Raw genomic sequence first — 113,452 nt, 5'->3', positions numbered from 1 at the left:
GGGCGACACGATCGCCTACTCCTTCGTCCTGACGAACGACGGCGCCACGACGCTCTCCGGCGCCGACGTCGAGGACCCGCGGCTCGGCGCGGTCACCTGCCCCACCACCGCGATCGCGCCCGGCGCGTCCCTCACGTGCACGAAGTCCTACGTCCTGACGCAGGCCGACGTCGACTCCGGCGCCGTCAACAACGTGGCCACGGCGACGATGCGGGCACCTGAGGGCAGGCCCCAGCCCCTGCCCCGCGCCGACGACACCTCCACGACGCTCGCGCCGGCGAACGTGCTGCGGCTCGCGAAGGAGGCCGGTGACCCGGTCGACGCCAACGACTCCGACCGCCTCGACGCCGGCGACACCGTCACCTACACGTTCACCGTCACGAACGACGGCAACCGGACGCTCGACGACGTCGCCATCGACGACCCGCTCGTCGACGTGACCTGCACGGAGGGCGAGCTGGCCCCCGGCGCCTCCCGGACGTGCACGGCGACGTACACGCTCGCCCAGGCCGACCTCGACGAGGGCGAGGTCGTCAACACCGCAACGGCCACCGCAGCCGCACGCGGCGGCGCGCTGGTGGAGTCCCTGCCGGCCGTCGAGACGACGCCGCTGCCCACGACCGCGTCCGTCCTGCTCGACAAGGAGGCCGGCACTCCGGTCGACACCGACGAGGACGGGCGGATCAGCGCCGGCGACACCGTCCGGTACACGTTCGCCGTGCGCAACACCGGCACCGTCACGCTCGACCCCGTCACCGTCGACGACGCCCTGCTCGGCGAGGTCACCTGCCCCGAGGGCCCGCTGCGCCCGGGCACCACCGTCGACTGCACCCCGATCGTCCTGACCATCACCCAGGCCCAGGCCGACGCGGGCGCGGTCAACAACACGGCCACCGCGACCGGTACCCCGCCCGAGGGTGACGACGTCACGAGCGTCGACAGCACCTCGACCCCGCTCGTGCGCGCCAGCTCCCTCGCCCTGGCGAAGACGTCGGACCCGGTCGAGGACCTCGACGCCAACGGCCCGGACGCGGGCGACACCGTCGACTACACGCTCGTTGTCACCAACACCGGCACGACGACCCTCGACGACGTCGCGGTCACCGACGCGCTGCTGGCCGACCTCGACTGCGCCCCGGGCACGCTGGAGCCGGGCGACTCGGCCACCTGCGCGGGCACCCACACCCTGACCCAGGCCGACGTCGACGCCGGCCAGGTGGTCAACACCGCCGACGCCACCGGCACGGACCAGCAGGGCGTCGACGTCGACGCCACCGACACCGAGACGCGGACCTTCGCCCCGCGCAGCGCGTTCGTCCTCGACAAGGTCGCCGCGGACCCCACCGACGTCGACGGCGACGGACGGGTGGAGGCGGCGGACTCCATCGACTACGACTTCGTCCTCACCAACACCGGCGCGACGACCCTGTCGGGCGCCGAGGTCGACGACCCGCGGGTCGGACCGGTCACCTGCCCGGACGGGCCCGTCGCCCCGGGCACCTCGGTCACCTGCTCGGTCACGTACGACCTCACGCAGGCCGACGTCGACGCGGGCGCGGTCAACAACACCGCGACCGCCACGCTGGACGCCCCCGAGGGCCGGACCGATCCCGCGCCGTCGACCGACTCCACCTCCACGACGCTCGCGGCGGCCAACACCCTCACGCTCGCCAAGGTGGCCGGCCCGGTCGTCGACGCGAACGACTCCGACCGCGTCGACGCGGGCGACACGGTCGCCTACACGTTCACGGTCCGCAACGACGGCAACCAGACGCTCACCGACGTCGCGATCGACGACCCGCTCGTCGCCGCCACGTGCCCGGACGGCGACCTCGAGCCCGGCGAGGAGGTCGACTGCACGGCGACCTACACCCTGGTCCAGGCCGACGTCGACGCCGGCGAGGTCCTCAACACCGCCTCGGCCTCCGCCGTGGGCCCCCGCGGCGTCGAGGTCACCTCGGCCGAGGACTCCACGCGGACCGAGGTCGCGCGGGCCCCGGACGTCGCGATCGACAAGGTCGCCGACACCCCGCGCGACGTCGACGGCGACGGCCGCATCGACGCCGACGACACCATCCGGTACACCTTCGTCGTCAGCAACACGGGCACCGTCACCCTCGACGAGGTCGAGCTGACCGACCCGCTCGTCGGGCTCGACGGGCTGCCGTGCGGCACAGGTGGCCTGGCCCCGGGCCGCTCGGTCGAGTGCGCGGTCCGCGTGCACACGATCACGCAGGAGGAGGCCGACGCCGGCAGCGTCGACAACACCGCCACCGTGACCGCGCAGACGCCGGCCGGCGAGGGGCTGGACGCGACGGACTCCACGTCCACGCCGACCTCCAGCGCCGTGGCCCTCACGCTCGACAAGACGTCGGTCGCGCCCACCGACCCGGACGCGAACGGCCCCGACGCGGGTGACGTGGTCGCCTACTCCTTCCTGGTCACCAACACCGGGTCGCGGACGTTGACCGACCTCGTGGTCGCGGACCCGCTCGCGGCCGTCGACTGCCCCGTCGACACCCTCGCCCCGGGCGCCTCGACCACCTGCACCGCCACGCACGCCCTGACCCAGGCCGAGGTCGACGCCGGGCAGGTCGTCAACACCGCCACCGCCGAGGCCGTCGACCCCGCCGGCACCCCCGCGGCTGCCACGGACACCGAGACCCGGCGCTTCACGCCGCGCAGCGCCTTCACCCTCGACAAGCAGGCCTCGGCCGTGGTCGACACGGACGGCGACGGCGCCCCGGTGGAGCCCGGCGACACCATCGAGTACGACTTCGTCCTGGCCAACACGGGGGCGACCACCCTGTCGGGCGCCGAGGTCGACGACCCGCGCGTCGGGCCGGTCACCTGCCCCGACGGCGACGTCGCGCCCGGCGCGTCCGTCACGTGCGAGCGGACGTACGTGCTGACGCAGCAGGACATCGACTCCGGCGCGGTCAACAACACGGCCACTGCGACGCTCGAGGCGCCCGAGGGTCGCCAGGTGCCGCAGGAGCGCACGGACTCCACGTCGACCACGCTCGTGGCCGCGAACGTCCTGGGGGTCGAGAAGAGCGCCGGACCGGTCGAGGACGCCAACGACTCCGAGCGCCTCGACGCCGGCGACACCATCGACTACACGGTCACCGTCACCAACGACGGCAACCAGACGCTCACCGACGTCACGGTCACCGACGAGCTGGTCGACGTCACCTGCCCCGCGGGCGACCTCGGCCCGGGCGACTCCGTCGACTGCACCGCCACCTACACGCTGACCCAGGCCGACGTCGACGCGGGCGAGGTCGTCAACGAGGCCTCGGCCACGGCGGTCGGGCCCCGCGGGGCGATCGTGCCCTCCGGCACGGCGACGACCACGACGCCGCTGGCCGGCGTCGCGACCATCGAGCTCGACAAGGTGGCCGAGCCGCCTCGTGACGTCGACGACGACGGGCGCGTCGGCGCCGACGACACGATCCGCTACACCTTCCGGGTCGAGAACACCGGCACCGTCACCCTCGACGACGTGCGGCTCGACGACGCGCTCGTCGGCCTCGACGGCGAGATCTGCGGGGACGGTCGCCTCGCGCCCGGGCAGGTCGTGGAGTGCGCCGTCCGCGTCCACACGATCACGCAGGCCGAGGTCGACGCCGGCGCCGTCGACAACACCGCCGCCGTCACCGGCACCCCGCCCGCCGGTCCCGAGGTCGACGACACCGACGCCACGTCGACGCCCACGACCGCCGACGCCACCCTGTCGCTGGAGAAGTCCTCGGCGCCGCCCACGGACCCGGACGCCAACGGCGTCGACGCGGGCGACGTCGTCGCCTACTCCTTCGCGGTGACCAACACCGGCACGCGCACCCTCACCGGCCTCGCGGTCAGCGACCCGCTCGTGGGTGCGGTGACGTGCCCGGACGAGCCGCTGGTACCGGGGGAGACCGTCACGTGCACCGGCACCCACGCGCTCACCCAGGCCGAGGTGGACGCCGGCGCAGTGGTCAACGAGGCCACCGCGACCGCCGAGGACGCCGACGGCACCGTCGCCGAGGCCGCCGACACCGACACGCGACCCCTCGCGCCCGCCAGCTCCTTCGCCCTCGACAAGCAGGCCTCGGCCGTCATCGACGCCGACGGCGACGGCGGCCCCGTCGAGCCGGGCGACACGATCGAGTACGACTTCGTCCTGACCAACGACGGAGGGACCACCCTGTCGGCAGCCGACGTCGACGACCCTCGCGTCGGTCCCGTGACCTGTCCCGACGGCGCGGTCGCGCCGGGCGGCTCGGTCACGTGCGGAGTGACCTACGTCGTCACGCAGGGCGACATCGACTCCGGCGCGGTCAACAACACCGCGACCGCCACGATGGCGGCACCCGAGGGGCGCCGGGTGCCGGTCGAGCGGACGGACTCCACGTCGACGGCGCTCGTCGGGCAGAACGGGCTCACCCTCGACAAGACCGCGGGCCCGGTCGTCGACGACCAGTCGGACGCGGGCACGCCCGACGCCGGCCGCGCGAGCGCGGGCGACACCATCACCTACACGTTCCTCGTGGAGAACACCGGCAACCAGACGCTGTCCGGCGTCGCGATCGACGACCCGCGCCTCGGACCGGTCACCTGCCCGCCGGGCGACCTCGCCCCGGGCGGCACGCGCACCTGCGAGGCCGTGTACACGCTCACCCAGGCCGACGTCGACGACGGCGAGGTCGTGAACTCCGCCGGCGCGACCGCCGCCGAACCCGACGGCGACGTCGTGCTGTCCCTCCTCGACGGCACCCGCACCGAGCTCGCCGCCGATCCCGCGATCGCGCTCGACAAGGCCGCGCCCGAGGGCCTGCAGGACACCGACGCCGACGGCGACGACGCGGGCCGGGCCAGTGCGGGTGACACCATCGAGTTCACCTTCGAGGTCACCAACACCGGCAACACGACGCTGGACCCGGTCGTCGTCGAGGACCCGCTGGTCGGCGAGGTCACCTGCCCCACCGGCCCGCTCGCGCCGGGCGACTCCGTCGACTGCGACCCCGTGACGTACGAGGTCACCCAGGACGACGTCGACGCGGGCGCGTTCGCCAACACCGCCACCGCGATCGGCACCCCGCCGACCGGGCCCGCCGCCACGGACGACGACTCGACGTCGACCACGCTGGAGCGCGAGAACACCCTGGAGATCGTCAAGGTCTCGGGTGCCCTCTCGGACCCCGACGGCAACGGCACCGACGCCGGCGACGTGCTCGACTACTCCTTCACCATCACCAACACCGGCTCGACGCGGCTGCGGATCATCGCCGTCACCGACCCGGCCCTGGGGGAGACGTTCCCGTGCTCGCCGGAGCAGCTGGACCCGGGCCAGTCCTCCACCTGCAACGGCACCTACACGCTGACCCAGGCCGACGTCGACGCCGGCGAGGTCGTCAACACGGCCACCGGCTCGGCCGTCGATCCCGAGGGCAACGTCGTCGACGGCTCGGACACCGACGTCCGTCAGCTCGAGCCGCGCACCTCCTTCACGTTCGACAAGAAGGTCGCGGCCGTCGACCTCGGCGCCGACGGCCGCGCGAGCGTCGGCGACACGATCGACTACGGCTTCACCTTCACCAACACGGGCGCCAGCACCCTCGACACCCCGGTGGTCGACGACCCGACGGTGGGCCCCGTGGGATGCCCGCCGGGCGACGTGGCCCCCGGCGCCTCGGTCACCTGCACGGTCACGTACGAGCTGACGCAGGCCGACGTCGACGCGGGAGCGGTCAACAACACCGCCACCGGCTCGATCGACGCGCCGCCCGCGCTCGGCGACCCCGCCGACCTGACCGACGAGACCTCGGTGCCGCTTGCGGCGCAGGACGTGCTGACGCTCGACAAGACCGCGGGCGACCTCCAGGACACCGACGCCGACGGCCGCGACACCGACCGGGCGAGCGCCGGCGACACGATCACGTACACGTTCCTCGTGACGAACAACGGCAACCGGACGCTGACCGACGTCGCCATCGACGACCCGCTCGTCGACGTCGACTGCCCCGACGGCGACCTCGCCCCGGGTGGCACGCGCACGTGCGAGGCGACCTACACCCTGACCCAGGCCGACGTCGACGCCGGCGAGGTCGTCAACACCGCGGCCGCCACCGCCACGGGCCCGCGCGACACCCCGGTGCGCTCGGCCGACTCCGGCACGCGCACCGAGCTCGATCGCAGCCCCGCGCTCGAGCTGGACAAGGCCGCGCCCGGGGGACTGCTGGACACCGACGCCGACGGCCGCGACGCCGGCCGCGCCAGCGCGGGGGACACCATCGCGTTCACCTTCTCGGTGGAGAACACCGGCAACACCACGCTCGACCCCGTCGTGGTCGAGGACCCGCTCGTCGGCGAGATCACCTGTCCCACCGGCCCGCTCGCGCCCGGCGAGTCCGTCGACTGCGACCCCGTGACCTACGAGGTCACGCAGGACGACGTCGACTCCGGCGCCTTCGACAACACGGCCACCGCCACGGCGACGCCTCCGGCCGGCGCGGACGTGACGGACCAGGACTCCACGTCCACGACGCTCACGCGGGTCAACACCCTGACGATCGACAAGGTCTCCGGCACGCTGTCGGACCCGGACGGCAACGGCCCGGACGTCGGCGACGTGCTCGACTACTCCTTCTCCATCACCAACACGGGCTCGACGCGCCTGCGCATCATCGCCGTGACCGACCCGGCCCTGGGCGGGACGTTCCCGTGCTCGCCGGAGCAGCTCGACCCGGGCCAGACGTCCACCTGCAACGGCACCTACACGCTCACGCAGGCCGACGTCGACGCCGGCCAGGTCGAGAACTCCGCCGACGGCTCGGCCGTCGACCCCGAGGGCAACGTGGTCACGGGCTCGGACACCGACGTCCGCGAGTTCTCGCCGCGCACGTCGTACACCTTCGACAAGGAGGTCGCGGGCGTCGACCTCGGCGCCGACGGCAGGGCGAGCGCCGGGGACACGATCGCCTACGCCTTCACCTTCACCAACACGGGCGCCACCACGCTCGACGGCCCCGCGGTCGACGACCCGACGGTCGGCGACGTCGACTGCCCGACCGGCCCGGTCGCGCCCGGCGCGTCCGTGACCTGCTCGGCGACGTACGAGCTGACGCAGGCCGACGTCGACGCCGGCTCCGTCAACAACACGGCCACGGGCTCGATCGACGCCCCGCCCGCGCTCGAGGACCCCGTCGACCTGACCGACGAGACCTCGGTGCCGCTCGAGGCCGACGACGTGCTGACGCTCGCCAAGACCGCCGGGGACCTCGAGGACACCGACGACGACGGCCGCGACGCCGGCCGGGCGAGCGCCGGCGACACGATCACGTACTCGTTCCTCGTGACGAACAACGGCAACCGGACGCTGACCGACGTCGCCATCGACGACCCGCTCGTCGACGTGACGTGCCCTGACGGGCCCCTCGGCGCCGGTCTCTCCGTCACCTGCGAGGCGACGTACGTCCTGAACCAGGCCGACGTCGACGCCGGCGAGGTCGTCAACACCGCGGCCGCCACCGCCCTCGGCCCGCGCGACACCCCGGTGCGCTCCGCGGACTCCGGCACGCGCACCGAGCTCGAGCCCGACCCCTCCCTGGCGCTGGACAAGGACGCCGGGACCGGCCTGCTCGACACCGACGCGGACGGCGCCGACGCGGGCCGGGCCAGCGCGGGTGACACCATCCGCTACACGTTCACGGTCGAGAACACGGGCAGCACGACGCTCGACCCCGTCGTGGTCGAGGACGCGCTCGTCGGCGATGTCACGTGCCCGGCCGGTCCGCTGGCGCCGGGCGAGGCCGTCGAGTGCACACCGGTGACCTACGAGGTCACGCAGGACGACATCGACGCCGGGTCCTTCGACAACACCGCCACCGCCACGGGCACGCCCCCCACGGGCCCCGTCGTCACGTCCGACGACTCGACCTCCACGCTGCTCGGCGCAGCGGGCGACGTGACCCTCACCAAGACCGCCGGGGACGTCGTCGACGTCGACGACGACGGCGCGGACTCGGTCGGCGACACGATCACCTACGACCTCCGGGTCGAGAACACCGGCAACGTCCGGCTCACCGACGTCGTGGTGGACGACCCGCTGCTCGGCGGCGCGGTCGACTGCGCGGCCACGGCGCTCGACCCCGGCCAGGGCACGGACTGCGGCCCGGTGACCTACGTCCTCACGCAGGCCGACGTCGAGGCCGGCGAGGTCCGCAACACCGCCGACGTCACCGCCGAGCCGCCGGTCGGAGACCCGGCCACCGACTCGGCCGAGACGCTCACGCCGCTCGAGCGCGAGCCCGCCCTGTCGCTCGACAAGGAGGCCGGCTCCGTCGTCCTCGGCGCCGACGGCCGGGTCGACGCGGGCGACACGCTGCCCTTCACCTTCCGGGTGCGCAACACCGGCAACGTCGTCCTCACCGACGTCGCGGTGAGCGACCCGCTCGTCGGCGACGTCACGTGCCCGGCCGGTCCGCTCGCCCCGGGCGACGCCGTCGACTGCACCGCCGACGCCTACGTCCTCACGCAGGCCGACATCGACTCCGGCGCCGTCAACAACCTCGCGACCGCGACGGCCGACTCGGTGGCGGGGGAGCCGGAGCCCAGCCGGGACGAGACGTCGACCACCCTGGGCCGCGGTGCGGCCGTCCAGCTGGCCAAGACCGCCGGCGGGATCGAGGACGCCAACGACACCGGCCGCGTCGACGCCGGGGACACCGTCGGCTACACCTTCGTCGTCACGAACGCCGGCAACGTCACGCTCGAGGACGTCGTCGTGACCGACCCGCTCGTCGGCGACGTCGGCTGCGACGACTCGACGCTCGCGCCCGGCGACAGCACCGACTGCGCCGCCGTCGAGCCCTACGTCCTGACCCAGGCCGACGTCGACGCGGGCGAGGTCCTGAACCTCGCCGACGTGACGGCGACGGGTGCCGACGGCACCGAGGTCGTGGCCGGGGCGTCCGAGCGCCAGGAGGTCGGGCAGGTCGAGTCGCTCGCGCTGGACAAGCAGGCCGGCGACGTCGACACCGGCGCAGACGGCCGCGCCGACGCCGGCGACACCATCGACTACACGTTCCGCGTCACCAACACCGGCACGACCACCCTGCGCGGCGTGACGATCGACGACCCGCTGGTCGGCGCCGTCGACTGCCCGGTCGGCGACGTCGCTCCCGGGGACAGCGTCACCTGCGGTCCCGTGGCGTACGAGCTCACGCAGGACGACGTCGACGAGGGCGAGGTCGTCAACACCGCGAGCGCCTCGGCGATCGGCAGCGGCGGCGCGCTGGACCCCGTCGAGGACACCGAGACGCAGGACGTCGCGGCGGACGCCTCCGTCGACCTGGCCAAGAGCGCCGGCACCGTGGTCGACGTCGACGACGACGGCATGGACTCCGCCGGCGACACCATCACCTACGACCTGCTCGTGGAGAACACCGGCAACGTCACGCTGGACGACGTCACCGTCACGGACCCGCTGCTCGGCGGCGCCGTCCCGTGTGCCGTCGACACCCTGGCGCCCGACGGCACGACGCCCTGCGGCCCCGTCACCTACGTCCTCACCCAGGCCGACGTCGAGGCCGGCGAGCGGACCAACCTCGCGACGGTCGAGGCCCTCGGCGCCGACGGCACCCCTGTCGACGACGAGGCCGCCACCCGCACGCCCCTCGAGCGCGAGCCCGCCCTGCTGCTGGAGAAGGAGGCCGGCGCGATCGTCCTCGGCGCCGACGGCCGGGTCGACGAGGGCGACACGCTGCCCTTCACCCTCCGCGTCCGGAACACCGGCAACGTGGCCCTGACCGGGGTCGCGGTGAGCGACCCGCTCCTCGGCGAGGTCGACTGCCCGGCCGGTCCGCTCGCCCCGGGCGACGCCGTCGACTGCACCGCCGACGTCTACGTCCTCACCCAGGCGGACGTCGACGCTGGAGAGGTCCGGAACACCGCCACCGCCACGGCCGACTCAGTGGTCGGCGCGCCGGAGCCGGACGCCGACTCCACCACCACGACCTTCGGCCGCGGCGCCGGCGTGCAGCTGGTCAAGACCGCAGGCGAGGTCGTCGACGCGAACGACTCCGGCCGCGAGGACGCCGGCGACACCATCGCCTACACCTTCGTGGTCGAGAACCTCGGCAACGTGACGCTCCGGGACGTCGTCGTGACCGACCCGCTCGTCGGTGAGGTCGACTGCGACGTCACGACCCTCGCGCCGGGCGACATCACCGACTGCGCGGCCGTCGAGCCCTACGAGCTGACCCAGGCCGACGTCGACGCCGGCGAGGTCCTGAACACCGCCGACGTCACCGCCACCGGCGCCGACGGCACCGAGGTCGGCGACGACTCGTCCGCCCGCCGGGACGTCGCGCAAGCCGAGTCCTTCACCTTCGAGAAGGAGGTCGTCGACAGCGACGACGGCGGCGACGGCCGCGCCGACGAGGGCGACACGATCGACTACCGGTTCGTCGTCACCAACACCGGCACGACCACGCTGCGGGGCGTCACGGTCGACGACCCGCTGCTCGGCGCCGTCTCGTGCCCGACCGACGTCTTCGGCCCGGAGGGGTCCGTGACCTGCGGCCCCGTGTCCTACCCGGTCACGCAGGCGCAGCTCGACGCCGGCGAGGTCGTCAACGCGGCCACGGCCACCGCGCTCGGCCAGGACGGCGTCGTCGGTCCCGAGGACGACACGGTGACCACGTCGCTGGACCGCGAGCCCGCCGTGCAGCTGACCAAGACCGCCGGCACCGTCCAGGACCTCGACGACGACCGTCGACCGTCAGCGGGCGACACCATCACCTTCGACCTGGCCGTCGAGAACACCGGCAACGTGACGCTCTCGGACGTCAGTGTCGTCGACCCGCTGCTCGGCGGCGCGGTCGCCTGCGAGAGCGACGAGCTCGCCCCGGGTGGCACCACGCCGTGCGGCCCGGTCACCTACGTCCTGACCCAGGCCGACGTCGAGGCCGGCGTCCTGCGCAACACCGCCACCGTCACCGCCGACCCGCCGGCTGGCGACGCCGCCAAGGACACCGCCGGCACGGAGACCTCGCTGGCCCGCACCGCGACCTTCACGCTCGACAAGCAGGCCGGTGCCGTCGCGCTCGGCGGCGACGGCCGGGTGGGCGCGGGCGACGCGATCATCTACACGTTCACCGTCCGGAACACGGGCAACGTGGCGCTGACCGACGTCGCCGTCACCGACCCGCTCGTCGGCGTCGTCGACTGCACGCCCGACGCGCTTGCTCCCGACCGCTCGGTCACCTGCACGGCAGCTCCGTACGAGCTGACCCAGGCCGACGTCGACGCCGGCGCCGTCAACAACACCGCCACCGCCACGGCCGACTCGGTCGTCGGGCCCCCGGACGAGCAGACCGACTCGACGTCGACCGCGCTCGTCCGCGCCGCCGCCGTCCAGCTGGAGAAGACGGGCGGCACGATCGCGGACGCCAACGACTCGGGCCGCGTCGACGCCGGCGACACCATCGACTACACCTTCGTCGTGTCCAACCCCGGCAACGTCACGGTCGACGAGCTCGACGTGACCGACCCGCTCGTCGGCACCGTGTCCTGCGACGCCGGCTCCGTCGAGCCGGGTGACACCGTCGAGTGCGCCGCGGACGCCCCGTACGTGCTGACGCAGGCCGACGTCGACGCCGGCCAGGTCGTCAACACCGCCACGGTCACCGGCGTCGGCGCGGACGGCGAGGACGTCGCGGACGCCGACACCGAGACCAGCCCCGTCGCGCGCTCGGAGTCCATCGCGCTGACCAAGACCGCGGGCGACGTCGCCACCGGCCCCGACGGCCGGGCCGACGCCGGCGACACGATCTCCTACACCTTCACCGTCACCAACACCGGCACGACCACCGTCCGCGGGACCACGATCGAGGACCCGATGGTCGGCGCCGTCGGCTGCCCGGCCGGCACGGTCGCGCCGCGCGGCTCCGTCACCTGCGGCCCGGTCGCGTACGAGCTGACGCAGGCCGACGTCGACGCCGGCGAGGTCGAGAACACCGCCGTCGCGCGGGCGCTCGGCCGGACCGGCGCCGTCGACCCCGCCGAGGACACCGAGGTCCAGGAGGTGGCCGCGGCCCCCGCGGTCACCCTGACGAAGTCGGCCGGGCAGGTGCTCGACACCGACGGCGACGGCCAGGACTCCGCGGGCGACTCGATCGTCTACACGCTCTCGGCCGAGAACACCGGCAACGTGACGCTGACCGACGTGACCGTCACCGACCCGCTGCTCGGCGGCGAGGTCGACTGCGCCGCGACCACCCTTGCCCCCGGCCGCAGCACCGCCTGCGACCCCGTCACCTACGTCCTCACGCAGGCCGACGTCGAGGCGGGCGAGGTCGTCAACACCGCCAGGGTCGTGGCCTCGCCGCCGCTCGGTGACGACGTCGACGACACCGCCGGGACGCGGACCCCCGTGGACCGCGAGCCCGTGCTCGAGCTGGACAAGCGCGCCGGCGACGTCCAGGTGGGCGCCGACGGCCGGATCGACGCCGGCGACACGATCGCGTACTCCTTCACCGTCCTCAACCGCGGCAACGTCGCGCTGACCGACGTGACCGTCACCGACCCGCTGGTCGGCGCGGTGACCTGCCCGACCACCCCGGTCGAGCCCGGTCGGTCCGTCGACTGCACCGCCGACCCGTACGTCCTCACCCAGGCCGACGTCGACTCCGGCGCGGTCAACAACACCGCGACGGCCGCGGCCGACTCGGTGACCGGCGCCCCGGGGCCGGACGCCGACTCCACCAGCACGACGTTCGCCGGCTCCCGCGTCCTGCTGCTGGAGAAGACGGCCCCCGACGGCGTCGTCGATGCGAACGACGACGGCGTCGTGTCCGCCGGCGACACCATCGACTACGCCTTCCGGGTCACCAACGACGGCGCCGTGACGCTGGCCGACGTGACCGTCGACGACCCGCGGCTCGGTGACGTCACCTGCCCGACCGGGGACCTCGAGCCCGGCGAGGGCGTCGACTGCGCCGCCGACCCGTACGTGCTGACGCAGGCCGACGTCGACGCCGGCCAGGTCGTCAACACCGCGACCGTCTCGGCCGACGACCCCAAGGGCGACCCGGTCACCGGCTCGGACACGCTGACCACGCAGGTTGCGCAGACGGCCGAGCTGGAGCTGACCAAGGAGGCCACCGGCAGCGACGACGGCGGCGACGGCCGCGCCGACGCGGGCGACACCATCGAGTACACGTTCACCGTCCGGAACACCGGCCCGACCACGCTGCGCGCCACGACGATCGAGGACCCGCTCGTCGGTGCCGTCTCGTGCCCCGCCGTCCCCTTCGGCCCGGGCGAGACGGTCGAGTGCGGCCCCGTCGACCACGAGGTCACCCAGGCCGACCTGGACGCCGGCGAGGTCGAGAACACAGCCACCGCCCGCGCCACCGGGCCGGCCGGGCTCGAGCCGAGCGACGCCGACACCATCACGACGTCGCTGGAGGCCGCGCCGTCGCTGGAGCTGCGCAAGTCCGCCGGCATCGTGCTCGACGCCAACGACACCGGTCGACCCGACGCGGGCGACACCATCGACTACACCTTCGAGGTCGAGAACACCGGCAACGTGACGCTGGACGCCGTCACCGTCACCGACCCGCTCGTCGGCGGCGACGTCGCGTGCGAGCAGGCCACGGTCGCGCCCGGCGAGACGATCGATTGCGGCCCCGCCACGTACACCGTCACCGAGGCCGCCGCCGACGCCGGTGAGGTCGTCAACACGGCGGCCGCGAGCGGCGAGCCGCCGGTCGGCGACGCGGTGACCGACGACGACGAGGTGACCACCGACATCGTCTCCGTCGCGTCGTTGGAGGTCCTCAAGACCGGCGTCCTGCAGGACGAGGACGGCGACGACCTCGCCGACGCCGGCGAGACCATCCGCTACGAGTTCGTCGTGACGAACACCGGCACCGTCCGCATCGACGGCGTCGCGGTCCAGGACTCGATGCTCGACGCGGCCGGCGACGAGATCGTCTGCGCCGAGACCACGCTGCCGGCAGGGGAGAGCACCACCTGCGTCGCCGAGCACGTCGTGACCGCCGAGGAGGCTGCGTCGAACGCGGTCGTGAACGTCGCGACGGCCACCGGCAGCGGCCCCGACGGCTCGATCGAATCCGACGTCGACCAGGCGGTCGTGCCGGCCGTCGGTCCGGTCGACGACGGCGACGGCGACGGGGACGACCCGGGGGGTGACGGTGACGCGGGCGACGCCGACGACCGCGGCGACGGGCCGTTCGGCATCCTCCCGGACACGGGTGGCGCCGCCGCCGGCCTGTTGCTGCTCGCCCTAGGATTGCTCGCGGGGGGCCTGCTCCTCCTGCGCCGCCGGACCACCACCGAACAGGGAGACCCTCGATGAACACCTTCGCGCGTGCCACCGCGGTCGCCGTCCTGACCTGCGGCCTGCTGACCGCCTGCACCGGCGGCGACGACGACAAGGCCGATGACAAGAAGACCGCGGCGAAGGCGGCCGACAAGCAGACCACCTCGCCGCAGGACCTGCCCGAGGTGCCGGAGATCGAGGACTTCGAGGGCGCCCTCAAGGACGTCACCCTCGGCGCCTGCCCGACCGAGAAGGGCAGCAACTCGGTCAAGGGCAAGGTGAAGAACTCCACCGACGACGAGCAGGACTACGTCATCACCATCAGCTGGATCACCGCCCGCAGCGACGTCGTCGCCCGCGGGGTCGCCACGATCGAGGACCTAGGCGCCGGCGACACCGAGGACTGGACCATCAAGGGCAGCCCCATCGCCGCGTCCGGCACGTACACCTGCACCACGCAGGTGCAGCGCGGCGAGCTCTGAGACTGGTCCGTCCTTCAGGGGACACGTGCCGCAGCCGCGTTGGCCACGCGGTCGACCCGTGCCACGTGCTCGGCCCAGTCCATGCCCTCGGGCAGGTTGGTGGAGTCCGGACGTAGGCCCGCGGAGCCGTCGAGACCCTCGCGCAGCACGTCGGCGTGCCCGGCGTGACGGTGGGCCTCGGCGATCATGTGGACCATGGCCTGGTGCAGCGTGACCCGGGCTCGCGGACCGCTCCACCAGGGCACGGTGCCCTCGGCGTCGAGCGCGAGCGCCTGGATCGTGGCGTCGGCATGCGCCCACGCACGGTCGACGTAGGCCAGTGCGTCCTCCAGCGAGACCTCGGACGGGACCACGAAGTCGGCGTGCGGGTCGGCGTCGACGTCGGGCGTCGGCTCGGGGAAGGGCCGGTCGAAGACCACGCCGAAGTACTCGGCCGCACAGACCGCCGTGTGGTGCACGAGACCGAGCAGGCTGAGCCCGGTGGGGGTGAGGCTGCGGCGGGCGTCGAGCTCACCCAGCCCGTCGATCTTGAAGCGCAGGGCGTCGCGCGCCCCGTGGAGGTAGCGGTGCAGGTCGTCCTTGGCGGTCTCGCTCCTGGTGGTGTCGCTTCTGACGGGGTCGCTTCCGATGGGGTCGGGCATGACTCGACCCTGCCACCGTGCGGTGACAGGGTCGAGTCCCCCCGAGATCGGTGGGTGAGTGATCCGTGCCGTCAGTCCCCGGAGCTGAACGCCGCGTCGAACGCCGCGTCCGGCGCGTCGAACAGGTTGCGGCGCACGTACTCCAGCGCCTCCGGCGCCCCGAGCAGACGGTCCATGCCGGCGTCCTCCCACTCCACCGACACCGGACCGTCGTAGCCGATGGTGTTCAGCATGCGGAAGCACGCCTCCCACGGCACGTCGCCGCGACCGGTGGACACGAAGTCCCAGCCGCGTCGCGGGTCGGCCCACGGCAGGTGGGAGCCGAGGATGCCGTTGCGCCCGTTGCCCACCTGCTTCTTCGCGTCCTTGCAGTCCACGTGGTAGATCCGCTCGCGGAAGTCCCACAGGAAGCCGAGCGGGTCGAGGTCCTGCCACACGAAGTGCGACGGGTCCCAGTTGAGCCCGAACGCCGGCCTGTGGTCCACGGCCTCCAGCGCCCGCTGCGTGGTCCAGTAGTCGTAGGCGATCTCGCTGGGGTGCACCTCGTGGGCGAAGCGCACGCCCTCCTCGTCGAACACGTCGAGGATGGGGTTCCAGCGGTCCGCGAAGTCCTGGTAACCCGCGTCGACCATGGCCTGCGTGGCCGGCGGGAACATGGCCACGTACTTCCAGATCGACGAGCCGGTGAAGCCGACCACCGTGTCGACGCCGAGCATCCGGGCCGCACGGGCGGTGTTCTTCATCTCCTCCGCGGCGCGCTGACGCACGCCCTCGGGGTCGCCGTCGCCCCACACGCGCGAGCCGACGATGTCCTGGTGGCGCTGGTCGATCGGGTCGTCGCAGACCGCCTGGCCCTTGAGGTGGTTGGAGATCGCGAAGACCTGGAGACCGTGGCGGTCGAGGATCTCCTTGCGCGTCGCGATGTAGTCCGGGTCCTCCACGGCGGCCCAGGGGTCGAGGTGATCGCCCCAGCAGGCGATCTCCAGACCGTCGTAGCCCCAGCCGGCGGCCAGCTCAGCCACCTGCTCGAAGGGCAGGTCGGCCCACTGGCCGGTGAACAGCGTGATCGGTCGTGCCATCGTCATGCTCCCGTCTTCTGGATGGTGCCGGCTGCGTCGCTGCTGGCCTCGACGGCCGCGAGCACCCGCTGCACGGCGAGCCCGTCGGCGAACGACGGGGCCGGGTCGGTGCCCTCGGCGATGTGGTGCACCAGGTCGACGACCTGGTGGGTGAAGCCGTGCTCGTAGCCGAGCCCGTGGCCCGGGGGCCACCAGGCGGCGACGTAGGGGTGGTCGGCCTCGGTGACGAGGATGCGGCGGAACCCGGCCTCCTCGGCGGGCAGCGTCGCGTCGTGCAGCTCGAGGACGTTCATGTCCTCGAAGTCGAAGGCGATCGACCCGAGCGAGCCGTTGACCTCCAGGCGCAGGGCGTTCTTGCGACCCGTGGCGAACCGGGTCGCCTCGAACACGCCGAGGGCGCCGTCGTCGAAGCGGGCGGTGAACGCGGCGGCGTCGTCGACGGTCACGTCGGCCCGCTCGCCCGAGCCGCCGGTGCCGCCGAGCGTCGCGCGCTCGCCCGCGACCGGACGGCTCGTCACGAAGGTCTCCATCAGGCCGCTGACGGTCGTGATGGCGCTGCCGGTCACGAACTGGGCCATGTCGATGACGTGGGCGCCGATGTCGCCCAGCGCGCCCGACCCGGCCTTGCTCTTGTCCAGACGCCAGCTCATCGGGGCGTCCTCGTCGACCAGCCAGTCCTGGAGGTACTGGCCGCGCACGTGCCGGATGGTGCCGAGGCGCCCCGACGCGACGATGCGCTGCGCCAGCGAGACCGCGGGGACCCTCCGGTACGTGAAGCCCACCATGGCGCGAACGCCCCGGGCCGACGCGGCTGCCGCGGCCTCGGCCATCGCCTCGGCCTCCTCGACGGTGTTGGCCAGCGGCTTCTCGCACAGGACGTGCTTGCCGGCCTCGAGGGCGGCGATCGCGATCTCCGCGTGCGTGTCGCCCGGCGTGCAGATGTCGATGACGTCGATGTCGTCGCGCTCCAGGAGCCGACGCCAGTCGGTCTCGACGGACTCCCAGCCGAAACGGTCGGCCACGGCGCCTGCGGCGTCGGCGTCACGTCCGCAGATCGCGGCCAGGCGGGGTCGTCGGGGGAGGTCGAAGAAGGCCGGGGCGGTGCGCCAGGCCTGCGAGTGCGCGGCGCCCATGAAGGCGTACCCCACCATCGCGACACCGAGCTCATCCTTGGGCTCGTTCGTGGGCTCCTTCGTGGGCCCGTTCGTCGTCTCGCTCATGTGTGTCCTCGTCGTGAAGGGAGGCCCGCCCGCACCGCATGGAGTCGGCGCGGGCGGGCCCGGGTGGTGGGGCTCAGGACTCGAAGGCGGAGTCCATGTACTCGTCCACGTTGTCCTTCGTGACGACCGGAGCGGCCAGCTGCACCTTGCGCGGAACCTGCACCTCGGCGAGGTCGGACATCGACTTCCCCTGCGCGATCAGACGCGCCAGCTTGATGCCGTCGGCGGCCTGCGTCGACGGGTAGATGACCGTCGCCTTGAGCACCGTGTTGTCAGCCTTGATGTCGCGCATGACGTTGGCCGAGCCGGCGCCACCGATCATGACGAACTCGTCGCGGTTGGCGTTCTTGATCGCGGCGAGCACGCCGACACCCTGGTCGTCGTCGTGGTTCCAGAGGTAGTCGATCTTCGGGGCGGCCTGGAGCAGGTTCGAGGCCACGCGCTCGCCGGACTCGACCGTGAACTCGGCGGCGACGCGGTTCTCGACCTCGAGACCGCACTTCTTCAGGGCGTCGGAGAAGCCCTTCGAGCGCTCCTGCGTCAGGGGCAGGGAGTCGATGCCCGCGATCTCCGCGACGACCTTGTCCTCGTCGCCCGCGGCCTGCTCGCACACGTAGGTGCCGGCCGAGACGCCCATGCCGTAGTTGTCGCCGAGCACCGTGGTGCGGGCGGCGAAGGGCGAGTCGAACTCGCGGTCGACGTTGATGACCGGGATGCCGGCCTCCATCGCCTTGAGCGCGACCGGCGTCATGGCGGCGCCGTCGAACGGCAGCAGCACGATCGCGTCGACCTTGTCGTTGATGAAGGTCTCCACCTGCGAGATCTGCAGGCCGACCTCGTTCGTGCCCTCGGCGACCTTGAGGTCGACGTCGTCGTACTGCTCGGCCTGGGCCTTCGCCGAGCTCGTGATCGCACCCATCCAGCCGTGGTCGGCCGCAGGGGCGGAGAAGCCGATGGTGACGGTGTCACCGGACTTGTCGTTGTCGGTGTTGCTCTTGCTGGCTCCGGTGGAGCCGGAGTCGTCGGAGCTGTTGGTGCAGGCGCCGAGGACGAGCGTGGCGGCAGCGAGGGCGCCGAAGGCGGCGACCGTGCGGCGGCGGGGGCGGATCGTGGTCATGACACTCCTGGGTGGGGGTTATGTGGTGGTGCGGTTCGCGATCCGCTGCTGCAGGAGCACAGCGATCACGATGATCACGCCCTTGGCGACGGCCTGGGCCGAGATCGACAGGTTGTTGAGCGTGAAGACATTGGTGAGGACGGTGAAGATCAGGACGCCGAAGAGCGTCCCGGTCACGGTCCCGCGGCCGCCGCTGAGCAGCGTGCCGCCGATCACGACGGCGGCGATGGCGTCGAGCTCGTAGAGCTGTCCGTGCGTCGACGTGCCGGTGGTGGTGCGCGACATGAGCATCACGGCGGCGATGCCGCACGTGGTGCCGAGCAGGGCGTAGAGGTAGACGGTGTGACGCTGGACCTTGATGCCGGCCAGGCGCGCTGCCTCGGGGTTGCCGCCGACCGCGAAGGTCCGTCGGCCGAAGGTCGTGCGGTTCAGCAGGAACCACCCGCCGGCCGCCACCACGACGAAGATCACGACGATGAAGGGGATGCCGAGCGGCTCGGAGCCGAAGAGGTCGGTGAAGCCCTGGTTCCGGATGATCTGGGTCTTGCGGTCGGAGATGATCTCCGCGAGGCCCCGGGCCGCGGCGAGCATCGCCAGGGTGGCGATGAAGGGCACGATGCGGCCGTACGCGACCAGCAGCCCGTTGACCGCGCCGCAGGCGGCACCCACCACCACGGCGGCGAAGACCATCGCGACCCAGCCGATGTCGTCGGCCATGGCCTGCGTGCCGGTGGTGGTGGCCCACACCGAGGAGAGCGCCACGATCGCGCCCACGGAGAGGTCGATGCCGCCGCCGGTGATGACGAACGTCATCCCGATGGAGACGACGCCGATGACGGACGCGGCGCGCAGCACGGTGAGCATGTTGTCGACGCTCGCGAAGCGCTCGCCCGACGTCGCGACGCCGATGATGCACAGCAGCAGGAGCGCGACGACGAGGCCGAGGTTGCGGCCGAGGCCGGAGCCCCCGGACATCGACCGGCGGGAGGGGGCCGGGACCGAGAGGGCCGGGTCCTTCCCGCTGTCGTGGGCGGTGCTGCCTGAGGGATCGGGGGTGACGGTCACGCGACGTCGCCTCTCTGGTCGGTCGTGGTCGGATGGTCCGCACCGTGCTCGTGCACGGCGAGGATGCGTTCGAGGACGCCGGACGCGTCGATCGCGTCGGCGGGGGAGTGGTGGACGACGCGGCCGTCGGCCAGGACGAGCACGCGGTGCGACAGACCGATCACCTCGTCGAGGTCGCTCGAGACCACGACGACGGCGACACCCTCGTCGGCGAGCGTGCGCACGAGCGCGTAGATCTCGGCCCGCGCGCCGACGTCGACGCCGCGGGTGGGCTCGTCGAGCAGCAGCACCTTGCAGCCGCGCAGCAGCCAGCGGGCCAGGACGACCTTCTGCTGGTTCCCGCCCGACAGCGTGCGCACGACGCGGGTGGGGGCGTCGGGGCGGACGTCGACCGAGCGCGTGGCGGCGTGGGCGGCGGCGAGCTCCTCGCCCTCGGTGCTGACGCCGAGCCGCGCGAAGCGACCGAGGCTCGCGAGCGAGACGTTGCGGTAGACGAGGTCGTCGAGCACCAGACCCTGCGACTTGCGCTCCTCCGGGCACAGGCCGATTCCGGCGCGGACCGCCGCCGGCACGGAGCCGTTCCGCAGGTCGGTGCCGTCGACGGTCACGGTGCCCCGGTGGGCGCGTCGGGCGCCGAAGACGGTCTCGAGGATCTCGCTGCGACCCGCGCCGACCAGGCCGGCGATCCCGACGACCTCGCCGGGCCGCACGTCGAAGCTGACGTCCTCGAACTCGCCCGTGCGGGTGAGCCCCTCGACGCGCAGCAGCGGCTCGGTGCCGGTGACGACGGGGCGCTCGGGGAAGACGGAGGAGACCTCGCGGCCGGTCATGAGGGTGATGAGCTCGGACGTGGGCGTGTCCTTCGCCGACAGGTCACCGGCCACGGTGCGCCCATCCTTGAGGACGGTGAGCCGGTCGCCGATGCGCCGGATCTCCTCGAGGCGGTGGGAGATGTAGATGATGGCCGTCCCGGCCGCGCGCAGGTCCTCGACGACGCGGAAGAGGCCGTCGACCTCGTCGGGGTCGAGCACGGCGGACGGCTCGTCCATGACGATCACCTGGGCGTCGCGCGAGAGCGCACGGGCCATGGAGACGATCTGCTTGCCGGCGGCCGAGAGGCTGCCCACCTCGCGACCGGGTCGGATCTCCGCGTGGCCGAGGCGCTCGAGAAGGGCGCGGGCGGCCCGGTTCGCCTCGACGGTGCGGGTGACGCCGCCGCGGGACATCTCGTGGCCGAGGAAGATGTTGTCGGCGACGCTCAGGCCGTCGACGAGGTCGAGCTCCTGGTAGATGGTGGCGATGCCGGTGTCGAGCGCGGCCTGCGGGCCCGCGAACGTCACCTCCTCGCCGCGCCAGGTGATGGTGCCGGCGTCCACGCCGTGCGCGCCGGCGAGCACCTTGATGAGCGTCGACTTGCCCGCACCGTTCTGGCCCAGGAGGCAGTGCACCTCGCCGGCGCGCACGACGAGGTCGACGCCGTCGAGCGCCCGGACTCCGGGGAACTCCTTGACGATCCCGCGCATCTCGAGCAGGGGCGGTGCCTGGGGGGTGGGCATGGCTGTGACCCTAGTCACCTCTTTTGTTGCTCGTCAAGCAAAAGTCTGATTGTGTTCGACTTATCTGCTGAGCAGGGCCGACAGAAGGGGTGTGGGAGACTCATGGTCATGACGTCGTCGTCGCTGCCGACCACGCTGGTCGGCGTCGGCGATCTCTTCCAGCACCTGCGAGACGGGCAGGCCTGGACGCGGGCCGAGCTCAGCCAGCGGTCGGCGCTGGGGCGGGCTCCCGTCACGGCGCGGGTCGACGCGATGCTGGCCGTCGGCCTCCTGCGCCCGACCGGCGAGACCGTCTCGACCGGCGGTCGGCCGCCCACCCGGTTCCGCTTCCACGGCGAGGCGCGCGTCGTCCTGGCGGTCGACCTCGGTGCCTCGCACGCGAGCGTCGCCCTGCTCGACCTCGCCGGCGAGGTCCTCGTCGAGCGGACGGTTCCGTGCGACATCGCGGACGGCCCCACCGTCGTGCTGGACCGGGTCACCTCGATCGGGCTCGAGCTGCTCGCCGACCGCGGTCGCCCGGTGTCCGACGTCGCCGGCGTCGGGATCGGTCTGCCCGGTCCGGTCGAGCACGCCGTCGGTCGACCGGTGAGTCCGCCGATCATGCCCGGCTGGCACGACTTCGACGTCCCCGGGCACCTCGGTCGCACGTTCTCCGGTCCGGTCCTCGTGGACAACGACGTGAACCTGATGGCGCTCGGCGAGCACGTGCGCGGCCACCGCGGCGAGCACCTGCTGCTCGTCAAGGTCGCCACCGGCATCGGAGCGGGCATCGTGTCCGACGGCCAGCTGCTGCGCGGCGCCCTCGGGTCGGCGGGTGACCTCGGGCACGTGCGGGTCTCCGACGCGGCCGACGCTCACTGCCGCTGCGGCAACACCGGCTGCCTCGAGGCCGTGGCCGCCGGGCCCGCCGTGGCGGCACGCCTGCGGGAGCAGGGTCTGTCCGTCGAGACGTCCCAGGACATCGTCGACGCGGTCAACCGCGGCGACGTGGTGGCGCTCAACGCCGTGCGCGACGCCGGCCGCAGCCTCGGCGAGGTGCTGGCCACCTGCGTCAACCTGCTCAACCCGTCGGTGATCGTCATCGGCGGCAAGCTGTCGGAGGCGGGGGAGTACCTGCTCGCAGGCGTCCGCGAGGTCGTCTACGAGCGGTCGCTCCCGCTCGCCACCAACCACCTGCGCATCGTCGCCACCACCGTCGGCAGCCTCGGGGGCGTCATCGGTGCCGGCGCCATGGTGATCGACGAGGTGCTGTCGCCGGCCGCCGTCGACGCCTTCGTCGCGCAGGGCGCGTCCCAGCGCACGGCCTGAGCGATCCCGTCGGGACCCTCGGCCGTCCTCGCCGCGCGCCCTGCCTAGTCGTCGTCGCGGCGACGACGGTTGAGCCCCGGCACCTTCTCGAGCATCGCCGCCAGGTCGGTGGCGGTGTCCAGCAGGGCGTGGATGTCGGGTCCCACGTTCCGCATGTCCTCGAGGATCGGCACGATGTCGGCCTCGAGCTTGTCGACGAGCATCGGCAGGTGGTCGATGAGCCCGACCAGCGCCTCGATCTCCTCGGGCGACGTCGTCTCGGAGATCCGCTGCAGCGTGGGCATCAGGTTCTTCGCGATCGGCGCGAGGTCGTCGAGCACCGGCCCGAACGTCTCGACCATGGCCTGGGCGCGGTCCAGCGTCGGCTGCACGCTGGCCACCGTGCCGGCGGTCCGCACCACCACGGCGTCCGCCGCGACCCGGGTGGCGTCGATGTCGTCGACCAGGCGATGCGCCCGCCGCACCAGGTCCTCGGCCGCGTCGAGCAGGCCGAGCGCGCGTGGCAGCGCCGACGTCGCCGCGTCGACGAGCTCGGGCAGGCGGCGAGGATCGGGCAGACGAGGCAGCATCTGGTCACCGTACCCACGGCGGGCGAGTCTGCACGGTGACGTGGAGCGACCTGCCTAGACTCGACGGGTGATTCGCTTCGACAAGGTCACCAAGACCTACCCGGGCCAGAAGCGTCCTGCCCTGGACGCCGTCGACCTGGAGATCGAGAAGGGGGAGTTCGTCTTCCTCGTCGGGTCCTCGGGGTCGGGCAAGTCCACCTTCCTGCGGCTCGTCCTCCGCGAGGCCCGGCCCACCACCGGCCGGGTGCACGTGGCGGGCAAGGAGATCAACAAGCTCTCCAGCTGGAAGGTGCCCAAGCTGCGCCGCCAGGTCGGCACCGTGTTCCAGGACTTCCGCCTCCTGCCGAACAAGACGGTCCACGAGAACGTGGCCTTCGCGCTGCAGGTCATCGGCAAGCACCGCTCCGAGATCGACACGCTCGTGCCCGAGACCCTCGAGATGGTCGGCCTGGAGGGCAAGGGGCACCGCATGCCTGACGAGCTCTCCGGTGGTGAGCAGCAGCGCGTGGCCATCGCCCGGGCGTTCGTGAACCGACCGATGATCCTCATCGCCGACGAGCCCACCGGCAACCTCGACCCCACCACCAGCGTCGGCATCATGAAGCTGCTCGACCGCATCAACCGCACCGACACCACTGTCGTCATGGCCACCCACGACTCCTCGATCGTCGACCAGATGCGCAAGCGCGTCATCGAGCTCGACGAGGGGCGCGTCGTGCGCGACGAGGCCCGCGGCATCTACGGCTACCAGTCCTGAGGCGATCACCGTGCGCACCATCATGAGCGAGCTCCGCGCGAGCCTGTCCCGCAACACGTCCATGACGATCTCCTTGATCGTCACCATGACCGTCTCGCTGCTGCTGGCCGCCCTCGGCCTGCTGCTGCAGAGCCAGGCCGACCGCACCGAGCAGTTCTACGGCGACAAGCTGCAGGTGCAGGTCAACCTGTGCACCGACAACTCCACCGCGCCGACGTGCGTGGGCGGGGCGGCCACCGACGAGCAGACCGCGGCGGTCCAGGAGGCGCTCTCCACGAACCCCGAGGTCAAGTCCTACGACGTGCGCTCCCCGCAGGAGAACTACGACAAGGCACGTGAGCTGCTCGGCCAGACCGACAGCGGCAAGGCCCAGCTCGAGACGGTCGAGCCGGCCGACTTCCCGGAGTCCTACTTCGTCACGCTCAACGACCCGCAGGAGTTCGACGGCCTCGTCAGCCAGGTCTCGGGCATGGACGGCGTCGGCAACGTGCAGTCGCTCAAGAAGCTGCTCGGGCCGCTGTTCGAGATCCTCGACAAGATGCGCTGGGCCGCCCTCGCCACGTCGCTCCTGCTCATCGTCGCGGCCATCCTCCAGGTCTCCAACACCATCCGCATGACCGCCTACGCGCGACGCCGCGAGATCGGCATCATGCGCCTGGTCGGAGCGTCCAGCTGGCACATCCAGCTGCCGTTCGTGCTGGAGTCGATGCTGGCCGCGGTGCTGTCGGCGGCCCTGGCGGCCGCCGGGCTGGCGGCCTTCATGTGGTTCGTCGTCTACGGCTACCTGCGCACCACGCTGGGCGAGCTGACGACCTGGATCCGATGGCAGGAGGCCGCCGCCGTCATGGGCTACACGACGGTCCTGGCCCTGCTGCTCGCGCTGGTCCCGACCCTCGTGATGACGCGGAAGTACCTTGACGTCTGAGCACCATGGCTTAGAGTCACACCAGTAACACCCGCACCATCCGCCTCATCGAGAGATGGCCGGCGGCCTGCCTCGCACGATTCCTTCCCCAACGTCGAGGTCCCATGTCTGTGCCCACGTCCCGCGATCCTCGACCCGCGGCCCGTCGTCATGCCCCCCGCCGCCACCTGCTCGGGCGTCATGTGGTCAGGGCCGTGGTCGCGGCCCTCGCGGCGAGCCTGATCGTCGTCGGCTTCACGAACCCCGTCCTGGCCGACAAGAAGGACGACCTCGAGCGGCAGAAGAAGGGCGTCAGCGGCAAGATCGACGGCGCCCAGAAGGCCCTCGACTCCTCCAGCGCGGCCTACAACAAGGCCGCCGCCGCTCTCGAGGCGGCGCAGTCGAAGCTGACCTCGGCACGCGCCACGCTCGGTGAGACCCGCGGTCAGCTGGCGGTCTCCCAGGCCGAGGACACGCGGATGCAGGCCGAGCTCGACCGCAGCGAGGCGGCGCTCGACAAGGCCGTCGCCGCCCTGAAGAAGGGCGAGAAGCGGCTCAAGAAGTCCGAGGAGTCCGTCGCCGCCTTCACCGTGGAGACCGTGCAGGACGGCGACCGCGGCATGCGCGCCTTCGGCGAGCTGCTGGGCGGCGAGAGCCCCACCACGTTCACCGACCGGATGAGCCTCAACGCCTCCGTGGGCGACGCGCAGGTCTCGCGCATGCAGAAGCTCGCGGCCGCCAAGGTGATGCTGCGACTCAACCGCGACAAGGTCGAGGAGCTGCGCGACCAGGTGGCCGTGGCCCGCAAGGCCGCCGCCGCCAACCTGCAGAAGATGACCGAGCTCGAGGCGGCCGCCGAGGCGCAGGCCGCCGAGGTCGGCGAGCTTGTCGACGCCCGCGCGAGTGCCAGCACCGCCGCGAAGGCCGCACGGGCCGAGGACGCCAAGCTCCTGGCCGCGTACGAGGCCGAGCGCAACCGTCTGCAGTCCCAGCTGGAGGAGCTCGCCCGGCGCGAGCTCGAGAAGGCCAACAAGGGCGGCAAGGGCGGCGGCACCAGTGGAGGCGTCTCCGGAGGCGACAAGGGTGGTGCGCTCTCCTACCCCGTGAGCGGGCCGGTCACCTCGCCCTACGGCATGCGCGTGCACCCCGTCACGGGCGTGTACAAGCTGCACGACGGCACGGACTTCGGCGTCGGCTGTGGCACGCCGATTCGTGCGGCCGCCAGCGGCACGATCATCCAGCAGTACTACAACGCCGGGTACGGCAACCGCGTGATCCTCGCCAACGGCGTCAAGCGCGGCAAGAGCATCGTGACGACCTACAACCACCTGTCGCGGTTCGCCCGCGGCAGCGGTGCGAAGGTCTCGCGTGGCGAGGTCATCGGCTACGTCGGCAGCACCGGCTACTCCACGGGGTGCCACCTGCACTTCATGGTGCTGGCGAACGGCGGCACGACCAACCCGATGAGCTGGCTCTGACGAGGACGTCGGGTCCGACCCCCTAGGATGGGTCGGTGGCCAAGGAGACCGGGCGCAAGCTCATCGCGCAGAACAAGAAGGCGCGCCACGACTACCACATCGAGGACACCTACGAGGCCGGACTGGTCCTCACGGGGACCGAGGTGAAGTCGTTGCGTGCCGGTCGCGCGTCCCTGGTCGACGGCTTCGGCGAGATCGCGAACGGCGAGGCCTGGCTGATCCAGGTCCACATCCCGGAGTACAGCCAGGGCACGTGGACCAACCACGAGACCCGGCGTCGCCGCAAGATGCTGCTCAACCGCCAGGAGATCGACAAGATCGAGCAGCGCATCCAGGCCAAGGGCCTGACGATCGTGCCGCTCGCCCTGTACTTCCTCGACGGTCGCGCGAAGGTCGAGATCGCGCTGGCCCGAGGCAAGAAGCAGTACGACAAGCGGCACGCGATCGCCGAGCGGCAGGCGAAGGCCGACGCCCAGCGCGAGATCGGACGCAAGATCAAGGGCATCCGGTAGTGACGCTGTCCGACGCCGACCTCCCGGGGTTGGCCGACGACCTCGGGCTGCCGGGCCTGTTCGACGTGCACGTGCACTTCATGCACCCGAAGGTGCTCGCCAAGGTGTGGGCCTACTTCGACGCCGCGGGCCCCCTGCTCGGTCGTGCGTGGCCGATCGCGTACCGGGGGAGCGACGAGGAACGCGTCGAGCAGCTGCGTGCGATGGGCGTCAAGCACTTCTCCGCCCTGTCGTACGCGCACCGGCCCGGTGTCGCGACCTTCATGAACGAGTGGACGCTGGGCTTCGCCGACCGTGTGCCCGAGGCGTTGCGCTCGGCCACCTTCTACCCCGAGGTCGAGGCGGCGTCCTACGTGCCGGGGCTCGTCGAGGGTGGGGTCGAGGTCTTCAAGGCCCACCTGCAGGTCGGCGACTTCGCCGCCGACGACCCGCTCCTCGACCCCGTGTGGGGCACGCTCGCCGAGAGCGGCACCCCCGTGGTGCTGCACGCCGGTTCCGGGCCCGCCCCGGGCACCCACACCGGGCCCGACGGACTGGCCCGGGTGCTGGACCGCTTCCCGGGCCTGCGGATCATCGTGGCGCACCTCGGCATGCCCGAGTACGCGGCGTTCCTAGACCTCGCCGACGCCCACCCCGACGTCCGCCTCGACGTGACGATGGCGCTCGTGGACTTCTGGGACGGCCCGCCACCGGTCGACGTCGCGCCCAGGCTCGCGGACCTGGGTGACCGGATCCTGCTGGGCACCGACTTCCCGAACATCCCGTACCCCTACGCCCACCAGGTCGAGGTGCTCCAGCGGCTCGACCTCGGCGAGGACTGGTTGCGGCGGGTGCTCTGGCGCAACGGCGCCGAGCTGTTCGGGTACACCTCGTGAGGCTCGACTCCGCCGCGGGACGGTGGCTCGTCGCTGCGATGGTCCTCGGCACGGGGATGGCGTTCCTCGACGGCTCCATCGTCAACCTGGCCCTGCCCGCGATCGACGGGGACCTCGACGCGGGCGTGGCGGGTCTGCAGTGGACGGTCAACGCCTACACGCTCACCCTGGCCGCCCTCATCCTCGTCGGTGGCTCGCTCGGCGACCGGTGGGGCCGACGTCGGGTCTTCCTCGTCGGCGTCGTGTGGTTCGCCGTGGCGTCCTTGGCCTGCGCGCTCGCGCCGACGATCGAGGTGCTCGTGGCGGCTCGGGGGCTGCAGGGGGTCGGCGGGGCCCTGCTGACGCCGGGGAGCCTCGCGATCATCTCGGCCTCGATCCACCCCGACGACCGGGGCCGCGCCATCGGCCTCTGGTCGGGCCTGGCCGGCGTCACGACGGCGCTCGGCCCGCTCGTCGGCGGCACGCTCGTCGACGCCGTGGGTTGGCGATCGGTCTTCTGGATCAACCTGCCCCTGGCCGCTGTGGTCGTCTGGGTCACGTGGCGGCACGTCCCGGAGTCGACGGGTGCGCAGGAGCGGCTCGACGTCGAGGGCTCGCTGCTGACGGTCGGCACCCTGGCCTTCCTGACCTACGGACTGGTCCAGCAGGAGTGGGCGCCGAGCCTCGCGGGCCTGGCCCTGCTGGTCGCCTTCGTGGTGCACCAGTGGCGCGCTCCGCACGCGCTCGTGCCGCTGTCGTTGTTCGCCGACCGCGTGTTCACGGCGGCGAACATCTGCACCTTCGCCATCTACGGCGCGCTCAGCGGGTCCATGTTCCTGCTGGTGCTGCAGCTGCAGTACGTGGCCGGGTACTCCCCGCTCGAGGCCGGCCTGGCGACGCTGCCCCTGACCGTGCTCATGCTGCTGTTCTCCTCGCGGGCGGGTGCCCTGGGCCAGCGCATCGGACCCCGTGTCCCGATGACCGTGGGGCCGCTGCTGTCGGCGGCGGGCCTGCTGCTGTACCTGCGCATCGGTGCCGATGCGAGCTTCTGGCTCGACGTGCTCCCCGGAGCGGTGCTCATGGGGCTCGGCCTCACCCTGCTGGTGGCGCCGCTCACCACGGCGGTGCTCGCTGCCGCACCGGACGACCAGGCCGGCATCGCCTCGGGCATCAACAACGCGGTCTCGCGGACGGCAGGCCTCCTCGCGGTGGCCGCGATCCCGCCGCTCGCGGGCATCGCGGGGCCGGACTTCGCCTCGCCCGACGTCTTCGGGCCGGGCTTCCGCGTCGGCACCTGGATCTGCGTCGGGCTGCTCGTGGTGGCTGCAGGCTGCGCCGCTGCCCTGGTGCACGGACGCTCGGCCGACCCGGACCGCGCCCCGACCTCCGCGTAGCCGCCCGCCGAGCGTGACGATCGGGTGAACGTCCGGTCGCAGGTCTGGTCACGGACGACCCGATGGTGTGGGGTGGTGCCCATGACTCGACTCGGGGGAGCCGGGCGGGGGTGCGCGGCCACGAGCCGGCGCACGCCCCGACACGCCGGCCTGGCCATCATCATCACGCTCGTCCTGGCCGTGCTGCCGCGGGCAGCCGACGCCGCACCGGAGCCCGGCTACTACGACAGCGCTCAGGGCCTCAGCGGCGCGGCGCTGAAGGACGAGCTGCACGACATCATCTCGGTGCAGACGCGGATCTCGTACTCGGCCGTCTGGGAGGCCCTGAAGGTCACCGACCAGGACCCCGCCAACAGCAACAACGTGAAGCTCTTCTACTCGCAGGTCTCGCGCTCGAAGTCGGCGAACGGCGGCAACGTCGGCGACTGGAACCGCGAGCACGTCTGGCCGCAGTCGCACGGGGACTTCGGGACGTCGACCGGCCCCGGCACCGACCTGCACCACCTGCGTCCTGAGGACGTGCAGGTGAACGGCACCCGCGGCAACAAGGACTTCGACGCGGGCGGGTCGTCGGTGAGCGGCTGCTCGTCGTGCCTGACCGACGGTGACTCGTTCGAGCCGCCGGCCGCGGTGAAGGGCGACGTGGCGCGCATGGTCATGTACATGGCGGTGCGCTACGAGGGCGGCGACGGCTTCGCCGACCTGGAGGCCAACAACCAGGTCAACGGCACGACGCCCTACCTCGGCCGGATCTCGGTGCTGCTGCAGTGGCACGCGCAGGACCCGCCGTCGGCGGCGGAGCAGCGCCGCAACGACCTCATCGACACCCGCTACCAGGGCAACCGCAACCCGTTCATCGACCACCCGGAGTGGGCGCAGTCCGTCTTCGGCTAGAGCCGATCCGGCCGTAGGGCCCGCCACCGCCCGCATCGGTGGATGCGCAACCGCAGGAGTCCTGCTGACGTTGCGCATCCACCGATGGTGGGGTCCGGTGGCGCGAGGAATGCGCGGTGTCGTCGCGCGGTTGTACAGTGATGGAGACACCGTGCCTGTGAAGGTGGGTGTCGGTTGACAACTCAAGAGGGGCTGATCGGTTTCGACTTTGGTCGTTCGACTCAGGAGAAGCGGGTAGAGAACGCGACGTCATCTCTTTAACGTTCGTCGCAAACCACAAGTGCCGATTCCAAGCGCACTGACTTCGCCCTCGCTGCCTGACAGCGACTGGTGAAGGGCAGACCCGGGAGCGTCCCCGTCCCGGATCGTCTGTCTCATCTAGGGGACTTGCTGATCGCGTAGCGTCACGTGACGCGATCGGGACTTTTTCGTGACTGAGCCTGTTGGTGACGTGTTCGTCCGAGCACCAGGGCTGAGAAAAGCGACATGACGCACTGCACCCGGAGAAGACCTGACTCAGCGCCAAAGGACCCGGGTTCGATTCCCGGCAGCTCCACCGAGCCTCGAAGGCCCCGCACCGTCCACGTGACGGTGCGGGGCCTTCGTGTGCCGTGCGGGGCCTTCGAGGCTCGGTGAAACAGACACCGTGAATCGAGTGGGCCCCACCCTGCGCCGCGGAGCGGCCTCCGGAGGGATCCCGGCAGCTCCTCACCCGTCCATGCCAGGCCGCGCACCGCGTGACCGTCCCGCCTCAGGACACCATCTTCCGAATCGCTCGGGAGGACGGACGATGGCGTCCCGAAACGCAGGAGCAGTCAGCGACCGTCAGGACGCGGCGTCGGCCTTCGGCCCGCCCGGTCCACCCGCACCACGCCCACCCGGGCCACCCAGCCCCGGCCCACCGCCCAGCAGCTCGGCGTCGTACGCCTTGAGCACCGACGTCTTGTCGGCCTTCGTGAGCGTGCCGTCCTCCACGGCGGCGTCGAGACGCTCGACGAGGGCGGTGCGGCTCTCGGCCTGACGCTCCTCGCGATCGCTCGCTGCCTGCTTCTCGGCGGCCGCCAGCGCGGCCGTCACCTTCGCCTCGGAGACGTCGAGCTCCTTCGCGAGAGCCTTGGCGAGGGCGGCCTGGCGGTCGGCTCGCTCCTCGTCGGAGGGCGGGGTCGGCTTCTCGCCCTCGGCGGGCGCGTCGGGGCGCAGGTCCTCCCGGACGGCGGCGAGCGCGTCCTCGACGTCGGACTGCTCCAGGTCGAGCTCCTCGGCGAGCGTCTCGGCGAGGACGCCGGGTCCGCCGCGATGACCGCCCGGGTGGGCGCTGGAGCTCGCGGTGCTCCCGGCGGTGTCCTCGGCGGACGCGACGGCGATGCCGCCGGCGGCCAGTCCGGCTCCGGCGACGATGCCGGCGATGCCGATGCGTGCTGCGGTCGAGCTGTTCATGGTGTCTCTCTCCTCGGTGGTGCGGACCTCGTCCACGGTGGCTGTCCACCCTGTGGTGAACCTGTGGTCGGGGTCTGCGGAGGCTGGGCGTCCACGCTCGTGGAGCGCGAGGCGCTGGCGCTGACGCGTACCGTCGGTATGCTCGCGGCATGTCTGCTGCGCGACGCATCCACACGTACTCCCACGACGGTCTGACGTTCGACGTCACCGACACCGGGCCGATCGGGGGAGACCCGGTGGTGCTGCTGCACGGGTTCCCGCAGAAGGCGACCTCGTGGGAGCGGGTGAGCGAGCTGCTGCACGCGGAGGGGTACCGCACCATCGCCCCCGACCTGCGCGGCTACTCCCCGGGGGCCCGCCCCCGTGGCCGCAAGGCCTATGCCGGTGACCTCATCGCCGCCGACGTGGCCGCGCTCCTCGAGATCGTCGGCAGGCCCGTGCACCTCGTGGGCCACGACTGGGGCTCGGCCATCGGCTGGTACGTCGCTGCCTCCCGACCCGAGCTCCTGCAGTCCTGGACAGCGGTCTCGGTCCCGCACCCGGCCGCCTTCATGACGTCGATGCTGCGCAGCACGCAGCTGCTGAAGTCCTGGTACATGGGCTTCTTCCAGCTGCCGGTCGTGCCCGAGCTGGTGCTCACGCGGGCGAAGGGGGTCCGGGAGCGCGCCCTCGCCCACGCGGGCATGGACCGTGGGCTCCGTGAGCGGTTCCAGGCCGAGATGATCGACGGCGGTGCCCTGGCCGGTGGCCTCGGCTACTACCGCGGCCTCCCGTTCTCGATGAGCTCGGTGCAGGGGAGGGTGCGGGTGCCCACGACCATGGTCTGGAGCACGGGCGACGTGGCCCTCGGTCGCAAGGGGGTCGACCTCACGCCCCAGCACGTGGACGCGCCGTACGAGCTCGTCGTCCTGGAGGGGGTCAGCCACTGGATCCCCGACCACGAGCCGCAGGTGCTGGTGGACGCGATCACTCGACGGGCTCGCGCCGTCGCGGCCTGACGCGTACGGTCGGGGCATGGACGAGCCGTTCGACCCCGCGCGCGTGACCCAGGCCCTCGAGCACCTGCCCGGCTGGTCCGGCGACGTGTCGGGGCTGACACGCACCTACACCTTCGACGGCTTCGCGGCCGCGATCGCCTTCATGGCCGCTGCTGCACCGCGCATCGACGAGATGGACCACCACCCCGAGTGGACCAACGTGTACGACCGCGTCGAGGTGCGACTCAGCAGCCACGACGTCAGTGGTGTCAGTGGTCGTGACGTCCGCCTGGCCGAGGTGCTCGACGAGCTGGCCGGCGACGCCGCACGGTAGGTCGCCCGAGACCCAGGCAGCGGGCCTCAGGCCCAGAGGTTCTCGCCGAACTGGAACCAGATGGCCGCGATGACGGCGACGTACCAGAGCACGACCACGAGCAGCGTCCAGTTGCTGAGGAACCGGGTCACGGCCGAGCCGGGCGCGAACGCGCGAAGGTTGCGGGCGGTGACCAGCACGAACAGCGGGATCATCATCGTCCAGACGACCATGCACCAGGGGCACAGCTTCTCGATCTCGTAGATGCTCTGGTACTGCAGCCACGTCACGAACCCGATGCCGAACAGGACGCCGACCTGCAGGCCTCCCCAGATCCAGCCGGGCAGACGCACGCCGGACGCGAGCAGCACCCCGAGGGTCAGCACCACGGTGAACCCGACGATGCCGATGATCGGGTTCGGGAACCCGAACGCCGAGGCCTGGTCGGTGTTGATGACGCCACCGCAGCTGACGAAGGCGTTGAGGTCGCAGTTCAGCGCCGTGCTCTCGCCGGCCGCCTCGGCGGTCAGGAACTTCACCTTGTCGATGGTCAGGATGATCGCGGCAGCGAGGCCCACGGCACCGCCGACCAGCATCATCCATCGGGGGTCGCGGACCTCGAGGGCGTCGAGGTCCTCGTCGCGTTCGGTCTCCAGCACGTCGCTCACGCCTCGATCGTAGGCGACCGATGGTCGCGGGGCGGGTGACGTCGTCGTGACTCCTTGACGCGGCGGCATACTCGCCGTACGGTTTCGGATACCGTCAGTATCTGAGAGGTGTGGACATGGAGCACGTCGACGTCGTCATCGTGGGTGCGGGGCTGTCCGGCATCGGCGCCGCCCACCGCCTGAGCACCATGAGCCCGGGCAGCAGCTTCACGATCCTCGAGGCCCGCGACGCCATGGGCGGCACGTGGGACCTGTTCCGCTACCCGGGCGTGCGGTCGGACTCCGACATGTACACGCTGAGCTACCCGTTCCGGCCGTGGACGGACCGCAAGTCCATCGCCGACGGCGGCGACATCCGCGCCTACATCCGCAGCACCGCCGGCGAGCACGGCATCGCCCGGCGGATCCGCTACGGCCACCGCGTCGTCGCAGCCAGCTGGTCGTCCGCGGACGCCCGGTGGACGCTCACCAGCGAGGTCGACGGCACGCTGGTCGAGCAGACCTGCTCGTTCCTGTTCATGTGCAGCGGCTACTACGACTACGACGAGGCCTACACGCCGGACTTCCCCGGTCTCGAGGACTTCGCCGGGACGGTCGTGCACCCGCAGTTCTGGCCCGAGGACCTCGACTACCGGGGCAAGAAGGTCGTCGTCATCGGCTCCGGCGCCACGGCCATCACGCTGCTGCCGTCGATGGCCGAGGAGGCCGAGCACGTGACGATGCTGCAGCGCTCGCCCACCTACATCACGTCCCTGCCCGGTGAGGACGCCGTCTCGGCCGGGCTGCGGAAGGTCCTGCCGGCAGGCCTGGCCCACCGGGTCACCCGCGTCAAGAACGCCACGGTGGCCATCGGCTTCTACGAGTTCTGCCGCCGCTTCCCGAGCGCGGCCAAGAAGATCCTGCTCACGCGTGCCGGACGGTCCGCGCCCGACGGCTTCGACCCCAAGCACCTGACCCCGCGCTACGACCCGTGGGACCAGCGGCTCTGCGTGGTGCCGAACGGGGACCTCTGGCGCACGCTGCGGCGCGGGAAGGCCTCGATCGTCACCGACCACATCGACGGGTTCGACGAGACCGGCATCCGGCTCACGTCGGGCGATCACCTGGACGCCGACGTCGTGGTGACCGCCACCGGGCTCAAGGTCGTGGCGCTCGGCAAGGTCGCGATCGACGTCGACGGCGAGAAGGTCGACCCGAACGAGCGGTTCGTCTACAAGGGACTGATGATCAGCGGCGTCCCGAACCTCGCCTGGTGCATCGGCTACACGAACGCCTCCTGGACCCTGCGCGCCGACCTGTCGTGGCAGTACGTGGCACGGCTGGTGGAGCACATGCGCAGCCACGGCTACGCGGCGGGCACGCCCGACCCGCAGGGCGCGAAGGGGGAGACCGCTCCGGCCCTGGACCTGCAGTCCGGCTACGTCCAGCGGGCTGCGGGCGTGCTCCCGCAGCAGGGTCGCGAGAAGCCCTGGACCGTGCGCCAGAACTGGTTCCTCGACGCCTGGGACAACCGTCGCACCGACCTCGACGAGGCGATGGTCTGGACGAGGCTCGACGAGACCTCGCGGCAGTCGGCCCAGGCCTCCTGACGACGACCGCCACTAGGGTGGGCGCGTGCGCCTCGACCAGCTGATCCTGCGGTCCGCCGCCTCCGCCCTGCTCCTGCTCGTGGCCGTGGTCGTGCTGGCCTCGCCCGGCGACGTGGTCGACGTCCCCGTCGACCAGCTGCTGCTCGGTGACCTGGCGCTGCTCGTGCGGATCGTGGCGGGCGCGACCGGGGTGCTCGTGGTGCTGTCGGCCGGCACCGTGGGGCGGGCGCTCGACCCCGAACGGCGTCGGCGCGCCGTGCCGGTGCTGCTCGCGGGGTTCGGTGCCGCACTCGTGGTCTTCGCTGCCAGCACGCCCGACCCCGACGTCGCGGCGGCGGCCGGCGCGCCGCTCGTGGCCGCCGAGCCGTCGACCTCGGCCGCGGTCAACACGCTGGCCCTGCTGCTCGCCTCGACCCTGCTGCCGGCCGTGATGATCGTGCAGGCGGTGCGCTGGCGACGCGACGACGAGACCCGACTGCTCGCCACGACGGCGTTCGTCGCGGTGGTGGCGTCGCTGTGGGCGCACTTCGCCTTCTCGCTCACCGAGGACGGCACCCTGGGTGCCGCAGGCCTGTGGCAGCGACTGGCCTTCGCGACCGCGTGGGTGTGGCTGGCAGTGCTCCTGCTGGGACTGGCCGGTCGGCTCACGTCTGGCAGTGCGGGCACCAGAACGTGATCCGCTCACGGCCGGGCTCGTCGCCCAGCTCGCCGTGGTGCAGCGGCGTGCCGCACCGGCGGCACCGGGCGTGCTCGCGGCGGTAGACCCAGCGATCCTCGCCGTGCCGGGTGCTCCCGGTGAACGTGCGCTCCACCCGCGCCTTGTTGACGTCGAGCAGCCGGTGCCCGCGGTCGATCACCCGCGCGACGTCGGGGACCTCGCCCACCGGTCGCGTGGGCAGGAGTCCAGACAGGAAGAGCAGCTCATTGACGTACTCGTTGCCCAGGCCGGCCAGGTTCCGCTGGTCGAGCAGCGCCACGAAGATCGGGCGCTCGGGATCGGCCGACACCCGGCGCGTGGCCTCGGCGAGGTCCCAGTCGGGACCGAGCAGGTCGGGGCCGAGGTAGGCGAGCGCGTCGTCGTCGTGCTCGCGCCGGAGGACCTCGAGCAGCCCGAGGGAGAAGCCGATGGCCTGGTGCTGCTCGGTCTCGAGCACGATCCGCGCCGTGTGCGCCGGACGCCGCCACCGGCTGCCCCGCCGCAGCACGTGCCAGGCGCCCTCCATCTTCAGGTGGGAGTGGATCGACGCGTCACCCACGCGGATCAGCAGGTGCTTGCCACGGCTCAGCACCTCGTCGACCGTGCGACCCGACAGGTCGAGCGTGGCCCACTGCGGCACCCGCACGTCGGAGCGCACCAGCTCGCGACCCTCCAGCACCTCGCGCAGGTGGTGCGCGGTGCGCCAGACGGTGTCACCTTCGGGCATCGGCGACCTCCTGTCGTCGATCGAGGTGGTCTGGCGGGGGTGTCACGCCTCGCCCGGTATCCCCTTCAGGCATGGCTGGACCGTCCGGCCGACGGCGACCGGCGGGCGGTGTCGCTGCCGCGTCGCAGGTCGAGTCGCAGGCCCTTGGGGTGGCGCTCGAAGCCCGCGGCCAGCAACGCCCCGCCGGTGGGGCTGGAGCCGGACGGGCGGCCGTTGACCGACTCCACGGTGAGGCGGGGGATGCGGCCGGAGCGGCCGAGAGCCGCGAGGGCGTGGGCGGCGCGGGCGAGCACGTCGGCGTCGTCGGTGAACGCGAGGCACGAGCGCCCGCCGCGCTCGACGTACAGCACCGCACGGCCGTCGTGCAGCGCGACCAGCGCGCCGGCCTTGCGGGCGGGGCGGTGCTTCAGGTCGTCGGCGGGGTCGATGATGGCGGGCCACGGCAGGGCGGCCCCGAACGGCTGGGCCGGGTCGGTGGCGGCCAGCACCACCGCGTCGACGTCGGCACGCTCGTCGTCGGGACGCTCGAACGTGCGCATCCGGTCGACGGTCGCCACCGACGCGAACTGCGCCGCGCCGAGGGAGTCGATGTAGTAGCCGCGCAGCACCGAGCCGTTCTGCTCCAGCTCGCGCAGCACGCGGTAGGCCCCGGCGAACCCACCGGGCGTCTGCTCCGCCACGACCGCACCGCGCGTGACCACGCCGTGCCGAGCCACGAGCGCCTCGGTGCGGGCGACCTGCAGCGCCGCCTGCTGCTGGGGGTCGTCGCCCGGCCGCTCGACGGCGAACCATCGGCCCGAGGCGATCGGCGGACCGAGACGTGCGGCCCGGGGCGAGGCCGCCATGCCGCGTCGCGCCCTCACCCGAGCGCGCGGGGTGGAGCCGCCACGCGAGCGGTGCGCGCCGCGGCCGCCGAGGCGCGCACGCACCGGCGCGTAGGAGTCGCCCGCGACGCGACCGGACCAGACGAGCTGCCACAGCGCCTCGACGACGGCGTCGTCGCCCGGGGGCTTCTCGTCGGCCGCCAGCGCCTGCGTGAGCTGGCGGAAGAGGTACGCGCCGCCGTCGTCGAGGAGCTCCAGCAGACGCAGGCCGAGCGCGTCGGGCTCGACCGGGTCGCGGCGGGCCGGCAGCACGAGGTCGGCAGGGTGCAGCTGCACCCAGCCGTCGCTCCCGGCGAGCGTGCCGGCGCCGGTCCACACGACCTCGCCCGCCCCGAGCAGCTCGTCGAGCTGGGCGGGGGAGTAGTCGCGCACCCGGCTGGGGAGCACGAGCGACTCCCAGGCCGACGCGGGCAGCGGCACGCCGGCGAGCTGGTCGACGACGGTGAGCACGCCGTCGAGTCCGCGCAACGACCCACCGACCTCCTGCCACGACGGGAGGAAGCGGGCGAACGTGCGCGGGTCGACCGGCTCGATCTGCTGGCGGGCAGCGGCGAGCGAGCGGCTGCGCAGGCGACGCAGCACCTCGACGTCGACGTGCTCGGTGCCCGACGCGCCGGGGCGGAACTCGCCCTCGACGAGCCGGTCGTCGCGGGTGAGGCGGGAGAGGACGTCGAGGACCACGGCACGGCCGAGCCCGAACCGTGTGGCCACCTCCTCGGCCGTGAACGGACCGTGGGTGCGGGCGTACCGAGAGACGAGGTCACCCAGCGGGTCGGCCACCTGCTGCAGGAGGGCGTCGGGGATGCCCAGCGGCACCACCACGCCCAGCGCGTCGCGCAGACGGCCGGCGTCCTCGACCACCACCCAGCGCGGCTCGCCCGCCACCGGCAGCTCGACCACGCGCCGCGCGTCCTGGAGCTCCTTGAGCGCGGGGACGGCGTCGTCGACCAGGCGGGCGTCGACCTCCGCCGTGGTGAGCGGGCCCAGCAGGCGCAGCAGGTCGGCGGCACCCTCGGTGCCCTTGAGGCGGCGGTCGTCGGCGAGCCGCTGCAGCTCGGCCTCGGTGCGCTCGAGCACCTCGGGGTCGAGCAGCTCGCGGAGCTCGGCCCGGCCCAGCAGCTCCGACAGGAGCGTGGGGTCGAGGGAGAGCGCGGCTGCTCGCCGCTCCGCGAGGGGCGTGTCGCCCTCGTACAGGAACGTGGCCACGTAGCCGAACAGCAGCGTGCGGGCGAACGGGGAGGCGGTCGAGGTCTCGACCTCCACGATCCGCACCTCCTGCTGCGCCACCCGCTCGGCGAGCGTGGTCAGGGCAGGCAGGTCGTAGACGTCCTGCAGGCACTCCCGCGCCGTCTCGAGCAGGATCGGGAAGTCCGGGTGCTCACGCGCGACGTCGAGCAGCTGGGCCGCGCGCTGGCGCTGCTGCCAGAGCGGGGCGCGTGCGCCGGGGTTGCGTCGAGGCAGCAGCAGGGCGCGCGCCGCGCACTCGCGGAACCGCGACGCGAACAGCGCGGACCCGCCCACCTCGGCCGTGACCACGCGCTCGAGGTCGTCGACGTCGAGGACGAAGAGGTCGGCCCCGGGCACGTCGGTGCCGTTCTCCGCCCACGGCCCGGAACCCCCGCCGGGGCCGGACGTGGCGTCGTCGGGCGCCCAGGGCGAGGAGGTGTCGGGGATGCGGGCCACGATGCCGTCGTCGGTGGCGACCACGGACCCGTCGACGCCGTACCGCTCGAGCACCCGGGCCGCGACGACGAGCGCCCAGGGCGCGTGCACGCGTCGTCCGTAGGGGGAGTGCAGCACGACGCGCCAGTCGCCGAGCTCGTCGTGGAAGCGCTCGACCACGAGCGTGCGGTCGGTGGGCAGCGTGGGCATGGCCTCGCGCTGCTCGTCGAGGAAGGCCATCAGGTTGAACCGGGCCCGCTCGTCGAGGTGCTCGGGAGCCGTGCCCTCGCTGACCCGACGCACGAAGGCGCCGATGGCCTCGCCCAGCTCGGCCGGCCTCCCGGCGGCGTCGCCACGCCAGAAGGGGAGCCGAGCCGGCTCGCCGAACGCCGGGGTGACGATCACCCGGTCGTGGGTGATCTCCTGGATGCGCCAGCTCGTGGCGCCGAGCGCGAACACGTCGCCGACCCGCGACTCGTAGACCATCTCCTCGTCGAGCTCGCCGACCCGCTTCGACGGCCCCTCGTCGATGCCGTCGGCCAGCACCACGGCGAACAGGCCGCGGTCGGGGATGGTCCCGCCGCTCGTGACGGCGAGGCGCTGGGCGCCGGGACGGCCGGTGATGGTGCCGGCGTCGCGGTCCCACACGACGCGGGGCCTCAGCTCGGCGAAGCGGTCGGAGGGGTAGCGACCGGCGAGCAGGTCGAGCGTGGCCTCGTAGGCCGAGCGGGGGAGCGCGGCGAACGGGGCCGAGCGACGGACGACGTCGAACCAGGCCTCGACCTCGAGCGGCTCCAGCGCGCAGGCGGCGACCGTCTGCTGGGCCAGCACGTCGAGCGGGTTGGCGGGCACCGACAACCGTTCGATGGCACCCTCGCGCATCCGCTCGGCCGTGACGGCCGCGCCCACGAGGTCGTGTCGGGTGGTGGGGTAGACGAGGCCACGGGAGACCTCGCCCACCTGGTGGCCGGCGCGGCCGACCCGCTGCAGCCCGCTGGCCACCGACGGCGGCGTGGACATCTGCACGACGAGGTCGACGGCGCCCATGTCGATGCCCAGCTCGAGGCTCGACGTGGCCACGACGCACCGCAGCCGACCCGACTTGAGGTCGTCCTCGATGAGCGCTCGCTGCTCCTTGCTGACCGAGCCGTGGTGCGCGCGGGCCAGGGCGCCGACGTCGTCGGGGTCGCGGGAGTCGACGCTGCCGCGGCCCGAGGTGGTGCCGCTGACCCCGCCGACCGAGGCGGGCGGGAGTCGGCTGCCGCCGGAGGTCTCGGACCTGGCCTCGCGGTCGGACCACAGCTCGTTGAGATGGGCGGTGAGCCGCTCGGCCTGACCACGCGAGTTGCAGAACACGATGGTCGAGCGGACCGACAGGATGCGCTCGACCACGTCGTGCTCGATGAACGGCCAGATGCTGCCGCCGTTGTCGTCCTGCAGAGGGTCGCTGATCGAGCGTGCCCCGGAACCCTCGTCGCGCACGACCTCGTCGGCGTCGGTCGACGGGGGCCGGGACAGCTCGGTCATGTCGTCGAGCGGCACCACGACGTCGAGCTCGAGGCGCGACGGTGACGGTGGCGCCACGACGTGCACCGGCGCCCGTCCGCCGAGGAACCGGGCGACCTCGTCGTGCGGGCGGACCGTGGCGCTGAGCCCGACCCGCCGGGCCGGCTCGTCGAGCAGGTCGTCGAGCCGCTCCAGCGACAGGGCCAGGTGGGCGCCGCGCTTGGTGCCCGCCACGGCGTGGATCTCGTCGATGATCACCGTGTCGACGCCGCGCAGGGTCTCGCGCGCCGCCGACGTGAGCATGAGGAAGAGCGACTCGGGGGTGGTGATGAGGATGTCGGGGGGACTGGTGACCAGCGAGCGGCGGTCACGTGCCGACGTGTCGCCCGAGCGCACGCCGACGCGGACGTCGGAGAACGTGTCGCCTCGGCGCGCCGCCACCTGCGTGATGCCGACGAGGGGCGAGCGCAGGTTGCGCTCGACGTCGACCGCGAGCGCCTTGAGCGGCGAGATGTACAGGACGCGGGTCCGACGCTCCTTCTCGGGCGTCGGCTCGTGCAGCAGCCGGTCGATCGCGGACAGGAACGCCGCGAGGGTCTTGCCCGAGCCCGTGGGCGCCACGACGAGGACGTTCTTGCGCTCGGCGATGCCCGCCCAGGCCTCGGCCTGCGCCGGCGTGGGGGCGGAGAACGCACCCTCGAACCACTCCCGCGTGGCAGGCGCGACCGTGCTGAGTGGATCGCTCCCCGGTGCAGGGGCGCTCGACGGGTCGGACACCGGTCCATCGTGGCAGCCACCGCCGACACCTGCGCGTCGTGCGGCCCCGGTCCCGCGGAGGGCGTCCGGCGTGCGGCATGCTGGCGGCATGCTGTCGCGTCGTGTCGCCGTGCTGGTCCCTGCCGTCGCCGCGAGCCTCGTGCTCGCCGCCTGCTCGTCCGACTCCGAGCCCAAGGCGGAGCCCGAGGCCTCCAAGGGTGCCGGGGCGAAGCTCGTCCAGGTCTCGCCGGTCACCGGCGAGGCCCTGCCGGACGGGCCGCCGGACAACCCGGTCTTCGTCGTGAAGATCGAGAACACCGCCAACGGCGCACCCCAGGTGGCGCTGGACAAGGCCGACCTGGTCGTCGAGGAGCTCGTGGAGGGGGGACTCACGCGGCTCGCGGCCCTCTACTACTCCGAGCTGCCCGACCAGGTCGGGCACGTGCGCTCCATGCGCGCCACCGACATCGGCATCGCCGCTCCCGTGGCCGGCCAGATCGTGGCCTCCGGTGGTGCCTCCGGGACGATCCGCAAGGTCAAGAAGGCCGGCATCACCGTCTTCTCCGAGGACGAGGGCGCTGCCGGCTTCAGCAGCGACCCGGCCAAGGTGCGGCCGTACAACCGACTGATCGACCTGCAGCGTCTCGACAAGGCGGCCAAGGTCGCCCCGATCCCCGGCCCCTACCTCTCCTGGACCCCGGTGAAGGGGTCCGAGGCAGCCGAGGAGTCCGCCGCGCCCGAGTCGTCCGCCTCCGCAGCGCCGAGGCCCACGCCCGCCTCCACCGCGTCGGTGCGCTTCTCGCCCTTCTCGACCACGCAGTGGAAGCGCGACGGTGACACCTGGGTGCGCACCAACGGGCACGCCGCCAAGGAGTTCAAGGCCGACACGCTCGTCGTGATGTTCGCCGACGTCGGCGACGCCGGCTACACCGACCCGGCCGGCAACCCCGTGCCCGAGACGAAGATGAAGGGCTCGGGCCGCGCCGTGCTGCTCACGGCCGACGGTGCCCTCGAGACCACGTGGACGAAGAAGTCCAACGACTCCACGATCACGTTCGAGGCGAAGGACGGCACGCCCGTGCGGGTCACGCCCGGCAAGACGTGGATCGAGCTCGTCCCCGAGGGCGACGGCGCGCTCGACGTCGGCTGAGCCCGACACCGCGCCCGTCGACGGGCCGGGGGAGAAGGCTCGGGCTGGTCAGGCCGGGGGATCGGCGAGCGAGGGCAGCAGCCGCATGCCCGCGAGGATCCCGCTGATGGAGGCCTGCACCTCGGCCGCGGCCTGGTCGGCGTCCTCGGCGTCGGCCACGTACTCCGAGCTCGACCGGATCGCGCCGAAGAAGATCGCGGCGTAGGCCTCGCTCAGCTCGCCGGCGCCTCCGAGGTCGTCGAGGAGGGCGTCGACGGTGCGCTTGACGATGCCGAACGACGCGGCACGCTCGGCGACCACCCAGCGCTCGTGGCCCAGGGCGACCGGGCCCTCCTGAAGGCAGATCCGGCGGAACTGCGGCTCGCGGCAGACCTCGAGGAAGCCCTCGAGCCCGATCTGGGCGCGCTCCCACGGGTCGTCGACGGTGTCGATGCGCTTCTCGATGGCGCGCGTGGCCGACTCCTGGAGGCGGTCGAAGACGCTCTCGAAGAGCGCGAGCTTGCTGGGGAAGTGGTGGTAGAGCGCGCCCTTGGTGACGCGGGCCGCGGCGACGACCTCGTCGAGCGACGTGCCGGCGTACCCGTGGGCGGCGAACAGCTGCGTGGCGTTGTCGAGGAGCGCACGCTTCGTGCTCGAGGAGTAGCCGGTGCGGCGGGTCGTGCTCCGGGCGGCGCGGAGCACCTTCTTCTGCACCTTCGCGGGGCTGCTCATGCGATCCATCCTACGCACGGGGGGTGGTGAGCCTCACAACCGCTGGGATTGCCTGACCTGCGCCGATACAACATACTCAAAGTACGTACCGAGGGTATGTTCCCTCGCACGACGGTCCCCCGAAAGGAGCACCTCCATGACCTGGGATGCCTACAACCGTCGCAAGTCCGCCCTCCGCGAGGTCCTGGCCCTGGCCGATCGCCGGCGCCACGACACCGCCGACCAGCTGCTCGACGCGGTCCCCGACGCGCGCGTCGCGTTCGGTGACGACCTCTCCCTGCTCTTCGACGTCCAGATGGCCTGGTACCAGCGCCTCAGCGGCGAGCTCGACCGCACGGTCCTCGAGGGCGACTCGCCGGCGACCGTGGCCGTGGAGGCCTGGGTGGCCTGCGCCGCCGAGATGCCCGGCGCGCGTGCGCTGCTCGACGCCCACCGTGACCGGCCGGAGCTGGCCAAGGCCTTCGCCAAGGAGCGCGCGCTGCTCGCGGTCTCGGCCGGTGTCTCCAGCTGGCACCCCGACCTGGTCGGCCAGGGCGAGCACCTCGTCTCGCGGGCCCGTGAGCAGGTCGAGTACCCCAGCGTGGAGTCGATGCCCCCGCTGCACGGGGGCTCGGAGAACCGCACCAGCGCCTTCATCACCCGCCTGCGCAACGCCCTCGCGGCCTGAGCAGGTCCCCGCACGTCACCTCGCCCGCGCGTTCCCTCCCTCCAGCGCGGGCGGGGTGATTTCCCCGGCGCGGCGCCGTCGTGGACGACGTCAGTGACGCGTGCGTCGCTCGCGGCCGCGCAGGCCGACCTCGTCGAGCTGGGTGCCGATCTCCGCGTCGATCGCCTCCGCCAGCGCGTGGCGGAACATCGCGTAGGTCACCTGGCTGGCGACCGGAAGCAGCTTCTCGATGGCGCCCAGCACCTCCGGCGCCTCGTCGGCCGGAAGTCCGTGGTCGATGAAGGGCTGGGCGATCGCCGCGACCGCGTTGGAGACGAACGCGTCGGCGATCGCGCGCAGGTTCTTCTGCATCAGGGGGAACAGCGCGATGATGTCGTTGGCGGGCAGCCCCAGGGCCACGGCGGCGGCGCCGTTGCGCACGATGGCCGGCTGGATCAGGCGCACCGACTCGTGGTCGTCCTCGACCCACGCGGCGAGGCCGAACTCCACGAGCGCGTCGATGAGTGCGTCGTCGCGGTCGACGTGGGCCAGCGCGGCGAGGGCGTCGCGGCTCATGAGCTCGGGCTCGACGTCGCTCCACGGCTCGTCGAGCAGGTGCAGCAGGTCGAGCGCGGTGGCGGTGGCCGTCGCGGGGCTCGAGAGCACCGCCTTCTCGACGGCCGCCAGCGTGTAGCCACGGTCGAGCAGGTCACGCACCAGCTGGAGGCGCTGCAGGTGCCCGCGGTGGTAGTAGCCGGTGCGGCCCTCCAGGCGCGGCGGGTCGATGAGACCGCGCGCGGCGTAGGCACGCACGTTGCGGACCGTCATGTTCGCGCGCGCCGCGAGCTCGTCGACCGTGAACTCCTCGTCGGGTCCGGGCGTCTCGGAGACGGCCGTCAGCGGCGACCCGTCGGCGTCGGCGGGCCCGGTTCCGTCCTCCGGCGCAGGCATGCGGGCATCATAGAGGCATGGAGTCGCTGCGCGGTCAGCTGCTGGTGGCCACCCCGGCCATCGAGTCGGGTCCGTTCCTGCGCAGCGTCGTGCTGCTGCTGGACCACGACGACGGCGGCGCGCTGGGCGTGATCCTCAACCATCCGCTCGACGCCGACGTCGAGGACGTGCTCCCCGCCTGGGGGCGGGCCGTGAACGCCCCGGACTGTCTCTTCGAGGGTGGCCCCGTGGCCACCGACTCGGCGTTGGCGGTCGGCGTGCGAGCCGTGGCCGACGTCGGGCCGACGCCTCCGCAGGGGTGGCGACCCATGGCGGGTCGGGTCGGACTGGTCGACCTCGACGGCCCGCTGCCCCGGGAGGGCAGCCTGCGAGGGCTGCGGGTCTTCGCCGGGTACGCGGGATGGGGGCCGGGCCAGCTCGAGGACGAGACGGCCGAGGGTTCCTGGCTCGTGGTCGAGGCGCGCGACGACGACGTGCTCTCGCCGGTGCCCGAGACGCTCTGGCGCGAGGTGCTGCGTCGTCAGGACGACGACGTCCGCTTCTGGGCCACGTTCCCGGACGACCCCTCCAGCAACTGACCTGCGGGGTCGGGTGCAGGGGCCACCGCCGGCGCGTGGGGGGCCTCGACGTCGTGGCGGAGCCGTTACGATGTGCGACGTGGGATTCTTCGGCAGCGGCACCCAGACGGTCCAAGACGAGCGCACCGACCAGCGTGGCGACGAGCGCCTCGAGGACGGTGACCACGAGCGCTTCAGCCACTACGTCCCGAAGGACACGCTGACCGAGGCCATGGTCATGGGGACCCCCTGCATCGCCCTGTGCGGCAAGGTCTGGACCCCCAGCCGGGACCCGCAGCGCTTCCCGGTGTGCCCGGAGTGCAAGGAGATCTGGGACGGCATGCAGCCCGGCGGCGAAGGCGACTCCGGCTCCGATGCCTAGCCAGCGTCTCCGGGCCTGGCAGCGTGACGCGTTCGACCTCTACACGCGCACGCAACCGCGCGACTTCCTCACGGTCGCCACGCCGGGCGCCGGCAAGACCACGTTCGCCCTCACGATCGCGGCCGACCTCATGCACCGCGGTGTCGTCGAGCGCATCGTCGTCGTCACCCCGACCGACCACCTGAAGACCCAGTGGGCGCTGGCGGCGTCGGGACTCGGCATCCGGCTCGAGCCGGCGCTCGCCGGTGCCATGCCGCCGGGGTTCGACGGGTACTGCGTCACCTACGCCGGGCTCGCGGTCAACCCCAACGGCCACCGCGTGCGCATCGACGCCCGCAAGACGCTCGTCATCCTCGACGAGGTCCACCACGCCGCCGACGCCCTCTCGTGGGGCGACGCGGTGCAGGAGGCCTGCGAGGGAGCCACCCGGCGCCTCTCGCTCACCGGGACCCCGTTCCGCTCCGACGACAACCCCATCCCGTTCGTCACCTACGCCCCGCAGCGCGACGGCACGAAGCAGAGCGTGGCCGACTACGCCTACGGCTACGGTCGCGCGCTCCGCGACGGAGTGGTCAGGCCGGTGCTGTTCATGGCCTACTCGGGGCAGATGCACTGGCGCACGCGCGCCGGCGACGAGGTCGCCGCACGGCTGGGCGAGCCGCTCACGAAGGACGCGACCGCGCAGGCCCTGCGCACCGCCCTCGATCCGGAGGGCTCCTGGATGCCCACGGTGCTGCGCGCCGCGCACCGGCGGCTGATGGAGGTCCGGCGCGACATCGCCGACGCCGGCGGGCTCGTGATCGCGACGGACCAGGACTCGGCCCGTGCGTACGCCAGGCTCCTGGCCGACATCACCGGCGAGGTCCCCACCGTGGTGCTCTCGGACGAGGCGGGCGCCAGCGCCCGGATCGCCGAGTTCTCGGCGTCGATGTCGCCGTGGCTGGTCGCGGTGCGCATGGTCAGCGAGGGTGTCGACATCCCCCGTCTGGCCGTCGGCGTGTACGCCACCACGGTCGCCACGCCCCTGTACTTCGCCCAGGCCGTCGGACGCTTCGTGCGAGCACGCCGCCGGGGCGAGACGGCGTCGATCTTCCTGCCGAGCGTCGCCGGCCTGCTCGGTCTGGCCGCCGACCTCGAGGCCGAGCGCGACCACGTGGTCGGCCGTCCGGTCAAGGACGAGGGTGACCTCTTCGCCGCCGAGGCCGAGATGCTGGCCCGCGCCCAGGCAGGGGAGTCGGCGTCGGCCGAGCTGGAGCAGGGGACCTACCAGGCGCTCGGCAGCGAGGCCGACTTCGACCGCGTGCTCTTCGACGGCGGCGAGTACGCCGGTGCCGTCTCGGACTCCCTGGACGACGACGACCTCGACTTCCTCGGCATCCCCGGTCTGCTGGAGGCCGACCAGGTCGCCGAGCTGCTGCGCGCGAAGCGGTCCAAGCACGCGTCGGCTCCGCGGGCAGCGGCGTCGCGCACCGCCGCCGACGTCGCCCACGAGAAGCGCAGCGAGCTGCGGCGCGAGCTGAACGGCCTGGTCGGTGCCTGGCACCGGCGCACCGGGCAGCCCCACGGCGTCACCCACGCGCAGCTCAGGTCGCAGGCCGGCGGACCGGCCGCCGCGCTGGCCACCGTCGAGCAGCTGCAGCAGCGCGTCGACCTGCTGCGCAGCTGGGCTCTCCGGGCGTCGGGCTGAGCGCGCCGTAGCGTGGCCCCATGACCCTGCCTCTGGTGACCCGCGTGTTCGGCGTCCTCGAACGTCTGTCGTCGACCCCGATCGAGGAGGTCGACGACTTCGCGCAGCGGCGTGCGCAGCGGCTGAGGCTCCAGCGCTCGCCCGTCGGGCGCTGGCTCTTCGGCACCGCCGACCCCGCGGTGCGCACGACCGAGCACCTGGTCGACGTCGACGGCCGTCCGCGCCGGTTCCTGCAGCACCGGCTCGTCGGGGGTCCGGCCGCCACGACCGCGCCGCCGGTGGTGCTCAACCTCCACGGCGGCGGCTGGGTGCAGGGCAACCCCGAGCAGTCGGCGTGGTTCGCGAGCCGCGTGGCGGCACGGACGGGCGCCGTGGTGCTGTCGTTCGACTACCGGCTGGCGCCGGAGCACCCGTTCCCCGCCGGCGTCGACGACGCGTGGGCGGCGCTGCAGTGGGTCGTCGAGCACGCCGAGGAGCTCGACGTCGATCCCGAGCGGGTGGCCGTGATGGGCGACAGCGCCGGTGGTGGCCTCGCGGCGACGGTCGCGCTGATGGCCCGGGACGCCGGCGCGCCGCGTCTGCGCGCCGAGGTGCTGGTCTACCCCGGGGTGGAGGCGTACGACCGGTGGCCGAGCGAGGACGAGTTCGCCGACGCGCCCGTCCTCACCTCGTCGAACATGCGTGGCTTCGTGCGGCGCTACCTCGGCGACCAGTACGGCACGCTGGACTGGCGCGCGTCACCCATCCGCGCCGCGTCGCACGCAGGGCTGCCGTCGACGCTGGTGCTGGTGGCCGGGCACGACCCGCTGGCCGACAACGGTCGCCGCTACGCGGCCCAGCTGGGGGAGCAGGGCGTGCACGTGGTGCTCCAGGAGTTCCCCGAGGCGCTGCACGGCTTCATCAGCCTGCCGGGCGTGAGTCCGTCGGCCGCCGACGCGGTGCAGGCTACGTCGGCGTTCCTGCGCGACGTGCTCTGAGCGCGCCCGCGTCGGGCCGGGCTCGGCACGTCAGAGGTAGGTGACGCACCGGACCGACGGACCCCAGGTAGGTCTCGCACCTCATCAGGGCCGGGACCGGTGCGTCCCCTACCTCCGATGGCGTGCGGCCGCTCAGGCGTCGAGCACGGTGGGCACGACCTCGTCGACGATCGTCACCAGCGTGGCGCGGAGCAGCACGTGCACCTGTGCGCGGTCGAGCGTGCCCTGGAGGAGCCACTCGCGCGCAGCCGAGCGCGCCAGGTTCCCGTAGGTGCGGACGAGGGCCCGCAGGAGCTCCTGGGGCGCGCCGCCCGGGGTGAGACCGACCGCCTCGAGCACGCGGTCGACGGTGGCCCCCTCCGCCTCGTCGAGGATCTGCTCCAGGGCGGGGTCGCGGCCCAGGCCGTGGGCGTCGGCCGCAGCGATCCAGGTGGTGCCGGCCGCCTCGAGGGAGTCGACGTACCAGGTCACCGCGGCGTCGATCCGCTCGTGCACGGTGCCCTCGGGCAGGGACTCCACGGCCACCGACGGCACGGTGGCGGCCTCGCGCACCACCTCGAGGTAGAGGTCGCGCTTGGTGCCGAAGTAGTGGTTGATGAGTCCCCGCGCCACGCCCGCGTCGCGGGCGATGCCCGCCAGGGACACGTCGGGGTAGGGCCGTGCCGCGAAGGCGGTGGTGGCCGCGGCGAGGATCTCCGACCGTCGCTGGTCGGCGCCGAGCCGTTGCCAGCGTGGTCCCTCGGGAGTCGTCGTCACGCGACGAAGCCTGCCACGACGGGCCGCCGGAGTGCTCGGGCGTTGACGGCGCGCCCGAGCGGTGGCATTGTTGGCGCCGCGCCAACAAGAGTGACGCGACCCACCCCACCGCCGGACGGAGATCGAGCGATGCGGATCCCAGGCCTGCTGCCCCGCGACCACTGGGTCGAGCGCATCGAGTCGCTCGACCCGACGACCGACTACGAGGACATCTCGCGCATCACGGGACACCACGAGTTCCCGTGGGACATCCAGCAGGCGCTCAGCTTCGCGCTGTTCCGCACGTACGCCGTCCCCAGCATCGGCCGACTCCTCGGCGCCACGGAGGAGTTCACCGAGCGCACCCAGAAGCGCCACGACGACACGGTGATCGTGCTCGAGACCGTGCTCGAGGACGGTCTGGAGAATCCGCAGGGGCGTGCGGCGATCCGTCGGATGAACCAGATGCATGGCAGCTACGACATCGCCAACGACGACATGCTGTACGTGCTCTGCACCTTCGTCGTCGCTCCCGTGCGCTGGATCGAGGAGTTCGGCTGGCGTCCCCTGACCGAGACCGAGAAGGTCGCGGCCGTGCAGTACTACCGCCGGCTGGGACGCCTCATGGGGATCACCGGGATGCCCGAGGACCTCGCCGGCTTCGAGCGGCACATGGACGAGTACGAGTCCAGGCACTTCGCCTTCGACCCGGGGGGCCGGGCCGTCGCCGACTCGACGTTGGCGCTCTTCGCCGACTTCTACCCCCGGCCGCTGAGGCGCGTCATGCGGGTCTTCGCCGTGGCGCTCCTCGACGCGCCGCTGAGGCGCGCGTTCGGCTACCCCGACCCCCCGCGCTGGGTGCAAGGTCTCGCTCGGCGGTCCCTGCGTCTGCGGGGGAGGGTCGTGCGCCTGCTGCCACCGCGTCGCCGGCCCTACGACCCGCGCCGGTCGCACCGCATCCGCAGCTATCCCGGCGGGTTCATGGTCGAGCGGCTCGGCACGTTCCCGTCGTCGATGCCGGCCGACGTGGCCTGACGGCGCGTCCGGCGGGGTCTGGTCGCACCGCCGAAGAACCGGTACGGTCGTACCGGATCGAGGTGTGACTCATGGGTAGGTTCGTCGTTGGACCCGGCATGACACGCAGGCGTCGGCACGGCTGGGGCATCGCGGTCGTGGTCATGACCATGACGCTGACCGCGGCGATGCTGCCCGCCTACGTCACCTGGACCGAGCAGTTCCACGGTGACGCGACGCCCGACGCCGCCGTCGACGGCACGAGCCTCGACGGGGCCGACGCCGCCGCGGTCTCCGTCCTCCAGGGCGGCGCAGGGAACGACGGCCACGACCACGTGCACAACGATCCCGCGACGAAGAACGCCGTGTCACGGACACCGGACTCCGCAGGGACCGCCGATCGCACGAGCGCCATACAGGCCGCCGCCGGTCGTTCGGCCGTGGAGGCGCAACGGGCCGAGAAGGACCCGACCTTGCTTCCCGGATTGGCACCGGCGAAGAGGGCGTCGGTCCCCGCGGACCGCTACGCCATGGCGGGCGGCTGCTACGCGCTTCAGGGCCCCGACGGCCGGTGGGTCCGCCGCTCCGGCGTCGGCTGGAGCACCTCGGCGACGAGCGTCGCCGACGCGGAGCCGTTCCACTTCCAGGCCACCGACCTCGGCAGCTACCTGCTGTTCGCGAAGGACGAGAGCTTCCTCTCGGTCGGGCTGCTCGGCGTGGTGGGCCGCACCTCCACCGCGTCGGCGAGGACCACCTGGACGGTCGATCGCACCGCGAAGGGCTTCACGTTCGCGCGTGGTGCGAAGGTTCTCGGCGCCGACGCCCGTGGACGGCTCACCGAGCGGGACTCGACGCCGTTCGCCCTCAGGCTCACGACCGGCTGCGCGGCCTGGCCGGAGATCACCACGAACGTGAAGGGGGAGCCGCACCGCGGTGCCTCGCCCTTCCAGGAGGTGCGCGGCTACCTCGACGCCCACACCCACGGCATGGCCTTCGAGTTCCTCGGCGGGCAGGTGCACTGCGGTCGCCCGTGGAGCCCGTACGGCGTCAAGGCCGCGCTCGTCGACTGCCTCGACCACCAGCTGGCCAACGGTGCGGGTGCCCTGCTGGAGAACCTCATGAGCAAGGGCGGCACGCCCGTCGGCTTCCACGACCCCGTCGGCTGGCCGACGTTCAAGGACTGGCCGGCGCCGGACTCCCTGACCCACGAGGGGACCTACTACAAGTGGATGGAGCGGTCGTGGCGCGGCGGGCAACGCCTGTTCGTGAACCTCCTGGTCGAGAACAACCAGCTGTGCACCGTCTACCCGCTCAAGCGCAACTCCTGCGACGACATGGACAGCATCCGTCTGCAGGCCAAGCAGATGCGCAACCTGGAGCGGTACGTCGACGCCCAGTACGGCGGCCCCGGGAAGGGCTGGTACCGGATCGTCACCGACCCGTTCGAGGCGCGGAAGGTCATCAACGACGGCAAGCTCGCCGTCGTCATGGGCATCGAGACCAGCGTGCTGTTCGGCTGCTCCACCAAGCTCGACCAGCCGCAGTGCACGAAGGCGGAGATCGACCGTCAGCTCGACGAGGTGCACGACCTCGGTGTCCGCCAGATGGAGCTGGTCAACAAGTTCGACAACGCCCTGTCCGGCGTGGCCGGCGACACCGGTGGCATCGCGCCGCTCATCAACGGCGCCAACTTCCTGGAGACCGGGTCCTTCTGGGACATGAGGACGTGCGAGAACGGCCAAGAGGGGGTCGAGGACCGCAGCCAGCTCACGGCGCCCACGCTGGTGCCCGAGCAGGACGCGTTGTTCGGCGCGATCGCGAAGCTCTACATCCCGGTCAAGCTCCCGCTGTACGCCTCGGGTCCGCACTGCAACGCGCGCGGCCTCACGTCGCTCGGTGACCACACGATCCTGCGGATGGCCGAGAAGAAGATGCTGTTCGACCCGGACCACATGAGCGTCGCGGCACGGAAGTCCTCCCTCGACCTGGTCGAGCGGATCGACTACCCGGGCGTCCTGTCGAGCCACTCGTGGTCGACCCCCGACGCCTACCCCCGCATCTACCGGGCCGGTGGCGTCATCACCCCCTACGCCGGCGACAGCGACGGCTTCGTCGAGAAGTGGCGCCAGCACCTCGCCTGGGCCGACCCGCGGTACTACTTCGGGTTCGGGTTCGGCGCCGACATCAACGGCCTCGGCGCCCAGGGAGACCCGCGTGGCGCCGACGTCCCCGACAAGGTCACCTACCCGTTCAAGGGGCTGGGCGGGGTGACGATCGACAAGAACGTGAGCGGCACCCGCGTGTACGACATCAACACCGACGGCGTGGCCCACTACGGGCTGTACCCCGACTGGATCGAGGACCTGCGCAAGCAGGGCGGGCAGGCCATCGTCGACGACATGGCCCGAGGCGCCGAGGCGTACCTGCAGACGTGGGAGCGCGCCGAGGGCGTCGCCAACGACGGCTGTCGCGACCGCGCGGCCCGCCCGAGCGACGCAGTCGTCACGCGGCTGAGGACGGGCTCGTCCGTCGAGAGCGTCCTCAGGAAGGTGGGTCAGCCGCACAGCCGGCTCGGGACCAGCTTCGGCTACTGCACGAAGACCTCGGCGGGTGCCACCAAGAAGCGCACCGCCACCTTCACCCCGAGCGGCACGCTGAAGAAGGTGGTCTGAGGCCCGTCGTGCCGGACCCGTCCGGGCCCCGTCTCGGGGGCGCCCGGCCGGCGAGGGAAGTCTTCGGCGCCCTCCGGCGTTGACCCCCGTATGCGCTTGTCCGTCCTCGACCTCGTCCCCGTCCGCACCGACCAGACGACGTCCGACGCCGTCGCGGCCTCCGTGCAGCTCGCCCAGACCGCCGACCGGCTCGGGTTCGAGCGCTACTGGGTGGCCGAGCACCACAACATGGCCGCGGTCGCCGCCACCAGTCCTCCGGTGCTGATCGGCATCCTCGCGTCGGCCACCGACCGGATCCGGGTCGGATCCGGCGGGGTGATGCTGCCGAACCACGCGCCGCTCGCCGTGGCCGAGCAGTTCGCGCTGCTCGAGGCCGCCTACCCGGGCCGCATCGACCTGGGGATCGGTCGCGCCCCGGGGTCCGACCCCGTCACGTCGTGGGCCCTGCGGGGTGCCGCCGGGCGCGACGACACCGACGTCGAGAACTTCCCGCAGTACCTCGACGACGTCACCGCGCTGATGGACGGTCGCGGTGTCCGCGTGCCGATCCCGCAGCGCGAGTACATCCTCAAGGCCACGCCCGTCGCCGCCTCCACGGCGCGCCTGTGGCTGCTGGGCTCGTCCATGTACTCGGCGCAGCTCGCGGCTGCCAAGGGTCTGCCCTACGTGTTCGCCCACCACTTCTCCGGTCACGGCACGGAGGAGGCGCTCGCCCACTACCGCGCGAACTTCCGTCCCTCGGACCTGGCGGACCGGCCCACCACCTTCCTCACGGTCAACGCCTCGGTCGCCGCCACCGAGGCCGAGGCCCACGCCCAGGCCCTGCCGAACCTGCAGAACATGGCACGGCTGCGCACCGGCCAGCCCCTGACGGCACTCGACCTCGTCGAGACCGCGCTGGCGACCGACCTGCCGCCGCAGCAGCAGGCCATGGTCGACGCGGGGTCCGCCCGCTCGGTCGTCGGCGACCCGGCCGGTGCCGCCGCGCAGGTGCGCGAGCTGGCCGAGCGGTTCGACGTCGACGAGGTCATGCTGCACCCGGTCGGGTCGGCCCGCCTGGGCACCGACCCGCGCACCTCGCCGGCGCGTGACGAGACCCTCGAGCTGCTCGCCAAGGAGCTGCTCTGAGGGTGTGCGGCGCGCGTTCACCGCGCTGACGCCGCGCGTTCAGGTGCGCCGGTCAGGCTGGCGCCATGAAGCACACACCGACCCGTCGCGACGTCCTCGCCTCGATCCCGGTGGTCGCCCTGGGCGCGCTGCTGTTCGTGCTGCCGCCCGCCCCCGACCAGCCGCAGAACGCGTCGACCGCCTCCGCGGTCAGCGCTCCGTGACCCGGACGCCCGCCGCCGCCAGCTCCTGACGCAGCGCCGGGAGGCCGGCCGGGCTCACCGCTGCGGTCAGTCCCTCGACGACGCGCACCGTGAAGCCCTCGCGCACGCCGTCGAGCGCCGTCGCGCGCACGCAGTGGTCGGTCGCGATGCCCACGACGTCGAGCGTCGTGATGCCGCGCTCGCGCAGCCACGCGGTCATGGAGTCACCCGCCTCCGTGGCGCCCTCGAAGCCGGAGTAGGCCGCCTCGTACTCGCCCTTGAGGAAGACGGCGTCGAACAGGTCGGTCGTCAGCGGCGCGTGCAGCTCCGCGCCGGACGTCCCGACCACGCAGTGCCGTGGCCAGGAGTCCACGAAGTCCGGGGTGTCGGAGAAGTGCGGCCCCGGATCGACGTGGTGGTCGCGCGTGGCGACGACCGTCGCGTACCGTCCCTCGGCGACCAGGTCGGCGACCCGACGGGCGACGTCGGCACCGCCGGCCACCGCGAGCGACCCGCCCTCGCAGAAGTCGTTCTGCACGTCCACCACCACGAGTGCGGTCGTCTGGTCGGGCACGGGTCCTCCTCGGTTCGGCTTCGGTCCAGGGTAGGTCGCAGGCGGGACGAGCTGCAGGCGCACGACGTCGGGCGGTGGTCCCGGTCGTCGTGCGACGGCCCGTGGTGCCGCAGGACTCAGTGCTCGAGGACGGTCTCGATCACGGGCTCACCCCGCGAGAGCTTGCGCGCCGCGGCGGGCAGCTCGGCGATCGCCGACGCGTGACGTGCGCGGGCGTCGTCCAAGGTGTCGTGGTGCACGCGCAGACCCCCTTCGACGAACGGCACGAGGAGCGCGCGGTCGTCGCCGTCGTCGACCGGGGGAGTGCCGATGCCCACGACCTCGGCCTGGGCGGTCCCGGAGGACGAGAGCCTGCGCAGCGCCCACTTGCGTCCGCCGACGCTGGCCTTGTCGACGCTCTTCTTGGCCACCGGCTGCATCGTCCCGGCGTCGTCCTCGCGCGCGACGAGCTTGTAGACGAACCCCGACGTGGGCGCGCCGGACCCCGTGACCAGCGACGTGCCGACGCCGTAGCCGTCGACGGGGGCGGCCGCCAGGGTGGCGATCGCGTGCTCGTCGAGGTCGCTCGTGACCACGATCCGCGTCTCGGTGGCCCCGAGCGAGTCGAGCTGCTCGCGGACCTGGTGGGCGAGCGAGGGCAGGTCGCCGGAGTCGATCCGGACGGCACCGAGCGACGGTCCCGCCACCTCGACGCCGGTGCGGACCGCCTCGGCGATGTCGTAGGTGTCGACCAGCAGGGTGGTCGTGGAGCCGAGCGACTCCACCTGCGCGGTGAACGCGTCGCGCTCGCTGTCGTGGAGCAGGGTGAACGAGTGCGCACTCGTGCCGGCCGTGGGGATGCCGTGCGTCCGGCCCGCCTCCAGGTTCGAGGTGGTGGCGAATCCCGCCACGTAGGCGGCACGCGCCGCCGCGACCGCCGACCACTCGTGGGTCCGGCGCGAGCCCATCTCGATGCACGGGCGACCGCCCGCGGCGCCGACCATGCGTGCCGCGGCCGACGCGATCGCCGAGTCGTGGTTGAGGATCGACAGGAACAGCGTCTCCAGGACCACGGCCTCGGCGAAGGTGCCCTCCACGACGAGGACGGGCGAGGCGGGGAAGTACAGGTCGCCCTCGGCGTAGCCCCAGACGTCACCGGTGAAGCGGTAGTCGGCCAGCCAGTCGCACGTCGCCTCGTCGACGACCCGACGCTCCCGCAGCCAGGCGACCGCGTCGGCGTCGAAGCGGAACGACTCGAGGGCGTCGAGCAGGCGACCCGTGCCGGCGACCACGCCGTAGCGGCGTCCGGTGGGGAGTCGCCGGGCGAAGAGCTCGAAGACGGACCTGCGGTGCGCGGTCCCGTCGGCGAGGGCCGCCTGCAGCATCGTCAGCTCGTAGTGGTCGGTCAGCAGTGCCGTCGTCACACCCGCCACCCTAGGCGGTCGAGCCGGGTCGGCACTTCACGATGGTGCTCGACGTGGGCGCACCTATTACCCTCGAGCGAGTGTCCGGAACCCGATCGACCCCTGCCCGGGGGCACCGTCTCGACATCCAGGGGCTGCGCGCCGTCGCGGTCAGCCTGGTCGTCGTCTACCACGTGTGGCCGAGCAGCATCACCGGTGGCTACACCGGCGTCGACGTCTTCTTCGTCATCTCCGGGTTCCTCATCACCTCCCACCTGATCACCGCCGCACCGTCGCGCGGGCGCGACCTCGTCACGTTCTGGATGCGGCGGGTGCGACGGCTGCTGCCCGCGGCGCTGCTGGTCCTGGCCGTCACCCTCGTGCTCTCCCGACTGCTGGCGCCGGCCACGCTCTGGAAGGACACGGCGCTGGGGGCCGTGGCCGCCTCGCTCTACGTGGAGAACTGGCGCCTGGCCGGTCAAGCGGTCGACTACCTCGCGGCCGAGAACGCCCCGACGCCCGTGCAGCACTACTGGTCCCTGTCCGTGGAGGAGCAGTTCTACGCCGTCTGGCCGATCCTCGTGCTGCTGTGCGTGCTCGTGGCACGCCGTCTGGGGCTGCGGCTGGTCCACGTGCTCGGTGTCGCCCTCGTGGTCGTCGTGGTCGGCTCGTTGGCGTACTCGATCCACGCCACCGCGGCCGACCCGTCCTCGGCCTACTTCGTCACCCCGACGCGGGTCTGGGAGCTGGGTGTCGGCGGCCTGGTCGCGATCCTCGTGGCCCTGCGCAGCCGGGCGTCCGCGGAGCCGGGCGTCGTGGGCGCGCAGCACGGTGGCGACGGCGGGGTCGCCGGTCTGCCGCCCGTCGCGCGGTCGGTCCTCGCGTGGGTCGGCTTCGCCGCCATCGGGTGGGCGGCGTGGACCTACACCGACGCCACCCCGTTCCCCGGGTCCGCCGCCCTCGTCCCGGTGCTCGGCACGGCGTTCGTCATCGGTGCTGCCGCCTCCGGTGCGGGGTCGCCGACCCAGCTGCTGTCCTCGCGTCCGGTGCAGTGGCTGGGCGACGTGTCCTACTCGGTGTACCTCTGGCACTGGCCGATCATCGTGCTCCTCGGCCACGTCGCGGGGGAGCGCGGCGTCCTCGACTCGCTGGCGGCGGTGGCCGCGACCCTCGTGCTCGCCGGGCTGACCAAGCGCTTCGTCGAGGACCGCTTCCGCAGCCACCCGCGCGGCCTGCCGCTGTGGCGGCCGTTCGCGGCGGCCGCGGTGGCGATGTCCGTGGTCGTGGGCATGGGGGTGGCCCAGGGCGCAGAGGTCGACCGTCGGCAGGACGACGCCCGCGAGCAGGTCCGGGCGGCCCTGTCCGGGAACGACCCCTGCTTCGGTGCCGGGGCCCTCGACCCCGAGCTCGACTGCGGGCCGGTGCAGGGCGACACGATCATCCCCGACCCGACGCAGGCGGCCGAGGACAAGTCCGACGCCTACGCCGACGACTGCTGGGTCTACCGCCCGTTCGACGACCTCACCACGTGCACGTACGGCGACCGTGACGCCGACGTGAGCATCGCCCTCGTCGGCAACTCCCACGCCGGGCACTGGTTGCCGGCGCTCCAGTCGATCGCCGAGGAGCGGGGCTGGCGGATCACCACCTTCCTGGCCTCGCAGTGCTTCCCGACGGACGCGATGATCCAGCTGGAGACCGAGGAGTTCCGCCGCAACTGCGTGGGATGGGGCGAGAAGGTCCAGAAGGCGACCTCCGGCGACGCGTTCGACCTCGTGGTGGAGTCGACGCGCACCGGGCTGCCGGTGGTCAGCGTCGACGGACGGGCCGAGTCCTACGACGGCTGGTACGACGGGTACCGGTCCTACGCGAAGCGGTGGCTGGACTCCGGGGCGCGCCTGCTGGTCATCCGCGACAACCCGTTCCCCCAGAGCACCGTCCCCAACATCCCCGACTGCGTGGCCGAGCACACCGACGACCTGGCCGCGTGCTCCGCGCCACGCGAGGACTGGGAGATCCCCGACCCGCTGGCCGACGCCGTGCGCGACCTCGACACCCCGGCCGCGTCGGTCGCCGACCTGACCGACTTCTTCTGCGACGACACCTGCTACCCCGTCATCGGAGGGGCCCTGGCCTACTTCGACTCCTCGCACATCTCGGCGACCTACTCACGCACCCTGGCGCCGTACCTCGAGCCGTCGTTGGTCGCGGCGCTGGAGCAGCCCCGGTGACCCCGTCGGGTTTCGCCCGCGCGCGGCGCTGCGTCACAATGGCGAGGTGACCACTCCGGCCCCGGTCGAGCTCGACGAGCCCGCCTCCGACCTCCGCCTCGCGCTGGAGGACCCGTGGGTCACGATCGTGTGGAACGACCCCGTGAACCTCATGTCGTACGTGGCCTACGTGTTCCGCGCCTACTTCGGCTACTCCGACGAGAAGGCGACCGAGCTCATGCTGGCCGTGCACCACGAGGGTCGCGCGGTCGTGTCGAGCGGGAGCCGCGAGCAGATGGAGCGCCACGTGCAGGCCATGCACGAGTACGGCCTGTGGGCCACGCTGCAGACGTCGGACACGATCTGATGCGCCCGTTCAAGCGCCGCCGACGCGGCGGGGTCGTCGCGACGTTCGAGCCCGAGGAGGCGCACGTCCTGGCCAACCTGGCCGGTCAGGTCGTCGAGCTGCTCCGTGACCGCAACGGCACGCCGGAGTCCGACCCCGACCCGCTCGCGGCGCAGCTGGGGATGGGCGGTCCCTCCCTGCCGCCGGAGGACCCGGTGCTGCGCCGCCTCCTGCCCGACGCCTACGGCGACGACGCCGAGGACTCCGCCGAGTTCCGCCGCTTCACCGAGCGGTCCCTCACGAGCGCCAAGGTCGAGAACGCCGAGCGACTCATCGCGTCCCTCGTCTCCGGTGGCATGGGGCTGGACGAGGACGACGGCCCCGAGGTCGTCGTCGAGGTCGAGCTCGACGACGCCGAGGTCCAGGCCTGGCTGCGGACGCTCACCGACATCAGGCTCTCGATCGCCGTGCGGCTCGGCATCGACTCCGACGACGACGCCCTCTCGGTCGCCGAGAGCGACGACCCGGCGGTCCAGGCGATGTCCGACGTGTACGACTGGCTCGGCTACGTCCAGGAGACGCTCGTCGGGGCCCTCACGTGACCGGTTCCGGGACCGTGTACCCGGAAGGGCCGCGCCGCCTCGGTGCCACGGACGGCCGGGCGCACCAGGTCCTCGGGCTGTCGCTCTTCCTGGTGTGCCCGGTCGCCACCGTGGTGTGGGGCGTGGCGAGCACGTGGCGCACGCCCGAGCCGTTCCTGGCGACGCTCGTCGCGCAGGTGCTGGCCGTCGGCTACCTCGTCTGGCTGAGCCGGGCCTGGGCCCGACCCGCGCGCAGACCCGGCGGCGCCGACCTCGCGCTCGCCGTCGTCCCGCTGGTGCTGAGCGCGCTCGGTCTGTGGCTGCTGCAGGAGCTCGCGACGTCGTACGGGATCCGCACCAGTGCGGTGCCGCGCGTCCGCCAGGGGATCGCCTTCGACACCGACATCGCCTACCTCGCGTCGCTCGGTGCCGTGGCAGCCTCGGTCCTGGCCGCGCTCGTCCTGCTCGCGCTCCTGCTGCGCGCCCGTCGCGTCACCTCGCGCCCCATCACCTCGAGCCCCACCGGGTAGGCCCCCGGAGGGTCAGCGGTCGGCGCCCTCGAGCACCGCGGCCATCGCCGCGTGCCCGCGCTGACGGGCCAGCTGCAGCGCCGTCCGTCCCTGCTGGTCGGTGATCGTCGGGTCCGCCCCGGCGTCGAGCAGCGCCTGCACCAGGTCGCGGTGCCGTCGGCCGCCGTCGCCGAGCACCACGGCCTCCAGCAGTGCCGTCCACCCCAGGTCGTTGACGTGGTCGAGGTCGACGTCGGTCGCCACGACCCAGCGCACGTACTCCAGGTGGCCGCGCTCGCTCGCGGGGATGGGCGAGAGGCCACCGAACCGGTTGCGCAGCGTCAGGTCGGCACCGGCGGCGAGCAGGAGGCGGCCCATCGGGACGCTCCCGGTGACGCCGGTGACGAGCCAGGGCGTGTCGGACCGGTCGTCCACGGCGTTCGGGTCGGCGCCGAGGCGCACGAGCAGGCGCGCGACGTCCAGGTGGTCCGCCGCGGCGGCGAGCAGCAGCGGCGTGCGGTCGCGCCCGTCACGGGCCTCGATCCGTGCTCCGCGCGCCAGGGCCGTCGCGGTCTCGCGGGCGTCACCACGTGCAGCGGCATCGAGGAGCCGCTCGTCGAGGCGCTCCTGCTCGGCCCGGGTGGGCGGCGTCGTAGGCGTCGAGGTCGCGCTCGGGCCGGGGGTGTCGGCAGCCGTCGTCCGCCCGGGCTCGCGAGCGTCGCCGGCGGTGCAGGCCGCCAGCACGAGCACGGTCGTGAGGGCGAGAGCGAGCACCGGGGAAGGTCCGAGCGAGGTCATCGGGTCCGCTCCAGGGCCTCGAGGCTCGTGCGGGCATGGGCGCCGAGCACCTGCTCCAGCCGTGCGCCGTCACCGGACTCGAGGGCGTCGACGAGCGAGACGTGCTGGGCGTGGATGAGCCCGGGGTCGGCGTGCCTGCGCAGGAGCCACCCCAGCACCTGGCGGAGGGGACGCGTCGTCTCGCGCACCATCGGCGCCGGTGCCAGGTCCGTCAGCACGGCGTGGAACCGGGCGTTGAGCTCGACGGCGTCGTCGTGCCGGTCCTCGGCCAGGGCCCGTGCCCCGCGGTGCAGCACCTCGCGCAGCTCCGTGACGTCCGTGCGCGCGACCAGCATCCGTCGGCAGGCCACGGCGTCGAGCGCGTGCGCGATCTCGAGCAGCTCGGCGACGTCGTCGGCCCGGTGCTCGCGCACGGCCACTCCGCCGGTGCGCCGCTCGACGGCGAAGCCCTCGGCGACCAGGGTCTGCAACGCCTCGCGCACCGGGATGCGCGACAGCCCGAGACGCTCGGCGAGGTGACGCTCCACGAGACGCTCGCCCGGAGCGATCTCGCCGGAGACGACCAGGGCGCGCAGCCGGTCGGTGGCGTCGTCGACGGCGAGAGCCCCCTGGGCGCGAGACTTTGGCATACCAAAATCGTACCGGACGGATGCACGTTCGTCTCAGCGCTCAGGCGTCGCCCTGCGCCCGCGGCAGGCGTCGATAGACTCGCGGCCGTGCTCACCATCGACCGCGCGACCCACGACGCGATCATCGCCCACGCCCGCCGGGACCACCCCGACGAGGCGTGCGGGGTCGTGGCGGGGCCGATCGACTCCGACCGTCCCGCCCGGCTCGTGCCCATGGTGAACGCGGCGATGTCGCCCACGTTCTACGAGTTCGACTCGACCGACCTGCTGCGCCTCTACCGCGACATGGACGACCGCGACGAGGAGCCCGTCGTGATCTACCACTCGCACACCGCCACCGAGGCCTACCCGTCACGCACCGACGTGAACCTGGCCTCCGAGCCCGGCGCCCACTACGTGCTCGTCTCCACCCGTGACGGCGCCGACGTCGAGGGGACGGCGGTCGACTTCCGCTCCTACCGGATCGTCGACGGCGAGGTCACGGAGGAAGAAGTCCGCGTCGTCGAGCGTTACGACGAGTGAACCCCCGACCACATCCCCCGAGAACCGGAAGAGAGTGACGGCACCGATGGCCATCGAGGTCCGCATCCCGACCATCCTGCGCACGTACACCGACGGCGAGCGCGCCGTCGAGAGCAAGGGCGCCACCGTGGCCGAGCTCGTCGAGAACCTGGAGTCGGCCCACGCCGGCATCAAGGACCGCCTCGTCGAGGAGGGCGACCAGGGCGTGGCCGTCCGGCGCTTCGTGAACGTGTACGTCAACGACGAGGACATCCGGTTCACCGGGGGTCTCGAGACGGCTCTCTCCGACGGCGACACCGTCGTGATCCTGCCCGCCGTCGCGGGCGGTAGCTGAACCTCGTGGCGCGTTTCGACTCGCTCGCCGACACCGTCGGCGGCACCCCGCTCGTCGGCCTGCCCGCGCTGTCGCCGAGCGACGACGTGCGCCTCTGGGCCAAGCTGGAGGACCAGAACCCGACCGGCTCGATCAAGGACCGTGCTGCGCTGGCCATGATCGAGGCCGCCGAGGCCGACGGTCGGCTCACGCCCGGCTGCACGATCCTCGAGCCCACCAGCGGCAACACGGGCATCTCCATGGCCATGGTCGCCAAGCTGCGCGGCTACCGGATGGTCTGCGTCATGCCCGAGAACACCTCGGAGGAGCGCCGTCAGCTGCTGCGCATGTGGGGCGCCGAGATCATCCCGTCGCCCGCCGCCGGCGGCTCCAACGAGGCCGTGCGCGTCGCGAAGGGCATCGCCGAGGAGCACCCGGACTGGGTGATGCTGTACCAGTACGGCAACCCCGCCAACGCCGAGGCGCACTACCGCGGCACGGGCCCCGAGATCCTCGCCGACCTGCCCGAGGTCACCCACTTCGTGGCCGGGCTGGGCACCACCGGCACGCTCATGGGCACCGGACGGTACTTCCGCGAGGCCAAGCCCGACGTGCGCATCGTCGCCGCCGAGCCGCGCTACGGCGAGCTCGTCTACGGACTGCGCAACCTCGACGAGGGCTTCGTGCCCGAGCTCTACGACGCGTCGTTGATCGACGCCCGGTTCAGCGTCGGCCCGCGTGACGCGGTGCGCCGCGTGCGCGAGCTCCTCGAGGCCGAGGGCATCTTCGCCGGCATCTCCACCGGCGCGATCCTGCACGCCGCACTGGCCCAGGCGGCCAAGAGCCAGAAGGCCGGCGAGCGCGCCGACATCGTCTTCATCGTCTGCGACGGCGGCTGGAAGTACCTGTCGACGGGCGCCTACGAGGGCACGCTCGACGAGGCCGAGGACGCCCTCGACGGCCAGCTCTGGGCCTGAGCCCCCCGGCTGGTCGACGGGGCTGGTCGGCGGGGTCGGTGCCGGTGACGGTTCCGGGTCGCCGCTCCCTCCGCTAGCCTCACGGTGTGCGCGACATCGTGGTCTTCTCCGGAAGCGCCCACCGCTCCCTCGCCGAGGCCATCTGCAACGAGCTCGGCACCACCCTCTCCCCGTCGGAGACCGTGCGCTTCAGCAACGACTGCCTGCAGTCGCAGCTGCACGCCAACTGCCGCCAGCGCGACGTCTACATCGTCCAGCCGCTGGTGCCGCCGACGCAGGACCACCTCATGGAGCTGCTGCTCATGGTCGACGCGGCGCGCGGTGCGTCGGCGGCCTCGATCACCGTCGTGGTGCCGCACTACGCCTACGCGCGGTCGGACAAGAAGGACGCGTCGCGCATCTCCATCGGCGGCAAGCTGGTGGCCGACATGATGGCCACGGCCGGCGTGAGCCGCGTGGTCACCATGACCCTGCACGCGCCCCAGGTGCACGGGTTCTTCTCGATGCCGCTCGACCACCTGACCGCCATCGGTGAGCTGGCCGACCACTACCGCGGGTCCGACCTGAGCAACGCGGTGGTCGTCTCGCCCGACTTCGGCAACGCCAAGACGGCCTCGCAGTTCGCGCGGCTGCTCGGCCTGCCGGTCGCTGCGGGCAGCAAGCAGCGCAAGGCCGACGACAAGGTCGTCATCGACGCCATCGTCGGCGACGTCTCGGGCAAGCGCGCGATCGTGCTCGACGACGAGATCGCCACCGGCGGCTCCATCGTCGAGCTCGTGTCGATGCTGGAGACCCAGGGCGTCACCGAGATCTCGGTGGCCTGCACTCACGGGCTGTTCACCGGCAAGGCGGTCGAGCGGCTGCGCGACCACCCGGGGATCGCCGAGGTGGTCACGACCGACACCGTGCCGCCGCCCGCTGACTGGCCCGAGCTGCGGGTCCGCTCGGTCGCGCCCCTGTTCGCCCAGGCCATCGCCCGCATCCACGCCGGCGAGTCGGTCAGCAGCCTCTTCGACGGCGTCGACCCCACCCACGCGCCACCGCAGCCCAAGCTCCCGCTCTAGACGCTCCGGCAGTCCAGCCCCGGGGTGGCGATGGCCGCCCGACGAAGGTCCGTGGTGAGCGGGTCGCCTCTCACGCACCGGGACGGGCGTGCCGACGTCCCGGGACCGGACTAGGGTCGAGCGACGACGAAGGGGGTCGCGCGTGAGGCGACGATTCATGGGGGTGCTGGCCGGGCTCGTGCTCGCGGTGCTGGCGCCCCTGCTGCTGGCAGGTCCGGCGCAGGCCGCCGACGGCGGTTCTGGCGACGGCAGTGCCGGCGAGGGTGGGGGCCGCGAGGTCGTCGTCGGCACGGAGGGCACCTACCCGCCGTTCTCGTTCAACGAGGGCGGTGAGCTGACCGGCTACGACATCGAGGTCATCGAGGCCGTCGCCGACGAGGCCGGCTGGCAGCTGCGGTTCGTGCAGTCGCAGTTCGACGCGCTCTTCGGGGCGCTCGACTCCGGGCGCATCGACGTGATCGCCAACCAGATCACCGTCAACCCCGAGCGCGAGGAGAGCTACGCGTTCTCCACGCCGTACACGTACTCGCGTGGCGTCATCGTCGCGAAGAAGGGCTCGGACATCCGGACCCTCGCCGACCTCGAGGGCAAGGTCACGGCGCAGTCGGCCACCAGCAACTGGTCGCAGGTCGCGAAGGACGCCGGCGCCCGCGTCGAGAACGTCGAGCAGTTCGCCCAGGCCGCCGACCTCGTGGCCCGCGGCCGGGTCGACGCGATCGTCAACGACAACATCGCCGTGCTCGACTACCTCGCCACCACCGGTGACGACCAGATCGAGGTGGTCGGCGACGCCGGCGAGGAGGTCGGCGCGCAGGCGCTGGCCTTCCGTCAGGACGACGAGGCCCTGACCCGTGAGGCCGATCAGGCCCTGGACTCCCTGCGTGCCGACGGGACCTTGACCGAGATCAGCGAGAAGTACTTCAAGGCCGACGTCTCCGTCGAGGACGGTGGCGCCGCCGAGGTGGGCGGCCGCTCCGGCACCTCCTGGTGGGACTCCGTCCGTGACAACGCGTGGCCGACCCTCGTCGCTCTCCTGAAGATCACGATCCCGCTCACCGCGCTCAGCTTCGCCATCGGACTCGTCGCGGCCGTGCTCATCGCGCTGGCCCGGATCTCCTCGTCCCGGCTGCTCTCGTGGCCGGCGCGCTTCTTCATCTCGGCGGTGCGCGGCACCCCCCTGCTGCTGCAGCTCTTCGTGGTGTTCTTCGCCCTGCCGCAGCTCGGCGTCGAGCTGCCGTCCTTCCTGGCGGCCACGCTGGCGCTGAGCGTCAACGTGGCCGGCTACGCCGCTGAGACCGTGCGCGGCGCGCTGCTCGCCGTTCCGGCGGGTCAGCACGAGGCAGCGGCCACGATCGGCATGTCCCGGAGCCTCACGTTGCGTCGGGTGGTCCTCCCGCAGGCAGGAAGGATCGCGGTGCCGCCGCTCTCGAACACCCTGATCTCGCTCGTGAAGGACACCTCGCTCGTCTCGGTCGTCCTGCTGACCGACCCCTTCCGGGTGGTCACGCAGGCCGCATCGACCACGTTCGACTACCTGCCCCTGTACGTGATGCTGGGCTTCTTCTACTGGGTCATCTGCACGCTGCTCACCGCGGTGCAGAACCGGCTCGAGACGCGACTGAACAGGTACGTGACCACATGAGTGCACCCACCGGCCGGACCCCGCTCCTCCAGGCCCGCGGCCTGCGCAAGGCCTTCGACGGCACCGCGGTGCTCGACGGCATCGACCTCGACGTCCCCGAGGGCACGACGACCGCGGTCATCGGCCCCTCGGGGTCGGGCAAGACGACGCTCCTGCGCTCGCTCAACGCACTGACCGTGCCCGACGCCGGGGTCGTCACGATCGGCGACGTGTCGGTCGACTTCGGGTCGTTGCCGAGGGGGAGGGAGGGCCGGCGCCGGGCCGAGCTGCTGCGCCGCCAGAGCGGCATGGTCTTCCAGTCCCACGAGCTCTTCCCGCACCGCACCGTGCTCGGCAACCTCGTCGAGGGTCCGGTGCAGGTGCAGGGGGAGGACCCCGACGAGGCGGCCGCCCGCGCCCGGGCACTCCTGGAGCAGGTCGGGCTGTCGGGCCGTGAGGACGCGTACCCCTCGCAACTCTCCGGGGGCCAGCAGCAGCGCGTGGGCATCGCGCGCGCCCTCGCACTGCGGCCGCGCGTGGTGCTGCTCGACGAGCCGACGTCGGCGCTCGACCCCGAGCTCGTGGGCGAGGTCCTCGCGGTCGTCCGCGACCTCGCCTCGCAGGGCTGGACCATGGTCGTCGTGACGCACGAGATCCGCTTCGCGGCCGACGTCGCCGACACCGTGGTCTTCGTCGACGGCGGCCACGTGGTCGAGCAGGGGCCGGGGCGCGAGGTCGTCGACGCGCCGCGCGAGGAACGGACGCAGCGCTTCCTCGAGCGCATCCTGCACCCCGGGTGAGCCCGTCGTCGGCGGCCAGGGGTGGCCGTGCTCCCGCCGCGTCCGTAGGCTTTCACCTCGTGGCGGACGCACCGATCGGGATCTTCGACTCTGGCTTCGGCGGACTGACCGTCGCCAGAGCCGTGATCGACCAGCTGCCGCACGAGCCGGTGCTCTACCTCGGCGACACCGCCCGCCAGCCCTACGGCCCGCAGCCGATCCCTGCGGTGCGGGAGTTCGCGCTCGAGTGCCTCGACCACCTGGTCGCCCAGGGCGTGAAGATGCTGGTCATCGCCTGCAACTCCGCGAGCGCCGCCGTGCTGCGTGACGCGCGCGAACGCTACGACGTCCCCGTCGTCGAGGTCATCGTCCCCGCCACCCGGCGGGCGGCCCGCGCCACCCGCAACGGTCGGGTGGGCGTCATCTGCACCCGCGCCACGGCCGCGTCGCGCGCCTACGACGACGCCTTCGCCGCGAACCCCGGCATCGAGCTCGTCACGCAGGCCTGCCCCGACTTCGTCGACCTCGTCGAACGGGGCGTCACGACCGGCCCCGAGGTCGACGCGGCGGCCGAGGAGTACCTGGCCCCGCTGCGCGACGCGGGTGTCGACACCCTGGTGCTCGGCTGCACGCACTACCCTCTCCTGACCGGGGCGATCGCCCTGGCCATGGGCGAGGAGGTCACCTTGGTCTCGAGTGCGGAGGAGACGGCGAAGGACGTCTACGCGCGGCTCGTGCAGGGCGGGCTGCTGCGCGACGTCGAGGCGCCCGCACCGGAGCACCGGTTCCTCACCACCGGCCGGCCCGACGAGTTCGGTGTGCTCGGCCGTCGCTTCCTCGGGCCCGAGGTCGAGACGGTCGGACAGTTCGCGCAGGTGGTGGCATGAGGCTCACGATCGTCGGCTGCGCCGGATCGTTCCCCGGGCCGGACTCGGCGTCGAGCTGCTACCTCGTCGAGCACGACGACTTCCGCCTGCTCGTCGACCTCGGCAGCGGAGCCCTCGGCCCCCTGCAGCGCCACCTCGACCTGCGCGACGTCGACGCGGTCCTGCTCTCGCACCTGCACGCCGACCACTGCTTCGACCTGTCGGGCTTCTACGTGGTCAGCAAGTACCACCCGACGGGCGCGCTGCCGACCATCCCCGTGTACGCCCCTCAGGGCGCCGGTCCGTTCCTCGCGAGCAGCTACGGGCGGTCCGAGGGACTGCAGATGGCCGACCAGTTCGACTTCCGCTCCTGGGTGCACGGCGAGGCGGTGCAGATCGGTCCGTTCCTGGTGACCCCGTCGCTCATGGACCATCCCGTCGAGGCCTACGGGATGCGGATCGAGGCCGACGGACGCGTGCTGGCGTACTCCGGCGACACGGCACCCACGGAGGCGCTCGACGACGTGGCGCTCGGCGCCGACGTCTTCCTCTGCGAGGCCTCGTTCGTGGAGTCCGCGACCAATCCGCCGAACCTGCACCTGACCGGTGCGGAGGCCGGTGACTACGCCACCCGCGCCGGCGTCGGCCGCCTCCTCGTGACCCACGTGCCGTCGTGGACCGACCGCGACGAGGTCGCCGCCGACACCCGCTCCACCTTCGCGGGGGACTTCGTCCTGGTCGAGGCCGGGCAGGTCTACGACGTCTGAGCGCCCGTCGGTAGGGTCGCGGACATGACCTCCCGCGAGGACGGCCGCGCCGTCGACGAGCTCCGCCCGATCACGATCACCCGCCACTGGCTCGACCACGCGCAGGGGTCCTGCCTGGTGGAGTTCGGCAAGACGAAGGTGCTGTGCGCCGCGTCGGCCACGGAGGGCGTGCCGCGCTGGCGCAAGGGCTCGGGACTGGGCTGGGTCACGGCCGAGTACGCGATGCTGCCGCAGGCCACGCACGACCGTTCCGCGCGCGAGTCCGTCAAGGGTCGCATCGGTGGCCGGACGCACGAGATCTCGCGGCTCGTGGGCCGTTCGCTGCGCGCTGCGGTGGACTACACGGCGCTCGGTGAGAACACGATCACGATCGACTGCGACGTCCTGCAGGCCGACGGTGGCACGCGCACGGCGGCCATCACCGGCGCCTACGTGGCCCTGGCCGACGCCGTCGCGCACCTGCGCGACAAGGGTGCGCTGGCGGGGGAGCCCCTGGTGCAGTCGGTGGCCGCGGTCAGCGTCGGCATCATCGACGGCACCCCCATGCTGGACCTGCCCTACGTCGAGGACGTGCGCGCCGAGACGGACATGAACGTGGTCATGACGGGCAGCGGCGCGTTCATCGAGGTGCAGGGCACCGCCGAGGGCGCGCCCTTCGTCCGCTCCGAGCTCGACGCCCTCCTGGCCCTGGCCGAGAAGGGCTGCACCGACCTCACCCGCCTCCAGCAGGAGGCGCTCGCCCGATGACCGACGACACGGCGGGGGTGCCGGGCCGTGGGCGGCAGACCAGCACCGTCGTGCTCGCCTCGAACAACGCGAAGAAGCTGGCGGAGCTGCAGCGCATCCTCGCGCCCCTCGTGCCGGGGGTCGAGGTGCTCGGGCTCGCCGACGTCGCGGACTACCCGGAGCCGGCCGAGACCGAGCCGACGTTCGAGGGCAACGCCCTGATCAAGGCGCGGGCGTGCCTCGAGGCCACGGGGCTGCCGTCGCTCGCCGACGACTCGGGCCTCTGCGTCGACGCGCTCAACGGCATGCCGGGCGTGCTCTCCGCGCGCTGGTCGGGCGTGCCGAAGGACCAGGGGGGCGACGCGGCGAACAACCGGCTCCTGCTGTCGCAGATCTCCGACGTCCCGCCCGAGCGACGCAGCGCCACCTTCGTCGCCGCCGTCGCGTTCTGCACGCCCGACGGGCAGGAGCACGTCGTCCGGGGCGAGATGCCCGGCCGCATCCTGGCGGGGGAGCAGGGCGAGGGCGGATTCGGCTACGACCCGCTCTTCGCCGCCGACGGGTTCGACGTGTCGACCGCCGAGCTGAGCCCGTCCGACAAGGATGCGATCAGCCACCGCGGACGGGCGCTCGCGCAGGTCGCGCCGCTGGTCGCCGCGGCGCTCTCGGCCTGACGGGCCTCAGCGCGGCGGGCGCTTTGAGAGGGCGTCGATCACGACGTCGCCCAGCGCCCTGCTGCCCGCGAGCGTGGGGTGCACGCCGTCGACGGTGCGGCCCGGCCGGTCCAGGCTTCCCTTGGTGGCCACGTACTCGAGACCGTGACGCTTCGCGGCGGTGTGCACGATGGACGTGATCCGGCGCTGCTGCCACGGGTCCAGCGGGCCCCACGGTGGGCCGAGCACCACGATGCGGGTCGTGCGCGGCAGGCTCCGCTCGACCACGTCGAAGTAGCGGTCGACGGCCTGCTGGACGGCGGCGTCGGTGGACTCGACCAGGCCGCCCTGGCGGCAGGTGGCCCAGTCGTTGCGCCCGCCCTCGACGATGAAGACCGACGGTGCGGGTCCCTTGAAGGCCTCGGGCCGGTCGATGAACCGGTTCCCTCCGCACCGGTGGCCGGGGCGCTGGTAGCCCGAGCCGGACTGCGCGAAGGTGCGCACCTCGGTGTCGAAGTGACGTCCGACGAAGCTCCACCAGCCCTGCTCGGGGCTGCCGGGGTCGTCGTCGTAGCGCGCGGTGATGGAGTCGCCCACCACGACCACGCCCTGGGGGAAGGGTCCGGTGCCGGGCTCGGTGCCGATGGCACCCTGCCGCCCTGCGGTGACGCCGAGGCTGATGAGCAGGGCCAGGGCGACGGTGACCAGCACGCGTCGTCCGTGTCCGTGTCGTGCCATGGTCCCCTGCTGTCCTCCCCGAGAAGAGCACCAGCCTACGTCCGCGGACGGCCAGGAACCGATGGATGCGGAGAAGTCACCGAAACGTCATCGGCACGGGGTCGGTGTCAGGAACCGCCGGCGAAGCCGCGCTGGCGCCAGGCCTCGTAGACCACGATCGCCGCGCAGTTGGCGAGGTTCATGGACCGCCGCGCCGGCAGCATGGGCAGCCGCAGCCGGTCGGTCACGCGAGGGTGTGCGAGCACCTCGTCGGGCAGACCTGACGGCTCGGCGCCGAACAGCAGCACGTCGCCCGGCTCGTACGACACGTCGGCGTAGGAGCGAGTGGCCCCGGTCGTGAACGCGAACACCCGCGCGTCGCCGAGTGCGGCCAGCGCCGTGTCGAGGTCGGCGTGCACGTGGAGGGTCGCCAGGTCGTGGTAGTCCAGCCCGGCGCGCTTCAGCTTCGGCTCGGACAGGTCGAAGCCGAGCGGCTCCACCAGGTGCAGCTCCGCCCCGGTGGCGGCGGCGAGCCGGATCGTGTTCCCGGTGTTGCCCGGGATGCGCGGCTCGTGGAACAGGACACGGAACATGACGGACTCACCCTAGGATGTCGGCCATGCCTGACACCCCCGCCCCCGGACAGTCCTCCTCCCTCGGCCAGCCCCGTGTCCACGTGACCCACACCTTCCGCTCCGCCCCCGCCGACGTGTTCGCCGCGCTCGGCGAGCACGAGAACCTCGGTCCGCTGTTCGGGGCGAGCATCACGCGCCTGCGGGACGGCCACACGTCGCGCAACGGCGTGGGCTCGGCCCGCACGCTCAAGCTCGGCCCCCTGCCCGGCTTCGTCGAGACCGTCGTGGTCTCCGAGCCCGACGAGCGCATCGAGTACGAGATCACCCAGGGCAGCCCGCTGAAGGGCCACCGCGGCATCCAGGTGCTGACGCCCACCGCCGACGGCGGCACCCACCTGGACTACACGATCCACTTTGACGCCCCGGTGCCCGGCGTGGCCGCCGCCGTGGCGAAGGTGCTGACCCAGAAGATCAACGCGAACCTGCCGAAGCTCGTCCCCTGAGCCTCGGCGCCGACCTCAGAGCTCGTGCTCCCACGGCGGCTGGGCGCCGGCGCGGCCGACCACGAACGCGGAGCAGCGTGACGCGAGGTCGGTGACGCTGCGCCACAGCGTGAGGTCGGAGGCGTGCAGCCGCGTGCTGCCGGCCGCACCGTCGAGCCCGTCGTCCTTGAGGCCCGCGATGAGTCCCGACATGAACGCGTCGCCGGCGCCGACGGTGTCGACCACGTGGGACGCCTGCGCCCTCGAGGCGATGGAGCCGCGGTGCGTGTACGTGCGCGCACCGCGGGCGCCCATCGTCATGACGACGGCCGCCGGCCCGGCCGCCAGCCAGCTGCGGGCGGTGTCGGCGGGGTCGCTGTGCGGCTCGAGCCAGGCCAGGTCCTCGTCGCTGACCTTGACCACGTCGCACAGCGGCAGCAGGGACTCCATCCGGTCCAGCGCCTCCGCGCGGCTCGGCAGGAGCGACGGACGGACGTTGGGGTCGAAGGTGACCGTGCACATGGGGGCGAGCCGGCGCAGGGCGTCCTCGACGTCGTCGGCGCCCGGCTCCAGGAACGCCGCGATCGACCCGGTGTGGACGATGTCGGGGACCTCCTCGGCCCAGATGCGGCCCGGGTCCCAGCAGATGTCGAAGTCGTAGCTTGCGCTGCCGTCCTCGGCCAGGGTGGCCACGGCGGTGGAGGTGCGCTCCAGCTCCTTGAGCCCGGGCATGAGGCGCACGCCCGACTCCGCGAGGTGCATGCGCACGAGCGCCCCCAGGTCGTCGGTGGCCAGGCTCGTGGCGAGCACCGGGGTGACGCCGAGGCGTCCGAGGCCGACGGCCACGTTGGCGGGGCTGCCACCAGGATGCTCGGTGCGCGACCCGTCGGGTCGTTCGACGATGTCGACGAGGGCTTCACCGATGACCAGGACCATGGCCACAGTCTGCCGTGACCCGGGTCCGCCGCACGGCGTGGCCGTGGGGACCGGGTGCCGGTGACAGGACTCGAACCTGCACGCCCTGGGGCACGGCATCCTAAGTGCCGCGTGTCTACCAGTTCCACCACACCGGCGGGTGCGCCCCCAGCCTAGGCCAGGGGGATCCGGGTCAGGCGGCGTCGAGCCCGAGGTCGCGGCGCAGCTTGGCCACGTGTCCGGTGGCCTTCACGTTGTACTGCGCCACCTCGACGGTGCCGTCCTCGCCGATCACGACCGTCGAGCGGATGACGCCCTCGACGACCTTGCCGTAGAGCTTCTTCTCGCCGAAGGCGCCCCATGCGGTCATCACCGAGCGGTCGACGTCGGAGAGCAGCGTGATGGTGAGCCCGTCGCGCTCGCGGAACTTCGCCAGCTTCTCGGGCTTGTCCGGACTGATGCCGACGACGGTGTAGCCCTCGGCCTGCAGGTCGTCGAGCGCCCCGGAGAAGTCCGTGGCCTGCTTCGTGCACCCCGGCGTCATGGCCGCGGGGTAGAAGTACACGATCACCTTGCCGCCCCGCAGGCTCGACAGCGTGACCTCCTGGCCGGTGTCGTCGGGGAGGGTGAAGTCGGGTGCGGTGTCACCGGGCTGCAGTCGCGTCGTCATGGGTCCTATCCTTGCAAGACCAGTCCGCACCGACGAGAGGCGCCACGTGGGCACGTCACAGACCGATGAGCTGGTCGACGAGATCGAGCAGATCCGCGAGCGGCTCGCCGACACCGTCGACGCCCTGGTCGACCGCACGAACCCCAAGAACATCGCGCGGCGCAGCCTGGCCGACGTGAAGGCGAAGTTCGTCGGCCCGGACGGATCGGTCCGCTACGAGACCGTGGTGCCCGTGGTGCTCGGCGTCGTCGGCTCCGTGGCAGCGATCGTCGTGCTGCGCCGGGTGCTCGGCTGACCATGCCCGGTACCGAGGGAGCACGGGACGACGGCGGAAAGCTCGCCATCCGGATGCTGCACGACCGCCTGCTCGTGTCGATCGACGAGGAGGCGGGGGAGCGGCGCTCGGGGGGCGGCATCCTGATCCCGGCCACCGCGGCGATGGGCAAGCGGCTGGCCTGGGCCAAGGTCGAGGCGGTCGGCGCGCACGTGCGGGCCGTCGAGGTCGGCGACCGCGTGCTCTTCGATCCCGAGGAGCGCGCCGAGGTCGAGGTGCGGGGCGAGAGCTTCGTGCTGCTGCGCGAGCGCGACCTGCACGCGGTCGCGTCGGAGCGCATCGAGGAGGGCCAGACCGGCCTGTACCTGTGATCGGCGCGGGCACGGTGGGGACGAGCGGTGTCGTAGGTGGGGCCGGACGTGGGGAGCGGAGGAGCGATGAGCGGCACGGGTCGTGACGTCCCCCTGCGCCGCATCCGTCTGCGCCGCAGCGAGGAGACCTTCCTCGACCGCCTCCTGCTCCTGCGCCGTCGCTGGCGCCTGATGCTCCGCCTGGGGATCGCGACCGCGGCCGCGTTCCTCATCGCCACCCAGGTGTTCGGGCACCAGCAGGCGTTCTTCGCCCCCATCGCCGCGGTCGTCGTGATCACCGCGGGCGGTGGCCTCCGTGGTCGCACGCTCGTCGAGGTCGTCGTCGGTGTGGCGCTCGGGGTGCTCGTGGGCGAGCTCATCATCCTGACGATCGGACGCGGGCCGGCGCAGATGGCGCTCGTCGTCCTGCTCACGGTCGTCGCAGCCACGCTCACCGGCATCCGGGGCCTGGCCCTGACCCAGGCCGCCAACTCCGCCGTGCTGCTGGCGGCCGTGGTGCCCGCGGCCGGGGCGGGCAACCCGGCCCTGACCCGCTTCCTGGACGCGCTGATCGGTGGCCTGTGCGGCATGGCCATGGTCCTGCTGCTGCCCCGCAACCCGGTGCGCGACATCGACGCGGAGGTGCAGCGTCTGCTGCGCCAGCTGGCGTCGGTGCTGAGGGGAACCGCACGGTCCCTGCGTGAGCGTGACCCCGGCGTGGCCGACGAGGCGCTCGAGCGGGCCCGCGGCATGCAGGGCAGCATCGATTCCCTCGACGCGACGGCGCGCAACGTCAGCGAGATCGCCCGCATGTCGCCCATGCGCTGGCGGCAGCGCGAGCACCTGGCGCTCTACGTGGGAGCCGTCCGCGACTTCGACAACGCCATCCGTGACTCCCGGGTGCTCGCACGGCGGGTCAGCGCGATGCTGCGCCACGACGAGGTGGGACCGGACGCCCTCGAGCAGTCCGTGGAGGCCCTGGCCGAGGCCGTCGACGTCATCGCCGACGACCTGTCCTCGCTCGACGACTTCGCCGGCGCCCGCGACCAGCTCGTCGAGGCCGCCCGCATCGCCGTCGCGGCGCTGCCGGACACGATGACGCTGAACACGGCGGCCATCACGGCACAGGTGCGGTCCATCGCCGCCGACCTGATGTTCGTCTGCGGCGCGAGCCGCGACGAGATCGACGCCGCACTCGACTTCGAGTGACGCCCCGCCGAGGTCGGCGGGACACGCACCCACGGACGGTGGCGCGCGGCGGCCCGGGTGCGCTACGGTGACGACACCAGACCGCCTGAGGAGGTGAGCCGCAATGAACCAGACCACGACACCGATCGCCTTCGATCACACGTCCCGTGGTGCCGCGTTCGCCGGCTCCCCCGTCCTCGGCGCAGTCTCCGTCTAGCCAGATCCGTCACGTCAGCACCGCTGACCGACACCCTGGCTTCGAGCCGCTCAGGACACCACGTCCAGGGCGGCTCTTCTCGTCTGCCCACCCACGATCCCATCCCTTCGACCACACCCGACCACCTCGCAGAAAGGAGGCGCGCAATGAACCAGCACCAGAACACCGACACCTTGCCCGCAGACACCCCGACGACCGACCAGATCGCCACGGCCCCGACCAGGACCGACCGCGACGGACACCGCACCACCTGGACAAGGGGAGAGGGGGTGAACGCGATGGCACGGAACCCCCTTCGCTCCGGTGCTCGCCGCAAGCGCGCCTGGGACGAGATGTCGGAGACCGACCGACAGGTCCTGCTGGAGACCGTCCGGCAGCGCCGCGAGGCGCAGGCCATGAAGGACGCGCACCAGCTGCAGGTGCTGAGCCAGCGGTCCTACCGCTGAACGACGCCCCACCGCGTGGCCCCCGGTCCTCGACCGGGGGCCACGTGCGTCTGCGGACCTGCGGACCTGCGCACCGCGACCAGCGGAACGGACCGGCTGAGGGAGGCGGTCGAGGGTCTGGGACGATCGGGGTAATGACCGGGGTCCTGGAGGGTTTCAGCACCATCGGTGCGCTCATCGCCCTCGGTGCCCTCCTGGCACACCTGCGGATCTTCGACCTGAACGCCCAGGTCGTGCTCTCGCGCCTCGCCTTCTACGTGGCCAGTCCCGCCCTGATGATCACCGTCCTGCAGGACGCCGACGTCTCGGCCGTCCTGTCGCGGAACCTCGCCGCCACGTCGGCCGCGGTCGCGGTCGTCGTCGCGCTCTACCTGCTCGTCGCGCGGCTCGTGCTGCGCCAGGACCTCGCCGACACCGTCGTCGGCGCGCTCTCCTCGGCCTACGTCAACGCCGGGAACCTGGGGCTGCCCATCGCGGCCTACGTCCTCGGCGACGCCGCACTCGTCGCTCCCACGCTGCTGCTGCAGATGCTGGTGCTGCAGCCACTCGCCCTCGCCGTGCTCGACGCCGCGGTGGCGCAGGAGCGGGTGCCGTGGCACCGCTTCCTCACGCGTCCGCTCCGCACGCCCCTGACCGTGGCGTCGCTGCTGGGCCTCGCGCTGTCGATCACCGATGCCCGGATCCCTCGCCTCGTCGACGAGCCGCTCGGCCTGGTCGGGGCCATGGCGGTCCCGGCCATGCTCATCGCCTATGGCGTCTCGCTGCGACTCGGCCCGCGTCCGGGCAGTGGCGGCAACGCGCCCGTGCTGGCGCTCATCGTCGTGCTGAAGCTCGTCGTCCAGCCGGTCGCCGCCTACACCGTGGGACGGTTCGCGCTGGGGATGGACGGGGACCCGCTCCTGGCCGTGACCGTCCTGGCCGCGCTGCCGGCGGCGCAGAACATCTTCGTGATCGCGGTGCGCTACGACCGTTCGACCGTCCTCGCCCGCGACGCCGTGTTCGCCACCACGGTGCTCTCGGTCCCCGCGGTCGCGGTCGTCGCGGCGCTGCTCACCTGAGTCCGGCCCGGCTCCCGCCGGGGATCAGGTGCGCAGGGTCGCGAGCAGACGTCGACCGACGGCGTCGACCGAACGGACCCGTGCGTTCAGCACGACTGCGGCCGTGCCGGCCGCCCGGTCGAGACCGAGCCAGGTGCGGAAGCCGCCCGTGCCGCCGTTGTGCCACGTGACGTCGACGCCGTCGTGCACCGACGTGATCCACGCGGCGCCGATCCGGGCGCCGGGCACGAAGTCGTCGACCGGCTCGAGCGCCGCGGTGCCCGGCGCGCTGCCCTCGAGCAGGGCTCGTGCCAGCGTCGCCGCGTCGCGCACCGACATCCGCACCCCGCCCGCGGGACCGAGCGCCTCGCCCGTCCACGGCTCGGCTCGGCGGCCCCATCGTGTGCGGCCGACCACGGCGCGCTGACCCAGCTCGTCGGGGGTGGCCGGTACCGAGGCGCTGGCCAGACCGAGCGGACCGAGCAGCCGCTCGGCCAGCAGGTCGCGATACGGACGACCCGCTGCGGCCGCGACGGCGTGGCCCAGCAGCTGGAAGCCGAGGTTGGAGTACACGGGGCGGGGTCGGCCGACCTTCGTCGCCCGGGTCTGCTCCAGCAGCTCCGCGAGGGTGTCGCCGTACGGATTGGTGGCGAGCAGCAGCCAGGACGCCGTCCGGCGGCCCATGTGCGCCTGCGCCGGCAGGCTCGGCAGCCCCGAACGATGCCGTGACAGCGCGTCCAGCGTCACCAGGCCGGCCGGTGACCCGTCGAGCGGCAGGAAGGTGTCGAGCCGGTCGGTCAGCAGCATCTCGCCGCGCTCGACGGCGTCCGCCAGGAGCAACGCGGTCAGACCCTTGGAGATCGAGCCGATCTCCAGGTCGTCCCCGGGGTCGATGCTCTGGACCGCCACGCGGGTGGCTCCCGGCTCGATGGTGGCCACGGCCCAGGAGCCGCCGCAGAGAGCGTCGGCGGCCCAGCGGTGCAGGGCGTCGTCACGGACGGTCTCCTCGAAGCTCATGCCCCCACCCTGGTCGACGACAGGACCCCGGCACATCGGCCGCGAGGCTGATGTCCGGGGTCCGTCCGGCGGAGGTCTCGGTGGGTCAGCGACCCGCGAGCGCCTCGTGGAAGGCGAGGATGCGTCGCGCGTCGCGCACGTGCAGCTCCTCGACCATCTTCCCGTTGAACGTCACGACGCCCTGGCCCGCGGCCTTGGCCTCCTCGAACGTCTCGATGAGGCCGGTCGCCCGCTCGACGTCGTCGTCCGACGGCGCGAAGATCGTGTTGGCGGGGTCCACCTGCGAGGGGTGGATGAGGGTCTTGCCGTCGAAGCCCATCTCGCGCCCCTGGCGGGCCTCGGCCTCGAAGCCCTCGGGGTCCTTGACCGCGTTGTAGACGCCGTCGATGACCACCTTGCCGGCGGCGCGCACCGCCAGGAGGGTCCACGACAGCGACGTGAGCACGGTGGCGTTGCGGCCCGGCACGTGCAGACCGTAGGTCTCGTTGACGATGTCGTTCGTGCCCATGACGACGACGGTGAGGCGCTCGTGGGCGGCCGCGATCTCCTCGGCGTGCAGGAGGGCCCGCGGGGTCTCGATCATGGCCCACAGCTGGGTGTGCTCCGGGGCGCCGTGCTGCTCGAGGGCGGCCACGAGGGCACGCACCTGCTCGGCCGACTCCACCTTCGGGACGAGGATCGCGTCGGGACCGGCGGCCGCGGCGGCGCGCACGTCGTCGTCGTGCCACTCGGTACCGATGGAGTTGACCCGGATCGCCAGCTCACGGTGACCGTACGCGCCGGACCGGACGGCCGCGCACACGTTCTCGCGGCCCTGCGCCTTGGCATCGGGGGCGACGGAGTCCTCGAGGTCGAGGATCAGCGCGTCGGCGTCGATCGTCTTGGCCTTCTCCAGGGCGCGCTCGTTCGCACCCGGCATGTACAGCACGGAACGGCGGGGGCGGATGACGGGAGTGCTCACAGGTCGTACAGCTCCTTCAGCTCGGGATCGCGCTCGGCCAGCTCGCGGGCGAGGTCGAGCATCACCAGGCACTGCTTGCAGGACGCGTCGTCCTCCATCTTGCCGTTGATCATCACCGCGCCCGAGCCGTCGCCCATGGCCTCGACGACCTGCTTGGCGTGCGCCACGTCCTCGGCGCTGGGCGAGAAGACCAACTTGGCGATGTCGATCTGCACCGGGTGCAGGCTCCACGCGCCGACGCAGCCCAGCAGGAACGCGTTGCGGAACTGGTCCTCGCAGGCCACGACGTCCTTGATGTCACCGAACGGCCCGTAGAACGGGAGGATGTCGTTCGCCGCGCAGGCGTCGACCATGCGCGCGATCGTGTAGTGCCACAGGTCCTGCTGGTACGTCGTGCGGCCCTCGGTGAGGTCCTCGCCCGTCGGGTCCTGGCGCACCAGGTAGCCCGGGTGGCCGCCACCGACGCGCGTGGTCTTCATGCGGCGGCTCGCCGCGAGGTCGGCCGGGCCGAGGCTGATGCCCTGCATGCGCGGGCTGGCGGCGGCGATCTCCTCGACGTTCGTCACGCCGAGCGCGGTCTCGAGGATCGCGTGCACGAGCAGCGGCTTCTGCACGTTCCCCTTGGCCTCGAGCTGGGCGAGCAGACGGTCGACGTAGTGGATGTCCTGGGCGCCCTCGACCTTGGGCACCATGATGACGTCGAGCTTGTCGCCGATCTCGGTGACCAGCGTCGTCAGGTCGTCGAGGACCCAGGGGGAGTCCAGGCTGTTGACGCGCACCCACAGCTGCGTGTCGCCGAAGTCGGTGGCCTTCGCGATGTCGACGAGACCCTGGCGCGCGGCCTCCTTCTTCTCGGTCTTGATCGCGTCCTCGAGGTTGCCGAGGATGATGTCGACCTTCGAGGCGATGTCGGGGACCTTCGCCGCCATCTTCTCGTTGCTCGGGTCGAAGAAGTGGATCATCCGGCTCGGACGGAACGGCACCTCGGCGAGCGGAGCGGGAGCTCCGACGGCGAGCGGACGGAGGAATGCACGGGGGTTGCGCACGCGGGTCTCTTCCTGCAGACGTCGGGACTGCCCGACAGTATGGCCGGGACTCGTGACCCGTGAGTAGGGCGGGTCTCACAGTGCGTCCAGCCGCCCGGGGCCCGGCACCCCCGCCGGTGTCGTTCGCCGCCCGGGGCCCGGCACCCCCGCCGGGTCAGCGGACGGACATGACCACACGGTCGTCGCGGGCGGCCTCGTCGGCGACCCAGCCGTCCGGCGAGGACTCCGCCGTCCAGCGCAGGCCGTCGAAGCTGACCGACGCGACCTGCAGGTCGGCCGCGTTGGCCACCAGGTAGTGCGCCAGGGCCCACCCGCGCGCCCGCACGTCGGCGGCCGCGCCGTCGAGGCGGTACGTGAGCGCGTCCTCGGCGTCGTCGGTGCTGCGGGGGATCTCCCCGAAGGCCTTGTCGACGTCGGCCGCCACGGTCCGCACCGAACCGCCACCGACCGGGTTGATCTGGCAGGTGAACGCGGCGGGGCTGTAGCCCCGGAGGGCGGAGGCCAGCGCGCGGGCGTAGTCCTCGTGCTGGGCATAGGCGCCAGGGAACGCCGAGCGCTGCACCTCCTGCGCCGCGACCGTGATCTCGAGCGACGTGTAGTCGTCGACCTTCTCGAGGCCGTCGTAGAACTTACCGATCGCGTAGTGCGGGTCCAGGATCTCCTCGACCGTGCCCCAGCCCTGCGACGGACGTTGCTGGAACAGACCCACGGAGTCCCGGTCACCGAAGTCGATGTTGCGGACCTTGGACTCCTGGAAGGCGGTCGCGATCGCGATCGTGGTGGCGCGCGGGGGAAGTCCGCGGTTCTGCGCCGTCGCGGCCATGAGGGCCGACCAGCGCGCCTGCTCCACGTCCACCTGCGCACGCGTCTCGCCCACCCGGGCCACGCAGTACTCGGTGCGCAGCGGCGTGCGGTCGGTCACCACGACCGCCACCAGGACGCCGGCCACGAGGACGGCGCCCAGCAGGACCCAGCGCAGCTTCACCCGGTCAGCCTAGGCAGACGACGTCAATCCGGCCGGGCACCTGGTGCCGGGTCCGGGCCGGGGTCAGTTGGCGTGCAGGTCGGAGTTCAGCTCGATGCCGCGCCGTTCGCCGCGAGGGCGCGCCTCGATCTGGCCGGTCTCGCTGTTGGTGAGGAACAGCAGGCTGTCCTGCCCGCTCAGCTCCGCCGCCTTCACCACGGAGCCGTCCGGCGTGCGCACCTTGGTGCCCGCGGTGACGTAGCAGCCGGCGGCGACCACGCAGTCGTCGCCGAGCGAGATCCCGATGCCGGAGTTGGCGCCGAGCAGGCTGTTGCGACCGATCGAGATCACCTCGGTACCACCGCCCGAGAGCGTGCCCATGATGCTCGCGCCGCCTCCGATGTCGGTGCCGTCGCCCACGACGACACCGGCCGAGATGCGGCCCTCGACCATGGCGTGGCCCAGCGTGCCGGCGTTGAAGTTCACGAAGCCCTCGTGCATGACGGTGGTGCCCTCGGCCAGGTGCGCGCCGAGGCGCACGCGGTCGGCGTCGCCGATGCGCACGCCGGACGGGATCACGTAGTCGGTCATCCGGGGGAACTTGTCGATGCTGGTCACGTTGACCGTGAGGCCGGCGGCGCGGGCGCGGGCGCGGGTGTGCTCGAACCCGGCGACCGCGCACGGACCGATCGTCGTCCAGACGACGTTCGTGAGCAGCCCGAACTGGCCGTCGAGGTTGACCCCGTGCGGCTGGACGAGACGGTGCGAGAGCAGGTGCAGCCGCAGCCACACGTCGTAGACGTCGGCGGGCGGTGCCGAGAGGTCCGGCGCGACGACGTGCACCACGGCCTTGCGGACCTGGCGCACCGCGTCCTCGCCGGTGAGTGCCGTGAGCTCCTCGGGCTCCGGGTCGTGCCCGGGGGTGCCGAGCCGGGGCTCGGGGAACCAGACGTCGAGGACGTCGGCGTCCTCGGTGAGGGTGGCCAGGCCGTAGCCGTACGCGCTCTGCTCGCTCATGGCCCTCAACCTACCGATCCGTCGATGGCGCCCGTCGGTGAGTGGACCTAGCGTGGACCGCATGGCGCTGGTGACCTACAAGGACCTCTGCATCGACGTGAACGACCTGCACGCGTCCGCGGCCTTCTGGGCCGAGACGCTGGGTCTTCGCGTGGTGCCCGACGAGGGTGTGGCGGGGGAGCAGGGTGAGGTGCACCTCGAGGGACCCACCCCTCGGCACACCGTGTGGCCCTGCGTCGTGCCGGAGCCCAAGTCGGTCAAGGACCGGGTCCACCTCGACGTCCACGCCGCAGCGTCGGTGCTGCCCGGGACCACACGTCTCAGCGCTGAGGGCGAGTTCCGGTGGACGGTCGTGGCCGGCCCGGAGGGCGACGAGATCTGCACGTTCGTGCGCGACGACGTTCCCGACTACCGGCTCTACGAGCTGTGCGTCGACGTCGCCGACCACCGCGCCGCGGCGGCCTGGTGGCAGGGCGTGTGGGGTGGCACGATCGGCAGCGAGGAGGAGCAGCGGTTCAGCTGGCTGGAGGACGTCCCCGGCATGCCGTTCGAGGGCATCGTGTTCTGCGACGTGCCGGAGCCCAAGACGGTCAAGAACCGGCTCCACTGGGACGTCGCGCTCACCGCCGGATCCGGCGTCGCCGATCTCGAGGCCCTCGGCGCCACCGTGCTGCGCCGACCCGACGACGAGGTGGTCTGGACGGTCATGGCCGACCCCGACGGCAACGAGTTCTGCGTGTTCGACGAGGACGCCGCGTGACGTCGCGGGCGCAGCTGCGCAGGGCGGCCCTCGCACAGGAGGGCGCCGAGCAGGTCGAGGTCGGACCCACGCGAGGCTGGGCGGTCGCGGGCACGGTGTTCGCCGCCCTCACCGACGACGGGCGCGCGGCGCTCTCGCTCGGGATCGAGCCGCGCAGCCGCATGGCCGGCGAGCTGCCCGGCGTGCAGACCACGTCGTCGGGCGTCCTGGTCGACCTCGACGTGATCGACGGGATGGCGCTCAACCACTGGGTCCACGAGGCGTGGCGGCACTGCGCACCGGCCGGTGTCGTCGAAGCGTCCGCGCACGCGGCGAGGGCTGCCGCCGAGGGCGACGACGACCTCGGTGCGATCGGTGCCCCGGCGCGGCGCGCGCTCCACGGTGCCGGCATCGGCTCGCTCGACGAGCTGGCTGCCCGCGATCGCGACGAGGTGGCCGCGCTGCACGGCATCGGCCCACGCGCGGTGGCGGCCCTGGCCGCTGCGCTCGCCGAGCGGGGGACCACGTGGTGAGCGTGCTGCGGGTCCCCGACCCTGCGGACGCCGAGGTCCTCGCCGACCTGTGGGCGACCAACCGCGAGCACCTCGACCCCTGGAGCCCCGAGCGCAATGCCGACTTCTACACCGTCGAGGGGCAGCTCGACCTGCTCGAGCGGCGTCTCGAGGCCATGGTCCAGGGCCGGGGTGCCTACTTCGTCGTGCTCGACGACGACCGGGTGGTCGGTGAGATCAACCTCAACGACCTGGTGCGCGGGGCCTTCCAGAACGCTCACGTCGGCTACTGGCTGGCCGCCGACGTGCAGGGGCGCGGGCTGATGACCCGCGCCGTCGAGGAGATCACCACCCACGCGTTCGAGGTCCTGCGGCTGCACCGGCTGCAGGCCGCCACGCTGGCCCACAACGAGCGCTCCCAGGCCGTGCTCCGGCGTGCCGGGTTCGAGTCGTTCGGACGCGCGCCGCGCTACCTCAAGATCGGCGGGCAGTGGCAGGACCACGTGCTGTTCCACCGCTTCACGCCGCACGACGTCTGAGCCCAGGTCCGGACCGTCGGGCTCAGTAGCGGGCCGAGAACCCGCCGTCGGCGTGCAGCAGCTGTCCGGAGATCCAGCGTCCTTCGGGCGACAGGAGGAAGGCGACCACTGCGGCGACGTCGCGTGGCTCCCCGAGACGACCGAGGGGCTGGTGCGGCAGCAGCCCCTCCCTGAGCTGGTCGTCCATCCACCCGGTGTCGACGGGGCCGGGGTTCAGCACGTTGGCGCTGATCCCGAGCGGGCCCAGCTCGCGTGCCGCGGAGATCACGATGCGGTCGAGCGCCCCCTTGGACGCGCCGTAGGGGAGGTTCCCGGTGGTGGCGTCGCTCGTCAGAGCGACCACCGCGCCCCCGCCGTCGGGCACCTGACGGGCGAAGCCGGCGATGAGGAGCAGGCTGGCGCGCGCGTTCACGGCCACGTGGGTGTCGAAGCTCTCGGCGGTCGTGTCGAGGACCCCGGTCTCGACGTCATGGGCGTGGCTCAGCACCAGGGCGCCGACTGGGCCTCGGTCACGGGTGACGGCGTCCAGCAGGTCGGTCGGCCCGTGCGGCGTGGACAGGTCCACGTCGAAGTCGGTGCCGGTCAGGTCGGAGGTGGCCACGTCCCAGCCGTCGTCGCGCAGTCGCGGCACGATCGCGGCGGCGAGGCTGTTCGGTCGGGCTGCTCCGGTCACCAGGGCGCAGGGCATGCCGTCAGCCTAGGTCCACGATCGGGGGAGACCGGTCAGCTGGAGCGTCGCTGCGCCACGCCGACCACGAACGCGACCTGGCCCAGGTGCTGCAGGGTGTCGCCCAGCACGCTCACGAGGCGCGCCGACGCGGTGACGGGCGGGTCCCAGCGCTCGTCGACCACGCGCGCCAGCTCGGTGGCGTCCAGCGTCCGGAGGTAGCGACGCGTGAGCGCGTGGACGTCCGCGTGGTACGCGTCGACCAGCTCGGCGGGAGGTCGGACCGAGAGCACCTGGTCGAGGTCGTGGCCGTACCCGATGTCACCGTGCTCGATGCCGTCGCCGAGGTGGGGAGCGAACCGCTCGGCCCACGTGTCCCACGCCTGCGGCACGTCGGCCAGGGCGGCCACGTGGTCGTCCTGCACGCGGGCGAGGTGCCAGAGCAGCCAGACGGGCGTGTTGGCGCCGTCGTCGACCTGGAACGTCGCCGTGGACTCGTCGAGGTCGGAGCACTGCTGCTCCACGAGCTCGCGGACGCGTCCGAAGGCGTCGTCCAGGAGGTCGGTCGTGACGGGGTCGAGGCTCATGTCCACGACGCTACTGCGTCAGCGCACGACCAGCCCGTCGCGCCGGTCCCACACGACCTCCGTGGCCTTGTCGTCGTCGATCGCCCGCAGCACGGCGTCGACCACGTCGGTGGCCGGCAGTGGCTCCGGCAGGCGCGGCGGGTCACCGGCGAGTGCGTGGGACGCGAGGTCGGTGTCGAGGTGCGGCGGACGGACGTCGACGATGCGCGTGCTCCGCCGGTGCTCGCGGCGCGCGACGGTGAGCCAGGCCGACAACGCCGTCTTGGCCGCCGAGTAGTCGGCCATGCCTGCGGTGGGGGCGTCGGCCAGGATCGCGGACAGCACGACGGCGACGCCACCGTCGAGGTGGGGGAGCGCGGCGCGCACGACGCCGGTGGCGCCGAGCGTGTTCACGGCGAACAGCTCCTCGACCACGACGGGGTCGGCATCCACTGCCGGACCGAACGCCGGGACGCCGGTGGCCACGACCAGGACGTCGAGCCCGCCGAGTGCGTCGACGGCCTGCCGCACCGTCGCCGCCGCGCGCTCGACGTCGACGACGTCGAGCACGAACGTGGGAGCGTCGAGCTCCTCGCCGATCGCCGCGAGCCGGTCGGCGTCACGCCCCGTGACCGCCAGGGAGGCGCCGGCCTCGTGCAGGGCGCGGGCGATGCCGCCGCCGAGGGCTCCGGTGGCACCCACGACGAGGGCACGGACGTCGGTGAGCTCCATGCTCGGGACGCTACCCACGCCCGGGGGAGCCGCAACGTGAGTCGTGGTGCTTCAGGTGGCTGGGTCTGGTGTTGCTGCTGCGCTACTGCGGCTGAGTCTTGTCCTGCGGCTGCGCTGCTCCGGCGGGGTCTTCTCGTGCGGCTGCGTTGCTGTGGCTGCGAGTCGACCTGCTCCCCGAAAGGGCCTCGACCGGCGGAGGGGTCCGGGGTCGGTCGGGCTCTCGGAGCGTGGCCGGGGGTGACGCAGGATTTTGCGTTCGTGCGTGAGGGGGCGAAGGATGCTGCCTTCGCTACGGGATCCGGTGCGGAACGCAGCATCGTTCGGGGTTCTGCGCGCGAAGGCAGAATCCTGGGTCCGCTGGGGCGCCGGTGCGCGGCGGATGGGCAGAGATTCTTCCTTTGCGTGGGACGGTCCACGAGAAGGGAGAATCCCTGCCCGTGGGGGGCCTCTTCTCGTCGCCACCATGCTTCCTTCGCGTGACACGGTCCACGCGAAGGAAGAATCGTGCGTGGATCCCGCGCAGAGGGAGAATCGTGGCCGCGCCCCGCAGACCCACCCGAGCCGAGACCCCCCCTGCTGCGGTCGAGGCCCTCTCGGAGACCACGCCCACTCGTAGCCACAGCGACGCAGCAGCGAGCGAACGCCCAGCCGAGCGACGCAGCACACGCGAAACCCCACCGCAGCGACGCACCACCACGCGAAGCCCCACCGCAGCGACGCAGCACCACGCGAAGCCCCACCACAGCGACGCAGCACCACGCGAAGCCCACCACAGCGACGCAGCAGCACCCACGAGATCGGCCACGCCCGCCGCACCTGACGACACATCCGCATCGCCCGGGCCGGGTGACGGGCACCCGGGGGAGTGAGACCTAGAGTGGTCGACATGGCCGTCCTCGACCCCTCGCGCGACGTCGTCCAGCTGACGGCCGACCTCTGCGACATCGCCTCGGAGAGCCTCCAGGAGGCGGAGATCGCCGACGCCGTCGCCGCCGTGCTCGACGCGGCCTCGCACCTCACCGTCGTGCGCGACGGCCACACGCTCGTGGCGCGCACCGACCTCGGCCGGGACGAGCGGGTCGTCATCGCGGGGCACCTCGACACCGTGCCGGCGAACGGCAACTTCCCGACCCGGCTCGACGGCGACACCCTCTGGGGTCTCGGCACCTGCGACATGAAGGGCGGCGTGGCGGTCGCGCTGCGGCTCGCCGCCGGGTTGCCCGACCCGAACCGCGACGTGACCTACGTGTTCTACGACGCCGAGGAGATCGCCGCGAAGTACAACGGTCTCGGCCGCGTCGCCCGGGAGCGCCCCGAGCTGCTCGAGGGTGACTTCGCGATCCTCATGGAGCCGTCGGTCGCCTCGGTCGAGGCCGGCTGCCAGGGCACGATCCGCGTCGACGTCGTCACCCGCGGCGAGCGCTCCCACTCGGCGCGCTCCTGGATGGGGCACAACGCCATCCACGACGCCGCCGAGCTGCTCGTCCGGCTGCGCGACTACGAGCCCCGCCGCGTGGTCATCGACGGGCTCGAGTACCGCGAGGGCCTCAACGCCGTGGCGATCAGTGGGGGCGTCTCCGGCAACGTGGTGCCCGACCTGGCCACCGTCACGGTCAACTACCGCTTCGCCCCCGACCGCAGCGAGGCCGACGCGCTGGCCCACCTCGCGGAGGTGTTCGAGGGCTTCGAGCTCACGGTCACCGACTCCGCCCCCGGCGCGATGCCCGGGCTCGACCACCCGGCGGCAGCCGCGTTCGTCGCGGCGGTCGGCGCGGAGCCCCGTCCCAAGTTCGGCTGGACCGACGTCGCCCAGTTCACGCAGCTCGGGATCCCCGCGGTCAACTTCGGCCCCGGCGACCCGATCTACGCCCACAAGCAGGACGAACACGTCCCCGTCGCGCACCTGCGCACCGTCGAGGACGCCCTCACGAGATGGCTGACCGCATGAGCTACCAGAAGGGTCCGGTGCGTCTGCGTCGCGACCGCATCCCCACCAGCACCACCGACCAGCGTCTGCTCGACTCGCGCGGACCCACGGACTGGGTGCACACCGATCCGTGGCGCGTGCTGCGCATCCAGGCCGAGTTCGTGGAGGGCTTCGGCGCCCTCTCCGAGCTGGGTCCGGCCGTCGCCGTGTTCGGCTCGGCGCGCACCAAGCCCGACGACCCGATGTACGAGAAGGCCCGCGAGGTCGCCGAGAAGCTCTGCAGTCGCGGCTACGCCGTCATCACCGGTGGTGGACCCGGTGCCATGGAGGCCGCCAACCGCGGGGCCAGCGACTGCGGCGGCGTGTCGGTGGGCCTCGGCATCGAGCTCCCGCACGAGCAGGGACTCAACGAGTGGGTCGACCTGGGCATCAACTTCCGCTACTTCTTCGTGCGCAAGACGATGTTCGTCAAGTACGCCCAGGGCTACATCGTCATGCCGGGCGGGTTCGGCACGCTCGACGAGCTGTTCGAGGCGCTGACGCTCTCGCAGACGGGCAAGATCACGACGTTCCCGATCGTGCTCTTCGGCACCGCCTACTGGCAGGGCCTCATCGACTGGCTCCGCGACACGATGCTGCCCGACGGCAAGATCAACGAGGCCGACCTCGACCTCGTGCTGCTCACCGACGACGTCGACGAGGCGGTCGCCCACTTCGACGCCGTCGCCTCCGAGTAGCGGCGAAGTGAGGGTCACCTCGCGCAACGCCGCCTTCCAGCAGTGGGAGGCGCTGCTGGGCAACCGGCGCAAGCGTCACCAGCTCGGTCGGATGCTCGTGCAGGGCGTGCGCCCGGTGACGGTGGCGCTCGACGCGGTGGGCCGCTCCGGCCTGGTCGTCGACGCCGTGCTCCACGACGACCGGCCGAGCCCGTCGCAGTGGGCCCAGGACGTGGTCTCCCGCGCCGTCGCGTCCGGCGCCACGGCCTACGAGCTGTCGGCGGAGCTGCTGGCCGAGCTCGCCGAGCAGGAGCAGGACCGACCCGAGGTCGTGCTGGTGGTCGTCCAGCCCGCCGACGACGTCGCGCGGCTCCCGGTCCCGGCGGACCTGCTCACGGTGGTGCTCGACCGACCGTCGAGCCCGGGCAACGTCGGCAGCATCGCCCGGTCGGTCGACGCGTTCGGCGGCACCGGTCTCGTGGTGTGTGGTCATGCGTGCGACCCGTACGAGCCGAGAGCGGTGCGGGCGTCCACCGGGTCGGCGTTGACGGTTCCGACGGTGCGCCTCGGGTCCCCCCGCGAGGTGCTCGCGTGGGTCGAGGCGGCGCGTCGCGACCTGGGCCACGTCGCGGTCGTGGGCACCGACGAGCACGGTGAGGTCGAGCTGGCCGACGCCGACCTGACCGGCCCGACCGTGGTCGTGACGGGCAACGAGACCCGCGGCCTGTCGAGTGCGTGGCGGGAGGCGTGCGACCTGGTCGTGCACATCCCGATGACCGGGACCGCCTCGTCGCTCAACGCCGCCAACGCCACCTCCGTCGTGCTCTACGAGGCCTCACGCCAGCGTCGGCGACGCTGACGTCGGTCGTCCGCCGCCGTCCGCCGAGCCCACGTCCCCGCCGTCGCGCGTGAGCGACACGGCGAGGAGGACGAGCCCCGCCGCGGCGACGGTGCCGTGCGCGACGCGGCCACCACCCGGGAGGAAGAACTGGGGGAGGTAGGTGGCGAGCGCGACGGCCGTGAGGGCGAGGCCCGCACGGGTGAGCCCGCTCGCGCGGGTCGCGAGGATCCCGAGCCGCACGGCCGCGACGAGCAGCGCGCCCCAGCCCAGAGCGAACAGCGTCATCGCCACCGGCTCGTAGCGGAACAGGTCGGCCGCGCCCGTCGTGGCCGAGAGAACGGTCTCGTCGCCGGTCTCGAGCACGCGCCGGCCCACCGCGTGCAGGCCGTACGCCTCGGCCCCGTAGTAGGGGAGCAGTAGCGTCGTGCCGGCCACCGCGGCCCGGTGAGCCGTGCGGTCGACCGCCGCGAGGGCCCAGGCGACGAGCACGAAGCCGACCATGGCGAGCACGTGGGCCCAGAGCCAGGCCGGACGTGCGTAGAGCTCGGCCGCGGCCCGGCCGTCCTCGACCGCGTGGCCACGGAGCAGGGGATAGACCAGTAGAGCGGCGCCCGCCACGAGCAGGGCAGCCGCACGGAGACGACGGTCGTCGAGCGGGTCGGTCGGGGTGCGCATGGGTCCTCCACGTCACGAACTGTGAGCAGTGCTCTCTCGGCCCATCGTGCAGCACGGGGACCCGAAGATCAAGAGCAGTGCTCTCACCTACTGCGGCCGAGCTCCTCGCGGAGAGCGGCTACCTCGGCGCGCAGCTCGGTGACCGCGTCCAGCACCAGGCGCTCGCTCTCCTCGACCTCGTCCACGATCTCGCGCTTGTCGTCCTCGTTCTGCATCTCCAGCGCCTCCACGGCCACGGCGATGAACAGGTTCAGCACGATGTAGGTCGAGATGAGGATGTAGGCGATGAAGAAGACCCACGAGGCAGGGTGGGCGTCCGTGACGGGACGGATCACGTTCGCCCAGTCGTCGCCCGTCATCACCTGGAACAGGCTCAGCAGCGAGGTCGGGAGGTCCCCGAAGTGCTCGGGGTCCGTGGTGCTGAACAGCTGCGTCGAGACGACGCCCGACACGTAGACGAGCATGACGAGCAGGGCGCCGATGGAGACCATGCCCGGGAGTGTGGCCACGAGGGCCGCGACCACGCGACGCATGGACCGCACGGCCGACAGCAGACGCAGCACCCGCAGGACGCGCAGGACGCGCAGGACGCCGAAGGCACCCGAGGCGGGGATGAGCGCGACCGCCACCACGAACAGGTCGAACAGGCTCCAGCCGTCACGGAAGAACGCGCCGCGATGGGCGAAGATCCGCAGACCGATCTCGACCACGAAGACCGCCACGGTCACCCAGCCGAGCGGGGCGAGCCAGCCGGCCTCGCGCACGAGCTGCGGGGAGGTCTCGAGGCCCAGCACCGCGGCGTTCACCACGATCACCGCGATGATGAACCACTGGAAGCGGGACGACTCGACGAGGGCGAGCACGCGGGCGCGGGTGGGGGTCACGGTCGGGCTCCGGGCGGTGAAGGAGTGGCGAGGGGAGTGCGGCGACGACGACGTCGGCGAGCGGCTCATCGTATCGGTGTGTCCGTGGCGCCTGGCAGGATCGGGGGATGACGGTCACCGGACCCGACGAGATCGAGCGCTGTCCCTGGGCCAGCGACGTGGCCCTGCAGCGCTACCACGACGAGGAGTGGGGCCGCGAGCTGCGCGGTGACCGAGCCATGTTCGAGCGACTCAGCCTGGAGGCCTTCCAGGCCGGGCTGTCGTGGTCGCTGATCCTGCGCAAGCGCGAGGCGTTCCGGGCCGCCTTCGTCGGGTTCGTGCCCGCGCTGGTCTCCCGGTTCGACGACTCCGACGTGGAGCGGCTGCTCACCGACGCCGGCATCGTGCGCAACCGCGCCAAGGTCGAGGCCACCATCTCCAACGCCCGCGCCACCCTCGAGCTGGGCGAGAGCCTGAGCGACCTCGTGTGGTCGTTCGCGCCCGACGACCACGTCGCGCCCCGCTCGGTCGACGACGTGCCCGCGACGTCGCCGGAGTCCACCGCGCTCGCGCGGGAGCTGAAGCGTCGCGGCTTCACGTTCGTCGGTCCCACCACGGCCTACGCCCTCATGCAGGCCACCGGCATGGTCGACGACCACCTCGTCGGGTGCGTCGCACGACGGTCCTGACGCTTACCACTCCTGTCACATCCGTCTCCTGCGTCACGGTGTGGCTCCCGCGCCGACGGGGCTGGGAGATCTAGCCTTTCGCCATGACCACCCCCCGCTCCGCCGCTCGACGCAGCCGCCGTTCCGTGCGCACCCTCGCTGCCGTCGTCCTCATCGTGTCCGCCCTCGTCGCCGGCACGGCGGCGATCGTGGTCGCGACCGTCGCCGCTCTCGCGGTCGCGGTCGCCTATGCCGTGACGGTCTGCTCCGTCGCCGCCCGGCTCCTGACCAACGAGACCGCGCAGGTGCGTCGCGACTGGGCCCGTGACCGCGCGGTCACCGCCCACGAGCAGAGCCGCGAGGCCGCCCGTCGCAAGCGCGAGCAGGTCTCCTTCGCCGACACCATGGCCGAGAAGGTGCAGGTGCGCGACACCCGCATCGAGGACCTGGCCGCGCAGATCGCCGAGGCAGAGGCGGCCCTCGCCCGGGCCGAGGCCGAGCACGTCGCCGCCGCACGGCGCGCCGACGCGCTCGACGGTGAGCTCCAGCAGACGCGCGACTCGCTGCTCGGCACCCGCGCCGAGGTGCGCCGCCTGCGCGACGAGCTGGCGGCGAGCCAAAGCGCGGAGCTCGAGGCCCGCACCGAGCTGCTGGCCTGGCAGCAGCAGGCCGAGGAGCAGCGCAGGCTCGCCTGACCCCTCGGTTCCCGGACCGGCCCCGCGGCGGCAGCAGCCGGCCCCGGTTCGACTGGTCGGGCCCGTTCGGCTCAGTCCTGAGGGTGAAGGGCCACCACGCCACGCAGGCGAGCCTCGTTCTCGACGGCCCGTGCCACGCGCGCGCCCGCTCCCTCGGGCGACAAGGCCCGCAGCACCGCAGCGCCGCGGCCCGCGCGGTCGGCCACTGCCGCGGCCAGCGTCGCGGCCGCAGCCGGCACCCGGTCGCGTTCGTGGACCTCGTGCACCAAGCCGATCCGTCGAGCGTCGACCGCGGTGACGGCTCGCGGTGCGAGCAGGAGCAGGCGTGCCGTCGCGTCGCCCACGGCGCCCGGGAGGGTGACGCTCGTGCCGCCCACGAGTGGCTCCACCCGCACGGTGGCGTCGGCCGCGGCCACGCGCAGGTCGGCGGCCAGCGCCAGGGCCGAGGCGTGCCCGTCGATCGTCCCCAGGAGGGCCGCCACCACCGGCACCGAGGCATCGGCCACGGCCAGGACCGCGTCGTCGTCCAGCCCGCCGGAGGATTCGTCGAGCACGAGCAGCAGGCAGCGGACACCGGGCGTGGTGAGCGCGTCACGTACACGTCGAGCGGCCGATCCGGACCCGAGCGCGCCCGCCTCCGGGGCGGACCGGGTGCGCAGGTCGACCCTCGTCACGCCCGGAGCGGAGGGGTGCTGCGCCGTGCTGTCGTGGTCCTGACCTGGAGTGCTCACGTCGTCCTTCGCACCGGTTGGAAGTGATGAGGGGGCATGAGAGATAATAGGAACCTGAGGCGACCGGAAGGCGGTCACCGAATGGAAGGGGAACCCATGGCGGCCATGAAGCCTCGTACTGGTGACGGACCGATGGAAGTCACCAAGGAGGGCCGCTGCATCGTCATGCGGGTCCCGCTCGAGGGCGGTGGACGTCTCGTGGTCGAGCTGAACAACGAGGAAGCCGAGACGCTCGGCGACGCGCTCAAGGCCGTCTGAGCTTGTTCGGTCTGACGATGCGCTGGTCCTTGACCGGCGCACCCGAGGACACCCTCGCGCAGCTGCGCGCGTACATCGAGGACGTCAGCTTCGCCCGCTTCGCGGGGCTCGACGGCCTGCGGTTCAAGTCCTGGCGCGCCCGCGAGGGCGAGTGGTTCGAGGGCACGTACGTGTTCGTGAACGCCGAGGCACGTGCCGCGTTCCAGGCCGACATGGAGTCCGGTGCCGCCGACCTCCCGGGCAGCCGCATCATCGGCAGCCCGCCCGAGCTCATCGAGGCGTGCGAGATCGTCGCGGTGGTGCGGGGGCCCGCCGGCTTCCGTTCGGCCCCGGCCTTCGAGCGCTGAGCCGGGCGCTCAGGCCACGCGGCGCACGGCCAGCAGGCCGTCGCCCACCGGGAGCAGGGCCGGCACGAGCCGCTCGTCGACCGCGGCCTGCGTGAGCAGCTCGCGGATCGCGACGGTCTCGGCGTCGCGGCGCTCGGGGTCGGCCACGCGGTCGTGCCAGAGCGCGTTGTCGAAGACCACGACGCCGCCCACGCGCACGAGGCGCAGTGACTGCTCCAGGTACTCGCCGTACTCGACCTTGTCGCCGTCGACGAAGACCAGGTCGTAGCCCTCGTCGGTGAGGCGGGGCATGACGTCGAGCGCCGACCCGGCGATCAGCCGGAAGCGCTGCGGCGCGACGCCGGCCTGGGTGAAGACCTGCCGGGCGTGACGCTGGTGCTCCGCCTCGAGGTCCACCGAGGTGAGCACACCGTCGTCGGCCATGCCGCGCAGGAGCCAGAGTCCGGACACGCCGGTGCCCGTGCCGACCTCGGCCACGGCACGCGCATCCAGCACGGACGCCAGGAAGCGCAGCGTCGCCCCACCGGCCGCCCCGATCGGGCTCACGCCCACCTCGTCGGCTCGGCGGCGCGCGTCGGCGAGGTGGTCGTCCTCGCTCAGGTAGCCCTCGACGTAGCTGAGGCTGGCTTCGCTGGTGATGATGACTCCTCGGTGGCGCGTGCCGGGGGTCCGGCGGCTGTGGGGCCAGCATAGTGAGGTCGTCACGGTTGGCGGCGTTGCGTGCCCCGGGGCTCGCCGTGTCGTGCCGGGGCCCAGGATGCGCCATGATCGAGAGGGAACCGTCAGCGTCCTCTGGGCGTTCTCTCAGGAGACGGCACGACGATCGATGCATGAAGGAAGAAGACGTGAGCACGCAGGTCATGACCGCTGAGCGCGACGCCCGGACGGGCGAGGGCTCGACGGACGCCGACACCGCGTGGGAGACCATCGTCGAGGAGCACTCCGCCCGCGTGTACCGCCTGGCGTACCGACTCACCGGCAACCGCCACGACGCCGAGGACCTCACCCAGGACGTCTTCATCCGTGTGTTCCGCTCGCTGGACCGGTACGAGCCGGGCAACTTCAACGGCTGGATCCACCGCATCACGACCAACCTGTTCCTCGACCGGGTGCGTCGGACGAGCAAGCTGCGCATGGACGGCTTCAGCGAGGGTGCCGAGGAGCGGCTGGAGGGGCGCGAGCAGCGACCCGAGTCGGTCGTGCACGACGCCGCCTTCGACCCCGACATCGAGGCCGCGCTCTCGTCGCTCACCGAGGAGTTCCGCGTCGCCGTGGTGCTGTGCGACGTGGAGGGACTGTCCTACGAGGAGATCGCCGACGTGCTGGGCGTCAAGATCGGCACGGTCCGCTCGCGCATCCACCGGGGTCGTACGCAGCTGCGGCACGCCCTCGCCCACCGCGCCCCGACCGCCGGCCGGACCCGCTTCCTCGGAGCCGTGGGAGCCTGATGGCCCATCTGGACGCCGACGTCGCCGCCTTCGTGGACGGGCAGCTCTCGCCCGATGCCACGGAGGTCGCGGCGCGTCACGTCCAGTCCTGCGAGCGGTGCCGCGAGGCGGTGGCGCAGCAGCGCCAGCTCAAGCGACGCATGCAGGTGTCCGCCGACGTGCGACCTCCGGCGTCGCTGCTCGCCTCGCTCAGCTCCGTGCCGGCGTCCCCGCCTCCTCCGGCGCCCAGCGCCTGGGCCCGGATCGTGCGGTCGAGCACCCTCGGGGCGGCGGGCGTGCTCGTGGGCGCCTCCCTCGCCGTGGCGCTGGCGGCCTACCTCGCCGGTGGGAGCGCCCGTGGCATCGGCGACGAGGTGTTGCCGCCCGTCGAGACCTACGCAGCCGACTTCCACGGTGCGGACCCGATGGCCGGGAACGACGTCATGACCGCCGCGGTCATGGAGGACCTGACCGCCAACGGCTGGCCGTGCCACGGTCAGCTGGGTGACGACCTCGAGCGCGTCGAGGGACGTCTGCAGGACGAGGGAGCGGTCTCGCTGACCTACACCGACGGCCTGCACCGCCTGGTCCTGCACGAGCAGAACGGCGCGCTCGACACCGACGGCCTGCAGGGCTTCGAGCCTCGTCGGCTCGCCGACCGGCCGGTGTGGGTGCGGGAGACGCCCCGCGAGCGCATCGTCACGTGGGACGCGGACGGCGTGGTCTACACGATCGTGACCGACGTGGGTGACGACCGGCTGGCGCCGGCCCTGCGCGACCTGCCCGCTCCGCTCGGCGAGCCCGGGCTGCGTCAGCGCCTGGGCGACGGCCTCAGCCGCGTCACGACCTGGATCTCCGCCTGACGGCTCCCACGACGACCGGTGAGGGCCCTCAGGTCGCCTCGTCGTCGTGCGGCGGCCGCTCGCCGGGACGCAGGATCCGGTCGCGGGTGGGCGTCTCGGACTCCTCGAGGAGGTGGCGCCGCACCACGTCGCGGGGGTCGAGGCTGCGCAGGTCGACGTCGGAGAAGTCCTGGCCCAGCTCGCGCCCGAGGTCGTTCTTGGCGTTGTCGGCCATCCGCCGCACGGTGCGCACCATCTGAGCCGCCTGCTTGGCCATGCCCGGGAGCTTGTCGGGTCCGAACAGCAGCAGGCCGACCACGAGGATCAGGCCGATCTCCGGCCAGCCCATCCCGAACACGGCCGGTTCCTCAGAGTCGACCGACGGGCGCGAGACCGAGCTGCATCCCGGCCAGGCCGCGCGAACGGCCGGTGAGGGAGTCGGCCACCTGCAGCAGGATCTTCGCGGACTCGCTGTCGGGGTGGGTGGCGACGATCGGCAGGCCGTCGTCGCCGCCGATGCGCAGCTGCTCCTCGAGCGGCACCTTGCCGAGCACGGGCACGTCGTGGCCGAGCCGCTGGCCGAGGGTGCGTGCGACGGTCTCGGCGCCGCCGCTGCCGAAGACCTCGAGCCGCTCGCCCGCGGGCGTGAGCAGGTACGACATGTTCTCGATGACGCCGACCACGCGCTGGTGCATCATCGAGGCCATCGTCCCGGCCCGCTCAGCGACCTGGGCGGCCGCCTGCTGCGGCGTGGTGACCACGACGACCTCGGCGTTGGAGAGGTGCTGGCCGAGGCTGATGGCCATGTCACCGGTGCCCGGGGGCAGGTCGAGCAGCAGGGCGTCGAGGTCGCCCCAGAACACGTCGCTCAGCATCTGCACGAGCGCACGGTCGAGCATGGGTCCGCGCCACGCGACCACCTGGTCACGCTTGGGCTTGAGCATGCCGATGCTCATGACCTTGACGTCGGGCGCGTCCGGGGAGCCGGGGACCGCGACCGGCACCGGGAGGATCATGTCGTCGACCTGGGTGGGGCGACGGTCGCCGACGCCCATCATGTCGGGGATCGAGTGGCCGTAGATGTCGGCGTCGACGATGCCGACCTTCAGTCCGCGCTGCGCCATCGCCACGGCCAGGTTGACGGTGACGGAGGACTTGCCGACGCCGCCCTTGCCCGACGCGATCGCGTAGACCTTGGTGAGCGAGCCGGCCTGGGCGAAGGGGATCTCGCGCTCGGCCTGGCCGCCGCGCAGCATCTCGCGCATGCTCTTGCGCTGCTCGTCGGTCATGACGCCGAGGTCCACGTGCACGGTGTGCTGGGGGGCCACCTTCTGGACGGCCTCCGTGGTGTCACGGGTGAGCGTCTCCTTGAGGGGGCAGCCCGAGACGGTCAGCAGGATGCGCACGGTGATCGACGTGTCGTCGATCGTGATCGTGTCGACCATGCCGAGCTCGGTGACGGGACGCTTGATCTCGGGGTCGATCACGCTGCCGAGGGCCTCGCGGACCCGCTCCTCGGTGACGGACTCGTCGGTGACGGATGCCATGGGCCCCATCGTACGGGCGGGACCTGCGTCCCGGTCCCGCAGGCGAGCCTCACTGCTCGGTCGGCTCGCCGTCCTCGTCGTCGGGCGGGGTCTGCAGCGACTCCAGGAGGTCGCGCAGCTCCGATCGCAGGAAGTCGCGGGTGGCGACCTCACCGAGGCCGAGACGCAGGCTCGCGACCTCGCGGGCCAGGAACTCCATGTCGGCGTGGGACTGCGCGGTGGCGTGCCGGTCCTGCTCCTGCTGCACGCGGTCGCGGGCCTCCTGGCGGTTCTGCGCCAGCAGGATCAGCGGCGCGGCGTAGGACGCCTGCAGCGACAGCATGAGGGTCAGGAAGATGAACGGGTACTCGTCCCAGCGTGGACGGTCCGGACCCCACGGGACGTTCCAGACCACCCAGATGATGATGAGCAGCGTCATCCAGATGAGGAACTTGGCCGTGCCCATGAACCGGGCGAAGGTCTCCGCGAAGCGGCCGAACCGGTCGGTGTCGCCCGACCTCGGGCGCAGGGAGCGACGACGGTCGCGGGGCTGGTCGAGCCGCGCCCGCTCCTGGCGGGCCTGGTCGCGGTCGCCGCGGGAGCGCCCGATCTCGGGGCGTCGGCGTCGGCCGTCGGAGCGCTCAGCCACGGGTGGTCACCTCCGCCGGACGTGGGCTCGGATCACGCTCGCGCCAGCCCTCGGGAAGCAGGTGGTCGAGCACGTCGTCGATGGTGACGGCCCCGATGAGGTGGTTGTTCTCGTCGACCACGGGCAGCGCGAGCATGTCGTAGGAGGCCAGCAGGCTGGCGACCTGCTCGAGCGTCGCGTCGGGTCGGGGCCAGTCGATGTCGTTGTCGGCGAGCCCGCCGACGAGGGTCGACGGCGGTTCGCGCAGCAGCGCCTGCACGTGCACGATCCCGAGGAAGCGGCCGGTGGGCGTCTCGACGGGGGGCCGGCACACGTAGACCATCGAGGCCAGGGCCGGACCGATCTCGGGCTCACGGACCCGGGCGAGCGCCTCGGCGATCGTGGCGTCGGGCGGAAGGATGACCGGTTCGGTGGTCATCATGCCGCCGGCCGTCCGGTCCTCGTAGACCAGCAGTCGGCGGACGTCGTCGGCGTCCTCGGGCTCCATGAGGGCCAGCAGCTGCTCCGACGTGGCCGTCGGCAGCTCGCCGAGCAGGTCGGCGGCGTCGTCGGGGTCCATCTCCTCGAGCACGTCGGCGGCGCGCTCGGGATCGAGCACCCCCAGGATCTCCACCTGGACGGTGTCGGGAAGCTCCTCGAGGACGTCGGCGAGCCGCTCGTCCACCAGCTCGCCCACGATCTCGGTGCGCCGCTTGGCAGGAAGGTCGAGCAGGGCGTTCGCGAGGTCGGCCGGCCGCATCTCGTCCATCGTCGCGAGCAGGTGGGTCGCGCCCTGGGAGGCCTCCTCGCCCACCAGCCCGGTGACCTCGTCCCAGTCGACCACGTGGGTGGCACCGCGCCGACCGAAGCGCTTGCCCGTCTCCTGCACGGCGACGGTGCCGATGAACCAGTCGCGCCGGGTGTCCTGCTCCATGGCCAGGTCGTAGACCGTGCCGCCGCGCTGGTCGGGCAGGGACACCGTGCGGTCGAGGAGCTCGTGGATGGCGAGGGTCTCGCTGCTGCGCTTCTCGAAGCGGCGGACGTTGAGCACGCCGGTCGTGATGATCTGTCCCGAGTCGAGCGACGTGACCCGCCCGATCGGCAGGAAGACCCGACGCCGCCCCAGGACCTCCACGACCAGGCCCACCACACGGGGTCGCTGGCGGGCGGAGCGCACGGCCACCACGACGTCGCGCAGCTTGCCGACCTGGTCGCCCGCGGGGTCGAAGACCTCCTGCCCGACGATGCGGGACAGGAAGATGCGACCGGGGCTGGAGCTCACCCGCCCAGCCTAGTGCGAGCCGGGGAACGGTCGGGCCCCGTGGGGCGGTGGGCGCGCGCGACGTCGCCGTGTCTCGTATCCTGCGAGACGCACGTCACACGGGTCGCCGCCGCGCCCGTGAGATCGACCTAGGGGGACCATGTCCACGCACTTCCTCGACCGCGAGCGCACCGTCGCCGGACCCGGATTCAACCGGTGGCTGATCCCACCGGCTGCCCTGGCGGTGCACCTGTGCATCGGGCAGGTCTACGCGACGAGCGTCTACAAGGCCTCGCTCGTGCAGCACTTCGACACCAGCCTCACCGCGATCGGCATCGTCTTCTCGATCGCGATCGTCATGCTCGGTGTCTCGGCGGCCGTGTTCGGCACCTGGGTCGACTCCGGCGGTCCCCGTCGCGCCATGGTCGCCGCCGCGACCTGCTGGTCGGCGGGATTCCTGGTGGGGGCGCTCGGCATCGCGACCAGCCAGCTGTGGCTGCTCTACCTCGGGTACGGCGTGCTCGGCGGCATCGGCCTGGGCATCGGCTACATCTCGCCGGTCTCCACGCTCATCAAGTGGTTCCCGGACCGCCCGGGCCTGGCCACCGGAATGGCGATCATGGGCTTCGGTGGCGGCGCGATGATCGCGAGCCCTGTGTCCAGCACGCTCCTCGGCTGGTACGACTCGGCCTACGACACCGCGTCCGGCATCGCGTCGGGGCGGGCGGTGGCCCTGCTGTTCGTGACGCTCGGCCTGGGCTACCTGGTCGTCATGCTCTTCGGGGCCTGGCTGGTGAAGGTCCCGGCCGACGGGTGGGTCCCGCGGGGCTTCGACCCGTCCACCGTGAAGAAGAAGGCCCTCGTCACCACCGAGAGCGTGTCGGCGAACAACGCGGTCCGCACGCCGCAGTTCTGGCTGCTGTGGATCGTCCTGTTCTGCAACGTCACCGCGGGCATCGGCATCCTCGAGCAGGCCGCGCCGATGATCCAGGACTTCTTCCGCGAGGGCGAGGAGTCGAGCGTGGCTGCTGCTGCGGCCGCGGGCTTCGTCGGCTTCCTCTCGCTGTGCAACATGGCCGGTCGGTTCATCTGGTCGTCCACGTCCGACATCGTGGGGCGCAAGAACATCTACATGCTCTACCTCGGTCTAGGCATCGTGCTCTACGCGACGCTGGCACTCGGTGGGTCGACCTCGACGGTGCTGTTCGTCGTCCTGGCCGGCGGCATCCTCAGCTTCTACGGCGGCGGGTTCGCCACGATCCCGGCCTACCTGCGCGACCTCTTCGGCACGTTCCAGGTGGGTGCCATCCATGGGCGCCTGCTCACCGCGTGGTCGGCGGCCGGCGTGGCAGGCCCGCTCATCATCAACGGGTTCCTCGACGCGCGGGGCGAGCCGGGCGCCTTGACTGCGGCCGACTACCGCCCGGCGCTGCTCACCATGGTCGGCGTGCTGGTGGTGGGCTTCGTGGCCAACCTGCTCGTGCGCCCGGTCGCCTCGCGGTTCCACGAGCCCAAGGACGAGGGCAGCCGCACGGAGCCGACCGACCCGGCCGTGGCGACGGCCCCGGCCGCTGACGACACGACGGCCGAGGGCGTCACGCCGCTGGCCGTCGTGGCCTGGCTCGTGGTCGGGGTGCCGCTGGCCTACGGCGTGTACGAGACGGTGGTCAAGGCAGCGGCGCTGTTCTGACCCGGTGCACCCGCACCGAGCGTGTCAGTCGACGACGACGCGCTCGGGGTGGGTGTACACGTTGAACGTCGTGCCACGGGAGAAGCCGACGAGGGTCACGCCGAGCCGGTCCGCGAGGTCGACGGCGAGCGAGGAGGGTGCACTCACCGCGGCCAGCACGGGGACGCCGGCCATCGCGGCCTTCTGCACGAGCTCGAACGACGCCCGGCCCGACACCTGCAGCACCGAGCCGGTCAGGGGCAGGCGATCCTCGCGGAGCGCCTGGCCGACCACCTTGTCGACGGCGTTGTGGCGCCCCACGTCCTCGCGCACCGCGAGGGCCTCGCCGGTGGACGAGAAGAGTCCGGCCGCGTGCAGCCCACCCGTGCGCTCGAACACCGCCTGCTGGTCGCGCAGCAGGTCGGGAAGGGCGCCGAGCACCTTCGCCTCGACCCGCACGGCGTCGGCCGACACGTCGAAGGCGGAGGTCGTGGCCACGGCGTCGATGGAGGCGAGCCCGCACACCCCGCACGAGCTGGACGTGTAGACGTTCCGCTCGCGGCTGGCCGCCACGACCCCGCCGGCACCGGTGACGCCCACATCGATGACGTTGTAGGTGTTCTCGTCGAGGTCCGGCGCGCAGTAGATCATCGTGCGCAGGTCGGCCGGGCTCGTGACGACACCCTCGGAGACGAGGAAGCCGGCGACGAGGTCGAAGTCGTGGCCGGGCGTGCGCATGGTGACGGCGAACGACGTGCCACCCACGCGGATCTCGAGCGGCTCCTCGGCCGCGAGGGAGTCGTGGCGGGGCGTGGCGCCCACGCCCACCTCCACCCGCAGGATCCGGCGGCGCTGCACGGGCTTGGTCATGCCGGGTCCTCGGTCGTCGCCGAGACCTCCGCGAGGGCCGCGGCCCGATCCGTCGCACGCTGCACCGCGTCGGTGCCACCACCGGCCAGGCCAGCGGCGTACCCGACGAGGAAGGTCGTCAGGGGCGCGGCGGGACGCACGACGGCGTGCGCGGCGACAGCCGCCAGGTCCAGCACCTGCGTCACGTCGGTCCCGGGGTCGTCCACGCCCAGCTCGGCGCACAGGGCGTGCCACCAGGTCTGCATCGTCTCGTCGCGGTCGCTCACGGTCGGTCCTCCTGGAGGGTCCTGAGGTCGTCGGGGGTGTCGAGGTCGTGGGTCGCTCCCGCCGGTGCGGGCGCAAGGGTCACGTCGAGGTGTGCGAACACGCTGTGCAGCGACGCGTCCGCGAGGTCAGGAAGGTCCCTCACGGTGCGTGCGGCGTCGGGGGAGAGCAGGGCCGACGTCCAGTGCGCCCGGCCGCTCTCGTCGGCGAGGACACGCGCGCCCCCGCCGAGCGGGGCAGAGAGCAAGGTGTCGACGAGCGCGGCCGCGCGGGGCAGGTCGGCCGCCAGCACCACCACGGGGAGGTCGTCGGGAAGAGCCCGCAGCCCGGCCTGGAGGCCGGCCGCAGGACCGGCGCCGGCCGGCTCCTCGCGGGTCCACCGCACGGGTCGCGGCGTGGGCCGCTCCGGGCCGACGACCACCACGGCCGCCTCCGTCGGCAGGGCGGCGAGCGCGTGGTCCAGCAGGGCCCGTCCGTCGACCACGGCGCGCGTCTTATCGGTCCCGTCCCACCGCCGACTGGTGCCACCGGCCAGCACGACCGCCCCGACGGCGGACCTCGGTGCGCCCGTCACGAGAGGTGCAAGGGCTCCGGGTTGGGACGGGACCGGTGCTCGGTGTCGCTCTCGGTCGCGTCCTGCGTGCCGTCCGCGCCCTCGCCGTCACGTGTCGCCGAGGGAGGGACGAGCCGGATGACCACGGACTTCGAGGTCGGGGTGTTGCTGTGCTCGGCCACCGAGTCGAGCGGCACCAACGGGTTGGTCTCCGGGTAGTAGGCCGCCGCCGTGCCGCGCGGGGTGTCGTAGGAGACGATGCGGAACCCGGGCGCCACGCGGTCGACGTCGTCGTCCTCCCAGTGAGTGACGAGGTCGACGACGTCGCCCTCGTTCCACCCGAGCGCGGCCACGTCGTCGGGGTGCACCATGACCACGCGGCGCGCGTCCTCGATGCCGCGGTAACGGTCGCTGAGCCCGTAGATCGTGGTGTTGAACTGGTCGTGGCTGCGCAGGGTCTGCAGCAGCAGGTGGCCGTCGGGCACGTGGAGCACCTCGATCGGCGACACCGCGATCTCGCCCTTGCCGCTCGTGGTGCGGAACGTGCGCGAGTCCCGGGGCGGGTGGGGGAGCACGAAGCCGCCCGGCCGGTCCACCTTGCGCTCGTAGTCCTCGCAGCCCGGCACGACGCGTGAGATGTGTCCGCGGATGATGCCGTAGTCCTCGGCCATCGCGTCCCAGTCGATGCCGTGCACGTCGCTCCCGTCGTCCTGGCGCAGCGTGGCCCGGGCGATGCCGCAGACGATCGCGGTCTCCGAGCGCAGCTCGGGGCTCGCCGGCTCGAGGGGGCCGCGCGAGGCGTGCACCGACGACATGGAGTCCTCGACGGTCACGAACTGAGGACCCGACGCACGCACGTCGATCTCCGTGCGCCCCAGGGTCGGCAGGATGAGGGCGGTCTCGCCGTGCGTGAGGTGGGACCGGTTGATCTTCGTCGACACGTGCACGGTCAGCTCGGCCTTGCGCAGCGCCTCGGCGGCGACGTCGGTGTCGGAGACCGCGTGGACGAAGTTGCCCCCGAGGCCCATGAACACCCTCGCCTTGCCGTCACGCAGCGCGCGGACGGCGTCGACGGTGTCGTAGCCGTGCTCGCGGGGCGGGTCGAAGCCGAACTCGGCCTGGAGCGCGTCGAGGAAGTGGTCGGGTGCCTTCTCCCAGATGCCCATCGTGCGGTCGCCCTGCACGTTGGAGTGACCTCGCACGGGGCAGACGCCCGCACCTCGCTTGCCGATGTCGCCGCGCACCAGCGCGAGGTTGACGACCTCCTTGATGGTCGCCACGGCGTTGCGGTGCTGCGTGAGACCCATGGCCCAGCAGTAGATGGTGGCGTCGGAGTCGGCGATCATGCGCGCCGCCTCCTCGATCTGCTCCCGCGACAGACCGGTCGCGGCGGCGACGACGTCCCAGTCCAGCGCGCGGACGTGCTCGGCCCAGGCGTCGTAGCCGGCGGTGTACTGCTCGACGAAGGCGCTGTCGACCGCCCCCCACTGCTCGAGCAGGTGGCCGATGGCCTGGAAGAGGGCGAGGTCGCCGTTGATGCGGATCGGCAGGTGCAGGTCGGCGATCGGCGTGCCGCGACCCACGACGCCGCGCGGCTTCTGCGGGTTGCGGAAGTTGACCAGGCCGGCCTCGCGGAGCGGGTTGATCGAGATGATCTTGGCGCCACGTCGCTTGGCGATCTCCAGCGCCGACAGCATGCGCGGGTGGTTCGTGCCCGGGTTCTGGCCGGCGATGACGATGAGCTCGGCGTCGTAGATGTCGCGCAGGCTGACGCTGCCCTTGCCGATGCCGATGGACTCGGCGAGCGCCACGCTGGTCGACTCGTGGCACATGTTCGAGCAGTCGGGCAGGTTGTTCGTGCCGAAGGCACGGATGAACAGCTGGTACACGAAGGCGGACTCGTTCGACGCGCGACCGGACGTGTAGAAGATCGCCTCGTCGGGGGAGTCGAGTCCCGTCAGGTGCTGCGCGACGAGCGCGAACGCGTCGTCCCACCCGATCTGCTCGTAGTGCGTGCCGCCCGGTCGCTTGACCATGGGGTGGGTGATCCGGCCCTGCTGGCCGAGCCAGTACTCGTCGTGGGCGTCGAGGTCGGCGATGGAGTGCCGGGCGAAGAACTCCGGCGTGGCCCGGGCCCGGGTGGCCTCCTCGGCGACGGCCTTGGCGCCGTTCTCGCAGAACTCCGCGGCGTGGCGCTCGTCGGGGTCGGGGTCGGGCCAGGCGCACGACATGCAGTCGAAGCCGTCGGCCTGGTTGAGCTTGAGCAGGGTCTGCCCGGTGCGCTTCGGCCCCATGTGGGACAGGGCGCGCTCCATCGAGACCCGGACGGCCGTGACGCCGGCGGCGGCGTCCTTGGGGGCGTGGACCTCCAGGCCGCTCTCGTCCTGGACGCCGAAGCCCGCGACGACCTGCGCGTCACCTGCTCCGGGTGCGTGCGGCGTGGACGAAGAAGTGCTCACGGTGGTCCTCCCGATGCGTGGCGGCGGTCACCTTCGACCGTACCCGCTCGGGGTCGGAGCCGCCTCGCGTGTGGGGAGGGCGCCGCTCAGACGGCGGCGACGCCGGTGCGCCGGCTGCTGCGTCGCCGAGGCGCGGCGACGGTGTCCTGCTCCGGGGCCTGAGCCTGCTGCGCGCTGAGGCCGGTGACGAAGTCGCCGATCTCCTCGATCGCCGCCCGTGCCTCCGGCACCCACGACGCGGCAGCCTGGAAGACGTGCACCTGGCGGTCCCAGACCTGCAGGTCGACGGGAACGCCGGCCTGCACCAGCCGTGCGGCCATGTGCTCGGCGTCGGCGAGCAGGATCTCGCGGGACCCGATCTGGATGAGGGCCGGTGGCATGTCCTCGAGGGGCATGTCGACCGGGCAGGTCCGCTGTCCGTGGATGCCGCGGCGCGTGTCCATGCGCAGCGAGACCTCGGTGAACTTCTCGAGGGCACGCAGCGGGAAGGTCTGGCAGCGGTCGGCGTTGCGGTGCTGGCGCTTGCGGGTGGCGTCGACGTCGAGCAGGGGCGAGATGGCCACCACGCCCGCGGGGCGGCCCAGACCGGCGTCGAGCACGGCGCGAGCCACGCTGAAGGCCAGGTAGCCGCCGGCGGAGTCGCCGGTGATGGTGACGTCCTCGGCACGGTAGCCCTGGTCGAGCAGCCAGCGGAACGCGTCGACGCCGTCGGCGACCGACTCGGCGATCGGCTCGTAGGGCATCTGGCGGTAGCCGACGTTGAGCACCGGCTGGCCGGACGCGTCTGAGATGCGCGAGACGAGTCGGCGGTGCGTGTTCAGCCCGCAGGTGAGGAACGCGCCGCCGTGGAAGTACAGGATCACCTTGGGGTTGCCGCCGTGGATGTCGCGCACGTCCCGCGCGAGCACCAGCTCGCTGCCGCAGCGCGCGAGGTCGACCGTGCGCCAGCTCGTCCCCTCCTGCACCGGCAGGAGCCGAGCGGCGTGCTCCAGCAGGTTGGGCGGGAAGAGGTCGAACGGCAGGCGCGTCCACAGGTCGAGGAGCGGGCGGACCGTGTGCCGCAGGCCCAGACCGAGGACCTGGGACTGCAGGCTCGCGCCCTCGACGAACCGAGCCTCGGCCGCCAACGACAGGTGGCCCACGGCCCCGGCTCGAGCGGATCGGCGATCCGTGGTGCTCCCCATGTGACTCTCCCGTCGTCATGCAGTGTTCACGAATATGTCACACCCGGTGACCTGCGCCACACGAGGTCGTTACCTTAGCGGCAGCCCTTCCTCTGCCGCAGGAGATTGATCGCATGCCCTTCATGCCCCCCACGGACTCGATGTTCCTGCTGGCGGAGTCCCGTGAGCACCCCATGCACGTCGGTGGGCTGCAGCTGTTCCAGCCCCCGGAGGGCGCCGGCCCGGAGTTCGTGCGCGACCTCGTCGAGGGGTTCCGCTCGGTCGACCACATCTCGCCGACGTTCCGCAAGAGGCCTGCCGAGCCCGTCGGCCTCGTGGGCCAGACGTGGTGGGCGCAGGACGACGTCATCGACCTGGAGTACCACGTCCGTCACTCGGCGGTCCCGCCGCCGGGGCGGATCCGCGAGCTGCTCCAGCTCACGTCACGCTGGCACGGGTCGCTCCTGGACCGGCACCGCCCGCTGTGGGAGACGCACGTGGTCGAGGGCCTGGAGGACGGCCGGTTCGCCGTGTACAGCAAGGTCCACCACTCGATGGTCGACGGCGTCTCGGCGCTGCGGCTCATGCAGCGCTCCCTCAGCGAGGACCCGGAGCGGCGCGACTGCGTGCCGCCGTGGGCCCTCCCGTCCCGGCAGCGGCCGACCACGGAGGTGTCCCGACGGCTGCCCGACCCCCTCGGCGTGCTCCGGGGCGGTCTGGCGGTGGCCGAGGACGTGGCCGGGCTCCTGCCGGCCTCGATGCGGATCGTCAACCAGATCGTCCGCGAGGGCGACGTCACCCTGCCGCGAGCGCCCAAGACCATCCTCAACGGTCCGGTGGGTGGTGCACGTCGGTTCGCGGCCCAGTCGTGGGAGATCGAACGGATCAAACGGGTCGCCAAGTCCTCCGCCACCACGCTCAACGACGTCGTGCTGGCGATGGTGGCCGGTGCGCTCAGGGAGTACCTGCTCGAGCAGAACGCCCTGCCCGACGACCCGATGACCGCCATGGTTCCCGTCTCCCTGGCGCTGCGGGCCGAGTCGGCCGGGTCGACCGAGGAGGCGACCGGCAACTCGGTCGGCGTGATCGTGGTGAACCTGGCCACCGACGTCGAGAACGGTGCGACCCGCCTGGAGGAGATCGCCTACTCGTCCAAGCGGGCCAAGAAGATCCTCGGTGGCCTGTCCCCGACGCAGATCCTCGCCTTCTCCGCCCTGCAGATGGCGCCGTTGGCCCTCACGCCCGTGCCCGGCTTCGTCCGGTACACGCACCCGCCGTTCAACGTCGTGATCTCCAACGTGCCCGGGCCGACGAGCCCGATGTACTACAACGGCGCCAAGCTCGACGGCATGTACCCGGTCTCGATCGTGCTGGACGGGCAGGCCATCAACGTGACGCTGTGCAGCCGGGACCGCTACCTGGACTTCGGCATCATCGGGTGCCGACGAAGCGTGCCGCACCTGCAGCGTCTGCTCACCCACCTCGAGACGTCGCTCGCCGAGCTCGAGACGGCCTGGGGCTGACCGGGGGCCGTCCTCCCGGGTCTCGGGGAGGACGGCCCGTCGGCGGGTGACCGGTCCGGTCCGGGTCAGCAGTCCGGGCGGTCGACGAACTGAGAGCCGTCCCAGTACTTCGAGTCCGTGAGCTCGCGGTTGGTGAAGTCCACCTCCGCGGAGCCGCCGATCTCGCCCAGCAGCTCGCCGCTGATGTTGATGCCGTAGGTGTTCGGGTCCTGGGAGTAGGTGTTCTCCGTCATCGTGCCGAAGTCGCGGGCGGCGTTGATGAAGTTGCTCGTCGCCAGCGGGTTGCCCGTCAGAGCCGCCAGGATCGGGGCGTCCTGGAGCGGGTCGCCCGTCAGCGGCACGGTGGCCTGGTACTCCTTGTAGGTCTGGTCGTCGGAGTTGGAGGCGATGTCGCCGGCGTCGGCGCCGTAGGACACGCCCATGGTGAGCGTGACGCTCTCGGGCTTGCCGTCCTCGTCCATGTTGAGTGCGTAGAGACCGTCGCCCGATGCCGTGGCCGAGGCGTCGACCCCGGTGAAGGTGCCGAAGGCGTCACCCTTGACGGAGCTGCGGTAGTAGGCCACGTAGCCGTCGGGGGTGGTCTTCGCGCCGAGGTAGGCGCCGGCCTCGACCCGCACCCCGGCGCCGACGACGATGTTCGACGCCGAGGCCGACGCGTTGCCCTCGATGCCACCCTCCACGAACTCCTCGTCGGCGTCGGGCACGCCGTCGACGAACTGGTCGAGCAGGCTGTTCAGCGGGTTGGGCGGGCCCTCGATGTCGCCCAGGATGGGGATCTTGTTGATGCCCGGGACGTCGGCCGGACCGGGGATCTCGGGGGCGACGGAGTCCTTGATCTGGTCGGCCAGGAGCCCGTTGAGGATGTCGTCGACCCCCGCCTCGTCGTCGGCGTACCAGGTCCGACCGGTCCGCCCGGCGAGGAGGGCCTCGGCGGTGGCCGAGGCGACGGCGCCGTACTTCTTGCCGTCGAGGGTCACGCTGACGTCGATGCCGGGCCCCACGCCGATCCCGACCTTGCCGAGGTCGACCTCGGAGACGCGGTACGTCCCGTCGGACAGCTCCTCGACGAGCAGCTCCTTGCCGACGGCGACGGTCACGATGAAGGACCCGGTGACCTTGACGCTGCCCTTGTCCGAGCCCACCACGCACGGGGCGTCGGGGATGCGCTCCTCGGGTGTGGGGGTCTCGCGCGGCGGCTCGCAGTCACCGCCGCCGGCGATGTTCAGGATCTGGCAGATCCGGTAGGACACCTCGGCCTTGAGCTGCGGGCTGGTCTGGACGATCGTGCCCGTGGTCGCGAGCACGAGGATCGAGGCGAGCACGATGACGCCGACGAGCTCGAGGGAGCCTTGGCCGCGCTCGGAGCGGCGGGTGCGAAGGAACATGTCGAGGGCCTGTCAGGTGAGATCCGGGGGGGTGCCGCGAGCGTAGGAAGCCCGGCGACTCGGGCGCCCGGGCCCTGGGACCCCGCCGGGTCCCATCGAGGGCCCAGCCCACGAGGGCCCCGCGCGGCGCGACGACGGCGCCCCTCCCTCTGCGGGAAGGACGCCGCCGTCGCGGGTGCCGTGCTTCGAGGCTCAGCAGTCGGGGCGGTCCACGAGCGCGTTGCCGTCCCAGTACTGGGAGTCCTCGAGCTCGCGGGTCGTGAAGTCGCCCTTCACCGATCCGCCGTAGTCGCCGATGAGGGACCCTCCGATCGTGAGCCCATAGGTGTTCGGGTCCTGGGAGTAGGTGTTCCGGGTGATCGTGCCGTCCTCCTTGGCCCGGTCGATGAAGCTCTGCAGCATGGCCGGGTTGGTCATCTCGGCCAGGATCTGGGCGTCCTCGAGCGCGTTGCCCGTCAGGGGGACGTTCATCTGGGTCTCGACGTACTTCTGGTCGTCGGTGTTGGAGCCGAGGTCGCCCGTCTCGGCGGCCAGCGTGTAGCCCGTGGTGAGCGTGACGCTCTCGGGCTTGCCGTCCTTGTCGAGGTTGACCGCGAACAGCGCCTCGCCCGAGGCTCCTGCCGACGCGTCGTCGAGACCGGCGGTGGCGAAGACGCTGCCGCCGACCTTGCCCTTGTAGTAGGCCGTGTAGCCGTCCTTCGTCTTCTTGGCGCCGAGGTACACGCCGAGGTTGACCTCGCCGCCCGCGCCGGCGGTGATGCCCGAGATCGAGGCTCCGGCGTTGCCCTCGAGCCCGCCCTCGACGAACTCCTCGTCGGGCTCGGGCAGGTCGCCGATGATCTGCTCGAGGATCGCGCGGGTGGGGTTCGGCGGACCGCCGATGTCGCGGATGCCGGGAAGACCGCCGACGATCGGGATGTCCTTCGGGCCGGGCAGGTCGGGAGCGACCGTGTCGAGCACCTCCTCGGCGATGAGGCCGTTGAGGATGTCGTCGACCTCTCCCTGGTCGTCGGCGTTCCACGTGCGTCCGGTCTGGCCGGCGAGGATCGCGTCGGCCGTGGCGATGGCCACGGCGCCGTACTTCTTGCCGTCGAGAGTCACGCTCACGTCGAGTCCCGGCCCGACACCGATGCCCACCTTGCCGAGGTCGACCTCGGTCACGCGGAACGTCCCGTCGGAGAGCTCCTCGATGAGCAGCTGCTTGCCCGCCGTCACGGAGACGACGAACGCACCCGTCACCTCGACGCTGCCCTGCTGGGATCCCACGACGCACGGCTCGTCCGGCAGTCGGTCCTCGGGGGACCGGGGGGCGTCCGGGGCCTCGCAGTCGCCGCCGCCGGCGATGTTGAGGATCTGGCAAATCCGGTAGGACACCTCGGCCTTGAGCTGAGGGCTGGTCTGCACGATCGTGCCGGTGGTGGCCAGCACGAGGATCGAGGCCAGGACGATCACGCCGACCAGCTCGAGTGAGCCCTGACCGCGCTCGGAGCGCCGCTTGAGGAACATGGTGACGACCTGTCGAGTGGTGTTGGGGGGAGAGGAGCAACGCCAGGATAGGGACCTCCTGCCCTGTCACACCCGGGCCCGTGGGCCCGGTACGGGCCCTAGGTGGACCCAGATCGGCGCCCGCGACCCACCCGTCAGCAGTCCGGGCGGTCGGCCATGCGGGTGCCGTCCCAGTACTGCGCCTCCTGGAGGTCGCGCGTGGTCAGGTCGCCGGAGATGTCGATGCCGATCTTGGGGCCCAGACCGGCCTCGCCGCTGTAGCCGTAGGTGTTCGAGTCGTCCTCGAAGACGCTGCGCGTGACCGTGCCGCGTTCCTGCGCCTCCCGGACGAAGTCGTCCGCGGTCAGCGGGTTGCCGAGCATCGCGAGGACGCGAGCGTCCTCCGTGACGTCACCGGTGAGCGGGATCTCGACGGTGACCTCGGTGTACTGGTCCGCGTCGCCCTCGGTCGTGTACTGGATGTCCGCCTTGCCGGCGATGCCGGAGGTGACCTTGACCGACGTGGGCTTGCCGCTCGAGTCCGTGTTGATCTCGATGAGGCCGTCGACCTTGCCGTTGAGCTGGCCCTCGGCGACGAGGAGGGTGCCGAACGCACTGCCCTCGAGCTCGGTCCGGTAGTAGGCGGTGTAGCCGTCAGGCGTCTTCTTGCCTCCGAGGTAGCCGCCCAGCGAGACGTCCGCCCCGGCGCCCGCCACGATCGCGGTGGCGGAGGCCCCGGCCTCGCCCTCGATGCCGCCCTCGATGAACTGCTCGTCCGGATCGGGCAGGTCGCCGCCGACGAGGTCCTTCGCGACGCTGTTGATCGGGTTGGGCACGAGCCCGAGGATCTTCTTGGGCGCGACCGCGTCGACGACCTTGCCCTTGGTCATGGTGCTCATCAGGTCGTCGAGCTCGTCCTGGTCCTTGGCGTACCAGGTGTTGCCTTTCTCGCCGGCCAGGAGGGCCGAGGCGTCGGCGGACGCACCGTAGCCGTAGTCGACGCCGTCGATCGTCACCGTGTTCTCGGCGCCGACGCCCGCCGTCACCCCCAGGCCCCCGGAGTCGACCTCGGTCACCTTGAACGAGCCGTCCGACATCTCCTCGACCATGTACTTCTTGCCCGCGTTGCCGGTGAAGAACGTGAACGAGCCGCCCACGCTCGCCTCCGTGCTCGTCGAGCCGGCCAGGCACGGGTCGTCGGGCAGCCGGTCCTCCGGACTGGGCACCTCGGCCTCCCCGGGCGCCTCGCAGCTGCCGCCGCCGGCGAAGTTCAGGATCTGGCAGATCCGGTACGAGACCTCCGACTTGAGCTGTGGGCTGGTCTGCACGATCGCGCCCGTGGTGGCGAGGACGAGGATCGACGCGAGGATGATGACGCCGACCATCTCGAGGGAGCCTTGACCGCGGTCGGGGCGTCGGGGCGAGAGCAACATGGGTGAGACCTGTCCGTGGGGATCAGAGGGAGATGACGATGCTGGAGACGAGGACCAGTGCGACGAGGGCGACGACCAGCAGCCCGGCTCCGATGTAGACGAAGATCCGGCCACCCTGGACGAACGTGTCGATGGCGCCCCGCGAGGGTCGCTGGGGGTCGTAGAGGACGGGCACGGCCGTCCCGGGCGAGGGCCCGAGTGACTGCTTGACCGATGAGGTGTGCTGGTGCACCTCGCCGTGCTGGTCCTGCCACTGGAAGGTGGGGTAGATGGAGGTCGTGCCGCGGTCGGCGCGGCCCGTCCGCCGATCGACGACCACCCCCGTCGTCCGTGTCCACCCGCGCATCATCCGGGTGCGGACGATGCCGATCGTCAGGAACACGGTCCCGAGCAGTGCCGGGATCCCTGCGGCGAGGACGGGCGCGAGCGCGGCATCGGACACGGGTCAGCCCTTGGAGGCCTCGGCCTTGACGACGACGGTCGACAGGACCTCGGCGGGTACGTCCTCGGAGTCCGCGGACAACGCGGTGACCTGCACCTGGGTGCCGTCCGCCAGGTCGAGGACCAGCGTGCGCGTGGCCAGCTCGGGCGTCACGGCGGGCGAGGCGGAGGCCGACGGAGAGGCGGTGGGGATCGGCGCCTGAGCCTCGTACTCGAGGAAGTAGGCGCTCGAGGCCTTCGGCCAGACGATCTCCTGCGGCTCGATGTTGCGTCCGCCGAGCGTGGCCATGGCCGAGATGGCGAGGGCCTGGGCCGCCTTGTCGGCCGGCTGCTGCGGGTCGGTGATGACCCGGACGTCGACGCCGCCGGTGGCGATGCCGTCCTGGACCTGGCCGCGCCAGACGGTGGACGTGATGTTGTCGGCGGGCTGGGCCTCGGGCTGCTTGTCCCAGTCCGAGGGAACGGCGATGCTGACGGCGCCCAGGTCCGTCTCGGTGAAGCCGGTCGGCGTGCCGTCGGCGGGCTGGATGACCTGGTCGTCGGGCACGGTGGCGGTTCCCTCGGAGTCGGAGTCGGAGCCCGAGCAGGCGCTCAGGGCGAAGGCGGTCGCGACGAGTGCGGCAGCGAGTCGGAGGTTCATGGGACTCATCGTCTCATCGCACCGCGTTGCCGCTGGTGCGGCTCAGCGCGAGCACGAGGAGGAAGGCGACACCGGCCCACAGGACGAGGTCGACGAGCGCGGCCGCCAGAGGGAGGTCGCTGACGAGCTGCCCGGCGAACGACGCCCCAGCCCAGCTGGAGAAGTTGAAGACCCAGCCGATGACGAGGCCCAGGAACAGACCTTCGGGGGCGTCGTCGGGGCGCATGCGGGTCCACCAGATGAAGGCCGTCACGGCGAGCGCGGCGATGACGAGGAAGCTGCGCGTGATGACGCCGCTGGTGACCGAGGCCTGGTCGACGGCGACCACACCTGCGATGACCGCGGCGACCATGGTCAGGACACCGGCCGTCAAGGCAGTGCCGAGGACGATCATCGGTCGCATGGTGGCTCCTAGGAAGAGGGCGACCCCGCAGGGTCGTGGTCGTGGCGAGAGGGACGTCAGGAGGGGAGAGCCGGCAGCTGCCGCGCTCTCCCCGTCCCGATGGGCTGGTGTCAGCCGGCGTTGAGGATCTCGGAGATCTTCTCCTGGATCTTGCCGGTGATCTCGCCGGGGTTGATGGCGGCGACGATGGCGCCGACGAGCAGGGCGGCGATCACGACGATGCCGACGTACTCCAGGGTGCCCTGGCCCTTCTCCTCGCGGGGAGCGTGGACGGTGGCGAGGACGGTGCTGTAGAGAGCGAGGGCCTTGGTGTACATGGTGTCTCCTGAGGGATGAGGTGGTGGTGGGTGGTGCTGGGAGTTCGTGGTGTCGGCCGGTGTTCCTTGCTGACACCAGAACGTTAAGCGGCCCGATGGCCCCGGTTCATGGGCCCGAAGACCCGGACCGGACCCAGATCCGCCCGATCCGTCGCCCGGGTCGGTGCCGGCGTCTCGAGCTCGGTGTCGCGGTCGCGAGAGGGTCCGGACATGCCGAACGGGGAGGAAGCGCGGTGCGCTTCCTCCCCGTTCGGGGGTGGCTGGACTCAGCCGGCGTTGAGGATCTCGGAGATCTTCTCCTGGATCTTGCCGGTGATCTCGCCG

Annotated in this window: 109 protein-coding genes, 1 tRNA gene and 1 other RNA gene (2 of these 111 cut by a window edge); 59 read left to right on the top strand and 52 right to left on the bottom strand. The window is 72.2% G+C overall.

Annotation, left to right across the window (positions count from 1 at the left end; genetic code table 11):
- Together NBW76_RS14615 and NBW76_RS14610 are read left to right on the top strand one after the other, a co-directional pair.
- Positions 1-14,368: the 3' portion of a GEVED domain-containing protein gene (locus tag NBW76_RS14615; RefSeq protein WP_250246802.1), read on the top strand. Its footprint begins 4,892 nt before the window's first position; only the last 14,368 of its 19,260 coding nucleotides appear in the window; its start codon lies beyond the left edge, outside the window; it ends in the stop codon at positions 14,366-14,368.
- Complete coding sequence (locus NBW76_RS14610; RefSeq protein ID WP_056552275.1) at positions 14,365-14,814, top strand: hypothetical protein; 450 nt, start codon at positions 14,365-14,367, stop codon at positions 14,812-14,814. Before NBW76_RS14615 ends, NBW76_RS14610 begins: the two co-directional genes overlap by 4 nt.
- Before the next feature lie 14 nt (positions 14,815-14,828).
- Here NBW76_RS14610 and NBW76_RS14605 read toward each other — a convergent pair whose 3' ends face one another.
- The 6 genes from NBW76_RS14605 to NBW76_RS14580 all read right to left on the bottom strand — a co-directional run bounded on the left by NBW76_RS14605 (position 14,829) and on the right by NBW76_RS14580 (position 21,492).
- A complete protein-coding gene (locus NBW76_RS14605) occupies positions 14,829-15,455 on the bottom strand; it encodes a DinB family protein (protein ID WP_056552274.1) in 627 nt (208 codons plus the stop codon).
- A gap of 71 nt (positions 15,456-15,526) precedes the next feature.
- The gene (locus NBW76_RS14600; RefSeq protein ID WP_056552273.1) at positions 15,527-16,534 is read right to left on the bottom strand and encodes a sugar phosphate isomerase/epimerase; all 1,008 of its coding nucleotides are present in this window, start codon (positions 16,532-16,534) and stop codon (positions 15,527-15,529) included.
- Positions 16,535-16,536: 2 nt separating this feature from the next.
- Entirely contained in the window at positions 16,537-17,754 is a 1,218-nt protein-coding gene (locus tag NBW76_RS14595; protein WP_056552268.1) for a Gfo/Idh/MocA family protein, read from the bottom strand.
- A gap of 73 nt (positions 17,755-17,827) precedes the next feature.
- A complete protein-coding gene (locus NBW76_RS14590) occupies positions 17,828-18,871 on the bottom strand; it encodes a substrate-binding domain-containing protein (protein WP_055968809.1) in 1,044 nt (347 codons plus the stop codon).
- Between the two features lie 18 nt (positions 18,872-18,889).
- On the bottom strand, positions 18,890-19,936 hold the full coding sequence (locus NBW76_RS14585) for an ABC transporter permease (protein ID WP_055968807.1): 1,047 nt from the start codon (positions 19,934-19,936) through the stop codon (positions 18,890-18,892).
- Entirely contained in the window at positions 19,933-21,492 is a 1,560-nt protein-coding gene (locus NBW76_RS14580; protein ID WP_056552265.1) for a sugar ABC transporter ATP-binding protein, read from the bottom strand. Before NBW76_RS14580 ends, NBW76_RS14585 begins: the two co-directional genes overlap by 4 nt.
- A 108-nt stretch (positions 21,493-21,600) precedes the next feature.
- Here NBW76_RS14580 and NBW76_RS14575 point away from each other — a divergent pair, with 108 nt between their 5' ends.
- Entirely contained in the window at positions 21,601-22,800 is a 1,200-nt protein-coding gene (locus tag NBW76_RS14575) for an ROK family protein (RefSeq protein ID WP_056552944.1), read from the top strand.
- 44 nt (positions 22,801-22,844) lie between these two features.
- On the opposite strand, the gene NBW76_RS14570 is transcribed toward NBW76_RS14575, so the two are convergent.
- Positions 22,845-23,369 (bottom strand): hypothetical protein, encoded by a 525-nt coding sequence (locus NBW76_RS14570; protein ID WP_055968803.1) that lies wholly within the window; start codon positions 23,367-23,369, stop codon positions 22,845-22,847.
- A 67-nt stretch (positions 23,370-23,436) separates the two neighbouring features.
- On the opposite strand from NBW76_RS14570, the gene ftsE reads away from it, so the two are divergent.
- From ftsE to ssrA, 8 genes are all read left to right on the top strand, one after another.
- Positions 23,437-24,126 carry a cell division ATP-binding protein FtsE gene (gene ftsE, locus NBW76_RS14565; protein ID WP_056552262.1) on the top strand — a complete coding sequence of 230 codons (690 nt, stop codon included), beginning with the start codon at positions 23,437-23,439 and terminating at the stop codon, positions 24,124-24,126.
- A gap of 10 nt (positions 24,127-24,136) precedes the next feature.
- Positions 24,137-25,051, top strand: coding sequence for a permease-like cell division protein FtsX (ftsX, locus tag NBW76_RS14560; RefSeq protein ID WP_055968800.1), 915 nt, complete (start codon positions 24,137-24,139; stop codon positions 25,049-25,051).
- Between the two features lie 194 nt (positions 25,052-25,245).
- Positions 25,246-26,508 carry a M23 family metallopeptidase gene (locus tag NBW76_RS14555; RefSeq protein WP_055968798.1) on the top strand — a complete coding sequence of 421 codons (1,263 nt, stop codon included), beginning with the start codon at positions 25,246-25,248 and terminating at the stop codon, positions 26,506-26,508.
- A gap of 35 nt (positions 26,509-26,543) precedes the next feature.
- Positions 26,544-27,020 carry an SsrA-binding protein SmpB gene (gene smpB, locus NBW76_RS14550; protein ID WP_055968797.1) on the top strand — a complete coding sequence of 159 codons (477 nt, stop codon included), beginning with the start codon at positions 26,544-26,546 and terminating at the stop codon, positions 27,018-27,020.
- Positions 27,020-27,895 (top strand): amidohydrolase family protein, encoded by an 876-nt coding sequence (locus tag NBW76_RS14545; RefSeq protein ID WP_056552259.1) that lies wholly within the window; start codon positions 27,020-27,022, stop codon positions 27,893-27,895. The genes smpB and NBW76_RS14545 overlap by 1 nt, the downstream gene beginning before the upstream one ends.
- Positions 27,892-29,268 (top strand): MFS transporter, encoded by a 1,377-nt coding sequence (locus NBW76_RS14540; RefSeq protein ID WP_235492856.1) that lies wholly within the window; start codon positions 27,892-27,894, stop codon positions 29,266-29,268. Before NBW76_RS14545 ends, NBW76_RS14540 begins: the two co-directional genes overlap by 4 nt.
- An 81-nt stretch (positions 29,269-29,349) precedes the next feature.
- The gene (locus NBW76_RS14535; RefSeq protein ID WP_082481188.1) at positions 29,350-30,162 is read left to right on the top strand and encodes an endonuclease I family protein; all 813 of its coding nucleotides are present in this window, start codon (positions 29,350-29,352) and stop codon (positions 30,160-30,162) included.
- Positions 30,163-30,350: 188 nt separating this feature from the next.
- Positions 30,351-30,721, top strand: a transfer-messenger RNA (tmRNA) gene (gene ssrA / locus NBW76_RS14530).
- 266 nt (positions 30,722-30,987) lie between these two features.
- On the opposite strand, the gene NBW76_RS14525 is transcribed toward ssrA, so the two are convergent.
- Positions 30,988-31,599 carry a hypothetical protein gene (locus tag NBW76_RS14525; RefSeq protein WP_200932641.1) on the bottom strand — a complete coding sequence of 204 codons (612 nt, stop codon included), beginning with the start codon at positions 31,597-31,599 and terminating at the stop codon, positions 30,988-30,990.
- A 149-nt stretch (positions 31,600-31,748) separates the two neighbouring features.
- On the opposite strand from NBW76_RS14525, the gene NBW76_RS14520 reads away from it, so the two are divergent.
- Complete coding sequence (locus NBW76_RS14520; protein ID WP_056552254.1) at positions 31,749-32,597, top strand: alpha/beta fold hydrolase; 849 nt, start codon at positions 31,749-31,751, stop codon at positions 32,595-32,597.
- Positions 32,598-32,613: 16 nt separating this feature from the next.
- Positions 32,614-32,910 carry a 4a-hydroxytetrahydrobiopterin dehydratase gene (locus NBW76_RS14515; RefSeq protein ID WP_055968788.1) on the top strand — a complete coding sequence of 99 codons (297 nt, stop codon included), beginning with the start codon at positions 32,614-32,616 and terminating at the stop codon, positions 32,908-32,910.
- Between the two features lie 26 nt (positions 32,911-32,936).
- On the opposite strand, the gene NBW76_RS14510 is transcribed toward NBW76_RS14515, so the two are convergent.
- Positions 32,937-33,557, bottom strand: coding sequence for a vitamin K epoxide reductase family protein (locus NBW76_RS14510; protein ID WP_056552251.1), 621 nt, complete (start codon positions 33,555-33,557; stop codon positions 32,937-32,939).
- 116 nt (positions 33,558-33,673) lie between these two features.
- Here NBW76_RS14510 and NBW76_RS14505 point away from each other — a divergent pair, with 116 nt between their 5' ends.
- Positions 33,674-35,146 carry an NAD(P)/FAD-dependent oxidoreductase gene (locus tag NBW76_RS14505; RefSeq protein ID WP_082481185.1) on the top strand — a complete coding sequence of 491 codons (1,473 nt, stop codon included), beginning with the start codon at positions 33,674-33,676 and terminating at the stop codon, positions 35,144-35,146.
- A gap of 25 nt (positions 35,147-35,171) precedes the next feature.
- Positions 35,172-35,822, top strand: coding sequence for a DUF998 domain-containing protein (locus NBW76_RS14500; protein ID WP_056552248.1), 651 nt, complete (start codon positions 35,172-35,174; stop codon positions 35,820-35,822).
- Here NBW76_RS14500 and NBW76_RS14495 read toward each other — a convergent pair.
- Positions 35,791-36,570 carry a DNA-formamidopyrimidine glycosylase family protein gene (locus NBW76_RS14495; protein WP_056552245.1) on the bottom strand — a complete coding sequence of 260 codons (780 nt, stop codon included), beginning with the start codon at positions 36,568-36,570 and terminating at the stop codon, positions 35,791-35,793. The two genes, NBW76_RS14500 and NBW76_RS14495, sit on opposite strands and share 32 nt — an antisense overlap.
- A 65-nt stretch (positions 36,571-36,635) precedes the next feature.
- Positions 36,636-41,399 (bottom strand): ATP-dependent helicase, encoded by a 4,764-nt coding sequence (locus NBW76_RS14490; protein WP_235492854.1) that lies wholly within the window; start codon positions 41,397-41,399, stop codon positions 36,636-36,638.
- An 88-nt stretch (positions 41,400-41,487) separates the two neighbouring features.
- Here NBW76_RS14490 and NBW76_RS14485 point away from each other — a divergent pair, with 88 nt between their 5' ends.
- On the top strand, positions 41,488-42,528 hold the full coding sequence (locus NBW76_RS14485) for a DUF3048 domain-containing protein (protein ID WP_056552242.1): 1,041 nt from the start codon (positions 41,488-41,490) through the stop codon (positions 42,526-42,528).
- Positions 42,529-42,576: 48 nt separating this feature from the next.
- Here the strand turns inward: NBW76_RS14485 and NBW76_RS14480 are convergent, their stop codons facing one another.
- Positions 42,577-43,239 carry a TetR/AcrR family transcriptional regulator gene (locus NBW76_RS14480; protein WP_055968778.1) on the bottom strand — a complete coding sequence of 221 codons (663 nt, stop codon included), beginning with the start codon at positions 43,237-43,239 and terminating at the stop codon, positions 42,577-42,579.
- Between the two features lie 136 nt (positions 43,240-43,375).
- Between NBW76_RS14480 and NBW76_RS14475 the strand changes: the two genes are divergently transcribed.
- Entirely contained in the window at positions 43,376-43,906 is a 531-nt protein-coding gene (locus NBW76_RS14475) for a hypothetical protein (protein ID WP_056552239.1), read from the top strand.
- Between the two features lie 90 nt (positions 43,907-43,996).
- Here the strand turns inward: NBW76_RS14475 and NBW76_RS14470 are convergent, their stop codons facing one another.
- Complete coding sequence (locus NBW76_RS14470; RefSeq protein ID WP_055968774.1) at positions 43,997-44,836, bottom strand: MerR family transcriptional regulator; 840 nt, start codon at positions 44,834-44,836, stop codon at positions 43,997-43,999.
- A gap of 17 nt (positions 44,837-44,853) precedes the next feature.
- Between NBW76_RS14470 and NBW76_RS14465 the strand changes: the two genes are divergently transcribed.
- From NBW76_RS14465 to NBW76_RS14450, 4 genes are all read left to right on the top strand, one after another.
- On the top strand, positions 44,854-45,414 hold the full coding sequence (locus NBW76_RS14465; RefSeq protein ID WP_055968771.1) for a YqgE/AlgH family protein: 561 nt from the start codon (positions 44,854-44,856) through the stop codon (positions 45,412-45,414).
- Positions 45,415-45,493: 79 nt separating this feature from the next.
- Complete coding sequence (locus NBW76_RS14460) at positions 45,494-45,775, top strand: DUF3039 domain-containing protein (RefSeq protein ID WP_235492853.1); 282 nt, start codon at positions 45,494-45,496, stop codon at positions 45,773-45,775.
- The gene (locus NBW76_RS14455) at positions 45,768-47,462 is read left to right on the top strand and encodes a DEAD/DEAH box helicase (RefSeq protein WP_055968767.1); all 1,695 of its coding nucleotides are present in this window, start codon (positions 45,768-45,770) and stop codon (positions 47,460-47,462) included. The genes NBW76_RS14460 and NBW76_RS14455 overlap by 8 nt, the downstream gene beginning before the upstream one ends.
- A gap of 20 nt (positions 47,463-47,482) precedes the next feature.
- The gene (locus NBW76_RS14450) at positions 47,483-48,439 is read left to right on the top strand and encodes an alpha/beta hydrolase (RefSeq protein ID WP_056552238.1); all 957 of its coding nucleotides are present in this window, start codon (positions 47,483-47,485) and stop codon (positions 48,437-48,439) included.
- A gap of 132 nt (positions 48,440-48,571) precedes the next feature.
- On the opposite strand, the gene NBW76_RS14445 is transcribed toward NBW76_RS14450, so the two are convergent.
- The gene (locus NBW76_RS14445) at positions 48,572-49,195 is read right to left on the bottom strand and encodes a TetR/AcrR family transcriptional regulator (RefSeq protein ID WP_055968762.1); all 624 of its coding nucleotides are present in this window, start codon (positions 49,193-49,195) and stop codon (positions 48,572-48,574) included.
- A 129-nt stretch (positions 49,196-49,324) separates the two neighbouring features.
- Between NBW76_RS14445 and NBW76_RS14440 the strand changes: the two genes are divergently transcribed.
- The 4 genes from NBW76_RS14440 (at position 49,325) to NBW76_RS14425 (ending at position 54,191) form a co-directional block, all read left to right on the top strand.
- Positions 49,325-50,209, top strand: a complete 885-nt coding sequence (locus NBW76_RS14440) for an oxygenase MpaB family protein (RefSeq protein WP_055968760.1) — start codon at positions 49,325-49,327, stop codon at positions 50,207-50,209.
- Positions 50,210-50,307: 98 nt separating this feature from the next.
- Positions 50,308-52,860 (top strand): hypothetical protein, encoded by a 2,553-nt coding sequence (locus tag NBW76_RS14435; RefSeq protein WP_056552237.1) that lies wholly within the window; start codon positions 50,308-50,310, stop codon positions 52,858-52,860.
- A 90-nt stretch (positions 52,861-52,950) separates the two neighbouring features.
- Entirely contained in the window at positions 52,951-53,988 is a 1,038-nt protein-coding gene (locus NBW76_RS14430; RefSeq protein ID WP_055968757.1) for an LLM class flavin-dependent oxidoreductase, read from the top strand.
- 65 nt (positions 53,989-54,053) lie between these two features.
- Positions 54,054-54,191, top strand: a complete 138-nt coding sequence (locus tag NBW76_RS14425) for a hypothetical protein (protein WP_156364645.1) — start codon at positions 54,054-54,056, stop codon at positions 54,189-54,191.
- On the opposite strand, the gene NBW76_RS14420 is transcribed toward NBW76_RS14425, so the two are convergent.
- Entirely contained in the window at positions 54,178-54,744 is a 567-nt protein-coding gene (locus NBW76_RS14420) for an isochorismatase family protein (protein ID WP_056552228.1), read from the bottom strand. The two genes, NBW76_RS14425 and NBW76_RS14420, sit on opposite strands and share 14 nt — an antisense overlap.
- A gap of 116 nt (positions 54,745-54,860) precedes the next feature.
- Positions 54,861-56,147: a nicotinate phosphoribosyltransferase gene (locus tag NBW76_RS14415; RefSeq protein WP_055968753.1), complete on the bottom strand. Its 1,287-nt coding sequence runs from the start codon at positions 56,145-56,147 to the stop codon at positions 54,861-54,863.
- Between the two features lie 41 nt (positions 56,148-56,188).
- On the opposite strand from NBW76_RS14415, the gene NBW76_RS14410 reads away from it, so the two are divergent.
- From NBW76_RS14410 to NBW76_RS14395, 4 genes are read left to right on the top strand one after another with little or no spacing between them, the layout of a single operon-like run.
- Positions 56,189-58,357 (top strand): acyltransferase family protein, encoded by a 2,169-nt coding sequence (locus NBW76_RS14410; RefSeq protein ID WP_082481172.1) that lies wholly within the window; start codon positions 56,189-56,191, stop codon positions 58,355-58,357.
- A 46-nt stretch (positions 58,358-58,403) separates the two neighbouring features.
- Entirely contained in the window at positions 58,404-58,703 is a 300-nt protein-coding gene (clpS, locus tag NBW76_RS14405) for an ATP-dependent Clp protease adapter ClpS (protein WP_200914431.1), read from the top strand.
- Complete coding sequence (locus tag NBW76_RS14400; protein WP_056552223.1) at positions 58,703-59,284, top strand: DUF2017 domain-containing protein; 582 nt, start codon at positions 58,703-58,705, stop codon at positions 59,282-59,284. Before clpS ends, NBW76_RS14400 begins: the two co-directional genes overlap by 1 nt.
- Positions 59,281-59,793: a hypothetical protein gene (locus tag NBW76_RS14395; RefSeq protein WP_055968746.1), complete on the top strand. Its 513-nt coding sequence runs from the start codon at positions 59,281-59,283 to the stop codon at positions 59,791-59,793. Before NBW76_RS14400 ends, NBW76_RS14395 begins: the two co-directional genes overlap by 4 nt.
- A 12-nt stretch (positions 59,794-59,805) precedes the next feature.
- On the opposite strand, the gene NBW76_RS14390 is transcribed toward NBW76_RS14395, so the two are convergent.
- Entirely contained in the window at positions 59,806-60,570 is a 765-nt protein-coding gene (locus NBW76_RS14390; protein ID WP_056552221.1) for an ankyrin repeat domain-containing protein, read from the bottom strand.
- On the bottom strand, positions 60,567-61,199 hold the full coding sequence (locus tag NBW76_RS14385; RefSeq protein WP_056552218.1) for a GntR family transcriptional regulator: 633 nt from the start codon (positions 61,197-61,199) through the stop codon (positions 60,567-60,569). The genes NBW76_RS14390 and NBW76_RS14385 overlap by 4 nt, the downstream gene beginning before the upstream one ends.
- 87 nt (positions 61,200-61,286) lie before the next feature.
- On the opposite strand from NBW76_RS14385, the gene NBW76_RS14380 reads away from it, so the two are divergent.
- The 10 genes from NBW76_RS14380 (at position 61,287) to rdgB (ending at position 69,508) form a co-directional block, all read left to right on the top strand.
- Entirely contained in the window at positions 61,287-61,721 is a 435-nt protein-coding gene (locus NBW76_RS14380; RefSeq protein WP_056552215.1) for a Mov34/MPN/PAD-1 family protein, read from the top strand.
- Positions 61,722-61,767: 46 nt separating this feature from the next.
- On the top strand, positions 61,768-62,055 hold the full coding sequence (locus NBW76_RS14375) for a MoaD/ThiS family protein (protein WP_055968738.1): 288 nt from the start codon (positions 61,768-61,770) through the stop codon (positions 62,053-62,055).
- Between the two features lie 5 nt (positions 62,056-62,060).
- A complete protein-coding gene (locus tag NBW76_RS14370) occupies positions 62,061-63,011 on the top strand; it encodes a PLP-dependent cysteine synthase family protein (protein WP_056552212.1) in 951 nt (316 codons plus the stop codon).
- An 86-nt stretch (positions 63,012-63,097) separates the two neighbouring features.
- Complete coding sequence (locus tag NBW76_RS14365) at positions 63,098-64,075, top strand: ribose-phosphate pyrophosphokinase (protein WP_055968733.1); 978 nt, start codon at positions 63,098-63,100, stop codon at positions 64,073-64,075.
- Positions 64,076-64,217: 142 nt separating this feature from the next.
- Positions 64,218-65,717 (top strand): ABC transporter substrate-binding protein/permease, encoded by a 1,500-nt coding sequence (locus NBW76_RS14360; protein WP_235492852.1) that lies wholly within the window; start codon positions 64,218-64,220, stop codon positions 65,715-65,717.
- Positions 65,714-66,496 carry an amino acid ABC transporter ATP-binding protein gene (locus tag NBW76_RS14355; RefSeq protein ID WP_056552209.1) on the top strand — a complete coding sequence of 261 codons (783 nt, stop codon included), beginning with the start codon at positions 65,714-65,716 and terminating at the stop codon, positions 66,494-66,496. The genes NBW76_RS14360 and NBW76_RS14355 overlap by 4 nt, the downstream gene beginning before the upstream one ends.
- A 59-nt stretch (positions 66,497-66,555) precedes the next feature.
- Positions 66,556-67,362: a glutamate racemase gene (gene murI, locus NBW76_RS14350; RefSeq protein WP_055968730.1), complete on the top strand. Its 807-nt coding sequence runs from the start codon at positions 66,556-66,558 to the stop codon at positions 67,360-67,362.
- A complete protein-coding gene (locus NBW76_RS14345) occupies positions 67,359-68,108 on the top strand; it encodes an MBL fold metallo-hydrolase (protein WP_055968727.1) in 750 nt (249 codons plus the stop codon). Before murI ends, NBW76_RS14345 begins: the two co-directional genes overlap by 4 nt.
- Before the next feature lie 24 nt (positions 68,109-68,132).
- The gene (gene rph / locus NBW76_RS14340; RefSeq protein ID WP_055968726.1) at positions 68,133-68,855 is read left to right on the top strand and encodes a ribonuclease PH; all 723 of its coding nucleotides are present in this window, start codon (positions 68,133-68,135) and stop codon (positions 68,853-68,855) included.
- Positions 68,852-69,508 carry an RdgB/HAM1 family non-canonical purine NTP pyrophosphatase gene (gene rdgB / locus NBW76_RS14335; RefSeq protein ID WP_056552206.1) on the top strand — a complete coding sequence of 219 codons (657 nt, stop codon included), beginning with the start codon at positions 68,852-68,854 and terminating at the stop codon, positions 69,506-69,508. Before rph ends, rdgB begins: the two co-directional genes overlap by 4 nt.
- A 6-nt stretch (positions 69,509-69,514) precedes the next feature.
- Here rdgB and NBW76_RS14330 read toward each other — a convergent pair whose 3' ends face one another.
- Both NBW76_RS14330 and NBW76_RS14325 read right to left on the bottom strand, forming a co-directional pair.
- Positions 69,515-70,225 carry an SGNH/GDSL hydrolase family protein gene (locus NBW76_RS14330; protein WP_082481168.1) on the bottom strand — a complete coding sequence of 237 codons (711 nt, stop codon included), beginning with the start codon at positions 70,223-70,225 and terminating at the stop codon, positions 69,515-69,517.
- 107 nt (positions 70,226-70,332) lie between these two features.
- A complete protein-coding gene (locus NBW76_RS14325; protein WP_056552200.1) occupies positions 70,333-70,797 on the bottom strand; it encodes a tRNA (cytidine(34)-2'-O)-methyltransferase in 465 nt (154 codons plus the stop codon).
- Between the two features lie 26 nt (positions 70,798-70,823).
- Here NBW76_RS14325 and NBW76_RS14320 point away from each other — a divergent pair, with 26 nt between their 5' ends.
- Positions 70,824-71,282, top strand: a complete 459-nt coding sequence (locus NBW76_RS14320) for an SRPBCC family protein (protein WP_056552941.1) — start codon at positions 70,824-70,826, stop codon at positions 71,280-71,282.
- A gap of 15 nt (positions 71,283-71,297) precedes the next feature.
- Here the strand turns inward: NBW76_RS14320 and NBW76_RS14315 are convergent, their stop codons facing one another.
- From NBW76_RS14315 to bcp, 3 genes are all read right to left on the bottom strand, one after another.
- Positions 71,298-72,197, bottom strand: coding sequence for a carbohydrate kinase (locus NBW76_RS14315; protein WP_056552197.1), 900 nt, complete (start codon positions 72,195-72,197; stop codon positions 71,298-71,300).
- 55 nt (positions 72,198-72,252) lie between these two features.
- Positions 72,253-72,334 (bottom strand) — tRNA-Leu (locus NBW76_RS14310).
- A 35-nt stretch (positions 72,335-72,369) separates the two neighbouring features.
- Complete coding sequence (bcp, locus tag NBW76_RS14305) at positions 72,370-72,846, bottom strand: thioredoxin-dependent thiol peroxidase (protein WP_055968717.1); 477 nt, start codon at positions 72,844-72,846, stop codon at positions 72,370-72,372.
- Positions 72,847-72,892: 46 nt separating this feature from the next.
- On the opposite strand from bcp, the gene NBW76_RS14300 reads away from it, so the two are divergent.
- The 5 genes from NBW76_RS14300 to NBW76_RS14280 all read left to right on the top strand — a co-directional run bounded on the left by NBW76_RS14300 (position 72,893) and on the right by NBW76_RS14280 (position 76,379).
- On the top strand, positions 72,893-73,141 hold the full coding sequence (locus tag NBW76_RS14300) for a DUF3618 domain-containing protein (protein ID WP_055968715.1): 249 nt from the start codon (positions 72,893-72,895) through the stop codon (positions 73,139-73,141).
- A gap of 2 nt (positions 73,142-73,143) precedes the next feature.
- Positions 73,144-73,491, top strand: coding sequence for a co-chaperone GroES (locus NBW76_RS14295; RefSeq protein WP_055968713.1), 348 nt, complete (start codon positions 73,144-73,146; stop codon positions 73,489-73,491).
- A gap of 66 nt (positions 73,492-73,557) precedes the next feature.
- Positions 73,558-74,679 (top strand): aromatic acid exporter family protein, encoded by a 1,122-nt coding sequence (locus tag NBW76_RS14290; protein WP_055968712.1) that lies wholly within the window; start codon positions 73,558-73,560, stop codon positions 74,677-74,679.
- A 474-nt stretch (positions 74,680-75,153) separates the two neighbouring features.
- Positions 75,154-75,321, top strand: coding sequence for a hypothetical protein (locus NBW76_RS14285; protein WP_156364644.1), 168 nt, complete (start codon positions 75,154-75,156; stop codon positions 75,319-75,321).
- Between the two features lie 134 nt (positions 75,322-75,455).
- Positions 75,456-76,379 (top strand): AEC family transporter, encoded by a 924-nt coding sequence (locus NBW76_RS14280; protein ID WP_056552191.1) that lies wholly within the window; start codon positions 75,456-75,458, stop codon positions 76,377-76,379.
- A gap of 24 nt (positions 76,380-76,403) precedes the next feature.
- Here NBW76_RS14280 and NBW76_RS14275 read toward each other — a convergent pair whose 3' ends face one another.
- The 5 genes from NBW76_RS14275 to dapD all read right to left on the bottom strand — a co-directional run bounded on the left by NBW76_RS14275 (position 76,404) and on the right by dapD (position 81,363).
- A complete protein-coding gene (locus NBW76_RS14275; protein ID WP_056552188.1) occupies positions 76,404-77,375 on the bottom strand; it encodes a serine hydrolase in 972 nt (323 codons plus the stop codon).
- A gap of 85 nt (positions 77,376-77,460) precedes the next feature.
- Positions 77,461-78,336, bottom strand: a complete 876-nt coding sequence (locus tag NBW76_RS14270) for a CoA ester lyase (protein ID WP_255353958.1) — start codon at positions 78,334-78,336, stop codon at positions 77,461-77,463.
- Positions 78,333-79,382, bottom strand: a complete 1,050-nt coding sequence (locus tag NBW76_RS14265; protein WP_056552185.1) for a CoA ester lyase — start codon at positions 79,380-79,382, stop codon at positions 78,333-78,335. Before NBW76_RS14265 ends, NBW76_RS14270 begins: the two co-directional genes overlap by 4 nt.
- Before the next feature lie 154 nt (positions 79,383-79,536).
- Positions 79,537-80,367, bottom strand: coding sequence for a hypothetical protein (locus NBW76_RS14260; protein ID WP_055968702.1), 831 nt, complete (start codon positions 80,365-80,367; stop codon positions 79,537-79,539).
- Positions 80,368-80,430: 63 nt separating this feature from the next.
- Positions 80,431-81,363, bottom strand: a complete 933-nt coding sequence (gene dapD, locus NBW76_RS14255; protein ID WP_055968700.1) for a 2,3,4,5-tetrahydropyridine-2,6-dicarboxylate N-succinyltransferase — start codon at positions 81,361-81,363, stop codon at positions 80,431-80,433.
- 61 nt (positions 81,364-81,424) lie between these two features.
- On the opposite strand from dapD, the gene NBW76_RS14250 reads away from it, so the two are divergent.
- From NBW76_RS14250 to NBW76_RS14240, 3 genes are read left to right on the top strand one after another with little or no spacing between them, the layout of a single operon-like run.
- Positions 81,425-82,123: a VOC family protein gene (locus NBW76_RS14250; protein ID WP_056552935.1), complete on the top strand. Its 699-nt coding sequence runs from the start codon at positions 81,425-81,427 to the stop codon at positions 82,121-82,123.
- Positions 82,120-82,635, top strand: a complete 516-nt coding sequence (locus NBW76_RS14245) for a helix-hairpin-helix domain-containing protein (RefSeq protein ID WP_055968698.1) — start codon at positions 82,120-82,122, stop codon at positions 82,633-82,635. The genes NBW76_RS14250 and NBW76_RS14245 overlap by 4 nt, the downstream gene beginning before the upstream one ends.
- The gene (locus NBW76_RS14240) at positions 82,632-83,153 is read left to right on the top strand and encodes a GNAT family N-acetyltransferase (protein ID WP_082481166.1); all 522 of its coding nucleotides are present in this window, start codon (positions 82,632-82,634) and stop codon (positions 83,151-83,153) included. Before NBW76_RS14245 ends, NBW76_RS14240 begins: the two co-directional genes overlap by 4 nt.
- Before the next feature lie 22 nt (positions 83,154-83,175).
- On the opposite strand, the gene NBW76_RS14235 is transcribed toward NBW76_RS14240, so the two are convergent.
- From NBW76_RS14235 to NBW76_RS14225, 3 genes are read right to left on the bottom strand one after another with little or no spacing between them, the layout of a single operon-like run.
- Positions 83,176-83,841 (bottom strand): SDR family oxidoreductase, encoded by a 666-nt coding sequence (locus NBW76_RS14235; RefSeq protein WP_056552179.1) that lies wholly within the window; start codon positions 83,839-83,841, stop codon positions 83,176-83,178.
- Between the two features lie 35 nt (positions 83,842-83,876).
- Complete coding sequence (locus NBW76_RS14230) at positions 83,877-84,407, bottom strand: DinB family protein (protein ID WP_055968689.1); 531 nt, start codon at positions 84,405-84,407, stop codon at positions 83,877-83,879.
- Between the two features lie 18 nt (positions 84,408-84,425).
- Entirely contained in the window at positions 84,426-85,118 is a 693-nt protein-coding gene (locus tag NBW76_RS14225) for an SDR family oxidoreductase (RefSeq protein WP_056552176.1), read from the bottom strand.
- Between the two features lie 886 nt (positions 85,119-86,004).
- Here NBW76_RS14225 and dapE point away from each other — a divergent pair.
- Genes dapE through NBW76_RS14210 form a run of 3 tightly spaced genes read left to right on the top strand, consistent with a single transcriptional unit; the run spans position 86,005 to position 88,620 of the window.
- A complete protein-coding gene (gene dapE / locus NBW76_RS14220; RefSeq protein WP_055970185.1) occupies positions 86,005-87,066 on the top strand; it encodes a succinyl-diaminopimelate desuccinylase in 1,062 nt (353 codons plus the stop codon).
- Entirely contained in the window at positions 87,063-87,782 is a 720-nt protein-coding gene (locus NBW76_RS14215) for a TIGR00730 family Rossman fold protein (protein WP_235492851.1), read from the top strand. The genes dapE and NBW76_RS14215 overlap by 4 nt, the downstream gene beginning before the upstream one ends.
- Positions 87,783-87,789: 7 nt before the next feature.
- Positions 87,790-88,620 carry a TrmH family RNA methyltransferase gene (locus NBW76_RS14210; protein ID WP_056552174.1) on the top strand — a complete coding sequence of 277 codons (831 nt, stop codon included), beginning with the start codon at positions 87,790-87,792 and terminating at the stop codon, positions 88,618-88,620.
- Here the strand turns inward: NBW76_RS14210 and NBW76_RS14205 are convergent.
- Positions 88,597-89,277 (bottom strand): hypothetical protein, encoded by a 681-nt coding sequence (locus tag NBW76_RS14205; RefSeq protein WP_056552171.1) that lies wholly within the window; start codon positions 89,275-89,277, stop codon positions 88,597-88,599. The two genes, NBW76_RS14210 and NBW76_RS14205, sit on opposite strands and share 24 nt — an antisense overlap.
- Positions 89,278-89,360: 83 nt before the next feature.
- Entirely contained in the window at positions 89,361-90,230 is an 870-nt protein-coding gene (locus NBW76_RS14200) for an ion transporter (RefSeq protein WP_082481160.1), read from the bottom strand.
- A 38-nt stretch (positions 90,231-90,268) separates the two neighbouring features.
- Between NBW76_RS14200 and NBW76_RS14195 the strand changes: the two genes are divergently transcribed.
- Both NBW76_RS14195 and NBW76_RS14190 read left to right on the top strand, forming a co-directional pair.
- On the top strand, positions 90,269-90,829 hold the full coding sequence (locus tag NBW76_RS14195) for a DNA-3-methyladenine glycosylase I (protein WP_056552168.1): 561 nt from the start codon (positions 90,269-90,271) through the stop codon (positions 90,827-90,829).
- Between the two features lie 83 nt (positions 90,830-90,912).
- Entirely contained in the window at positions 90,913-91,503 is a 591-nt protein-coding gene (locus tag NBW76_RS14190; protein ID WP_156364643.1) for a hypothetical protein, read from the top strand.
- Between the two features lie 71 nt (positions 91,504-91,574).
- Here NBW76_RS14190 and NBW76_RS14185 read toward each other — a convergent pair whose 3' ends face one another.
- Positions 91,575-92,177, bottom strand: coding sequence for an enoyl-CoA hydratase-related protein (locus NBW76_RS14185; protein ID WP_056552165.1), 603 nt, complete (start codon positions 92,175-92,177; stop codon positions 91,575-91,577).
- A gap of 153 nt (positions 92,178-92,330) precedes the next feature.
- Between NBW76_RS14185 and NBW76_RS14180 the strand changes: the two genes are divergently transcribed.
- The gene (locus NBW76_RS14180) at positions 92,331-92,492 is read left to right on the top strand and encodes a DUF3117 domain-containing protein (protein ID WP_162237311.1); all 162 of its coding nucleotides are present in this window, start codon (positions 92,331-92,333) and stop codon (positions 92,490-92,492) included.
- Between the two features lie 17 nt (positions 92,493-92,509).
- The gene (locus NBW76_RS14175) at positions 92,510-92,839 is read left to right on the top strand and encodes a hypothetical protein (RefSeq protein ID WP_235492850.1); all 330 of its coding nucleotides are present in this window, start codon (positions 92,510-92,512) and stop codon (positions 92,837-92,839) included.
- Positions 92,840-92,848: 9 nt separating this feature from the next.
- Here NBW76_RS14175 and NBW76_RS14170 read toward each other — a convergent pair whose 3' ends face one another.
- Positions 92,849-93,478, bottom strand: coding sequence for an O-methyltransferase (locus NBW76_RS14170; RefSeq protein WP_055970181.1), 630 nt, complete (start codon positions 93,476-93,478; stop codon positions 92,849-92,851).
- Between the two features lie 221 nt (positions 93,479-93,699).
- Here NBW76_RS14170 and sigE point away from each other — a divergent pair, with 221 nt between their 5' ends.
- Positions 93,700-94,287, top strand: a complete 588-nt coding sequence (sigE, locus tag NBW76_RS14165) for an RNA polymerase sigma factor SigE (RefSeq protein WP_055970178.1) — start codon at positions 93,700-93,702, stop codon at positions 94,285-94,287.
- On the top strand, positions 94,287-95,129 hold the full coding sequence (locus NBW76_RS14160) for an anti-sigma factor (protein WP_056552162.1): 843 nt from the start codon (positions 94,287-94,289) through the stop codon (positions 95,127-95,129). The genes sigE and NBW76_RS14160 overlap by 1 nt, the downstream gene beginning before the upstream one ends.
- 28 nt (positions 95,130-95,157) lie before the next feature.
- Here the strand turns inward: NBW76_RS14160 and NBW76_RS14155 are convergent, their stop codons facing one another.
- Genes NBW76_RS14155 through NBW76_RS14140 form a run of 4 tightly spaced genes read right to left on the bottom strand, consistent with a single transcriptional unit; the run spans position 95,158 to position 98,544 of the window.
- Positions 95,158-95,457 carry a sec-independent translocase gene (locus tag NBW76_RS14155; RefSeq protein ID WP_235492879.1) on the bottom strand — a complete coding sequence of 100 codons (300 nt, stop codon included), beginning with the start codon at positions 95,455-95,457 and terminating at the stop codon, positions 95,158-95,160.
- A 19-nt stretch (positions 95,458-95,476) separates the two neighbouring features.
- Positions 95,477-96,664, bottom strand: a complete 1,188-nt coding sequence (locus tag NBW76_RS14150; RefSeq protein ID WP_369797019.1) for an Mrp/NBP35 family ATP-binding protein — start codon at positions 96,662-96,664, stop codon at positions 95,477-95,479.
- Positions 96,665-96,704: 40 nt separating this feature from the next.
- Positions 96,705-97,244: a DUF1003 domain-containing protein gene (locus NBW76_RS14145; RefSeq protein ID WP_055970175.1), complete on the bottom strand. Its 540-nt coding sequence runs from the start codon at positions 97,242-97,244 to the stop codon at positions 96,705-96,707.
- A 31-nt stretch (positions 97,245-97,275) separates the two neighbouring features.
- Positions 97,276-98,544, bottom strand: coding sequence for a magnesium transporter MgtE N-terminal domain-containing protein (locus NBW76_RS14140; protein ID WP_055968661.1), 1,269 nt, complete (start codon positions 98,542-98,544; stop codon positions 97,276-97,278).
- 139 nt (positions 98,545-98,683) lie between these two features.
- Here NBW76_RS14140 and NBW76_RS14135 point away from each other — a divergent pair, with 139 nt between their 5' ends.
- Positions 98,684-100,213 carry an OFA family MFS transporter gene (locus NBW76_RS14135; RefSeq protein WP_055968658.1) on the top strand — a complete coding sequence of 510 codons (1,530 nt, stop codon included), beginning with the start codon at positions 98,684-98,686 and terminating at the stop codon, positions 100,211-100,213.
- Between the two features lie 24 nt (positions 100,214-100,237).
- Here NBW76_RS14135 and fdhD read toward each other — a convergent pair whose 3' ends face one another.
- From fdhD to NBW76_RS14110, 5 genes are all read right to left on the bottom strand, one after another.
- Positions 100,238-101,062 (bottom strand): formate dehydrogenase accessory sulfurtransferase FdhD, encoded by an 825-nt coding sequence (fdhD, locus tag NBW76_RS14130; RefSeq protein WP_055968656.1) that lies wholly within the window; start codon positions 101,060-101,062, stop codon positions 100,238-100,240.
- Positions 101,059-101,328: a DUF6457 domain-containing protein gene (locus NBW76_RS14125; RefSeq protein ID WP_082480458.1), complete on the bottom strand. Its 270-nt coding sequence runs from the start codon at positions 101,326-101,328 to the stop codon at positions 101,059-101,061. The genes fdhD and NBW76_RS14125 overlap by 4 nt, the downstream gene beginning before the upstream one ends.
- Positions 101,325-101,864 carry a molybdenum cofactor guanylyltransferase gene (locus NBW76_RS14120; protein WP_255353960.1) on the bottom strand — a complete coding sequence of 180 codons (540 nt, stop codon included), beginning with the start codon at positions 101,862-101,864 and terminating at the stop codon, positions 101,325-101,327. Before NBW76_RS14120 ends, NBW76_RS14125 begins: the two co-directional genes overlap by 4 nt.
- 32 nt (positions 101,865-101,896) lie before the next feature.
- A complete protein-coding gene (locus NBW76_RS14115) occupies positions 101,897-104,338 on the bottom strand; it encodes an FdhF/YdeP family oxidoreductase (protein ID WP_369797018.1) in 2,442 nt (813 codons plus the stop codon).
- Between the two features lie 86 nt (positions 104,339-104,424).
- Complete coding sequence (locus NBW76_RS14110; RefSeq protein ID WP_156364641.1) at positions 104,425-105,522, bottom strand: alpha/beta hydrolase; 1,098 nt, start codon at positions 105,520-105,522, stop codon at positions 104,425-104,427.
- Positions 105,523-105,635: 113 nt separating this feature from the next.
- Between NBW76_RS14110 and NBW76_RS14105 the strand changes: the two genes are divergently transcribed.
- Positions 105,636-107,024, top strand: a complete 1,389-nt coding sequence (locus tag NBW76_RS14105) for a wax ester/triacylglycerol synthase family O-acyltransferase (protein ID WP_082481144.1) — start codon at positions 105,636-105,638, stop codon at positions 107,022-107,024.
- A gap of 65 nt (positions 107,025-107,089) precedes the next feature.
- On the opposite strand, the gene NBW76_RS14100 is transcribed toward NBW76_RS14105, so the two are convergent.
- The 8 genes from NBW76_RS14100 to NBW76_RS14065 all read right to left on the bottom strand — a co-directional run.
- Positions 107,090-108,409 carry a hypothetical protein gene (locus NBW76_RS14100; RefSeq protein ID WP_055968649.1) on the bottom strand — a complete coding sequence of 440 codons (1,320 nt, stop codon included), beginning with the start codon at positions 108,407-108,409 and terminating at the stop codon, positions 107,090-107,092.
- Between the two features lie 192 nt (positions 108,410-108,601).
- Positions 108,602-109,915 (bottom strand): hypothetical protein, encoded by a 1,314-nt coding sequence (locus tag NBW76_RS14095; protein WP_055968646.1) that lies wholly within the window; start codon positions 109,913-109,915, stop codon positions 108,602-108,604.
- Positions 109,916-110,049: 134 nt separating this feature from the next.
- Positions 110,050-111,327: a hypothetical protein gene (locus tag NBW76_RS14090; RefSeq protein WP_055968644.1), complete on the bottom strand. Its 1,278-nt coding sequence runs from the start codon at positions 111,325-111,327 to the stop codon at positions 110,050-110,052.
- Positions 111,328-111,349: 22 nt separating this feature from the next.
- Positions 111,350-111,769: a DUF3592 domain-containing protein gene (locus tag NBW76_RS14085; protein ID WP_056552159.1), complete on the bottom strand. Its 420-nt coding sequence runs from the start codon at positions 111,767-111,769 to the stop codon at positions 111,350-111,352.
- 3 nt (positions 111,770-111,772) lie between these two features.
- On the bottom strand, positions 111,773-112,408 hold the full coding sequence (locus NBW76_RS14080; protein WP_056552156.1) for a hypothetical protein: 636 nt from the start codon (positions 112,406-112,408) through the stop codon (positions 111,773-111,775).
- A 13-nt stretch (positions 112,409-112,421) separates the two neighbouring features.
- Positions 112,422-112,811, bottom strand: coding sequence for a hypothetical protein (locus tag NBW76_RS14075; protein WP_055968638.1), 390 nt, complete (start codon positions 112,809-112,811; stop codon positions 112,422-112,424).
- Positions 112,812-112,921: 110 nt separating this feature from the next.
- A complete protein-coding gene (locus NBW76_RS14070; RefSeq protein ID WP_056579135.1) occupies positions 112,922-113,128 on the bottom strand; it encodes a hypothetical protein in 207 nt (68 codons plus the stop codon).
- 266 nt (positions 113,129-113,394) lie between these two features.
- Positions 113,395-113,452 carry the 3' portion of a hypothetical protein gene (locus NBW76_RS14065; protein WP_056579135.1) on the bottom strand. Its footprint extends 149 nt past the window's final position, so the window shows 58 of its 207 coding nt (coding positions 150-207); the start codon falls outside the window, past its right edge — the gene reads right to left on this strand; the stop codon is at positions 113,395-113,397.

Origin of the sequence: Aeromicrobium sp. Leaf245 (assembly GCF_942548115.1) — a bacterium.
Classification (GTDB): domain Bacteria; phylum Actinomycetota; class Actinomycetes; order Propionibacteriales; family Nocardioidaceae; genus Aeromicrobium.
The sequence above is the reverse complement of the archived record's forward strand: the minus strand, read 5'-3'. Positions and strand labels throughout refer to the sequence as shown.

Bases quoted from the DNA above. Each gene is read 5' to 3' on its own strand.
- NBW76_RS14600 (WP_056552273.1), bottom strand. From the start codon at position 16,534: ATGGCACGACCGATCACGCTGTTCACCGGCCAGTGGGCCGACCTGCCC.
- NBW76_RS14105 (WP_082481144.1), top strand. From the start codon at position 105,636: ATGCCCTTCATGCCCCCCACGGACTCGATGTTCCTGCTGGCGGAGTCC.
- NBW76_RS14205 (WP_056552171.1), bottom strand. From the start codon at position 89,277: ATGCGCACCCCGACCGACCCGCTCGACGACCGTCGTCTCCGTGCGGCT.
- dapD (WP_055968700.1), bottom strand. From the start codon at position 81,363: ATGAGCGAGCAGAGCGCGTACGGCTACGGCCTGGCCACCCTCACCGAG.
- NBW76_RS14455 (WP_055968767.1), top strand. From the start codon at position 45,768: ATGCCTAGCCAGCGTCTCCGGGCCTGGCAGCGTGACGCGTTCGACCTC.
- NBW76_RS14110 (WP_156364641.1), bottom strand. From the start codon at position 105,522: ATGGGGAGCACCACGGATCGCCGATCCGCTCGAGCCGGGGCCGTGGGC.
- NBW76_RS14075 (WP_055968638.1), bottom strand. From the start codon at position 112,811: ATGCGACCGATGATCGTCCTCGGCACTGCCTTGACGGCCGGTGTCCTG.
- NBW76_RS14575 (WP_056552944.1), top strand. From the start codon at position 21,601: ATGACGTCGTCGTCGCTGCCGACCACGCTGGTCGGCGTCGGCGATCTC.
- NBW76_RS14235 (WP_056552179.1), bottom strand. From the start codon at position 83,841: ATGCCCTGCGCCCTGGTGACCGGAGCAGCCCGACCGAACAGCCTCGCC.
- NBW76_RS14440 (WP_055968760.1), top strand. From the start codon at position 49,325: ATGCGGATCCCAGGCCTGCTGCCCCGCGACCACTGGGTCGAGCGCATC.
- NBW76_RS14430 (WP_055968757.1), top strand. From the start codon at position 52,951: ATGCGCTTGTCCGTCCTCGACCTCGTCCCCGTCCGCACCGACCAGACG.
- NBW76_RS14610 (WP_056552275.1), top strand. From the start codon at position 14,365: ATGAACACCTTCGCGCGTGCCACCGCGGTCGCCGTCCTGACCTGCGGC.
- rdgB (WP_056552206.1), top strand. From the start codon at position 68,852: ATGACCGACGACACGGCGGGGGTGCCGGGCCGTGGGCGGCAGACCAGC.
- NBW76_RS14590 (WP_055968809.1), bottom strand. From the start codon at position 18,871: ATGACCACGATCCGCCCCCGCCGCCGCACGGTCGCCGCCTTCGGCGCC.
- NBW76_RS14080 (WP_056552156.1), bottom strand. From the start codon at position 112,408: ATGAACCTCCGACTCGCTGCCGCACTCGTCGCGACCGCCTTCGCCCTG.
- NBW76_RS14525 (WP_200932641.1), bottom strand. From the start codon at position 31,599: ATGAACAGCTCGACCGCAGCACGCATCGGCATCGCCGGCATCGTCGCC.
- NBW76_RS14290 (WP_055968712.1), top strand. From the start codon at position 73,558: ATGAGCGGCACGGGTCGTGACGTCCCCCTGCGCCGCATCCGTCTGCGC.
- NBW76_RS14175 (WP_235492850.1), top strand. From the start codon at position 92,510: ATGCGCTGGTCCTTGACCGGCGCACCCGAGGACACCCTCGCGCAGCTG.
- NBW76_RS14160 (WP_056552162.1), top strand. From the start codon at position 94,287: ATGGCCCATCTGGACGCCGACGTCGCCGCCTTCGTGGACGGGCAGCTC.
- NBW76_RS14485 (WP_056552242.1), top strand. From the start codon at position 41,488: ATGCTGTCGCGTCGTGTCGCCGTGCTGGTCCCTGCCGTCGCCGCGAGC.
- NBW76_RS14155 (WP_235492879.1), bottom strand. From the start codon at position 95,457: ATGGGCTGGCCGGAGATCGGCCTGATCCTCGTGGTCGGCCTGCTGCTG.
- NBW76_RS14520 (WP_056552254.1), top strand. From the start codon at position 31,749: ATGTCTGCTGCGCGACGCATCCACACGTACTCCCACGACGGTCTGACG.
- NBW76_RS14390 (WP_056552221.1), bottom strand. From the start codon at position 60,570: ATGACCTCGCTCGGACCTTCCCCGGTGCTCGCTCTCGCCCTCACGACC.
- NBW76_RS14480 (WP_055968778.1), bottom strand. From the start codon at position 43,239: ATGAGCAGCCCCGCGAAGGTGCAGAAGAAGGTGCTCCGCGCCGCCCGG.
- NBW76_RS14200 (WP_082481160.1), bottom strand. From the start codon at position 90,230: ATGAGCCGCTCGCCGACGTCGTCGTCGCCGCACTCCCCTCGCCACTCC.
- NBW76_RS14315 (WP_056552197.1), bottom strand. From the start codon at position 72,197: ATGGTCCTGGTCATCGGTGAAGCCCTCGTCGACATCGTCGAACGACCC.
- NBW76_RS14090 (WP_055968644.1), bottom strand. From the start codon at position 111,327: ATGTTGCTCTCGCCCCGACGCCCCGACCGCGGTCAAGGCTCCCTCGAG.
- NBW76_RS14375 (WP_055968738.1), top strand. From the start codon at position 61,768: ATGGCCATCGAGGTCCGCATCCCGACCATCCTGCGCACGTACACCGAC.
- NBW76_RS14095 (WP_055968646.1), bottom strand. From the start codon at position 109,915: ATGTTCCTCAAGCGGCGCTCCGAGCGCGGTCAGGGCTCACTCGAGCTG.
- NBW76_RS14190 (WP_156364643.1), top strand. From the start codon at position 90,913: ATGACCACCCCCCGCTCCGCCGCTCGACGCAGCCGCCGTTCCGTGCGC.
- NBW76_RS14225 (WP_056552176.1), bottom strand. From the start codon at position 85,118: ATGGAGCTCACCGACGTCCGTGCCCTCGTCGTGGGTGCCACCGGAGCC.
- fdhD (WP_055968656.1), bottom strand. From the start codon at position 101,062: ATGACCAAGCCCGTGCAGCGCCGCCGGATCCTGCGGGTGGAGGTGGGC.
- NBW76_RS14295 (WP_055968713.1), top strand. From the start codon at position 73,144: ATGCCCGGTACCGAGGGAGCACGGGACGACGGCGGAAAGCTCGCCATC.
- NBW76_RS14470 (WP_055968774.1), bottom strand. From the start codon at position 44,836: ATGCCTGCGCCGGAGGACGGAACCGGGCCCGCCGACGCCGACGGGTCG.
- NBW76_RS14580 (WP_056552265.1), bottom strand. From the start codon at position 21,492: ATGCCCACCCCCCAGGCACCGCCCCTGCTCGAGATGCGCGGGATCGTC.
- NBW76_RS14100 (WP_055968649.1), bottom strand. From the start codon at position 108,409: ATGTTCCTTCGCACCCGCCGCTCCGAGCGCGGCCAAGGCTCCCTCGAG.
- NBW76_RS14280 (WP_056552191.1), top strand. From the start codon at position 75,456: ATGACCGGGGTCCTGGAGGGTTTCAGCACCATCGGTGCGCTCATCGCC.
- NBW76_RS14180 (WP_162237311.1), top strand. From the start codon at position 92,331: ATGGCGGCCATGAAGCCTCGTACTGGTGACGGACCGATGGAAGTCACC.
- NBW76_RS14195 (WP_056552168.1), top strand. From the start codon at position 90,269: ATGACGGTCACCGGACCCGACGAGATCGAGCGCTGTCCCTGGGCCAGC.
- rph (WP_055968726.1), top strand. From the start codon at position 68,133: ATGACCTCCCGCGAGGACGGCCGCGCCGTCGACGAGCTCCGCCCGATC.
- NBW76_RS14425 (WP_156364645.1), top strand. From the start codon at position 54,054: ATGAAGCACACACCGACCCGTCGCGACGTCCTCGCCTCGATCCCGGTG.
- NBW76_RS14465 (WP_055968771.1), top strand. From the start codon at position 44,854: ATGGAGTCGCTGCGCGGTCAGCTGCTGGTGGCCACCCCGGCCATCGAG.
- NBW76_RS14250 (WP_056552935.1), top strand. From the start codon at position 81,425: ATGGCGCTGGTGACCTACAAGGACCTCTGCATCGACGTGAACGACCTG.
- NBW76_RS14535 (WP_082481188.1), top strand. From the start codon at position 29,350: ATGACTCGACTCGGGGGAGCCGGGCGGGGGTGCGCGGCCACGAGCCGG.
- NBW76_RS14325 (WP_056552200.1), bottom strand. From the start codon at position 70,797: ATGTTCCGTGTCCTGTTCCACGAGCCGCGCATCCCGGGCAACACCGGG.
- NBW76_RS14330 (WP_082481168.1), bottom strand. From the start codon at position 70,225: ATGGCACGACACGGACACGGACGACGCGTGCTGGTCACCGTCGCCCTG.
- NBW76_RS14320 (WP_056552941.1), top strand. From the start codon at position 70,824: ATGCCTGACACCCCCGCCCCCGGACAGTCCTCCTCCCTCGGCCAGCCC.
- NBW76_RS14495 (WP_056552245.1), bottom strand. From the start codon at position 36,570: ATGCCCGAAGGTGACACCGTCTGGCGCACCGCGCACCACCTGCGCGAG.
- NBW76_RS14400 (WP_056552223.1), top strand. From the start codon at position 58,703: ATGCGCCCGTTCAAGCGCCGCCGACGCGGCGGGGTCGTCGCGACGTTC.
- bcp (WP_055968717.1), bottom strand. From the start codon at position 72,846: ATGACGACGCGACTGCAGCCCGGTGACACCGCACCCGACTTCACCCTC.
- NBW76_RS14605 (WP_056552274.1), bottom strand. From the start codon at position 15,455: ATGCCCGACCCCATCGGAAGCGACCCCGTCAGAAGCGACACCACCAGG.
- NBW76_RS14475 (WP_056552239.1), top strand. From the start codon at position 43,376: ATGACCTGGGATGCCTACAACCGTCGCAAGTCCGCCCTCCGCGAGGTC.
- NBW76_RS14275 (WP_056552188.1), bottom strand. From the start codon at position 77,375: ATGAGCTTCGAGGAGACCGTCCGTGACGACGCCCTGCACCGCTGGGCC.
- NBW76_RS14070 (WP_056579135.1), bottom strand. From the start codon at position 113,128: ATGTACACCAAGGCCCTCGCTCTCTACAGCACCGTCCTCGCCACCGTC.
- NBW76_RS14505 (WP_082481185.1), top strand. From the start codon at position 33,674: ATGGAGCACGTCGACGTCGTCATCGTGGGTGCGGGGCTGTCCGGCATC.
- NBW76_RS14135 (WP_055968658.1), top strand. From the start codon at position 98,684: ATGTCCACGCACTTCCTCGACCGCGAGCGCACCGTCGCCGGACCCGGA.
- NBW76_RS14595 (WP_056552268.1), bottom strand. From the start codon at position 17,754: ATGAGCGAGACGACGAACGGGCCCACGAAGGAGCCCACGAACGAGCCC.
- NBW76_RS14230 (WP_055968689.1), bottom strand. From the start codon at position 84,407: ATGAGCCTCGACCCCGTCACGACCGACCTCCTGGACGACGCCTTCGGA.
- NBW76_RS14570 (WP_055968803.1), bottom strand. From the start codon at position 23,369: ATGCTGCCTCGTCTGCCCGATCCTCGCCGCCTGCCCGAGCTCGTCGAC.
- NBW76_RS14215 (WP_235492851.1), top strand. From the start codon at position 87,063: ATGAGCTACCAGAAGGGTCCGGTGCGTCTGCGTCGCGACCGCATCCCC.
- NBW76_RS14355 (WP_056552209.1), top strand. From the start codon at position 65,714: ATGAGTGCACCCACCGGCCGGACCCCGCTCCTCCAGGCCCGCGGCCTG.
- NBW76_RS14435 (WP_056552237.1), top strand. From the start codon at position 50,308: ATGACACGCAGGCGTCGGCACGGCTGGGGCATCGCGGTCGTGGTCATG.
- dapE (WP_055970185.1), top strand. From the start codon at position 86,005: ATGGCCGTCCTCGACCCCTCGCGCGACGTCGTCCAGCTGACGGCCGAC.
- NBW76_RS14515 (WP_055968788.1), top strand. From the start codon at position 32,614: ATGGACGAGCCGTTCGACCCCGCGCGCGTGACCCAGGCCCTCGAGCAC.
- NBW76_RS14285 (WP_156364644.1), top strand. From the start codon at position 75,154: ATGGCACGGAACCCCCTTCGCTCCGGTGCTCGCCGCAAGCGCGCCTGG.
- NBW76_RS14410 (WP_082481172.1), top strand. From the start codon at position 56,189: ATGGTGCTCGACGTGGGCGCACCTATTACCCTCGAGCGAGTGTCCGGA.
- sigE (WP_055970178.1), top strand. From the start codon at position 93,700: ATGACCGCTGAGCGCGACGCCCGGACGGGCGAGGGCTCGACGGACGCC.
- NBW76_RS14345 (WP_055968727.1), top strand. From the start codon at position 67,359: ATGAGGCTCACGATCGTCGGCTGCGCCGGATCGTTCCCCGGGCCGGAC.
- NBW76_RS14385 (WP_056552218.1), bottom strand. From the start codon at position 61,199: ATGCCAAAGTCTCGCGCCCAGGGGGCTCTCGCCGTCGACGACGCCACC.
- NBW76_RS14450 (WP_056552238.1), top strand. From the start codon at position 47,483: ATGACCCTGCCTCTGGTGACCCGCGTGTTCGGCGTCCTCGAACGTCTG.
- NBW76_RS14150 (WP_369797019.1), bottom strand. From the start codon at position 96,664: ATGGGGCCCATGGCATCCGTCACCGACGAGTCCGTCACCGAGGAGCGG.